99 protein-coding genes and 2 pseudogenes (1 of these 101 only partly in view) are annotated in these 114,047 nt (G+C 70.2%); 35 read left to right on the top strand and 66 right to left on the bottom strand.

What is annotated here, in order from left to right:
* Positions 1–2,372 carry the 5' portion of a UPF0182 family protein gene (locus ACIBK0_RS31755; protein WP_399087508.1) on the bottom strand. It extends 544 nt beyond the left edge of the window, so only the first 2,372 of its 2,916 coding nucleotides appear in the window; the start codon lies at positions 2,370–2,372; its stop codon lies off the left edge, out of view.
* Positions 2,373–2,535: 163 nt separating this feature from the next.
* Here ACIBK0_RS31755 and ACIBK0_RS31750 point away from each other — a divergent pair, with 163 nt between their 5' ends.
* Positions 2,536–3,078, top strand: a complete 543-nt coding sequence (locus ACIBK0_RS31750) for a PPA1309 family protein (protein WP_399087469.1) — start codon at positions 2,536–2,538, stop codon at positions 3,076–3,078.
* A gap of 72 nt (positions 3,079–3,150) precedes the next feature.
* Here the strand turns inward: ACIBK0_RS31750 and ACIBK0_RS31745 are convergent, their stop codons facing one another.
* From ACIBK0_RS31745 to ACIBK0_RS31730, 4 genes are all read right to left on the bottom strand, one after another.
* On the bottom strand, positions 3,151–4,248 hold the full coding sequence (locus tag ACIBK0_RS31745; RefSeq protein WP_399087467.1) for a PDZ domain-containing protein: 1,098 nt from the start codon (positions 4,246–4,248) through the stop codon (positions 3,151–3,153).
* Between the two features lie 120 nt (positions 4,249–4,368).
* Positions 4,369–4,572: a hypothetical protein gene (locus tag ACIBK0_RS31740; protein WP_399087465.1), complete on the bottom strand. Its 204-nt coding sequence runs from the start codon at positions 4,570–4,572 to the stop codon at positions 4,369–4,371.
* 223 nt (positions 4,573–4,795) lie between these two features.
* Positions 4,796–5,257, bottom strand: coding sequence for a molybdenum cofactor biosynthesis protein MoaE (locus tag ACIBK0_RS31735; RefSeq protein WP_399087463.1), 462 nt, complete (start codon positions 5,255–5,257; stop codon positions 4,796–4,798).
* A gap of 256 nt (positions 5,258–5,513) precedes the next feature.
* Positions 5,514–6,626, bottom strand: a complete 1,113-nt coding sequence (locus ACIBK0_RS31730) for an SDR family oxidoreductase (RefSeq protein ID WP_399087461.1) — start codon at positions 6,624–6,626, stop codon at positions 5,514–5,516.
* Positions 6,627–6,817: 191 nt separating this feature from the next.
* Here ACIBK0_RS31730 and ACIBK0_RS31725 point away from each other — a divergent pair, with 191 nt between their 5' ends.
* Both ACIBK0_RS31725 and ACIBK0_RS31720 read left to right on the top strand, forming a co-directional pair.
* Positions 6,818–8,251, top strand: a complete 1,434-nt coding sequence (locus ACIBK0_RS31725; RefSeq protein WP_399087459.1) for a zinc-dependent metalloprotease — start codon at positions 6,818–6,820, stop codon at positions 8,249–8,251.
* A complete protein-coding gene (locus ACIBK0_RS31720) occupies positions 8,248–8,763 on the top strand; it encodes an NUDIX hydrolase (RefSeq protein WP_399087457.1) in 516 nt (171 codons plus the stop codon). The genes ACIBK0_RS31725 and ACIBK0_RS31720 overlap by 4 nt, the downstream gene beginning before the upstream one ends.
* A 63-nt stretch (positions 8,764–8,826) precedes the next feature.
* Here ACIBK0_RS31720 and ACIBK0_RS31715 read toward each other — a convergent pair whose 3' ends face one another.
* The 4 genes from ACIBK0_RS31715 to ACIBK0_RS31700 all read right to left on the bottom strand — a co-directional run bounded on the left by ACIBK0_RS31715 (position 8,827) and on the right by ACIBK0_RS31700 (position 12,745).
* Positions 8,827–9,582: an AIM24 family protein gene (locus ACIBK0_RS31715; protein ID WP_399087455.1), complete on the bottom strand. Its 756-nt coding sequence runs from the start codon at positions 9,580–9,582 to the stop codon at positions 8,827–8,829.
* 16 nt (positions 9,583–9,598) lie between these two features.
* The gene (locus tag ACIBK0_RS31710; RefSeq protein ID WP_189189372.1) at positions 9,599–10,279 is read right to left on the bottom strand and encodes an AIM24 family protein; all 681 of its coding nucleotides are present in this window, start codon (positions 10,277–10,279) and stop codon (positions 9,599–9,601) included.
* Positions 10,280–10,290: 11 nt separating this feature from the next.
* Positions 10,291–12,027 carry a TerD family protein gene (locus tag ACIBK0_RS31705; protein WP_399087452.1) on the bottom strand — a complete coding sequence of 579 codons (1,737 nt, stop codon included), beginning with the start codon at positions 12,025–12,027 and terminating at the stop codon, positions 10,291–10,293.
* Between the two features lie 121 nt (positions 12,028–12,148).
* Entirely contained in the window at positions 12,149–12,745 is a 597-nt protein-coding gene (locus tag ACIBK0_RS31700; RefSeq protein WP_399087450.1) for a M48 family metallopeptidase, read from the bottom strand.
* 218 nt (positions 12,746–12,963) lie between these two features.
* Between ACIBK0_RS31700 and ACIBK0_RS31695 the strand changes: the two genes are divergently transcribed.
* Positions 12,964–14,169, top strand: a complete 1,206-nt coding sequence (locus ACIBK0_RS31695) for a TOMM precursor leader peptide-binding protein (protein ID WP_399087449.1) — start codon at positions 12,964–12,966, stop codon at positions 14,167–14,169.
* Positions 14,162–15,526: an ABC1 kinase family protein gene (locus ACIBK0_RS31690; RefSeq protein WP_399087447.1), complete on the top strand. Its 1,365-nt coding sequence runs from the start codon at positions 14,162–14,164 to the stop codon at positions 15,524–15,526. The genes ACIBK0_RS31695 and ACIBK0_RS31690 overlap by 8 nt, the downstream gene beginning before the upstream one ends.
* An 18-nt stretch (positions 15,527–15,544) precedes the next feature.
* On the opposite strand, the gene ACIBK0_RS31685 is transcribed toward ACIBK0_RS31690, so the two are convergent.
* The 5 genes from ACIBK0_RS31685 to ACIBK0_RS31665 all read right to left on the bottom strand — a co-directional run bounded on the left by ACIBK0_RS31685 (position 15,545) and on the right by ACIBK0_RS31665 (position 19,522).
* Positions 15,545–15,769: a hypothetical protein gene (locus ACIBK0_RS31685; RefSeq protein WP_399087445.1), complete on the bottom strand. Its 225-nt coding sequence runs from the start codon at positions 15,767–15,769 to the stop codon at positions 15,545–15,547.
* Positions 15,770–15,887: 118 nt separating this feature from the next.
* Positions 15,888–16,211 carry a hypothetical protein gene (locus ACIBK0_RS31680; protein ID WP_388882909.1) on the bottom strand — a complete coding sequence of 108 codons (324 nt, stop codon included), beginning with the start codon at positions 16,209–16,211 and terminating at the stop codon, positions 15,888–15,890.
* Positions 16,208–16,576: a WhiB family transcriptional regulator gene (locus tag ACIBK0_RS31675; protein ID WP_054228178.1), complete on the bottom strand. Its 369-nt coding sequence runs from the start codon at positions 16,574–16,576 to the stop codon at positions 16,208–16,210. The genes ACIBK0_RS31680 and ACIBK0_RS31675 overlap by 4 nt, the downstream gene beginning before the upstream one ends.
* Positions 16,577–16,750: 174 nt before the next feature.
* On the bottom strand, positions 16,751–17,077 hold the full coding sequence (locus ACIBK0_RS31670) for a hypothetical protein (RefSeq protein WP_399087442.1): 327 nt from the start codon (positions 17,075–17,077) through the stop codon (positions 16,751–16,753).
* Positions 17,078–17,239: 162 nt separating this feature from the next.
* The gene (locus ACIBK0_RS31665; protein ID WP_399087441.1) at positions 17,240–19,522 is read right to left on the bottom strand and encodes an ATP-dependent DNA helicase UvrD2; all 2,283 of its coding nucleotides are present in this window, start codon (positions 19,520–19,522) and stop codon (positions 17,240–17,242) included.
* Between the two features lie 127 nt (positions 19,523–19,649).
* Here ACIBK0_RS31665 and ACIBK0_RS31660 point away from each other — a divergent pair, with 127 nt between their 5' ends.
* A complete protein-coding gene (locus ACIBK0_RS31660; protein WP_081219297.1) occupies positions 19,650–19,892 on the top strand; it encodes a mycoredoxin in 243 nt (80 codons plus the stop codon).
* A 6-nt stretch (positions 19,893–19,898) separates the two neighbouring features.
* Here the strand turns inward: ACIBK0_RS31660 and nudC are convergent, their stop codons facing one another.
* The 5 genes from nudC to ACIBK0_RS31635 all read right to left on the bottom strand — a co-directional run bounded on the left by nudC (position 19,899) and on the right by ACIBK0_RS31635 (position 30,236).
* Entirely contained in the window at positions 19,899–20,846 is a 948-nt protein-coding gene (nudC, locus tag ACIBK0_RS31655; RefSeq protein WP_399087438.1) for an NAD(+) diphosphatase, read from the bottom strand.
* Positions 20,847–20,967: 121 nt separating this feature from the next.
* The gene (locus ACIBK0_RS31650; RefSeq protein ID WP_399087436.1) at positions 20,968–22,380 is read right to left on the bottom strand and encodes a dipeptidase; all 1,413 of its coding nucleotides are present in this window, start codon (positions 22,378–22,380) and stop codon (positions 20,968–20,970) included.
* A gap of 10 nt (positions 22,381–22,390) precedes the next feature.
* Positions 22,391–25,945 carry a UvrD-helicase domain-containing protein gene (locus ACIBK0_RS31645; protein WP_399087434.1) on the bottom strand — a complete coding sequence of 1,185 codons (3,555 nt, stop codon included), beginning with the start codon at positions 25,943–25,945 and terminating at the stop codon, positions 22,391–22,393.
* A 122-nt stretch (positions 25,946–26,067) separates the two neighbouring features.
* A complete protein-coding gene (locus ACIBK0_RS31640) occupies positions 26,068–29,568 on the bottom strand; it encodes an ATP-dependent helicase (protein ID WP_399087432.1) in 3,501 nt (1,166 codons plus the stop codon).
* A 302-nt stretch (positions 29,569–29,870) separates the two neighbouring features.
* Positions 29,871–30,236, bottom strand: coding sequence for an MGMT family protein (locus tag ACIBK0_RS31635; protein WP_399087430.1), 366 nt, complete (start codon positions 30,234–30,236; stop codon positions 29,871–29,873).
* A 186-nt stretch (positions 30,237–30,422) separates the two neighbouring features.
* Between ACIBK0_RS31635 and ACIBK0_RS31630 the strand changes: the two genes are divergently transcribed.
* The 3 genes from ACIBK0_RS31630 (at position 30,423) to ACIBK0_RS31620 (ending at position 36,627) form a co-directional block, all read left to right on the top strand.
* Positions 30,423–33,248, top strand: a complete 2,826-nt coding sequence (locus ACIBK0_RS31630; protein ID WP_399087428.1) for a lysylphosphatidylglycerol synthase domain-containing protein — start codon at positions 30,423–30,425, stop codon at positions 33,246–33,248.
* Positions 33,249–33,408: 160 nt separating this feature from the next.
* Entirely contained in the window at positions 33,409–34,956 is a 1,548-nt protein-coding gene (locus tag ACIBK0_RS31625; protein WP_399087426.1) for an alpha/beta hydrolase, read from the top strand.
* Between the two features lie 114 nt (positions 34,957–35,070).
* Positions 35,071–36,627, top strand: coding sequence for an alpha/beta hydrolase (locus ACIBK0_RS31620; RefSeq protein ID WP_399087424.1), 1,557 nt, complete (start codon positions 35,071–35,073; stop codon positions 36,625–36,627).
* 197 nt (positions 36,628–36,824) lie between these two features.
* Here the strand turns inward: ACIBK0_RS31620 and moeZ are convergent, their stop codons facing one another.
* The 12 genes from moeZ to ACIBK0_RS31560 all read right to left on the bottom strand — a co-directional run bounded on the left by moeZ (position 36,825) and on the right by ACIBK0_RS31560 (position 52,135).
* The gene (moeZ, locus tag ACIBK0_RS31615) at positions 36,825–38,003 is read right to left on the bottom strand and encodes an adenylyltransferase/sulfurtransferase MoeZ (RefSeq protein WP_399087422.1); all 1,179 of its coding nucleotides are present in this window, start codon (positions 38,001–38,003) and stop codon (positions 36,825–36,827) included.
* Positions 38,004–38,066: 63 nt separating this feature from the next.
* On the bottom strand, positions 38,067–38,816 hold the full coding sequence (locus ACIBK0_RS31610; RefSeq protein WP_399087420.1) for a spherulation-specific family 4 protein: 750 nt from the start codon (positions 38,814–38,816) through the stop codon (positions 38,067–38,069).
* The gene (locus ACIBK0_RS31605) at positions 38,804–39,763 is read right to left on the bottom strand and encodes an NAD-dependent epimerase/dehydratase family protein (RefSeq protein WP_399087418.1); all 960 of its coding nucleotides are present in this window, start codon (positions 39,761–39,763) and stop codon (positions 38,804–38,806) included. Before ACIBK0_RS31605 ends, ACIBK0_RS31610 begins: the two co-directional genes overlap by 13 nt.
* Before the next feature lie 442 nt (positions 39,764–40,205).
* On the bottom strand, positions 40,206–41,237 hold the full coding sequence (locus ACIBK0_RS31600; protein ID WP_399087416.1) for a hypothetical protein: 1,032 nt from the start codon (positions 41,235–41,237) through the stop codon (positions 40,206–40,208).
* 434 nt (positions 41,238–41,671) lie between these two features.
* Entirely contained in the window at positions 41,672–43,444 is a 1,773-nt protein-coding gene (locus ACIBK0_RS31595; RefSeq protein WP_399087414.1) for a DUF3492 domain-containing protein, read from the bottom strand.
* A 328-nt stretch (positions 43,445–43,772) separates the two neighbouring features.
* Positions 43,773–45,383 (bottom strand): dipeptide ABC transporter ATP-binding protein, encoded by a 1,611-nt coding sequence (locus ACIBK0_RS31590; RefSeq protein ID WP_399087412.1) that lies wholly within the window; start codon positions 45,381–45,383, stop codon positions 43,773–43,775.
* Positions 45,380–46,378, bottom strand: coding sequence for an ABC transporter permease (locus ACIBK0_RS31585; RefSeq protein ID WP_399087410.1), 999 nt, complete (start codon positions 46,376–46,378; stop codon positions 45,380–45,382). Before ACIBK0_RS31585 ends, ACIBK0_RS31590 begins: the two co-directional genes overlap by 4 nt.
* Positions 46,375–47,472 (bottom strand): ABC transporter permease, encoded by a 1,098-nt coding sequence (locus ACIBK0_RS31580; protein ID WP_399087408.1) that lies wholly within the window; start codon positions 47,470–47,472, stop codon positions 46,375–46,377. Before ACIBK0_RS31580 ends, ACIBK0_RS31585 begins: the two co-directional genes overlap by 4 nt.
* Positions 47,473–47,476: 4 nt before the next feature.
* The gene (locus ACIBK0_RS31575) at positions 47,477–49,195 is read right to left on the bottom strand and encodes an ABC transporter substrate-binding protein (protein WP_399087406.1); all 1,719 of its coding nucleotides are present in this window, start codon (positions 49,193–49,195) and stop codon (positions 47,477–47,479) included.
* 194 nt (positions 49,196–49,389) lie between these two features.
* Positions 49,390–49,482 (bottom strand): Ms4533A family Cys-rich leader peptide, encoded by a 93-nt coding sequence (locus tag ACIBK0_RS31570; protein WP_324608112.1) that lies wholly within the window; start codon positions 49,480–49,482, stop codon positions 49,390–49,392.
* A gap of 56 nt (positions 49,483–49,538) precedes the next feature.
* A complete protein-coding gene (locus ACIBK0_RS31565) occupies positions 49,539–51,137 on the bottom strand; it encodes a DUF3152 domain-containing protein (protein ID WP_399087403.1) in 1,599 nt (532 codons plus the stop codon).
* A gap of 8 nt (positions 51,138–51,145) precedes the next feature.
* Positions 51,146–52,135: an alpha/beta fold hydrolase gene (locus ACIBK0_RS31560; protein WP_399087401.1), complete on the bottom strand. Its 990-nt coding sequence runs from the start codon at positions 52,133–52,135 to the stop codon at positions 51,146–51,148.
* 158 nt (positions 52,136–52,293) lie between these two features.
* Here ACIBK0_RS31560 and ACIBK0_RS31555 point away from each other — a divergent pair, with 158 nt between their 5' ends.
* The 4 genes from ACIBK0_RS31555 (at position 52,294) to ACIBK0_RS31540 (ending at position 54,438) form a co-directional block, all read left to right on the top strand.
* Complete coding sequence (locus ACIBK0_RS31555) at positions 52,294–52,512, top strand: hypothetical protein (RefSeq protein ID WP_399087399.1); 219 nt, start codon at positions 52,294–52,296, stop codon at positions 52,510–52,512.
* 246 nt (positions 52,513–52,758) lie between these two features.
* Positions 52,759–53,400, top strand: coding sequence for a TetR/AcrR family transcriptional regulator (locus tag ACIBK0_RS31550; protein WP_399087397.1), 642 nt, complete (start codon positions 52,759–52,761; stop codon positions 53,398–53,400).
* A gap of 135 nt (positions 53,401–53,535) precedes the next feature.
* Positions 53,536–53,763, top strand: coding sequence for a DUF3107 domain-containing protein (locus ACIBK0_RS31545; protein WP_028801993.1), 228 nt, complete (start codon positions 53,536–53,538; stop codon positions 53,761–53,763).
* A gap of 405 nt (positions 53,764–54,168) precedes the next feature.
* Positions 54,169–54,438, top strand: a complete 270-nt coding sequence (locus ACIBK0_RS31540) for a hypothetical protein (RefSeq protein WP_399087395.1) — start codon at positions 54,169–54,171, stop codon at positions 54,436–54,438.
* A 66-nt stretch (positions 54,439–54,504) separates the two neighbouring features.
* On the opposite strand, the gene ACIBK0_RS31535 is transcribed toward ACIBK0_RS31540, so the two are convergent.
* Positions 54,505–55,266 (bottom strand): ferritin-like fold-containing protein, encoded by a 762-nt coding sequence (locus tag ACIBK0_RS31535; protein WP_399087393.1) that lies wholly within the window; start codon positions 55,264–55,266, stop codon positions 54,505–54,507.
* A gap of 476 nt (positions 55,267–55,742) precedes the next feature.
* Between ACIBK0_RS31535 and ACIBK0_RS31530 the strand changes: the two genes are divergently transcribed.
* Both ACIBK0_RS31530 and ACIBK0_RS31525 read left to right on the top strand, forming a co-directional pair.
* On the top strand, positions 55,743–58,082 hold the full coding sequence (locus ACIBK0_RS31530) for a DEAD/DEAH box helicase (RefSeq protein ID WP_399087391.1): 2,340 nt from the start codon (positions 55,743–55,745) through the stop codon (positions 58,080–58,082).
* Positions 58,083–58,327: 245 nt separating this feature from the next.
* Positions 58,328–59,194: an alpha/beta fold hydrolase gene (locus tag ACIBK0_RS31525; protein WP_399087389.1), complete on the top strand. Its 867-nt coding sequence runs from the start codon at positions 58,328–58,330 to the stop codon at positions 59,192–59,194.
* A gap of 22 nt (positions 59,195–59,216) precedes the next feature.
* Here the strand turns inward: ACIBK0_RS31525 and ACIBK0_RS31520 are convergent, their stop codons facing one another.
* Positions 59,217–60,113 (bottom strand): NYN domain-containing protein, encoded by an 897-nt coding sequence (locus ACIBK0_RS31520; protein ID WP_399087387.1) that lies wholly within the window; start codon positions 60,111–60,113, stop codon positions 59,217–59,219.
* A gap of 225 nt (positions 60,114–60,338) precedes the next feature.
* Here ACIBK0_RS31520 and ACIBK0_RS31515 point away from each other — a divergent pair, with 225 nt between their 5' ends.
* Positions 60,339–60,491, top strand: a complete 153-nt coding sequence (locus ACIBK0_RS31515) for a hypothetical protein (protein WP_105968294.1) — start codon at positions 60,339–60,341, stop codon at positions 60,489–60,491.
* Positions 60,492–60,593: 102 nt separating this feature from the next.
* On the opposite strand, the gene ACIBK0_RS31510 is transcribed toward ACIBK0_RS31515, so the two are convergent.
* The 3 genes from ACIBK0_RS31510 to ACIBK0_RS31500 all read right to left on the bottom strand — a co-directional run bounded on the left by ACIBK0_RS31510 (position 60,594) and on the right by ACIBK0_RS31500 (position 63,006).
* Positions 60,594–61,199: a MarC family protein gene (locus tag ACIBK0_RS31510; protein WP_399087385.1), complete on the bottom strand. Its 606-nt coding sequence runs from the start codon at positions 61,197–61,199 to the stop codon at positions 60,594–60,596.
* 138 nt (positions 61,200–61,337) lie between these two features.
* A complete protein-coding gene (locus tag ACIBK0_RS31505) occupies positions 61,338–62,204 on the bottom strand; it encodes a PHP domain-containing protein (RefSeq protein WP_399087383.1) in 867 nt (288 codons plus the stop codon).
* Between the two features lie 160 nt (positions 62,205–62,364).
* The gene (locus ACIBK0_RS31500) at positions 62,365–63,006 is read right to left on the bottom strand and encodes a DUF6758 family protein (protein WP_399087381.1); all 642 of its coding nucleotides are present in this window, start codon (positions 63,004–63,006) and stop codon (positions 62,365–62,367) included.
* Positions 63,007–63,190: 184 nt separating this feature from the next.
* Here ACIBK0_RS31500 and ACIBK0_RS31495 point away from each other — a divergent pair.
* A pseudogene (locus tag ACIBK0_RS31495) lies at positions 63,191–64,481 on the top strand (MFS transporter).
* Between the two features lie 66 nt (positions 64,482–64,547).
* Here ACIBK0_RS31495 and ACIBK0_RS31490 read toward each other — a convergent pair.
* Positions 64,548–65,132 (bottom strand): suppressor of fused domain protein, encoded by a 585-nt coding sequence (locus ACIBK0_RS31490; RefSeq protein ID WP_399087379.1) that lies wholly within the window; start codon positions 65,130–65,132, stop codon positions 64,548–64,550.
* A 562-nt stretch (positions 65,133–65,694) separates the two neighbouring features.
* On the opposite strand from ACIBK0_RS31490, the gene ACIBK0_RS31485 reads away from it, so the two are divergent.
* Positions 65,695–66,807: a magnesium and cobalt transport protein CorA gene (locus ACIBK0_RS31485; RefSeq protein WP_399087377.1), complete on the top strand. Its 1,113-nt coding sequence runs from the start codon at positions 65,695–65,697 to the stop codon at positions 66,805–66,807.
* Between the two features lie 25 nt (positions 66,808–66,832).
* Entirely contained in the window at positions 66,833–67,369 is a 537-nt protein-coding gene (locus tag ACIBK0_RS31480; RefSeq protein ID WP_399087375.1) for a hypothetical protein, read from the top strand.
* A gap of 9 nt (positions 67,370–67,378) precedes the next feature.
* Here the strand turns inward: ACIBK0_RS31480 and ACIBK0_RS31475 are convergent, their stop codons facing one another.
* On the bottom strand, positions 67,379–68,137 hold the full coding sequence (locus ACIBK0_RS31475; RefSeq protein WP_399087373.1) for a hypothetical protein: 759 nt from the start codon (positions 68,135–68,137) through the stop codon (positions 67,379–67,381).
* A 239-nt stretch (positions 68,138–68,376) separates the two neighbouring features.
* Between ACIBK0_RS31475 and ACIBK0_RS31470 the strand changes: the two genes are divergently transcribed.
* The 3 genes from ACIBK0_RS31470 to ACIBK0_RS31460 are packed head-to-tail and all read left to right on the top strand — an operon-like array spanning position 68,377 to position 71,405.
* Positions 68,377–69,654, top strand: a complete 1,278-nt coding sequence (locus ACIBK0_RS31470; RefSeq protein WP_399087371.1) for a magnesium transporter MgtE N-terminal domain-containing protein — start codon at positions 68,377–68,379, stop codon at positions 69,652–69,654.
* Positions 69,644–70,228, top strand: a complete 585-nt coding sequence (locus ACIBK0_RS31465) for a DUF1003 domain-containing protein (protein ID WP_399087369.1) — start codon at positions 69,644–69,646, stop codon at positions 70,226–70,228. Before ACIBK0_RS31470 ends, ACIBK0_RS31465 begins: the two co-directional genes overlap by 11 nt.
* 43 nt (positions 70,229–70,271) lie before the next feature.
* Entirely contained in the window at positions 70,272–71,405 is a 1,134-nt protein-coding gene (locus tag ACIBK0_RS31460; protein ID WP_399087367.1) for an Mrp/NBP35 family ATP-binding protein, read from the top strand.
* A 184-nt stretch (positions 71,406–71,589) separates the two neighbouring features.
* On the opposite strand, the gene ACIBK0_RS31455 is transcribed toward ACIBK0_RS31460, so the two are convergent.
* The 5 genes from ACIBK0_RS31455 to sigE all read right to left on the bottom strand — a co-directional run bounded on the left by ACIBK0_RS31455 (position 71,590) and on the right by sigE (position 77,115).
* Positions 71,590–72,246, bottom strand: coding sequence for a hypothetical protein (locus tag ACIBK0_RS31455; protein WP_399087365.1), 657 nt, complete (start codon positions 72,244–72,246; stop codon positions 71,590–71,592).
* Between the two features lie 268 nt (positions 72,247–72,514).
* A complete protein-coding gene (locus ACIBK0_RS31450; protein ID WP_399087363.1) occupies positions 72,515–72,958 on the bottom strand; it encodes a sec-independent translocase in 444 nt (147 codons plus the stop codon).
* Between the two features lie 191 nt (positions 72,959–73,149).
* Complete coding sequence (locus ACIBK0_RS31445) at positions 73,150–75,297, bottom strand: trypsin-like peptidase domain-containing protein (protein WP_399087361.1); 2,148 nt, start codon at positions 75,295–75,297, stop codon at positions 73,150–73,152.
* A 148-nt stretch (positions 75,298–75,445) separates the two neighbouring features.
* The gene (locus ACIBK0_RS31440) at positions 75,446–76,420 is read right to left on the bottom strand and encodes an anti-sigma factor family protein (RefSeq protein WP_399087359.1); all 975 of its coding nucleotides are present in this window, start codon (positions 76,418–76,420) and stop codon (positions 75,446–75,448) included.
* Positions 76,417–77,115, bottom strand: coding sequence for an RNA polymerase sigma factor SigE (gene sigE, locus ACIBK0_RS31435; RefSeq protein WP_399087506.1), 699 nt, complete (start codon positions 77,113–77,115; stop codon positions 76,417–76,419). Before sigE ends, ACIBK0_RS31440 begins: the two co-directional genes overlap by 4 nt.
* A gap of 227 nt (positions 77,116–77,342) precedes the next feature.
* On the opposite strand from sigE, the gene ACIBK0_RS31430 reads away from it, so the two are divergent.
* Entirely contained in the window at positions 77,343–78,041 is a 699-nt protein-coding gene (locus ACIBK0_RS31430) for an O-methyltransferase (RefSeq protein ID WP_399087504.1), read from the top strand.
* 142 nt (positions 78,042–78,183) lie between these two features.
* Here ACIBK0_RS31430 and ACIBK0_RS31425 read toward each other — a convergent pair whose 3' ends face one another.
* The gene (locus ACIBK0_RS31425; RefSeq protein WP_003966491.1) at positions 78,184–78,351 is read right to left on the bottom strand and encodes a DUF3117 domain-containing protein; all 168 of its coding nucleotides are present in this window, start codon (positions 78,349–78,351) and stop codon (positions 78,184–78,186) included.
* 363 nt (positions 78,352–78,714) lie between these two features.
* Here ACIBK0_RS31425 and ACIBK0_RS31420 point away from each other — a divergent pair, with 363 nt between their 5' ends.
* A complete protein-coding gene (locus ACIBK0_RS31420) occupies positions 78,715–79,518 on the top strand; it encodes an enoyl-CoA hydratase/isomerase family protein (RefSeq protein WP_399087357.1) in 804 nt (267 codons plus the stop codon).
* 83 nt (positions 79,519–79,601) lie between these two features.
* Here the strand turns inward: ACIBK0_RS31420 and ACIBK0_RS31415 are convergent, their stop codons facing one another.
* Positions 79,602–80,183, bottom strand: a complete 582-nt coding sequence (locus ACIBK0_RS31415; protein ID WP_399087355.1) for a DNA-3-methyladenine glycosylase I — start codon at positions 80,181–80,183, stop codon at positions 79,602–79,604.
* Positions 80,180–80,530 carry a DivIVA domain-containing protein gene (locus ACIBK0_RS31410; RefSeq protein ID WP_399087353.1) on the bottom strand — a complete coding sequence of 117 codons (351 nt, stop codon included), beginning with the start codon at positions 80,528–80,530 and terminating at the stop codon, positions 80,180–80,182. The genes ACIBK0_RS31415 and ACIBK0_RS31410 overlap by 4 nt, the downstream gene beginning before the upstream one ends.
* Before the next feature lie 152 nt (positions 80,531–80,682).
* On the opposite strand from ACIBK0_RS31410, the gene folP reads away from it, so the two are divergent.
* Complete coding sequence (gene folP / locus ACIBK0_RS31405) at positions 80,683–81,543, top strand: dihydropteroate synthase (protein WP_399087351.1); 861 nt, start codon at positions 80,683–80,685, stop codon at positions 81,541–81,543.
* 181 nt (positions 81,544–81,724) lie between these two features.
* Here the strand turns inward: folP and ACIBK0_RS31400 are convergent, their stop codons facing one another.
* Both ACIBK0_RS31400 and dapE read right to left on the bottom strand, forming a co-directional pair.
* Positions 81,725–82,483 (bottom strand): TIGR00730 family Rossman fold protein, encoded by a 759-nt coding sequence (locus ACIBK0_RS31400; protein ID WP_399087349.1) that lies wholly within the window; start codon positions 82,481–82,483, stop codon positions 81,725–81,727.
* A gap of 107 nt (positions 82,484–82,590) precedes the next feature.
* Positions 82,591–83,670, bottom strand: coding sequence for a succinyl-diaminopimelate desuccinylase (gene dapE, locus ACIBK0_RS31395; protein WP_399087347.1), 1,080 nt, complete (start codon positions 83,668–83,670; stop codon positions 82,591–82,593).
* Positions 83,671–83,878: 208 nt separating this feature from the next.
* On the opposite strand from dapE, the gene ACIBK0_RS31390 reads away from it, so the two are divergent.
* Both ACIBK0_RS31390 and ACIBK0_RS31385 read left to right on the top strand, forming a co-directional pair.
* Positions 83,879–84,862, top strand: a complete 984-nt coding sequence (locus ACIBK0_RS31390) for a heavy metal transporter (RefSeq protein ID WP_399087345.1) — start codon at positions 83,879–83,881, stop codon at positions 84,860–84,862.
* A gap of 367 nt (positions 84,863–85,229) precedes the next feature.
* Complete coding sequence (locus ACIBK0_RS31385; RefSeq protein WP_399087343.1) at positions 85,230–85,772, top strand: ATP-binding protein; 543 nt, start codon at positions 85,230–85,232, stop codon at positions 85,770–85,772.
* An 82-nt stretch (positions 85,773–85,854) separates the two neighbouring features.
* On the opposite strand, the gene ACIBK0_RS31380 is transcribed toward ACIBK0_RS31385, so the two are convergent.
* Positions 85,855–86,952, bottom strand: coding sequence for a bifunctional succinyldiaminopimelate transaminase/glutamate-prephenate aminotransferase (locus ACIBK0_RS31380; protein ID WP_399087341.1), 1,098 nt, complete (start codon positions 86,950–86,952; stop codon positions 85,855–85,857).
* Positions 86,953–87,058: 106 nt separating this feature from the next.
* Positions 87,059–87,379: a ferredoxin gene (gene fdxA / locus ACIBK0_RS31375; RefSeq protein ID WP_018089397.1), complete on the bottom strand. Its 321-nt coding sequence runs from the start codon at positions 87,377–87,379 to the stop codon at positions 87,059–87,061.
* Between the two features lie 140 nt (positions 87,380–87,519).
* Here fdxA and ACIBK0_RS31370 point away from each other — a divergent pair.
* Both ACIBK0_RS31370 and ACIBK0_RS31365 read left to right on the top strand, forming a co-directional pair.
* Positions 87,520–88,504 (top strand): annotated as a pseudogene (locus ACIBK0_RS31370) (GNAT family N-acetyltransferase); the annotation flags it as partial.
* Between the two features lie 241 nt (positions 88,505–88,745).
* Positions 88,746–89,597, top strand: coding sequence for a tetratricopeptide repeat protein (locus ACIBK0_RS31365; RefSeq protein ID WP_399087339.1), 852 nt, complete (start codon positions 88,746–88,748; stop codon positions 89,595–89,597).
* Between the two features lie 181 nt (positions 89,598–89,778).
* Here ACIBK0_RS31365 and ACIBK0_RS31360 read toward each other — a convergent pair whose 3' ends face one another.
* The 8 genes from ACIBK0_RS31360 to ACIBK0_RS31325 all read right to left on the bottom strand — a co-directional run bounded on the left by ACIBK0_RS31360 (position 89,779) and on the right by ACIBK0_RS31325 (position 97,488).
* The gene (locus tag ACIBK0_RS31360) at positions 89,779–90,393 is read right to left on the bottom strand and encodes a response regulator (RefSeq protein ID WP_399087337.1); all 615 of its coding nucleotides are present in this window, start codon (positions 90,391–90,393) and stop codon (positions 89,779–89,781) included.
* A complete protein-coding gene (locus tag ACIBK0_RS31355; RefSeq protein ID WP_399087502.1) occupies positions 90,390–91,601 on the bottom strand; it encodes a sensor histidine kinase in 1,212 nt (403 codons plus the stop codon). Before ACIBK0_RS31355 ends, ACIBK0_RS31360 begins: the two co-directional genes overlap by 4 nt.
* A gap of 5 nt (positions 91,602–91,606) precedes the next feature.
* Entirely contained in the window at positions 91,607–92,347 is a 741-nt protein-coding gene (locus ACIBK0_RS31350) for an ABC transporter permease (protein ID WP_399087335.1), read from the bottom strand.
* Complete coding sequence (locus ACIBK0_RS31345) at positions 92,344–93,291, bottom strand: ABC transporter ATP-binding protein (RefSeq protein WP_399087333.1); 948 nt, start codon at positions 93,289–93,291, stop codon at positions 92,344–92,346. The genes ACIBK0_RS31350 and ACIBK0_RS31345 overlap by 4 nt, the downstream gene beginning before the upstream one ends.
* A gap of 175 nt (positions 93,292–93,466) precedes the next feature.
* On the bottom strand, positions 93,467–95,725 hold the full coding sequence (locus ACIBK0_RS31340; RefSeq protein ID WP_399087331.1) for a hypothetical protein: 2,259 nt from the start codon (positions 95,723–95,725) through the stop codon (positions 93,467–93,469).
* 160 nt (positions 95,726–95,885) lie between these two features.
* The gene (locus ACIBK0_RS31335; protein ID WP_399087329.1) at positions 95,886–96,305 is read right to left on the bottom strand and encodes a DUF6113 family protein; all 420 of its coding nucleotides are present in this window, start codon (positions 96,303–96,305) and stop codon (positions 95,886–95,888) included.
* Positions 96,306–96,336: 31 nt separating this feature from the next.
* A complete protein-coding gene (gene mshB, locus ACIBK0_RS31330) occupies positions 96,337–97,245 on the bottom strand; it encodes an N-acetyl-1-D-myo-inositol-2-amino-2-deoxy-alpha-D-glucopyranoside deacetylase (protein WP_399087328.1) in 909 nt (302 codons plus the stop codon).
* Between the two features lie 48 nt (positions 97,246–97,293).
* Positions 97,294–97,488: a hypothetical protein gene (locus tag ACIBK0_RS31325; protein WP_399087326.1), complete on the bottom strand. Its 195-nt coding sequence runs from the start codon at positions 97,486–97,488 to the stop codon at positions 97,294–97,296.
* A gap of 188 nt (positions 97,489–97,676) precedes the next feature.
* Here ACIBK0_RS31325 and ACIBK0_RS31320 point away from each other — a divergent pair, with 188 nt between their 5' ends.
* A complete protein-coding gene (locus ACIBK0_RS31320) occupies positions 97,677–99,794 on the top strand; it encodes a prolyl oligopeptidase family serine peptidase (RefSeq protein ID WP_399087324.1) in 2,118 nt (705 codons plus the stop codon).
* A gap of 153 nt (positions 99,795–99,947) precedes the next feature.
* On the opposite strand, the gene ACIBK0_RS31315 is transcribed toward ACIBK0_RS31320, so the two are convergent.
* The 5 genes from ACIBK0_RS31315 to ACIBK0_RS31295 are packed head-to-tail and all read right to left on the bottom strand — an operon-like array spanning position 99,948 to position 105,651.
* On the bottom strand, positions 99,948–101,009 hold the full coding sequence (locus ACIBK0_RS31315; protein WP_399087322.1) for an ABC transporter ATP-binding protein: 1,062 nt from the start codon (positions 101,007–101,009) through the stop codon (positions 99,948–99,950).
* Complete coding sequence (locus tag ACIBK0_RS31310) at positions 101,002–102,018, bottom strand: ABC transporter ATP-binding protein (RefSeq protein WP_399087320.1); 1,017 nt, start codon at positions 102,016–102,018, stop codon at positions 101,002–101,004. Before ACIBK0_RS31310 ends, ACIBK0_RS31315 begins: the two co-directional genes overlap by 8 nt.
* Positions 102,019–102,023: 5 nt before the next feature.
* Entirely contained in the window at positions 102,024–103,049 is a 1,026-nt protein-coding gene (locus ACIBK0_RS31305; RefSeq protein ID WP_399087318.1) for an ABC transporter permease, read from the bottom strand.
* Positions 103,042–103,965, bottom strand: coding sequence for an ABC transporter permease (locus ACIBK0_RS31300; RefSeq protein ID WP_399087316.1), 924 nt, complete (start codon positions 103,963–103,965; stop codon positions 103,042–103,044). Before ACIBK0_RS31300 ends, ACIBK0_RS31305 begins: the two co-directional genes overlap by 8 nt.
* A gap of 57 nt (positions 103,966–104,022) precedes the next feature.
* Positions 104,023–105,651, bottom strand: coding sequence for an ABC transporter substrate-binding protein (locus ACIBK0_RS31295; protein ID WP_399087314.1), 1,629 nt, complete (start codon positions 105,649–105,651; stop codon positions 104,023–104,025).
* A gap of 529 nt (positions 105,652–106,180) precedes the next feature.
* Between ACIBK0_RS31295 and ACIBK0_RS31290 the strand changes: the two genes are divergently transcribed.
* From ACIBK0_RS31290 to ACIBK0_RS31270, 5 genes are all read left to right on the top strand, one after another.
* Complete coding sequence (locus ACIBK0_RS31290; RefSeq protein WP_399087312.1) at positions 106,181–107,170, top strand: ABC transporter permease; 990 nt, start codon at positions 106,181–106,183, stop codon at positions 107,168–107,170.
* A gap of 84 nt (positions 107,171–107,254) precedes the next feature.
* Complete coding sequence (locus ACIBK0_RS31285; protein WP_399087310.1) at positions 107,255–109,015, top strand: ABC transporter substrate-binding protein; 1,761 nt, start codon at positions 107,255–107,257, stop codon at positions 109,013–109,015.
* A 168-nt stretch (positions 109,016–109,183) separates the two neighbouring features.
* Positions 109,184–110,164: an ABC transporter permease gene (locus ACIBK0_RS31280; protein ID WP_399087308.1), complete on the top strand. Its 981-nt coding sequence runs from the start codon at positions 109,184–109,186 to the stop codon at positions 110,162–110,164.
* 59 nt (positions 110,165–110,223) lie between these two features.
* Complete coding sequence (locus ACIBK0_RS31275) at positions 110,224–111,261, top strand: ABC transporter ATP-binding protein (protein WP_399087306.1); 1,038 nt, start codon at positions 110,224–110,226, stop codon at positions 111,259–111,261.
* Between the two features lie 26 nt (positions 111,262–111,287).
* Positions 111,288–112,322 (top strand): ABC transporter ATP-binding protein, encoded by a 1,035-nt coding sequence (locus ACIBK0_RS31270; RefSeq protein ID WP_399087304.1) that lies wholly within the window; start codon positions 111,288–111,290, stop codon positions 112,320–112,322.
* Between the two features lie 237 nt (positions 112,323–112,559).
* On the opposite strand, the gene ACIBK0_RS31265 is transcribed toward ACIBK0_RS31270, so the two are convergent.
* The 3 genes from ACIBK0_RS31265 to ACIBK0_RS31255 are packed head-to-tail and all read right to left on the bottom strand — an operon-like array spanning position 112,560 to position 113,935.
* Positions 112,560–113,033: a GNAT family N-acetyltransferase gene (locus ACIBK0_RS31265; protein ID WP_399087302.1), complete on the bottom strand. Its 474-nt coding sequence runs from the start codon at positions 113,031–113,033 to the stop codon at positions 112,560–112,562.
* Positions 113,034–113,035: 2 nt separating this feature from the next.
* Positions 113,036–113,428, bottom strand: coding sequence for a VOC family protein (locus ACIBK0_RS31260; protein ID WP_399087300.1), 393 nt, complete (start codon positions 113,426–113,428; stop codon positions 113,036–113,038).
* A 3-nt stretch (positions 113,429–113,431) separates the two neighbouring features.
* Positions 113,432–113,935: a DinB family protein gene (locus tag ACIBK0_RS31255; protein WP_399087298.1), complete on the bottom strand. Its 504-nt coding sequence runs from the start codon at positions 113,933–113,935 to the stop codon at positions 113,432–113,434.
* Positions 113,936–114,047: the final 112 nt, after the last annotated feature.

Below are 114,047 nucleotides of genomic sequence, written 5' to 3'. Positions count from 1 at the left end.
TCGACGGTTCTGCCCGTCGGCAGTTTCAGGATGCTGATCTTGCCGTAACCGGGCATGCCCGCTTCGGCGTTGACGGACACGAAGGCGCTCAGGTTGTCACGGCCGTTCGGCGTCATCGTCGTCGTCAGCGAGAACGACTGTGCCGTCTCGCCGGGCAACTTCATGCTGAGGTAGTAAGGCGGCACGGGCCCCGACTTGTTGGTCGGGTCGTCCGGGACCTGCCACACCTCACTGCCGCTGAGGAACGTCTGCGCGTCCTTCACGTGGTAGCGGGTGAGCAGCTCGCGCTGGACCTTGAACAGGTCCTGCGGGTACCGCAGATGATCCATCAGCGACGGCGAGATCGAGTCCTTGGACTTCACCGTGTTCGGGAACGCCTTCATCCAGGTCTTCAGGACCGGGTCCTTGGTGTCCCACTGGTAGAGCTTGACCTCGCCGGTGTACGCGTCGACGGTCGCCTTAACCGAGTTGCGGATGTAGTTGACCTGGTTCTGCTGGGCCACCACCGCGCGCTGGTTGTTGGCCGCCGTCAGCGAGTCCGCCGTCGTGTCGCCGAGCGTGGTGCGGGAGGCATACGGATACCCGTTGGTGGTCGTGTACGCGTCGACTATCCATTGGATCTTCCCGTCGACGACCGCCGGGTAGGCGTCACCGTCGATGGTCAACCAGGGGGCGACCGCCTCGACACGCTCCTTGGGAGTGCGGTTGTAGAGGATCCGCGACCCCTCGCCGATCGCACCGGAGTACAGGATCTGCGGCTCGCCGAACGCCACCGCGTACGCGGCCCGGTTGATCGGGCTGGAGAGGCTGACACCGCTGTTGCCCTTGTAGCTGGTGGTCTTCTCGCCGCTGTCGTCGGAGTAGTCGATCTCCTTCTGGGGACCGCCGACGATCGAGTACTGGGTGGTCTTCTCGCCGTAGTAGATCTGCTGCTGATACGTGCCCAGGTCGCCCTTGGACGGCAGGTTGTACTCGGTGAAGACCGGGCGGCCCTCGCTGTCGGCCGTGGTGCCCTTGGCCGCGACGACGCCGTATCCGTGGGTGTACCGGAAGTGGTCGTTGATCCAGTTGTTCTTCGGGATGCCCTGGAGGTTCAGCTCGCGCAGACCGATGACCGTGTCCTGCGCCTTGCCGTCCTTGGTGTACCGGTCGACGTCCAGGTTCGACGGGAAGCCGTAGTAGTTCCGCACCTGCTGGAGCTGCTGGAAGGTCGGCGACACGATGTTCGGGTCCATCAGACGCAGGCTCGCGGCGGTGTTCGCGTCGTCGCGCAGCGCGGCCTTGTCCTTGGTGTTGCTCGTGCCCGGGTAGTCCGTCACCTTGGTGCCGTCGATCCCGTATGCCTCGCGGGTCGCCTTCAGGTTCTTCTCGACGTACGGCGCTTCCTTGGCCTGCTCGTTCGGCTGGACCTGGAACTTCTGGACGATCGCCGGGTACAGGCCGCCGATGAGGATCGCCGAGAGCACCATCAGGCCGAAGCCGATGACGGGCAGCTGCCAGGTGCGCCGCCACAGAGTGGCGAAGAAGAGCAGCGCGCAGATGACGGCGATGCAGAACAGGATCGTCTTGGCGGGCAGATACGCGTTCGCGTCGACGTACCTCAGGCCCGTCCAGTTGCCGGTCGCCTTGAAGTCACTCGACTTCACGGCGAGCCCGTACCGGTCGAGCCAGTAGGCGACCGCCTTCAGCGCGACGAAGATGCCGAGGAGCACCGAGAGGTGCCCGGTTGCCGCGCCCGTGGCGCGCGCCCCCGGGCTGGTGATCCGCAGCCCGCCGTACAGGTAGTGCGTGAGCGCGGCGGCGATCAGCGAGAGCACAGCTGCCGCGAAGCCGAAGCCGAGCAGGAAGCGGTACCAGGGCAGGTCGAAGGCGTAGAAGGCGACGTCGAGGTGGAACTGGGGGTCCTTCTGGTGGAAGGGCACCCCGTTCACCCACATCAGCCAGGTGCGCCACTGGCCCGAGGCGGACGCACCGGCGATCAGCCCGACCAGGGAGGTGATGCCGAGCAGAAGCCACGTCTTGTAGGGCGCGATGCCCATCCGGTATCGGTCGAGGCTCTGCTGCTCCATCGACATGGCACTGAGCGGCGGGCGCAGCCGATGCGCCAGCCAGATGTTCACGCCGACCGAGAGCGCCATCAGCAGACCGAAGACGAAGAAGAGCCCGATCTTGGTCCACAGGGTGGTCGTGAAGACGGACGAGTAATGAACCGACCGGTACCAGAGCCAGTCCGTCCAGAACCCCGCGAACATGACGAAGGCCATGGCCAGCACGGCCAGCACGCCCAGCGTCATGAGCAGGGTCCGGACACGCCGGGAGGGTCGGCCCACTCTGATCCGTGGCCCCGTCGGGCCTCCGCCGCGGTCCGGCATCTGGAAAGCCAAGGTGCGCACCTCGAAGTCGCTGTTGATCCGTCAGGTCCCCGTGATGGTGGACCGTCCGTAAGACTCCGTGATCGTGGAGCCTCATCTATGCAACTTACTCACGCTTTACTCGGTTCCCGGTTCCGGGTATTAACGAGGCAGGATTGTGACCATGTCCAACACTCCCATGGCAGCGAGCCCGCTCACCCGAGCCGTACTCGAAATCGACGAGTACGCCTCAGGCCTCGGCTGGGACCAGCCCGCTCGCCTCTTCGCCCTCGTAGACACCGCGCGACTGCGGGCCCAGGAACCCGGCCTCGCGGCCCAGCTCGGCCTGCAGGACGAACCGGAGACCACCGGTCTCACCCCCATCGAGCAGGACGAGATCCCTGCCGACAAGCCGCTCGACGAGTTCCTCGGCACCATCGCCTGGCCGGACGCCGTAGTCGGCTGCGCGCTCACGGTGGAGCGGCTGATGCTGCCGCCGTCCGCGGAGGCCTCCGTCCCGGAGGGCCTCAGCGAGAAGAAGCTCGCGAAGTGGGTCGCCGAGCACCCGGACCGTCAGGAGGTACGCATGACGGTCGGCGTCCTGCGCGACGGCACCCGTGACTCGGCGCTTCGCCTGCGCGAGAAGGACGCGCCCACGGAGGTGCTCACGGGGTCGGACCTGGTACCGGGCCTGGCGGAGGCGCTGTCGGCGACGTTCGCGGACTGATCTCTCGCTGTACGTGGCTGGGGGCGCCCCCTGAACCCGGGACGCCCCCAGCCGTGTACAACCCGCTGTCCGTCAGCCCTTGGTGGTGCACTTCGGCAGGTCGGCCGTGTTGCCGGAGCTGATGTCCTTGAGGGCGCTCATCGCATCGTCGATGGTGTTGACCTTGACGAGCGTGAGCCCCTTGGGGGTGTCCTTGGCGGCGGCCGCGCAGTTGTTCTTGGGCGTCAGGAAGTACTGAGCGCCCTTCTCGCGCGCGCCCACCGTCTTCAACTCGATGCCGCCGATCGGGCCGACCTTGCCGTCGTCGTCGATGGTGCCGGTGCCGGCCACGAACTTGCCGCCGGTCAGGTTCCCTGGGGTGAGCTTGTCCACTATGCCGAGCGCGAACATCAGGCCCGCGCTCGGTCCGCCGACGTCGGCGAGCTTGATGTCGATGGCGAACGGGAACGTGTGATCGGTCCCGGCCGAGATCCCGACGATCGCCCGGTCCGTACCGCTGTCTTCGGACTTGGTCGTGGTGATCGTCACGTTCTTGGTCGCGGTCGCCGTCTTGTTCTCCTTCTCGGCGGCGGCCTGCTCCTTGGCGGGCACGATCGTGAAGACGACCTTGTCGCCCGGCTTGTGCTTGGTGACCAGCTTCGCGACGTCGTCGGGCGCCTTCACCGTCGTACCGTCGACGGCCTTGATGACGTCTCCGGCGTGCAGCCTGCCTTCGGCCGGGGATCCCTTGAGGACCGTGGAGACGATCACCCAGGACTTCACCGGGACGTTCAGCTCCTTCAGGGCGGCCACCTTGGCGCTCTCCTGGGACTGGCTGAACTCCTCGGCGTTCTCCTGCGTCGACTGCTCCTCGGTCTTGCCGTCGGGGTAGAGCGTGTCGTGCGGCACGACCTTGTTGTCATGCGCGAGCCACCCGTACACGGCCTCGACGAGGTTCATGTTGTAGTCGGCGCTGGTGACCCGGACCGTGGTCATGTTCAGATGCCCGGTGCTCGGATAGGTCTTGTGACCGGAGATCTGCAGCACCGGCTCGCCGTCGTGCTCACCCAGTGTGTTCACCGTGGGACCCGGTGACATCTCCGAGTACGGCACTTTGATGAACACTCCCGCGCACAGGAGCGCGATCAGGATCAGAGTCGAGGCGAGCATCGTCGCGGTGCGGCGTGGCATGGAACGACAGTACGGGACGGTGCTGTCAGCGCACCGTCAGGGCCGTCCGTACGGGGGCGGACGGGGCCGTGCTCACAGGCAGGAGCGCCACCGTGGATACGGGGCCGGAACGCGTCGGGCTCACACGGCGTCGGAGGCGGACTTCTCCCCGCCCGCGGACCTCTCCATGACGTCGGACCTCTCCATGGCTTCACGGAAACGCGTATATCCCGCGAGCTCGACGCCGTCTCCCATCGCCCTGCGATTGCGGCCGGCCCAACTGCCCCACAGTCCGGCGCCGATCGCAGCCACAAGCGGAATCAGCAACCAGGCAAGCGCCGCCATGTCGACCTCCCAACCCCATGAGCGACCGCAACTGACTGATCAGCAGATTAACCATTCGCAGTGTTAACGCTCACGGCAGGGCCCCGGTTACGCAACCGGAGGGCAGGTGAGAGGTTGGATAACTCTCAAGGCCGAATGAGCGGCCGAATCCTGAGAACGAATGACCGGCCGGAACCTCGGGTCGAAAGACCCGCCGGATCCTCGGGTCGAATGACCAGCCGCCTCAGCCGGCTCCGACCCACTCCTCCGTACCGTCGGAGAACTTCTGGTGCTTCCAGATGGGCACTTCGTGCTTCAGGTCATCGATGAGCTTGCGACACGCCTCGAAGGCCTCGCCCCGGTGCGGGCACGAAACGGCGACGACGACCGCGAGGTCACCCACGGCCAGGTCCCCGATACGGTGCACGGCGGCCAACGCCCGCACCGGATAGTCGGCCACCACCTTCTCGGCGACCCGCCGCATCTCCGCCTCTGCGCTGGGGTGACACGAATACCCCAGCTCATCGACGTCGGCACCACCGTCATGATTCCGGACTGTTCCGACGAACAGCGCGGTCCCGCCGGAGGCGTCGTCCCCCACGGTCTTGAAGACCTCGTCCAGGGAGAGCGGCGTCTCGCGAATGGCGATCAACTTGATCGCGTCCTGCGCCGCCTGCTCACCGGGATGGTCGTTCATGGATGCCATGAGCCCATCGTGCCCCACACCACTGACAACACGAAATAGAGGTTTCACCCGGCACACGCACGTGCGCCTTTGGAGCCTCCTACAGGAGATCATTCAGCCCGTCCGGCGTTCGAGGACGATGCCGTCAAGACCGGAGCGGGGGGGCTGAGGGAGGCAGCCCCCAGGTACGGGACGGCTGGGGACGGAGGGGGCAACCGCCAGGCCGACGCCCACCCCGGTCCGGTGCCCTGAAGCGCTGGCCGGGCCCCAAGCGCCCTCAGACCCGCCGCCGAGCCTTCCGAGCCCGCCGCACCACGGCAGCCGCACCCAGCAGAGCCACCGTCGCCCCCGCGGCCCCCGCCGCAGTCGCGTCCTTGCGCCCGAGCCGCCGCCCGGCCACGGTGTGCCGCCCGGCGACCTCCTCCAGCAGTTCCGCGAGGACCTCCTCATTGGTCCACTGCGGTCGCCACCCCGCGTCATGCAGCCGGCTCCCGCTCACCACCCAGGGATACATCGTGTACGCCAGATCCCCGGCGGGCGAAGGAGTGAGCCCGATCCGGTGAAGCCGAGCGGCAGCGCCCAGGGCGACGGCGGACGGCAGTTCCATCCGCCGGATCCCGCTCAGCTCCTCGACCTCCTCCTGCTCCAGCCATCCGTCGCACCCGACGGCGAGCTCTCCCTCCACCTTCTCGACGACGGCGTACTCCAGAGCACTGCACAGGTCCTCGACGTGACAGAACTGCCAGGCGGGCCGCGATCCCGCCACCACAAGCAGCCGAGGTGATTCGAAGTACCTGGTCAGAGCGGTATCGGTGCCACCGACGAGCACGGCGGGCCGCACGACGGTGACATTGAGCCCCGGATGCGCCCGCGGCGCCCGCCGTGCGAGCCGCTCGATCTCCAGGAGGTCGCCGACACCCGTGGCCTCGGCCGTCGCCCGCAATTCGGCGTCTTCGGAGAGGGGCAGTTCGTTGTCGGGCAGCGCCCCGTAGACCATCGCGGACGTGCACAGCACCACCCGGTGGATCCCGGCCGCGGCAGCGGCCGTGAGCACGGTCTGCGTCCCCCGGACGTTGTACGCCGTCCGAGCCGCCGCGTCCGTCTCCAGATCGAGGTCCAGCGCGAGATGCACCACGACGTCCGCCCCGCGCAGCTTCTCGGCGATCGCCGGGTCACGGACGTCCAGGATGTGCCACTGGGCGGCCGCGCACTCGCCGCGCCGCTCGTCGATGGCGATGACCTGCTTGATCTCCTCGCTGGCGGCGAGCCGCTCGGTGAGCAGCGCACCCACGCCGGACGCGGCGCCGGTGACCGCGACGACGGGCCCGCGCGGGGCTGGGCTGGTTGAGTGGTTTCGCGCTGCGCGAACCTGCGGATCTGGGGAACTCACCGGGCGTCTCCAGCGGTTGTCTTCAGTAACGGACGCGCGTGACGCGTGCGTACCAGGTGGCATCCATCCTGCCGCAGGCCAAGAGTCGGCGAAGCACCGAGGCCCAATCGGGCTGTGGTGTCTACGCTGGGTGGTGTTGTCGGGCAGCCGCCGTCGGAAAGAACCGGCGGCCTTACCAGCCGAGGAATCCCGTGAGTGACACCCCATTCGGATTCGGCCTTCCGCCGGAGGAGCCGGAGAACGGCGACGAGGGCAAGAAGAAGGACCAGGAGAGCGGCGGTGGTCAGGGACCGTTCGGTTTCGGGCTGCCCGGAGCCGGTGGTCCCGGAGCCGACAATCCGCTCGCAGCCATGTTCGGTTCCATGAACCCCAATGACCTGGGCGCCGCGTTCCAGCAACTGGGCCAGATGCTCTCGTACGAGGGCGGACCGGTGAACTGGGACATGGCCAAGCAGATCGCCCGTCAGACGGTCTCCCAGGGCACCCCTGACGGCACCAAGGACGCGAGCATCGGTCCCTCCGAGCGCTCCGCGGTCGAGGAGGCCGTGCGCCTGGCCGACCTGTGGCTGGACGACGCCACGTCGCTGCCGTCCGGCGCCGGCTCCGCCGTGGCCTGGAGCCGCGCGGAGTGGGTCGAGGCGACCCTTCCGGTGTGGAAGGAGCTCGTCGACCCGGTCGCTGAGCGCGTCGGCGCGGCCATGGGCGACGTCCTGCCGGAGGAGATGCAGGCCATGGCGGGACCGCTCATCGGCATGATGCGCTCCATGGGCGGTGCCATGTTCGGCACGCAGATCGGGCAGGCCGTCGGCGTGCTCGCGGGCGAGGTCGTCGGCTCGACCGACATCGGCCTGCCGCTGAGCCCGGCGGGGAAGGCCGCGCTGCTGCCGCTGAACATCGAGTCGTTCGGCAAGGACCTGAGCGTCCCCCAGGACGAGGTGCGGCTCTACCTGGCTCTGCGCGAGGCCGCCCACCAGCGCCTCTTCGCACACGTGCCGTGGCTGCGCTCGCACCTGTTCGGCGCGGTCGAGGGCTACGCGCGCGGGATCAAGGTCGACACGGCCAAGCTGGAGGACGTGGTCGGCCAGTTCGACCCGCAGAACCCCGAGGAGCTGCAGCAGGCGCTCCAGCAGGGCATGTTCCAGCCGGAGGACACCCCGGAGCAGAAGGCCGCGCTGGCCCGCCTGGAGACGGCGCTCGCGCTGGTCGAGGGCTGGGTGGACGCGGTAGTGCACGCGGCCGCCAAGCCGCGCCTGTCGTCCGCGGACGCGCTGCGTGAGACCCTGCGCCGCCGCCGCGCCACGGGCGGTCCCGCCGAGCAGACGTTCGCCACGCTGATCGGACTGGAGCTGCGCCCGCGCCGGCTGCGGGACGCCTCGCGTCTGTGGGCCTCGCTCACCGACGCGCGCGGCGTCGACGGCCGCGACGGCCTGTGGGCCCACCCGGACATGCTGCCGACCGCGTCCGACCTGGACGACCCGGACGGCTTCGTGCACCGCGAGCAGCTGGACTTCTCCGAGATCGACAAGATGCTCGGCGAGGCGGCGAGCGGTTCCGGTTCCGCCGAGAAGCCCAACCTGAAGAAGGACGACGACTCCAAGGACGACAAGGGCGACGGCGCCGAGTGAGCCTCCACGACGACGCGGTCCTCGTACTGAAGAGCTACGAGGAGCAGGAAGAGCTGCGCCAGACCTACCTGGACCACCTCGCAACACACCCCGACGGACTGTGGAAGGCCTGTCAGGACGGGCACATCACGGCGAGCGCCCTGGTGGTCGACCCGGCGCACGGGCGCGTGCTGCTGACCCTCCACAAGAAGCTGCGCATGTGGCTGCAGATGGGCGGCCACTGCGAGCCCGTCGACGCGACACTGGCGGCGGCTGCCCTGCGCGAGGGCACCGAGGAGTCGGGCATCGAAGGGCTGACACTGCTGCCTGGCGGCCCGGTGCGCCTGGACCGGCATCACACGCCCTGCGCCTGGCACCTCGATGTGCAGTACGCAGCGCTCGCCCCGGCCGGGGCCGAGGAGGCGATAAGCGACGAGTCCCTGGACCTGCGCTGGTTCGCGTACGACGACGTGGCGGACGTGGCCGACGAGTCGGTCGTACGACTCGTGGAGGCGACCCGCGCACGGCTGTGAACGTGTAAGGGGCGTCCGCCAAAGCGGTCGCCCCTTACGTTCGCTTCCTGGACTGACGGGTGGTCAGCTCCAGACGTTGCCCTGGTTCTGCCCGTGCGCACCGTGCTGGCCCATGCCGTACTGCGCGGCGAGGCCCTGTCCGATCACGGCGTTCTGTGGAGGCAGCAACTCACTGGGCTGGACGAGCGCGTAGCCCTGGCCCAGGAAGCTGAGCTCCCAGCCCTCACCGGTGTTGCCACGGCGCCGGAACACGCCCGAGGAGTGCGTCTGGGCCTGCATCTGCACGCGCAGGCCGGTGGACCACGCGACGATGGCGTCGGCGTCGCAGTTGACGTACTTGTCCGGTGTGACCTGCATCATCAGCGGCATCCCGGAGGTCATCAGCGCGACGTTGCCGCGTCCCGTGATGTTGAGCTGGTACTTGCCGGAGCCGGAGATGCCGTACTGGCTGTCCACGGCGATGACGTCGTAGTGCAGCGAGGAGTCCATCGCGAGCACATAGCTGCTGTCGACAGTGAGGCCGTCCTGCTCCACCTCCATGACGTGCACGTGCTGGGCGAGGTTGGCGAGGTAGACCGTCCCCTGCCCGTGACAGCGCATCAGGTCGAGGCCTTCACCGGTGTACGCACGCGAGCGCTGCTGACTGGTGTTCTGGTACTCGGCGTCGAACTCGACGAGCCCCTGGTACGCGACCATCGTGCCCTTGCGAGCGAGGATGTCGTCGTGGCCCTCCAGGACGATGCGCAGCATCTGCGAGTTCTGCAGGCTGTAGCGCTCCTGCGTCTGCTGCTCGTTGTAGCCGAAAAGCGGGCTCTGCATGGTGTCGTGCTCCCCCTCAGCCCCGGACTCGGAGGCGGTCGGTGCTGTCCTCGCTGGGCTGGACGACGACGATGCCCTGCCCGGAGAACGCCATCTGGTACGCCTCGCCGCTGCCGCGTCCGATCAGCGACTGCGCCTTGAAGCTGCGCTTGCCCTTCACCTTGAGGTTCGGGGACCAGGCGACGAGCGCGTCCGGGTCGACGTACGTCTCGTCCTCACCGCCGCCGCAGTCGACGACGATCGGCTTGCCGCGGGAGGTCAGCGCGACCCATCCCTGGCCGGAGATCTTGGTGTTCCACAGGCCCTGGCCGGCGAACTTGGCGAGCCCCTTCACCCGCTCGACGCCCCACTGGAGGTGTGCGTCGAAGGCGAGCAGATTGGTGGCATTGACGGAGATCGCGTCCCCGTTGAGGTTGATGACGACGACGTTCGCCCCGTAGTCGGCGAGGTAGAGCAGGCCGTCACCGGAGCACTTCATCAGCGGCGCGCCCTCGCCGGTGACCCAGTCGCGCGCGATCTGGCGTACGGCGGGCGGGTTGGGCTCGTACTGGACGAACCCTTCGTAGGCGACCATCGACCCCACGCGCGCGAGGAGGTCGTTTCCGGTCTGCATGGCGACCTTCAGCATGTGGTTGCCGTGGTTCTCCATGCGGGCGGTGACGGGTGCCGGGGCGAAGCCCGCAAGTGGCTGGTTCATGACGGGCTCCCTCAGACCTCGTACGGCTGGACGACGATGAAATTGCCGGGCGCGGCGCGGAACTGAAGGTTCACGCTCTCTCCGGTGTCGCCGGGGTAGGCGTTCCGGCGCATCCGCACCTGGCTGGAGACGATCACCTGTGCGGCCGCGGACCAGGCGACGACGGCGTTGCAGTCGGCGAAGGTCGTGGGCGTCACCGGCAGCACGACGGGGGCACCGTGCGTCTTCACGACGATCGTGCCGGTCCCCTGGAACTGCATGGTGAACAGCGCGCCTCCGGGGATGCCGTGTCCCTCGATCCGGCGCACCTCGTACTGGAGCGACTCGTCGAAGGCGAGCACGTTCTCCGCGGAGACACAGATCGCGTCGCCCTGGAGTTCGATGGGGTGCACGTGGGTGGAGTTCTCGGCGAGGAACACCTGCCCCTGGCCCGTACAGCGCATCAGCTGCATCTCCTGGCCGGTCGCATTGCCCACGATCCGCCCGGCAAAGCCGGCGCCCTTGTAACTGAAGTCGACCTTGCCCTGGTAGAGCACCATGCTGCCCTGGCGGGCCAGTACGGGCTGACCGCCGATGCCGAGGTCCACCCGGATGAGCTTCTTGTTCTGCTGCGTCCACCGCTGGCCGGTGGGCGTCTCCTTGAAGGCCCCCAGCGCGGCGGCCACGCCCGCGCCGCCCTGCGGGGCGCCCTGGGGAGCGCCGTACGCAGAGGGCGCGCCGGGCTGGCCGGGGTACTGTCCGGGCCCCTGGCCCGGGACCTGCCCGTACTGCGGCTGCTGACCGTAGCCCGGAGGCGCGGTCGGCGTCTGCTGTCCATAACCGGGAGGGGCGGACGGAGCCTGCCGGCCGTAACCGGGCGGCATCGGAGCCGTCTGGCCGGGAGGCTGCTGGCCGTATCCGGGCGGCGGACCGGGCTGCCCGGGCGGCTGCGTGTACGGCGCGGGGCCCGGCGGCGGAACGGGGCCGCCCGGCGGGGTGTGCAGGGGCGCGACGATGGTCGGTGCGGCATGCACCGAGGGCGCGGCGGGCGCCGGAGCGGGCGGCGGCGTGGCTCCCGAGGGCGCCGCGAAGCCCTGCGCGGCGGGCTGCGGCGCGGGCGCCGGGGCGGGAGCGGGTGCCGGGGCGGAGGCGGCCGGGGTGCCGAACGCGGGCGGCGCGGTGGCCGGGGGTGCGAAGGACGGTGCGGCCGCGGCCTGCGGCTGCTGCGCGGCGGGCGGCTCCTCGGCGACCTCGCCACCGAAGTTCTTCAGCAGCGCGTCGAGGCCGCCGTCGAAGCCCTGTCCCACGGCGGCGAACCGCCAGACGTCCTTCAAGTAGAAGTCGCCCAGCATCACGGCACGTTCCGTGGAGAACTCCGCGCCGCTGAACGAGTACCGGGCCACCTCCTCACCACCGGCGACAACGCGGAGATATCCGGGGGCGATCTGCGACATCTGCCCGGAGCCGTCGATGGTCGCCGTGAAGGACAGCTTCTGGATCTGCGCCGGGATCCGGTCGAGGGTCACACGGAAGGACTCCGTGTCGCCCGACTGGGCGCCGAGGAGTTGGATGGACTCCTCAGGGGTCTTCGGCTGGTTGAAGAAGACGAAGTACCGGTCGTCCGAGAGCCGTTCGTCGGCGTCCAGACCGAAGCAACTGATGTCGAAGGTCAGTCCGGGGCCGGTGATCTGCACGCCTACGTACAGATCGGTGCCCGCGGTGAGGTCACTGATCTTGGCCTTGTGGCCGCGTTGGAATTCCCTGGCCATGCGTAACGACCGTCCCCCATCCCGAATGCGAGTGCGTCGCGTCAGGCTAACGGCAAACTCTGGGAGTGGACGAAGCCGGTACAGACCCGGTACACAATCGGCCCTTGAGGGCGGACCCGCTCTACTCGTCGCGTGCGGCGGGCAGATGGGGCAGCCGGTCGGCAGCGACCACCCCTTCGAGGTAGCCGCGCGCACGTTCGGTACGCGGATACGCCTCGAGAAGCCGCCAGAAGCGCGGCCCGTGTCCGGGCACGAGCAAGTGGGCGAGTTCGTGGACGAGAACGTAGTCGACCACGTACTCGGGCATGCCCTGCAACCGGTGCGACAGACGGATGCTGCCCTCGGACGGAGTGCACGAGCCCCAGCGCGTGTTCTGATTCGTGACCCAGCGCACCGACGTGGGCCGGGCCCGGCCGTTGAAGTACTGGCCGGACAGGCGCTCCGCACGCTCGGCCAGCTCGGCGTCGCCGAGCACCCTCTTGTTCTCCTGGGCGGCCAGTTTGTCGAGCATGACGGTCACCCAGCGTTGCTCCTCCGCCTCGGACATCCGAGCGGGGATGAGCACGACGGTGCGATCGCCCTCGCGGTACGCGGAGACCGTTCTGCGCCGTCGCGCGCTCCTGCGGACCTCGATCGCGCTCGCCCCCGAACCGCTTGGTGGCGGGCTCGTCGTGCTGCGCTGTGGTTTTCCGGCGCGGTGCAGTGGGTCGGCGGGCACGCCCCGACGTTACCCGCTGCACACGGGGGAAGTCCCGCCCCCGGGACGGTTCGATGCCGATCCGCACTCCGTGCGCTTGATTTGTATGACGAACGGTGCAGCCTGTGGACAACTTTCGGCATCGTTCGGCCCGGACGGGCATGCTGGCATTCGATCGGCGGGCGCAGGAGACACACCGCCGGCACACGGGGACGCTCTATGGGCTACGGGGGTAGGTCATGCATCCGATGGTGAAGCCCGCGCTGCGGCGCGGTTGGCGGGATCTCAACACCGTGCAGTTCGGGATGGCACCGCCACACGCGATGGTGCTGGGCCCGATGGACACGGCGACGGGCAGTTTCCTGGACCTGCTCAACGGAGCACGCGGGATGCCGCTCCTGCGTGAGGAGGGACGCAGGATGGGGCTGCCCGACGGCCATGTCGACGCCCTCGTGGAGCGGCTGGCCCGATCCGGCCTGCTGGACGACGCGACCGGAGGCGGCCCGGCCGCGGACGCCTTGCGCAAGAAGAAGGCGGTGCTGGAGCGGCTGCGCCCGGACCTCGCCTCCCTCTCCCTCGTCACGAGCGAGCCGGGCGACGCCATCGAGCGGCTGGCCGCCCGGCGCTCACTGCGCGTACAGGTGCGCGGCGCCGGCCGGGTGGGAGTGGTGCTGGCCTCTCTGCTCGCGGGCGCCGGCGTGGGCGAGATCGATGTGCGCGACGTCGGCCGCGTGGAGCCGTGGGACGTGGCACCGGGCGGGCTGCCCGCCGAGTCCATCGGTGAGCGCCGGGAGGAGGCCGCTCGCCGAGCGGTGCGCCGAGCGGCACCGGACCGTCCACCTCGGGCATCCTCGCAGGGGACATCCTCGAACGAGGACGACAAGGACAAGGAACGGGGACTGGCACTGGTGATCCTCACTCCCCGGGACGGCCTCGGCATCCACGCGCCCGATCCAGCGGCGGCCGAGACTCTGATCGCTTCAGGGACGCCCCATCTCTACGCGGGTGTTGTGGAAGGCACCGGGATCGTCGGCCCCATGGTCCTGCCCGGCGACACCGGCTGCGCGGGCTGCCTCGACCGGGGACGCGCCGACCGGGATCCGACCTGGCCTCGCCTGGTCGCGCAGTGGCGCTCCGGGCGGCAGCGCCAGGTGCCGGCGTGCGACCTCACACTGGCGGCAGGGGTCGCCGGTCTGGCCGCCGGACACGCGCTTGCCTTCCTGGACGGCACATTGCCCTCCAGCGCGGGGGCCCGCTGGGAGGTATCGGTACCGGGCCTCGACTGGCACGCGAGACCGGTCTGGCCTCATCCGGCATGCCCCTGCGGCGCGGCGGAGAAAGCTAAGGGGGAGCGCCCCTCGGAGGACGGCGAGCCGCACGAGACAATGGCGGGGCAACAGCCGTACGCGGCACGGCTGTCTGGGACCTGGAGGGCGCATGTCTGATCTTCCCCGGAAGGCGGTCACCCGTACCGCCAAACTCGCCGCGCTACCGCTCGGCTTCGCTGGGCGGGCGACCTGGGGGCTCGGCAAACGTATCGGCGGGAAGTCGGCGGAGCTCGTGGGCCGTGAGCTCCAGCAGCGCACGGCGGAGCAGCTGTTCAAGGTGCTCGGCGAGCTCAAGGGCGGCGCGATGAAGTTCGGGCAGGCACTGTCCGTCTTCGAGTCGGCACTGCCCGAGGAGGTCGCGGGGCCGTATCGCGCGGCGCTGACGAAGCTTCAGGAAGCAGCGCCTCCCCTCCCGACAAGCAGCGTTCACTCCGCGCTGGAGGAGCGGCTCGGCGAGAACTGGTCCGAGCTGTTCCTGGAGTTCCAGGACAAGCCGTCCGCGGCGGCCTCGATCGGCCAGGTGCACCGCGCGGTGTGGCACGACGGGCGCGAGGTCGCCGTCAAGGTGCAGTACCCCGGGGCGGGCGAGGCGCTGCTGTCCGATCTGACCCAGCTCAGCCGATTCGCCAGACTTCTGGGTCCCCTGATCCCCGGCATGGACATCAAGCCGCTCATCGCCGAACTGCGCGACCGGGTGTCCGAGGAACTCGACTACGGGCTGGAAGCCCAGGCCCAGACGGCACACGCGGAGGAATTCGCGGGCGACCCGGACGTCCTCGTCCCGGCGGTAGTTCACCAGTGCGACCAGATCCTCGTGACCGAATGGATCGACGGGACACCGCTGTCGGAGGTGATCTCCGACGGTACCCAGGAGCAGCGGGACCGCGCCGGCCAGTTGCTGGCCCGGTTCCTCTTCTCGGGACCGGCTCGCACCGGCCTGCTCCATGCCGATCCGCACCCGGGCAACTTCCGTCTGCTGCCGGACGAGAAGAACGGCTGGCGCCTGGGCGTTCTGGACTTCGGAACGGTCGACCGCCTCCCGGGGGGCCTGCCCCTGCCGATCGGCGACTCCCTCCGCATGACCCTCGAAGGCGACGCCGAGTCGGTCTACGAACTGCTCTGCGAAGAGGGCTTCGTCAAGGAGTCCATAGACCTCGAACCCGACGCGGTCCTGGACTACCTCCTGCCGATCATCGAACCGGCCGCGGCGGACGAGTTCACCTTCACCCGAACCTGGATACGCAGCCAGGCCGCCCGAGTGGCCGACCCCCGCTCCCCCGCCCACCAGCTGGGCAAGCGACTCAACCTGCCCCCGGCATACCTCCTGATACATCGCGTGACCCTGAGCACCATCGGCGTCTTGTGCCAACTGGGCGCCACGGTCCGCCTGCGCGATGAACTGGAGGAGTGGCTGCCCGGGTTCCTGCCGGACGAGGAGCTGCTGGACGAGGAGGAATCGGCGGTTGAGGCCTGAGTGGACGGGCCTACCGGCCTACCACCACGCCGAGTCCAGGCGGCCCTCGATCGCTCTGAGGTTGGTGCGGGCGCAACTGTCGCAGAAGTAGTTGCGGGTACCGTTCTCGACCGAACAGGTCCAGGTCGGCTGGGGGCACTCGGCCCGGGTGCCGCAACGGGCGCACACGATGTGCTGGGCCTCGCCCGCGTCACGCCGCGGTGCGGAGCCGGTGCTGTCACTGTCCCCGGGAAGACTCGTCACCCCGCGACGATAACGCCGTGGCCGACGGTTCGCCCGGCACAACGCACCGCGGGGGCCGGTCCGTTCGGACCGACCCCCGCGAGGATTCACTGCCTGGAACTGCCGCGACTGCAATGGGCTACTGCATGACCGCCATGGCCAGCGCGCGCCGGGCTCGCATCGAGGCGCGCTCGGCCCGGCGCTGCATGCGGCGAGCGGTCGCCAGGCGCACGGCCCGACGTTCCTGCTCGGCCTGGTGCAGTCGCTCGTGCATATGCGCACGAGCCAGGGCTTCTGGGATGAGTTGCATCTCTCGGGTCCTGTTCTGACGCGAGTCGTTCGCGCCGGTGGTGGTGAAGTCTGGGATCGCGGAGCCTGCGGGCTCGCTGGTGGACGGCTTCATCGGGGCCTGCTTCTTGGGGTCGTGCGTCAGGGGGCGATCGATCGTTCCTCGGGCGTTCATGCCGCAACCGGGTTCTTGCGCGGGCGGCCACGCGGCCGCTTGCGGGCCACGACAACGCCCTGGACGAAGAGCTCGCCACCCCAGACGCCCCAGGGCTCACGCCGCTCCTTGGCGCCGGCGAGGCAGGCCTCGATCAGCGGGCAGGTGCGGCAGAGGGACTTGGCGTACTCGACATCGGCCGGCGACTCGGCGAAGAAGACCTCCGGGTCGTAGGAGCGGCAGGGGACGGGTACGCCGAGGTTCTCGATGGCGTCGTCGAGCGCGGTGAGCGCAGTGAGCGGGATCAAGGTGGAGTCCTCCGTGAGGCCGGGCGGGGGGATCGTTTCGGAAGGCGGTACGGACGGGGCGTGCGCTTCGAGTTGCACGGTTCGTCTTCCTCGTCTGGTCGTGCCGGCCGGTTGGCCGGTTGGCGGCTGGTACCGGGTTCTTTTCTTGTCCCGAGGCCCCTTCGCACTGCCGCCCCCGGTCGGGGACAAACAGAAGGGCCGCGGATCCCGGGTGGGGTTCCGCGGCCCTGAAGGCGCCGGCCTGATCGAGAATCAGGCTGGATCACTCCAGGGTTCAGGCCCACGGAAGGCCCACATCGTGTGGTGGTGCTGCGTTGTCTGCTTCAGGGCTCCGGCACCGGCCGCCGCAAAGGCATAGGCCTGCGCCTCTGCCACTACTGCTGCTTCCAGTGCCTGCGTCGGTCGCTCATTGCGCTCACGGATGGGAAGACCCGCGAGAGACAGGGAGGACTCCGGCCGGGCGGCAGGGATGCCGGACAGACCGGTGCCCAGGTTCGAGACGCCGAGCATGCACGTGGAGACGACCGAGCGATCGGTCATTTTGATGGTGCTGATGGAGCTGGTGGTGATGCTGATCACTGGAATCGCCTCCTCTCGGCGTCTAAGGGGACCGGGTGAGCCAGTCCGACGGTTATTAAGTACAGCACGGATCCAGGGCCTTGGAGAAGGCCGCCGTTTCCGTGCTTAGAACCTATGGGGATTGCTGGGGCATGCGCAAACTATTTTTTCGACGAGTTTGAATCAGTCACCATCGTCGCCTGCTCCAGGCTCTTGACCTGCACAGATAGCCAGAACGTCGGCTCCGAAGCGGTTCAGCTTGCGTACTCCGACGCCGGGGATCCGCGCCAGCTCGCGCTCGTCGTCGGGCACGGCCTCGGCGATCGCCATCAGCGTCTTGTCGGTGAAGACGCAGAACGCAGGCTGCCCACTGCGCTGCGCCTGCACCGCGCGCCACTCGCGCAGCCGCTCGTAGAGACCTTCGTCCATGTCGGAGGGGCAATCCTCACAGCGCATCAGTTTCATCTCGCCCGCGTCGGTCAGGGTGCGGCCGCAGACCCGGCAGCGGGCCGGGGTCCGGCTCGTCCTCCGTACGACGGTGCCACCGCTGCTTCCGACGCCGCGCTCGATGCCTCCCGAGCCGCCGCTGCTGCTGCGACCCGGGGTGGCGACGGAGCCCGGACGCAGCCCGTCGAGGAATCGGCTGGGCCGGCGGTTGGGCCTGCCGCCGGGCGAGCGGGACAGCGCCCAGGAGACGCACAGGTGCTCTCTGGCGCGGGTGACACCGACATAGAGGAGGCGGCGTTCCTCCTCGATCTGCTCGTCGGTCTTTGCGTAGGTGATCGGCATCATGCCCTCGGCGACGCCGACCAGGAAGACGACGTCCCACTCCAGCCCCTTGGCGGAGTGCAGCGAGGCGAGGGTGACGCCCTGCACGGTCGGGGCATGCTGAGCGCTCGCGCGTTCGTCGAGCTCCGCCACCAGGTCACCGAGAGTGGCACCGGCCTTGGCGGTGGCGAAGTCCTGTGCGAGGTACACGAGGGCGGCCAGCGACTCCCAGCGCTCTCTGACCGCGCCGGAGCCTGCCGGGGGCCGGCTGGTCCATCCTTCGCCGGACAGCACGGCACGGACCTGTGAGGGGAGGTCGACGGCGTCGTCGAGCAAGGAGTCGTTGCCCCCGAAGCGAGCCGCGGCACGCAGGGCTGCTCCCGCCTTGCGCACTTCCGGGCGGTCGAAGAACCGCTCGGCGCCGCGCAGCTGGTAGGGCACCCCGGCGTCGGCGAGGGCCTGTTCGTAGATCTCGGACTGGGAATTCGTACGGAAGAGGATCGCGATCTCGCCCGCGGGGACGCCTGAGGCGATGAGGTCGCGGATACGGCGGGCGGCGCCCTCGGCCTCGGCGGGCTCGTCCGTGTACTCGGCGTAGACGGGCTCCGGTCCCGGGGCGCGCTGGGAGATCAGCTCCAAGCGGTGCTCGGCGGCCCTGCCGCGGGCCTGGGCGAGCAGTCCGTTGGCGAGGTGGACGACCTGGGGCGAGGAGCGGTAATCGCGGACGAGCTTGACGACGGTGGCTCCGGGGTGGCGGGTACGGAAGTCGAGAAGGTGGTCGGGAGTTGCACCGGTGAACGAATAGATCGTCTGGCTGGCGTCACCGACGACGCACAGGCTGTCGCGCTCACCGAGCCACAACTCCAGCAGGCGCTGCTGGAGCGGGCTGACGTCCTGGTACTCGTCGACCACGAAGTGCTGGTACTGGGAGCGGACCTGATCGGCGATGTCGTGCCGGTCCTGGAGGATGGCGACCGTCAGCAGCAGGACGTCCTCGAAGTCGATGACCGCGCGATCGCGCTTGAGGTCCTCGTACGTCGAGTAGAGCTGGGCGATCTCGGCCGGATCGCGGGGGGCGTCGCGGCCGGCCTTGGCGGCGGCGGCCGCGTAGTCGGCGGGGATGGTCTGGGTGACCTTGCACCACTCGATCTCGCCGGTGACATCTCGCAGTTCGCCCCGATCGAGGCGAATGCGGCAGGCGGCTGCCGCGTCCGCGACGAGCTGGATCTTGCGATCGACCAGCCGGGGCAGGCTGCCACCGACTGCTTTCGGCCAGAAGTACTGGAGTTGGCGGAGCGCGGCGGAGTGGAAGGTGCGGGCTTGGACTCCGCCCGCGCCGAGCTGACGGAGGCGGCCACGCATCTCGCCCGCGGCGCGGTTGGTGAAGGTGACGGCCAGCACGCTGGAGGGCTGCAGGATCCCGGCGCGCACCCCGTAGGCGATGCGGTGGGTGATGGCCCGCGTCTTGCCCGTGCCGGCGCCCGCCAGCACGCACACCGGACCGTGCAGGGCGGTGGCGACCTCGCGCTGCTCGGGGTCGAGCCCGTCGAGCACCGCGTCGGCCGTGTCCGGAACCTGCGGGAAGAGGGTGGAGTGCGTTGCTGCTGTCACCCCGCCATGCTGCCAGGTCGCAGGAGGCGGACGAGCCGGTTGTCCACAGGGAGGCGCCTGCAGTCGTACTAATGCGGCAGGCGTCACGCTAATGCGGCAGGCGTCACGTCCCGCCGTGGCACCCCGGGTACCCCCTACGGGAATGGCCGCCAGGTCACATACGTTGCACTGCCAGCGACCACGCACCCCGAAGCCGTGAAGGAGCGCAAACGACATGCAGGGCACTGTGACGATGTACAGCACCACGTGGTGTGGCTACTGCCGTCGGCTGAAGAGCCAGATGGACCGCGAGGGCATCACGTACAACGAGATCAACATCGAGCAGGACCCGCAGTCCGCGGCGTTCGTGGAAAAGGCGAACGGCGGAAACCAGACGGTTCCCACCGTTCTCTTCCCGGATGGTTCGACGCTCACGAACCCTTCGCTGGCACAGGTCAAGCAGAAGATCGGCGTCTGAGCGACGTCAGGCGGCTGCCCCTCGCGTCGGCAGGGGCTTGCCGTACCAGAGCTCGATGAGGCGGGCCGCGATCGAGATTCCGTAGGGAGGCAGCACCTCTCCGGACTCGAAGGCGGCCCGCAGGTCTTCCCGGGAGAACCAGCGGGCTTCGTGGATTTCCTCGCCGTCGACGTTGATCTCGGACGAGGTGGCGCGGGCCATGAAGCCCAGCATGAGGCTGGAGGGGAAGGGCCAGGGCTGGCTGGCGATGTATTCGACCTCGCCGACCGTGACGCCCGCCTCCTCGAAGACCTCGCGGCGCACGGACTGCTCGATGGACTCGCCGGGCTCGACGAAGCCGGCGAGCGTGGAGAAGCGGCCTTCGGGCCAGTGCACCTGGCGGCCGAGCAGGATGCGGTCCTCGTCGTCCGTGACAGCCATGATCACGGCAGGGTCGGTGCGCGGGTAGTGCTCGGCGCCGCAGGCGGGGCAGCGGCGGATGTGACCGGCGGCCGCGATGACCGTGCGTTCGCCGCAGCGCGAGCAGAAGCGGTGCAGTCGCTGCCAGTTCTCCAGGGCGACCGCGTGCACCATCAGACCCGCGTCACGCGGGGACAGCAGCAGCCCGGCCTCGCGCAGACCTGCAGGGCGCGCGGACTGGTCGATACGGCCGGGAAGCGCGTCCTTCTGAAGTGCGAAATAGCTCACACCGTCGTCGTCCGCACCAAGGAAGTATCGGTGCGCCTCGGTGAGCGGGGCCTCGAAGGAGGGGGTCATCACGAGTTCAGTGGTGCCGTCCGCCGTCTCGTCGATGAGCACCTGACCGCCGGAGACCACGAAGACACGGGTCGTGGGGTGGCTCCAGGCCGCCGCGAGCCAGGCCTCGTCGAGCCGGTGGTGGGCGGCCCGGTCGATGCCGCTCGGGGCGGTGAGCGAGATGGGACGGTCGGCGGTGCGGTCGGTCCAGGTGGTCACGGGTGCTTCCAACTCCCCCGGTGGAACGGTTATTTCGGCGGGCGGTTCAGCAGGACGTACGGCGGTGCGGTGGTGCGGGGCGCTCTTCAGGACGTGGATCGTCTTCTTCGTGGGTGCCTGTTCAGTGTGCCTCGCGCCAGTTTTCGGCCAGATCGCCCCACAGGTGGGCGGTGGTTTCGACGCCCTTCATGAGGAGATCGAGCTCGACTTTCTCGTTGGGAGCGTGCCAACCGTCCGAGGGGACGGAGATGCCCAGGAAGAGCACGGGGGCACCGAGGACTTCCTGGAGGTCGGCCGCGGGTCCCGAGCCGCCCTCACGGGTGAAACGGACCGGTTGCTCGAAGGCCCGTCCCATCGCCCGTACGACGGACTGGAGGGCCGGGTGGCCCAGTGGCGTCAGACACGGGCGCGTGGCCGCGCCGAACGTGATCTCGCACCGGATGCCCGCGGGCACCTGCTCGGCGGCCCAGGCGCGTACGGCCTTCTCGATGTGCTCGGGGTCCTGTCCCGCGACCAGCCGGAAGGAGAGCTTCACCATGGCCGAGGACGGGATGATCGTCTTGCTGCCCGGGCCCTGGTAGCCGCCGCCGATGCCGTTGACCTCGGCGGTCGGGCGGGCCCAGATGCGCTCCAGGGTGGTGTGTCCGGCCTCTCCGTGGGTGGCTGTCGACTTGGCCGTACGCAGCCACCGCTCCTCGTCGAAGGGCAGCTCGGCGAAGAGCTCGCGCTCCTGGTCGGTGAGTTCGGCGATGCCTTCGTAGAAGCCGGGTACGGCCACGCGCGCGTGCTCGTCGTGCAGGGCCGCGACGAGTCGGGCGGCGACGGTCGCCGGGTTGGGCACGGCACCGCCGAAGGATCCGGAGTGGATGTCCTGGTCGGGGCCGTACAGCTCGATCTCGCACTCCGCGAGGCCGCGCATCCCGGTGCACACCGTGGGGGTGTCCTCGGACCACATGCCGGTGTCGGAGACGATCACGGCGTCGGCGATCAGCCGCTGTGCCTTCGCTTCGACGAGGTCACGGAAGTGCGGGGAGCCGGATTCCTCCTCGCCCTCGATCAGGAGCTTGAGGTGGACGGCGGGGGCGGTGCGTCCAGTGGCGGCGAGGTGGGCGCGGACGCCGAGTGTGTGGAAGAACACCTGGCCCTTGTCGTCGGCAGCCCCGCGCGCGTAGAGGCGGTTTCCACGCATCACCGGCTCGAAGGGCTCCGTGTCCCAGCCGTCCTCACGGGCGGCGGGCTGCACGTCGTGGTGCCCGTAGACCAGGACCGTAGGCGCTCCCGGGTCCTCGGAGGGCCACTCGGCGAAGACGGCCGGGGCGCCCGCAGTCGGCCAGACCTCGGTAGTCGGGAAGCCGGTCTCCCGGAGCTTGGCGGCAAGCCAGTCGGCGCTGCGCGCCACGTCCGCGGCGTGGTCGGGCTGTGCCGACACCGAGGGGATGCGCAGCCACTCCGCGAGGTCGTCGAGGAAGGCGGTGCGGTGGTTCTGGATGTACGTGCGGACGGTGCTGACGGCGCTGTCAACGGGCTTGCTCATGCTCACGAGCCTATCCGCCCACAGGGGCGTGTTCGTCCGGCGGTTCCCCGGGAGCCCCTTCTTGTGGGCCTGCTGGGTCTTCGATGAGCAGCCGCTCCAGGGCGGCACGGTCCGGGAGGTGGCCCGGTCGGACGACCTCGCCGCTGCGGACGTACAAGAACGCGGCCTTGACGGACTCCAGGGGCACGCCGTGCTGTTCGGCCCAGGCGAGACGGTAGAGCGCGAGCTGAAGGGGATCGGCGGTACGGCCGCGGCCGGTCTTCCAGTCGACGATCTCGTATGTCGTCCCGTCGCCGTCGCCTTCCCTGTAGACGGCGTCGATACGGCCGCGTACGACACGTCCCGCGATCGCGAGCTGGAAGGGCGCCTCGACGCGATACGGAGTCCGGTGCGCGTACGGAGTGCGCTCGAAGGCGTCCTTGAGGGCCTCCAGGTCACGCTCGTCGGCGATCTCGGCCTCGCTGCCGGGCAGCTCCTCCGGCTCCAGCATGGGCAGCCGCAGCTCTTCGAAGCGGGACTCGACCCAGGCGTGGAAGCGGGTGCCCTGGCGCGCGGCGGGCTGCGGGGGGCGCGGCATGGGGCGTGCCAGCTCCTGCGCGAAGCCATCCGGGTCGGCGGCCAGGCGCAGCAGCTGCGACGCGGTGAGCGACGGTGGCAGGGGTACGTCCGTGACGCTCGCGCGGGCGCGCAGGAGCTCTCCGGTCAGCGCGTCCAGGTCACGGTCCCAGGAGGCGAGGGTGCGGGCCTCTTCGGGGGTGAGGTGTGAGGGCTCCTCGGGCTCCTCGGGGTGGGAACGAGCCTCCGGGGCGGGCGCCTGGTGCGGAACCGTCGGGCGGGCGGGCGCGCGGTCCGTCGGGCCGTCCGTCGCGCGGTCCGTCGTCCAGGCGTCCCAGTCGGAGTCGTCTTCGTCGGGGAAGCCGTCCTCCCCGTAGGGGGAATCGTCGTAGGGGAAGTCGTCGTCCTCCGGCGGAGGCGGCCAGTCCGGATCGTCGTACGAGGACGGGTCGTGGGCAGCCCTGGTTCGGTCCCCCGCGGCCCCGGGGTGGGCCTCCTCGTGCGACGCCACCCGCTCAAGGTGGGCGAGCACGGTCTCCGCGGCCGCACGGCGGCGCGCGAGTGCCATGTCGTCGAGCGGGAGCGGCCACGCGTGGTCTGCGGCCGCCTCGCGCAGCGCGGGGTTCTCCTCGCCCTCCGCGGGCTCGTCCGCCCAGACCTCGATCTCACCGTGTCCGGCCGCGCAGTGCTCGTGCAGTGCTTGCAGGAAGTCCGAGGGACCGCGGGGTTTCTTCTGGGAGGGGCCCCACCAGTGGCCGGAGCCGAGCAGGAGCGAGCGGGGGCGGGTGAAGGTGACGTAGCCGAGGCGGAGTTCCTCGGTGTGCTGATGGTCCTTCATGGCCTCGTGGAAGGCCTTGATGCCCTTGGCGTCCCAGACTTCGATGTCGGGCAGAGTGTCGGCGTCGCCGCGCAGCTCGTGCGGCAGGACCTTGCCCTGGGCGGTCCACTTCTCGCGGCCCTGGGTGCTGGGGAAGGTGCCGGTGACGAGGCCGGGGACCGCGACGACGTCCCATTCCAGGCCCTTGGACTTGTGCGCGGTCAGCACCTTGACGGTGTTCTCGCCACCGGGCAAGGCATTGTCGAGGCCCTTCTCGTACTGCGCGGCGGTGCGCAGGAAGCCGAGAAAGGCCAGCAGGGTCGCCTCTCCGTCGCCCGCGGCGAAGGACGCGGCGATGTCCAGGAAGTTCGACAGGGTCTCGCGGCGGCGGGCGGCCAGGGCGTGCGGCGACGCGGAGAGCTCAACCTCCAAGCCGGTGACGGCGAGCACCCGGTGCAGGACGTCCATCAGCGGGTCGGCGAGGGAGCGGCGCAGGTCGCGCAGCTCGGCGGCGAGCCGCGCGAACCGCACCCGGGCGTCCGGCGAGAAGGGCAGCCCGTCGTCGTCCCCTTCGGCCTCGATGGGCATCTCCAGGAACGTGTCGAGCGCGTCGGCGAGTGATATCACCTCCGACGGATCGACCCCCTCGACCGCTGCGGCGAGCCGGCGGTCCGGGTCCTCGTCGGACCCCACGCGCGCGTGGGACACGAGGAGGCGAGCACGCCGCCCCAGCAGGGCGAGGTCGCGCGGGCCGATCCGCCAGCGCGGACCGGTGAGGAGGCGTACCAGGGAGGCGTTGGCTCCCGGGTCCTGGAGGACCTCACAGACTGCGACGAGATCCGCGACCTCGGGAAGGTGCAGCAGCCCGGAGAGGCCCACCACCTCGACCGGGATGTCGCGGGCGACGAGCGCTCCCTGGATCTCGGCGAAGTCGGTGGCCGTACGGCACAGGACCGCGATCTCGCCGGGCGACTTGCCCGTGCGCACGAGATGGGCGAGGGAGTCGGCGAGCCAGTCGATCTCCTCGGCATGGGTGCGCAGCAGCGCGCAGCGGACCACGCCGTCGCGCTCGGCTCCGGGTGCGGGGCGCAGGGCCTCCACGCCCGCGTGCATGGCGCGCAGGGGCTCCGCGAGGCCGTTGGCGAGGTCGAGGAGGCGGCCGCCGCTGCGGCGGTTCTCGCTGAGCGCCTGGCGTGTCGCGGGGCGGCCGTCGGGGTGCGCGAAGTGCTCGGGGAAGTCGTCGAGGTTGGCGACGGAGGCGCCGCGCCAGCCGTAGATCGCCTGGCAGGGGTCGCCGACCGCGGTCACCGGGTGACCGGTGCCGGTGCCGAAGAGACCGGCGAGCAGGACGCGTTGGGCCACCGAGGTGTCCTGGTACTCGTCCAGCAGGACCACGCGGAACTCGTCGCGCAGGATCTCTCCGACTTCGGACCGGGTGCGGGCGAGCGTGGCCGAAAGGGCGATCTGGTCGCCGAAGTCGAGGAGGTCGCGCTCACGCTTGGCCGCGCGGTAGCGGCCCACCAGCTCGGCGAGTGCACGCCGGGCCGCGGCCGCCTCGGGGACCTTGCGCAGGTCGGCGTTGGTGAGTTCGGCGCCCTCCAGGGAACGCAGCAGCTCGGCGTCGTACGCGCGCAGGTCCTCGGGGCGTACGAGGTGTTCGGCGAGCTCGGAGTCGAGTGTGAGGAGGTCGCCGACCAGGTCGGGGAAGGAACGGGTCAGCGCCGGGTACGGTCCTGGCGCCTCGCGCAGCACGCGCGCGGCGAGCTGGTAGCGGGTGGCGTCGGCGAGCAGGCGGGACGTCGGTTCGAGGCCTATGCGCAGCCCGTGGTCGGTCAGCAGGCGGCCCGCGAAGGCGTGGTACGTGGAGATGACGGGCTCGCCCGGCGGGTTGTCGGGGTCGATCACGTCCGGGTCGGTGACACCAGCCTTGATGAGCGCCTTGCGGACGCGCTCGGCGAGTTCACCCGCGGCCTTGTTGGTGAACGTCAGGCCGAGCACCTGCTCGGGAGCGACCTGTCCGGTGCCGACCAGCCACACCACACGCGCCGCCATCACCGTGGTCTTGCCCGAACCGGCTCCGGCCACGATCACCTGAGGGGCGGGCGGTGCGGTGATGCAGGCCGTCTGCTCCGGGGTGAACGGGATGCCGAGGAGCTCCTTGAGCTGCTCGGGATCGGTGATACGGGCGGACACCTCAGAGAGGCTAGCGGCGCCCACTGACAGCGGGGGCCACATCGACCACCGAGGCGAAAGAACCGCTGGTCAGCACACGTGGTGCCGTACATCACTCGACCACGAGAGGCCCCGCGGGCACCTCAGTCGACCACGTGCCGCCCCTCCGGTCGAGCACTGCACGACGCCCGGAAAGCGCAGTGTGTGCAGTGTTGTCCCGCAGTCGGCGAGAACCGCTCGTCGAGGACCTTGCCGGCGGCCGTGGCCAGGAGATCGCCCACCCACTCGCCCTCCAGGGGCTCCTGGGCCTGCACCTTGGGGAGGGTCTCGCCGCCGCTCTTCTTGGCGGCGCCCTGGCGCAGCTGGACGAGTTCGGCGCCGCCCGGTTCAGGGCGTACGCCGTCGAAGGCGTCGTCGACCGCACCCTCGCCGACAGCAAGCTGGTAGACGGCGAGCTGCGGGTGGTGCGCCACCTCGGCGGCGCTCGGCGCCTGCTTGCCGGTCTTGAAGTCGACCACGTAGGCGCGGCCTTCGGTGTCCGCCTCGACACGGTCCATGGAGCCGCGGATGCGTACTTCGTAGGACCCCGCTTCGAGGGTCACGTCGAAGTCGTGCTCGCTGGCCACCGGCGTACGGCCCGTGCGATCCACGACGTGCCACTTCAGGAAGCGCTCGAGCGCCACACGCGCGTGCTCCTTCTCCTGCACCGACTTCCACGGGGCGTCGAAGGCGAGCGCGTTCCACACGGAGTCGAGGCGCTCCATGAGGACGGCGAGGTCGGCGGGGGTGCGTCCCGACGCGACCTCGTCGGCCAGGACGTGCACCACATTGCCGAATCCCTGGGCGGCCGTGGCCGGCGCGTCGGCCTTCACCTCGCGGCCCAGGAACCACTGCAGGGCACAGGTGTTGGCGAGCTGATCGAGGGCGCTTCCGGAGAGCACGACCGGCTGGTCGCGATTGCGCAGCGGGACCTTGCTCTCGGTCGGCTCGTACATGCCCCACCAGCGGTAGGGGTGCGCGGACGGGACCAGGGGCCGACCGTCCTCGTCGGCGAGCGCGGCGAGCCGGGCGAGGCGCTGTGCCGCCGCCTGTCTGAGGGTGTCCGAGACGCGCGGGTCGACGGTCGTGGCGCGCAGCTCGGCGACCAGCGCGGCGACGGACAGCGGGCGGCGCGGACGGCCGGTCACGTCCTTGGGTTCGACGCCGAGTTCGGTGAGGAAACGGGAGGGCTGGTCGCCATCGTCGGCAGGGGCCTTCACCGCGGTGACGACGAGGCGTTCTCTCGCGCGCGTGGCGGCCACGTAGAACAAGCGGCGCTCTTCGGAGAGGAGTGCTCCGGGCGTAAGAGGTTCGGCCAGCCCGTCGCGTCCGATGCGGTCCGCCTCCAGCAGGGAGCCGCGGCGACGAAGATCCGGCCACAGGCCCTCCTGGACGCCCGCGACAACGACGAGGCGCCACTCCAGGCCCTTGGAGCGGTGCGCGGTCATCAGGCGTACGGCGTCGGGGCGTACGGCTCTGCGGGTGAGCGTGTCGGCGGCAATGTCCTCGGCCTCGATCTCCTCCAGGAAGTTGAGGGCGCCCCGGCCCCCGGTGCGCTCCTCCGCGCGCGCCGCGGTCGCGAACAGCGCGCACACGGCGTCGAGATCCCGGTCGGCGTTGCGCCCGGCCGCGCCGCCACGGCGGGCGGCCCGCTCCAGGCGCTGCGGCCACGGTGTGCCCTCCCACAGATCCCAGAGCGCCTCCTCGGCCGTCCCGCCACCCGCGAGGCGCTCCCGTGCCTTGCGCAGCAGCGCGCCGAGGCGCTGGGCCCCTCGGGCGTACGCCGGGTCGTGCGCGACGAGTCGCTCCGGTTCGGCCAGCGCGCGGGCGAGCAAATCGTCGGACGGCGGCGGTACGAGGTTGCCTGCGGCGCGCTCCTCCTCGCGCAGTGCTCGGCCCAGGCGCCGCAGGTCGGCGGCGTCCATGCTAGCGAGGGGCGAGGCGAGCAGGGTCAGCGCGGTTTCGGTGTCGAGCCAGGGCGGCGCTGCGGACGCTTCGGAGTCGGCGCTCTCTTCGGGCTCGTCCACGGCACGGGCACCGGGGCCTTCCGCGGGTACCGCGGGCCCGGCCTCCACCGATGCATCGGGCTCGGCCTCCACCGATACGGCGGGCTCGGTGCCGGAGCCCTCACCCAGCTCTGCTTCCTCCCCGGCCCTGGGCTCTGCTTCCTCCGCGAGGACTGCTTCTTCCCTGGACTCCGTCTGCTCACCCTGCTCTGCTTGTGCCACCGCCCGCAACGCCGTCAGCAGCGGCGCGACCGCGGGCTCGTGTCGCAGCGGCAGATCGTCGCCGTCGATGTCGAGCGGCACCCCCGCCGCGGTGAGCGCCCGCCGGATTGTGGGAATGGTGCGGGAGCCCGCGCGCACCAGGACTGCCATATCTCCCCAGGGAACCTCGTCCTCCAGGTGGGCGCGGCGCAGGATGTCCGCGATGTTGTCGAGCTCGGTGCCGGACGTCGGATACGTGTAGGCCTCGACGCGGCCACCGTCCCGTACCGGAGACAGCTCTCGGTGGGCGCGTACCTTCTCCGCCGGAAGGCGGGTCAGCGGCATGCGCTGGGTGAGCAGGCGGGTGGCGGCCAGCAGGGCGGCTCCCGAGCGGCGGGACGTCCGGAGGACCTCGACCGGCGCCGGGCGGCCGTCCGCGCGCGGAAAGGCGTCGGGGAAGTCCAGGATGCCGTTCACATCGGCGCCCCGGAAGGCGTAGATCGACTGGTCGGGGTCACCGAAGGCGACGAGGGTGCGTCCGCCGCCCGCGAGGGCTCGCAGCAGCCGAACCTGCGCGGGGTCGGTGTCCTGGTACTCGTCCACGTAGACGGCGTCGTACTGGGCGGCGAGGCGCTCGGCGACCTCGGGACGCCGGGCGAGGAGCACCGCGCGGTGGACCAGTTCCGCGTAGTCGAGCACTCCTTGCATGTCCAGGACGTCGAGGTACTCGGCGAGGAAGGCGGCCGCCGCTCCCCAGTCGGGGCGGCCGATGCGCCTGGCGAAGGCGTCCAGGGCGTCGGGGCTCAGCCCCAGTTCGCGACTGCGGGCGAGCACCGCGCGGACCTCGTCGGCGAAGCCGCGGGTGGTCAGACAGGCGCGCAGCTCGTCCGGCCAGCGCACATGAGCGAGGCCGAGGCGCTCCAGGCCGGGCTGGCCCGCGAGCAGCTCGCGCACCGCCACGTCCTGCTCTGGACCGGACAGCAGTCTCAGGGGCTCCACGAACAGGTCGCTGTCCTGGTGGGCGCGGACCAAGGCGTAGCAGAAGGAGTGGAAGGTGGTGGCCTGGGGCGCGCGAGCGGCCCCCATGCGCAGCGCCATGCGGTCGCGCAGCTCGACGGCAGCCTTCCTGCTGAACGTGAGCACCAGGACCCGCTCCGGGTCGCCGCCCCGCGCGATCCGAGCGGCCACGGACTCGACGAGCGTGGTCGTCTTGCCAGTGCCCGGACCTGCGAGAACGAGCAGCGGACCGCTCCCGTGGTCAACCACCGCGCGCTGCCCTGCGTCAAGACGAGGGGGATCCACCCGGGCCGGCGGGGTACGCACCAGTCGGTACGCGCCGCGGGCCCCCTGGCGCACCTGGGGGTGCGTCAGGCGCCTGGTGGAAGAAGAGGAGCTCACGTGGTTCGCCGGTCCTGGTGGTTGTGCGGTTTGTCACTGCCGGCGCGGAGCGCCGTCGTTGAGGGGTGGTGGTCGGGCGACGGCCGGGAGGACTGCCGCGTGTGGAGGGCGCTGGCCGCAGGGTGAGGAGGATGCGCCTCGACGACGCTACGCCGGTGGGCTTCCTGGAAGGAGGGCTTCCCCTTCTTCCCTCAGGCCACGTGCGTCCCTCGCTCCACGAACGTACGGCATGTCACGGATGTGCCTCATTTCCCTCGTACGGGCCACAGGTTCCCCTTCCGCCCGTCCGATGCCGGAAGCTGTCAGGTGTGACCTTCCGCGCGCTCGCCGCCGTCCCATCGCGCCCGTCTCATGTCGACGCGCGGCAGATGCCCCTCGGAGGCCCTGCTCGCCTCCTTCAGAGGCGTGCCCTCGTCGCGGTAGTGGGCCAGCGCCTCCAGTTCGTGGCCCGGGAGCAGCACGCCGTCGGCGCGTATGACACGCCACCAGGGCACCGCTCCTCCGTAGAGGGCCATCACACGGCCCACCTGGCGCGGCCCACCCTCCTCCAGCCATTCGGCGACGTCGCCGTACGTCATGACGCGTCCGGGCGGGATCAGCTCGGCGACCTCAAGGACCCGCTCCGCGTACTCCGGCAGGGCGTCCACCGGAAGGCTCTCCTCGCTCATCCGCCCCATCCTGCCCCACCCCACCGACAACGTGACGCGGTCACGACTGTGTGCATCCCTCGCCCCGCGGCGACACTTGGGGCAGACTGTGCGCCCCCGCATTTGCACCCTGATGCCCCCGTGTGTCGGTCGGGCATGCCACCATCGTGCGGGCGGTGACTGGTGATACGAGATCAAGAAGAGACGATGAGGCAGCAGGGCGTGCACCCCGAAGACGCGGAGGGCACCTCCGAGGCCTCGTCGCGCCCGGACACCGACGGCGTCGGCGACAAGGACGCGAGCGGGGCGAAGGCCGAGCCCACGACCGCCAAGACGAGCGAGTCCGCCTCCACGGCGTCCACAAAGCGCGCCCCTAAGACGTACGAAAACGAGACGCAGCAGGTCAAGCAGGGTTCGGACTGTGCCGACGAGACCCCCGCCGACGAGGTCGAGGGCGACGAACCGCTGCTCCCCGCGCGCGTGCACCGTCCCTCCGACCTGATGCGGCTCCTGGTCGGCTTCCTTGCGATCGTCGTGCTGCTCGCGATCGCCGCGTTCGCGCACGGCACCACCTCGGGTCTCGAACAGGACATCAACAAGGGCACGGGCCAGGCACCCGATCTGCTGATCAAGATCGCGGGTCTGGCGTCCAGCATCGCGATCCTCCTGGTGCCCGTCGCCTTCGCCATCGAGCGGCTGATCAAACGGGACGGGCTGCGCATCGCCGACGGTGTCCTCGCCGCGGTGCTGGCGCACGGAGTGACACTCGCCACGGACCTGTGGGTCGCGAAGGCCGCCCCGGACTCCATCCAGGAGGCGCTCACCCAGCCCTCGCCGGGTGACATCCACGCCCTCACCGACCCCGTGCACGGCTATCTCGCGCCGGTCATCGCGTACATGACGGCCGTCGGCATGTCCCGCAGACCGCGCTGGCGCGCGGTGCTGTGGGTGGTGCTGCTCCTGGACGCCTTCTCCATGCTGGTCACCGGCTATACGACGCCGTTCTCGATCATCCTGACGGTGCTGATCGGCTGGACCGTCGCGTACGGGACGCTGTACGCGGTCGGCTCACCGAACGTGCGACCCACCGGACGGACGCTGATGGCGGGCCTTCGGCATGTTGGCTTCCACCCGGTGAGCGCGGCCCGCGAGGAGGCGCCGGAATCCACGGAGAACGGCGACCGCGGCCGACGCTACTTCGTCACCCTGGAGGACGGCCCGCCGCTGGACGTCACGGTGGTCGACCGTGAGCAGCAGGCGCAGGGCTTCTTCTACCGTGTGTGGCGCCGGCTGACGCTGCGCGGCATCACCACGCGCCGCAGCCTCCAGTCGCTGCGTCAGGCTCTGGAGCAGGAGGCCCTCCTCGCGTACGCGGCCATCGCGGCCGGGGCGAACGCGCCCAAGCTGATCGCGACCTCCGAACTCGGTCCGGACGCCGTGATGCTCGTCTACGAGCACACCGGTGGCCGCACCCTCGACTCGCTGCCCGACGAGTTCATCACCGACGATCTGCTGCGCGACACCTGGCATCAGGTGCAGGCACTGCAGTCCCGGCGCATCGCGCACCGCAGACTCGCGGGCGACGCGATTTTGGTGGATCGTTCCGGCACGGTGGTCCTCACCGATATGCGCGGCGGCGAGATCGCGGCCGGGGACCTGCTGCTGCGCATGGACATCGCCCAGCTGGTCACCACGCTCGGACTGCGCGTGGGTGCGGAGCGCGCGGTGGCGTCGGCGGTGGGCGTACTCGGCCCGGACGCGGTCGCCGACTGCCTGCCGATGCTGCAGCCGATCGCGCTCTCGCGCTCCACGCGCGCGACGCTGCGGAAACTGGCCCGGGAGCGCGCACAGCGCGAGCGGGACGCCGTGCTGGAGGCTTCCCGGCAGGACAAGCTCGCTCGAGCCGAGGAAGCCAAGGAAGACACCGCGGTCGCACTGGAAAAGCCCGGCAAGAAGGCCGTACGCGCCGAGCAGCGGGCCGAGAAGCGGGCGATCGACGAGGCTCTGGACGAGGCGCGCGAGGAGGATCTGCTCACCCAGATCCGCCACCAGGTACTGCTGATCAGGCCGCAGGCACCGGTCGAACCGGCCCGCCTGGAGCGTGTCCGGCCGCGCACCCTCATCAGTTTCATCGCCGGCGCGATCGGCGCGTACTTCCTGCTGACGCAGCTCACCCATATCGAGTTCGGGACACTGTTCGACAGCGCCGAGTGGGGCTGGGTCGCCGCGGCTGTGCTGTTCTCGGCGGTCAGCTACTTCGCGGCGGCGATGAGCCTGCTCGGCTTCGTGCCCGAGCGGGTGCCGTTCCTGCGGACCGTCGCGGCGCAGGTCGCCGGCTCGTTCGTGAAGATCGTGGCCCCCGCGGCGGTCGGCGGCGTCGCCCTGAACACGCGCTTCCTGCAGCGCGCCGGGGTGCGGCCGGGGCTCGCGGTGGCGAGCGTCGGCGCGTCGCAGCTGTTCGGGCTCGGCTGCCACATCCTGATGCTCCTGTCCTTCGGCTATCTGACCGGCACCGAGAAGACGCCGTCCTTGTCGCCGTCCCGCACGGTCATCGCGGGTCTGCTGACGGTCGCGGTGCTGGTTCTCGTGGTGACGTCGGTGCCCTTCCTGCGCAAATTCATCGTCACGCGCGTGAGGTCGCTGTTCGCGGGCGTCGTACCGCGCATGCTCGATGTGCTCCAGCGGCCGCAGAAGCTGGTCACCGGCATCGGTGGCATGTTGCTGCTCACCGCCTGCTTCGTGATGTGCCTGGACGCCTCGATCCGAGCGTTCGGCCACGAGGAGACCACCACACTCAGCCTCGCCAGCGTCGCCGTCGTCTTCCTCGCCGGCAATGCGCTGGGCTCGGCGGCGCCGACCCCCGGCGGCGTGGGTGCAGTCGAGGCCAGCCTCACGCTCGGTCTGATCGCCGTCGGCCTCCCCAAGGAGGTCGCGGCGCCCGCGGTGCTCCTTTACCGGCTGCTGACTCTGTGGCTTCCGGTGCTGCCGGGATGGCTGTTCTTCAACCACCTGACACGTAAGGGCGCGCTGTAGGCCGCGCACGGAGCCATTCGCACGAGTCCACGGGCCGTCGTCCGCGTCCGCTGGCCATCCCGACGGGCCCACTGGCCATCTTGCACGGCCCCAAGGCGGGCCCTCACCCACACGGCTCGTGCCCCGAGCGTCCCGCACCGCACGCCCGCAGGATGGGAACATGCCGAACCCTCCCCAGCTGCGCGCCGCCGCCCTGACCGTCACCGCCGTCGTGCTGTTCTCCTTGATGGCGGGTTGCAGCGACGGCAGCTCCAAGGAGGAGGACCTGACGGCTCAGAAGCTGAACTGGAAGGAGTGCCCGGCACCGTCCGAGTCCGAGGGCGGAGGCAACGCTCCCTCACCCCTGCCGGGCGGTACGGAGTGGCAGTGCGCCACCCTGAAAGCGCCTCTGGACTGGGCCAAGCCCAAGGGCAGCACGATCGGGCTCGCGCTGATCCGGGCGAAGACGAGCGGCGACCCCAGCAAGCGCATCGGCTCGCTGATCTTCAACTTCGGCGGGCCGGGCGGCTCGGGCGTCACCACACTGCCTGCCTTCGGCGAGGACTACGCCAAGCTGCGCACCCGCTACGACCTGGTGAGCTTCGACCCGCGCGGGGTCGGCCGCAGCGCGGGCGTGAAGTGCGAGGACGACAGCCAGCTCGACGAGTTCTTCCAGCAGGACGCCACCCCGGACGACACCGCCGAGCAGCAGAAGCTCCTGCAGAACACCAAGACGTTCAACGCGGCCTGCGAGAACAACTCCGGCAAGATGCTCCCCCACGTACGCACGACCGACGCGGCCCGCGACATGGACCTGATGCGGCAGGTGCTCGGCGACCCCAAGCTGTACTACTTCGGTATCTCGTACGGCACCGAACTGGGCGGCGTCTACGCCCACTTGTTCCCCAAGAAGGTGGGACGCGCCGTCTTCGACGCAGTCGTCGACCCGACGCAGAACCCCGAGCAGAGCTCGCTGGGACAGGCCCAGGGCTTCCAGCTCGCCCTGAACAACTTCGCCGAGGACTGCACATCGAAGACCGAGGACTGCCCGATCGGCGACACCCCGCAGGACGTCAAGGACCGCATCGCCAAACTGCTGAAGGACCTCGACAGCAAGCCGATCCCCGGTGTCTTCCCTCGCCAGCTCACCCAGACCGCCGCGACGAACGGCATCGCTCAGGCGCTGTACTCCAAGGACTTCTGGGAGTACCTGACGGAGGGCCTTGAGCAGGCGTACGACGGCGACGGCAAGGTGTTGATGCTGCTGTCCGACTCGATGAACGGCCGCAGCGAGAACGGCCAGTACAGCAACATCGTCCCGGCGAACATCTCCATCAACTGCGCCGACGACAAGCCGCGTTACACCTCGAGCTTCGTGGAGTCGAAGCTTCCGGAGTTCCGGGCCGCCTCGCCGCTGTTCGGCGACTATCTGGCCTGGGGCATGCTCAGCTGCACCGACTGGGCCGTGGCGGGCGCGGCCGACCACCCGAACGTCAGCGCCGCCGGTGCGGCGCCGATCCTCGTCGTCGGCAACACCGGCGACCCGGCCACACCGTACGAGGGTGCGAAGAAGATGGTGGACGCGCTGGGCAAGGGAGTCGGCGTCGAGCTGACGTACAAGGGCCAGGGGCACGGGGCGTACGACAGCAAGAACAAGTGCGTGCAAGGCGCAGTGAACGGCTACCTGCTGGAGGGGACCGTACCGCCGGCCGGGACCGTCTGCTCATAGAAGATGCAGGTCAAAGGGTTATCCACAGGGATCGGTGGCGGCTGACCGACGACGCCTAATATGGCTTGCATGTGATCCGCGACTTCGAGCGGATCACGGGCGAGGGGGAAGCTCATGACACGTTTGGCACGGTGGACAGCCGCGGCGGCCGCCGCATTGCTGGTGGTCGGCTGTGGCAGCGGCTCGTCGGGGGACGGCACGGACGAGGGGAAGAACAGCGATACGCCGTCGGCCGCCGCGCCTTCTTCGGGCACGACCTCGGGTCTGCCCTCCTCGCTCACCTCGCAGAAGCTCGACTGGGGCCGCTGCAAGGGAAGTTCGAACTCCCCCGCACCGGGCAGCGGCTGGCAGTGCGCCACGCTGAAGGTGCCCCTGGACTACGCGAAACCGGACGGCGGGACGATCGGCCTCGCGCTGATCCGTTCGAAGGCCACCGGCGGCCAGAGCAAGCACATCGGCTCCCTCCTGTTCAATTTCGGCGGCCCCGGCGGCTCGGGCGTCTCCACGATGCCCGCGTACGAAAGCGTCGTGGGTCCGCTCCACGAGCGATACGACCTGGTGAGCTGGGACCCGCGCGGCGTCGCCGCCAGCGAGGGGGTGCGCTGCCGCGGCGACAAGGCGATCCAGGCCGCCGAGTCGGTGGATGCCACGCCGGACGACGCGACCGAGGAAGCGGCGTACTTCAAGGACGCCGCCGACTTCGGCAAGGGCTGCGAGAAGGCCGCGGGAAAGCTGCTGTCACACGTCTCGACGACAGACACGGCCCGCGACATGGACCTGATGCGCCAAGTTCTCGGCGACCAGAAGATGCACTACTTCGGCATCTCCTACGGCACCGAACTCGGCGGGGTGTACGCCCACTTGTTCCCCAAGAACGTGGGCCGTCTCATCCTGGACGCCGTCGTCGACCCGAGTGCCGACACGGTGGGCCACGCCAAGAACCAGACCCTGGGCTTCCAGCGCGCACTGGACGACTACCTCAAGTCCACGGGTCAGGACCCGAAGCAGGGTTCCCAGAAGATCGTGGACCTGCTGAACCGGATCGATGCCAAGCCGCTGCCGACATCCAGTGGCCGCAAACTCACTCAGACTCTCGCGCTCACCGGCATCGTCCTGCCGCTGTACAGCAAGGAGGGCTGGCCACGCCTGACCAGCGCCCTCAAGGACGCAGAGGACGGGGACGGTTCGCAGCTGCTGGAGTTGGCCGACGGTTACAACGACCGTGACTCCACGGGGCACTACGGCACGACGACGCATGCGCAACGGGTCATATCGTGCTTGGACGACAAGCAGCGGCCGACACCCGAGGAGACGAAGAAGCTGCTGCCCGAGTTCGAGAAGATCTCGCCCGTCTTCGGGGACTTCATGGGCTGGGACACGGCGGGTTGGTGCCACGACTGGCCGGTGGCCGGTCAGTACGACAACCCGGAGGTCAGCGCGCCGGGAGCCGAGCCCATCCTGGTCGTCGGCAACACCGGGGATCCGGCGACGCCGTACGAGGGCGCCCGCAGGATGGCCGACGAGTTGGGCAAGGGCGTCGGAGTCGAGCTCACCTGGAAGGGCGAGGGTCATGGGGCGTACGGGAGCGGCAGCGACTGCGTCGACTCGACCGTGAACAGCTATCTGCTGAAGGGGACGGTGCCGAAGGACGGCAAGGTCTGCGCGTCGTAGCAGTCCCTGCCGGAGTCCCTGCCGGTCGGCGGCACCTGCCCGGGGCCACGTGGATCGCCCCGCGCACAACGGCGCGGGGCGTCGTGCGGGCAACGCCGCACGTCGCACGACGGAACATGGCGCTCATGACCCCGCGGGCAGCGGAAAGGGGCCCGGCACCTGCAGTGCCGAGCCCCTCCTCCGAAGAAGGTGTACGCCTAGTACACCGGCTTGTCCGGCTCGATCTGGTTGACCCAGCCGATCACGCCGCCGCCGACGTGGACCGCGTCCGAGAAGCCCGCGGACTTCAGGACGGCGAGGACCTCCGCACTGCGGACACCCGTCTTGCAGTGCAGGACGATCTTCTTGTCCTGCGGCAGGGTCTCCAGGGCGGTGCCCATGAGGAACTCGTTCTTCGGGATCAACCTGGCGCCGGGGATCGAGACGATCTCGTACTCGTTGATCTCGCGGACGTCGATGATCTCGATGTTCTCACCGTCGTCGATCCACTCCTTGAGCTGCTTGGGAGTGATCGTCGAGCCGGCGGCCGCCTCCTGAGCCTCCTCGGACACGACACCGCAGAAGGCCTCGTAGTCGATGAGCTCGGTGACGGTGGGGTTCTCGCCGCAGACCGCGCAGTTCGGGTCCTTGCGGACCTTGACCTGGCGGTACTGCATCTCCAGGGCGTCGTAGATCATCAGACGGCCGACGAGCGCCTCGCCCGTGCCGGTGAGGACCTTGATCGCCTCGGTGACCTGGATGGAGCCGATGGACGCGCACAGCACGCCCAGCACGCCGCCCTCGGCGCAGGAGGGAACCATGCCCGGCGGCGGGGGCTCCGGGTAGAGGCAGCGGTAGCAGGGACCGTACTCGGACCAGAAGACCGAGGCCTGACCGTCGAAGCGGTAGATCGAGCCCCACACGTACGGCTTGTTCAGGAGCACACACGCGTCGTTGACCAGGTAGCGGGTCGCGAAGTTGTCCGTGCCGTCGACGATCAGGTCGTACTGGCTGAAGATGTCCATCACGTTCTCGGCTTCGAGCCGCTCTTCGTGAAGGATCACGTTCACGTACGGGTTGATGCCCAGCACGGAGTCGCGGGCCGACTCGGCCTTGGAGCGGCCGATGTCCGCCTGGCTGTGGATGATCTGGCGCTGCAGGTTCGACTCGTCGACCTCGTCGAACTCCACGATGCCGAGCGTGCCCACGCCCGCGGCGGCCAGGTACATCAGCGCCGGCGATCCGAGGCCGCCGGCGCCCACACAGAGCACCTTGGCGTTCTTCAGCCGCTTCTGCCCGTCCATGCCCACGTCGGGGATGATCAGGTGGCGGGAGTACCTGCGGACCTCGTCTACGGTGAGCTCAGGAGCTGGCTCGACCAGGGGTGGCAGCGACACGGGGGCTCCGTTGGTCGGTCAATCACTACAGTTGTTCTCCCTGTAACACTGCCACGCCCTTCTTCATTCCGAGACACCCGTTCCGATCCGCGAGACGATTTCGTCCCAGTAGCCGGGCATCGTCTCCCAGGGGTCGACTCGACCGCCCTGGTCCGTACGGTCGGTGAAGTAAATCGTCGAGGCGCCCTGCCAGCGGGCGATGCGCAGCGCCTCGTCCAGGTGGCCGCGCGGCACACCGTGGACAAAGTGGCAGAAGCGCTCGGGTGGATAGTCGGCGGTCCACTCGGCGACCTGCGACCAGCGGTAGTCGCTCCAGGGGCCGGAGAACGTCACCAACTGGTCGGCGTTCTCCGCATACCCGGGGTAGGGGTGGCCGCCGTGGCCCAGCACGATGTGCGCGCCGTCACGGAGTGCGCGGAGCGTGGTGATCGTGCGGCGGACCTCGGGGAGCGCGGCCCGCTCGGTGGGGCATCGGCCCAGGAGGAAGCCGTCGGCCCGGTACCAGTCGAGATACCGGTGGGCGTCGGAGATCAGCTCGCCGAAGCTGCGTGCGCCGTAGGTGGTGTCCAGGTGCCCGAGGATCCGGACCCCCGCGTTGCGCAGCCGTCCGGCGGCCTCCAGGCAGTGCGGGTCGGGGCGCGTTCCGGGGCCGCCCGCCACGTTCAGGACGACCCAGTGCAAGGGGGTGCCGGGGCGGGCGAGTTCGCCCCACTCCACGGGAGCGACGAGGGGGTGCGCATAGCCGGGAATGCCGAAACCGAGGCCTAAGTCGGTGCTCGCGGTGCTTGCTGCGGTGCTGGTCAGATACGGCATGCCGCCTCCATCCAGATGTCGGCGAGGGATTCCTCGAGGTTGATCCGGGGCCGCCAGCCGAGCCGGTCGCGTGCAGTGCGCACGTCGGCCTGCTGCCAGCTGCCGCAGCCGTCCGGATAGGGGTACGCGACCGGGGCCGCGTGGTCTGGTTCGGTGCGGGGGTGGCCGATGGATGGCCTCATGGGTCCGGGAGGCCCGTCGAGTTCGTGCAGGGCCCCGCCGTAGCCGGCCACGCGCGCGAGGACGGCAGCGGCGTCGCGGAGACGTACGGCACGGCCCGAACCGATGTTGATCACGCCTTGTGCGGCGGAGAGGGAGGCGGCGTGCACGGCGCGGGCGACGTCGCGTACGTCGATGAAGTCGCGCTGGACGCCGAGGCCGCCGAGCTTGAGTTCGCCGTCGCCCGACTGCATGGCGCGGCGCAGGGCCTCGGCGAGGCGGCCGAGCGGGGATCCGGCGGGGGTGCCGGGACCCGCGGGCGAGAAGACGCGGAGCACGACGGCGTCCAGGCCGGAGCCGAGGACGAGTTCGGTGGCGGCGAGCTTGCTCACGCCATAGGGGCCGCCCGGGCGCGGTACGGCATCCTCGGCGGTGGAGGAGCCGGGCTGGCTGGGCCCGTACTCTGCGCCGCAGCCGATCTGGACGAGCCGTGCCCCGCAGCCGCTGCGGCGCAGGGCCTCGCAGACGGTGGCGACGGCGACGGTGTTGTGCCGGGTCAGGTCGCGGGCGCCGCCGCGGGTGGCGCCCGCGCAGTTGATGACGACCCCGGGGTGCACCGCGTCCAGGAAACGGGTGAGCGCGCCGGGGCTGCCCGAGGCGAGGTCGAACCGCACGTCGGCGTCGTCACCCCGGCCGAGCGCGGTGAGCTGTACGGCCGGGTCGGCGAGCAGTCTGTCGGCGACGAATCGGCCCAGATATCCGTTGGCTCCGATCAGCAGGACCCTCATCGGGCGGCTCCCGGGGCGGATTCTCCGGTTCGGGAGGTGATCATCTGGCGTTCTCCTTCGAGGTGATGCCGTAGGTCGGGGCGAGGGCCCGCGGTGTCGGCCCCGCGGGAGAGGGGTGCGGGCGCCTCCGTGGTGGGGCACCTGCGAGCTTGTGATTGCAGCCGCCGGGCGTTCTCGCGGCCGCAGGGGGGCGCCATGCGGTCGGCTGGGGCGTCGTGCGTCCTCGCCGGCCTCGCAGGGTGCGTGCGGTCGGGGGTGGGGCGGGGTCGTGCCGGTACATCCGCCCGTTGCGGGGCGGGCGCTTCTGCCCCGCTCAACTCGGCTGAGGTGAGGAACGGGCACTCGATGTGCCCGTACGGCCCCCTCCGCCGGTTCGATGACAGCGGGTGCGTGGGGCTTGCGTCCGCGGCAACAAGGCGCGTGCCTGCGCTCCGGTGGCCCGTCACGGCGGCTCGCCCGGCCGCGTCGCGTGGGCCGAGGCCCGGGTGAGGGTGCGCGTCGAGTGGATGAGGAGGACGACCGCTGCCGCGCCGCACACCAGGACCGGTACGGCGCCCGGTCCCCAGGCGCCGACGACGGTGTCGACGGGGGTGACCAGGAATGAGCAGCCGGGGAGGCGGCCCGCGAAGACCGTGGCCAGGGCCGTCGCCTCGGCCGCGCCCGCTACGGCGAGCACGACCGCCGGGGCGTGCGTGAAGCCTCGCGCTGTGAGCAGTCGGGCAAGCAGGAGCAGTGCGCCGAGGGCACCGGCTCCGGCGAACGCCGCGGGCTCGCCCAGCGCGGCGCCGCACAGCGCGAGCAGCCCGACGAGGGCGCACAGGAACAGGCCGAACACCCCGAGGAGCAGGGGCTGTACGGAGGCGGCGAACTCCTTGAGGCCGCGGCTCGCGGTCAGTCGTCGGCTCGCGCGTACGGCGAAGAGATGGGCGCACCAGGCTGCCGGGGCACAGGCCAGTGCGAGGGCCAGTACCGGTGCGGTGGCCAGGGGCCAGGGGCCGTCGGGGCCGCCGTCGAGGCCGGCGCCCAGCAGTCCGTCACCGAGGAGGGCGTATGCGATGAGCCAGCACGTCCACGCGCGCGTGGCTCCCGTTGTGCGGTGGCCGGAGCTCAGGGGGCCGCGACGGAGGGCGACCCGCAGGCCGAACGCCACGGCCAGGGCACCGACCGCTGCGACCGCGAGGCGCGGTCGGCCGTCGGTGATCCGCAGCCCCACCACGGCTGCCACGCAGAGGGCGCCCGGCACCAGAGCCAGCGCCGCCCAGTCGGCGCGCGCGCCGGGGCGCTCCGGGGTCTCCGGGCGGGGCGCGGCCTCCCCGTCGCGTGCCACGCGCGCGTACATCTCCTCGGCGAGCGAGAACACGTCCCGGTGCCGGAAGCGCGCGGCGGTCCTGTCGGTCACCCCGTGCGCCTCCAGACCCGCCGCGATCTCCAACGGGTCCACGGCCCGCTCGCAGAGCTCACGGTGTCGATGCATCAGGGCTTTCACGGGGTCCACGGCGCGACGACGCCCTGGGGATGCCGGAGAGGAGGCCGGAGGGGTAGTGGGGGCGGGGGAGGCAGTGGAGGCGGTGGGCTTGCGGGCGCCATCACCAGTGCGGCCCGCACCAACAGCTCCACCTGCGTCGCCCGAATCACCCGAATCACCCGTATCGCCCGAGCCACCCGCACCGGCGTGTCGACCACCCGCGCCACCCCTGCCGCCCCCGTCGGCGTGCACAGCTTCCACATCGTCGCTCGCCTCTCGGGACGGGGTCCCGGCCCGGCCCGCGATGCCGGCCCCCTCGAACATCCCTTCCGCCGTTGCGCCCATCTCCCCGACCCCCGTCACAATCCACTCCTGCGACCGCGCGTCCCAGGCGCCGGGGCTGTTCGGCCTCCCTGGGTGGTCCAGTGCTCCGAGTTCGCTCATCACGCGCCCTCCCCCGCGACCAGGGGAACCGTGGCCCGCACCGGCGTCCCGGCCGCCCAGCGTGGTCGGCCCGCGGCCATGAGGCGGGTCTCGGTCCAGCGGCCGGGGACGTGGGCCTCGGCCGGCACTCCGAAGGGCAGCGGCTCACCCCCGTCGTCCACGACCACCCGGCGTACCGGAGAGTGCGAGACGATCTCCAGGTAAATGCCGTGAAATGCCGCGATGTTCTGCTCGACGGTGAAGAGTTCGAGGGCGCGTGCGCGGGCAGCCGCACCCAGGCGCTCTCGGCGCTCCGAGTCGCGCAGCAGCGCCACGCATGCCTCGGCGAGCGCCCGCGGATTGCGTGGCGGCACGACAAGACCCGTACCGCCGATGACCTCGACGACGGCGCCCACGTCCGTGGAGACCGTGGCGCGGCCGCAGAACATGGCCTCGACGAGGCTGATCGGAAAACCCTCGACCACGCTGGACAGGACGATCACCACTCCGGAGGCGTACGCCTCCGCGAGGCTCGGGACCTCCGGGCCGCCGATCTCCTCGAAGGACACCGGGTTGTCACCGACCGCGTGCACGCCCTCCGCCTCGTCGGGGAAGAGTTGCGCGGCCAGCGCCTTGCAGTGGGCCAGATAGGTCGCGCCCTCCGGCCCCTCGGCGGGCGCGCCGACGATCCGCAGCCGGGTCTTCGGTTCCTCCTTGCGGATCTCCGCGAAGGAGTGCAGCAGCGAGATCAGGTCCTTGGCCGGTTCGATGCGGCCGACCCACACCAGCGTGTCCGGGTCCGCGCACCTGCTGCCCTCCGCGCTCTCCCCCACCTCCGCGAAGCGGGACGCCTCCATGCCGGGATAGACGGTGCGCAGCTTGGCGCGGTCGGCGCCGCAGCGCTCCTGCCAGCGACGGGCGTGCGTGTTGCCGGGCGTGATGAGCGCGGCCGCTCGGTAGACCTCGGCGGCGAGCCTGCCGTGGAACGCGGCGAGCAGCGCCCGCACGGCGGGGACCTCCCCGACAGTGGCGGCGGCCAGGTAATGCGCCCGCAACTGCACCCCGTACTCCGTGACCAGCAGTGGTACGCCGGAGAAGTGCCGGGCTAGAAGGCCGGGCAGCGCCGCCGCGCCGCCGGCCGCGGCGTGGCACAGGTCGACCGAGTCGAGCCCGTCGTCCTCGTACCAGTCCAGCGAGAGGGGGCGCAGCGCGCGCTCGACATGGGCGGCGACGGCGAGCAGATCGGGTACGCGCGCGGTGCGGGCGGCGCGTAATGCGCCGGGCGCACGACAGGCGCGCTCCAACGCGCGCACGGCCCCCTCGGAGCGCAGCGCTCCGACCAGGCCGCCCTCGTCCCGGGCTAGTTCGGCGAGCCCGTACAGGGCACTGCCGAAACGGTCCGCCTCAACACCGCCGGATGCCGCCGAGCCCCCAGGAGCTCCCGCACGACCGGAAACCCCCGGTCCGCCGGGTGCCCTCACGTCGGCGTCGGGAGTCCCCGGACCCTCGCAGATCGCCGCGGCCAGCTCCCCGTAGGCGTCGGCGAACCGCCTGCGCGCCCGCCGCCCGTACACCACCCCGTCGTCCTCGGCGGTCCACAGCGGTGCCGTCCGCACCCGGCTGACCTGGGGCGGCAGCTGGATCCAGCCCTCGTCCTCCTGCCGCTCGCTGCGGCTGAGCGCGTAGATGTCGAACTCGTGCTGCCCGAGCCCGCGCACGAGCCGGTCGCACCAGAGTCTGGCGTCACCGCTCACATACGGATAGCCACCCTCCGTCAACAGTCCGATGCGCACGATTACACCCCCGATCTCCCGTATGGGGAGCCGCCGTTGACCCGGCGGCTCGCAGCGGGACGAACGTATGCGGACATGACGGTGGCGCGACGGACGGTTGTCCATCGCGCCACCAAAAGGGGTGAACGGTCGTAACTTTCCCGTGCGGGCCGCGTTCCGTCGCGCTAAGGGATCAAGCAGTTACGTTTCGTTAGGCTCAAACCCAGGTCGTCCTCCTCTGACAGACCCGCGGTCCCGCTCACACCGTCGGTCCCGCTCAAACCGTCGGTCCCGCTCACACCGTCGGTCCCGCTCACGCCGTCGGTCCCGCTCACGCCGTGGGGGCGGCTCACGCCGCGGTCAGCTCCCTTCGGGCCGTGCGGCGCCGTGTCGCGACCTCCGGGTCGAGAGCCGGTACGGCGGCCAGCAGCTGCTTGGTGTAGGGGTCCCGCGGGGATTCGTACACCTCGTCGGCGGGCCCGTACTCGACGATTCGCCCGCGCCGCATCACCGCCACCCGGTCGCTGACCTGGCGTACGACCGCGAGGTCGTGCGCCACGAACACCAGAGCGAGTCCCAGTTCCCGCTGCAACTCGCCGAGTAGAGCCACCACTTGGGCCTGAGTGGTGACGTCGAGCGCGGAGACCGGCTCGTCGCACACGATGACGCGCGGTTCGGCGGCGAGCGCCCGCGCGATGCCGACGCGCTGGCGCTGTCCGCCGCTGAACTCGTGCGGGTAGCGGTCGTAGTGCGCCGCTTCGAGCCCCACGCGCTCAAGGAGTTCCCGTACCCGCCTCCGAATGCGCCCCTCGTCCCGTTCGCCGCGCGCCCGCAGCGGGTCGGCGATGGACTCGCCCACGCTGCGCCGGGGGTTGAGCGAGGAGACGGGGTCCTGGAAGACCATCTGCACGGAGGGGTTCACGCCGGACTGCGCGCGCCCCTCGTAGCGGACCGCGCCGGCCGTGGGCTCCAGGAGCCCCACGAGCATCCGGCCCAGCGTCGTCTTCCCGCTGCCGCTCTCACCGACGATGCCGAGGGTCTCGCCCCGGTGGATCGCGAGCGACACGTCGTCGACGGCCGCGAACTGCCGCTTCCCGTGGCCGAACTCGCGTCGCAGGTCCACCGCTTCGAGGACGACCTCGCCCGGCACGCCACCGTCCGACACGCCACCCTCCGACTCACGCCGCGCGTCCACGCGCGGCACCGCACCCAGAAGCTCCTGCGTGTACGTCTGCCGGGGCGCCCCGAGAACCGTTGCGACCGGCCCGTGTTCGACCGTGCGGCCGTGGCGCATGACGAGGATCTCGTCCACGCTCTCGGCGGCGACCCCGACGTCGTGCGTGACCAGCAGCAGGCCCATCCCGGTCTCCTCCCGCAGGGTGTACAGGAGGTCGAGGATCTGGGCCTGGACGGTCACGTCGAGAGCGGTGGTCGGCTCGTCGGCGATCAGCAGGTCGGGTTCGCAGGCCAGGGCCATGGCGATGAGGGCGCGTTGGCGCATGCCGCCGCTGAACTCGTGCGGGCGCGAGCGGGCGCGACGGGCCGCGTCCGGAATGCCGACGCGGTCGAGCACCTCGACGGCACGCGCGCGTGCCGCTCGCCGGGACGCCTTCGCGTGCACCCGGTACACCTCGGCGATCTGGTCGCCGACCGCGTAGTACGGGTCGAGGGACGACAGCGGGTCCTGGAAGACCATGGCGGCCTTCCCTCCGCGCAGCCGCCGCAGTTCCTCGTCGGAGCCCCCCTGTACGTCGATGCCGGCCACGCGCACCGCGCCCCCGACGACGGCACCCGTCCCCCGGTGCAGCCCCAACAGGGACGACGCGACAGTCGACTTGCCCGAGCCGGACTCGCCGACCAAGCCGAGTGCGGCGCCTTTCTCCAGCCGGAAGGAGAGCCCGTCGACGGCGCGCAGCGACCCGAATCCGACCGTCAGGTCGGTGACTTCCACCAGGCTCATGCGAGCACCACCCGTCGGTCGGCCACCGCGTACAACACGTCCGCGACGGCATTGGCGAGAACTACGAAGAAGCCGATGACCAGGACCATGCCGACCACAACCGGCAGGTCGACGACGTTCACCGCATGCACCAGCTCCTGTCCGATGCCGGGGAGCCCGAAGAGCGTCTCGGTGAGCACCGCTCCGCCGACCGCCGAGCCGACGTTGTTGGCGTTCAGCGCGATGACCGGCGCGAACGCACCGCGCAGCGCGTGCCGCCCGATGATCGACCGCTCACCGACGCCGTACGCGCGAAAGGTCCTGATGTGGTCCTCGGCGAGCGTCTCCAGCATCGACGCCCTGGTCAGCCGGGCGAACGCGGCGGCCTCGATGAGGGCGAGCGAGAACCAGGGCAGCAGCAGGTTCCACGCCCACTGCTCGGGGTCGTCGGTGAGGTCGACGTACTGCGGGAAGGGCAGCAGCTGCAGCTGGCCGCAGACGACGATCATCAGCACCAAGCCGATCACGAAGACGGGAGTGGCCACGCCCGCGAGCGTGATGCCGGTCAGCACACGCTCGCTCAGCCGGCCGCGCCGCCACGCGGAGAGCACGCCGGTGCCGACGCCGAGAACCAGCCACAGCACCATCGCGCCGAACACCAGCGAGAGGCTGACCGGCAGCTTCGTCAGGATCAGCTGCGTGACCTGCTGATCGGTCTGGTACGACAGGCCGAGGCAGGGCGCCGAGCAGTGCTGCAACGACGTACCGGTCGAGTAGTCCTGGCCGACGACGATGCCCTGAAGGAAGTGCCAGTAGCGCACGTACAGCGGGTCGTCGAGGTGCAGTTGCTGGGCGACCTGGTGGACCTGGACGGGCGAGCACCGCGGGCCGCAGGTGATCTGGGCGACGTTGCCGGGGGTGGCGTAGAAGACCAGGTAGATGATCAACGAGATGGCGAACAGGGTGACCACGGTGCCGATGGCGCGGCGCAGCACGAAGCCGCCGAAGCCGTTCACGCCTTGACCTCCTTCGTCGCGCTCGCGTCCGCCGTCCCATGGCGCGCGTCGGCCGTCCCGGCGCTCGCGTCCGCCGTCGTGGCGTCCGCGCTCGCCCCCGCGTCCGCCTTCGCCTCGCGCCTGCGCCCCGTACCGACGCGCAGGCGCGAGGCCGCACGCGGGTCGAGTGCGGTGCGCACGCCGTCGCCGAGGACGGTCAGGGCGAGAACGGTGACGAACAGCGCGCCGGCGGGCAGCAGCAGGTACTGCGGCGCCGCCTGATACCAGACGTCGGCGGAGGTGAGCATCTGCCCCCACGACGGCGTCGGCGGTTTCACGCCGACTCCGAGGAACGACAGGGCGGCCTCGACGCTGATGTTCTGCGGTACGAGGAGGGCGGAGTAGGTGATGACGGGCGCGGCAAGGCCGGGCAGCAGCTCACGGCGGGCGATCCGCCAGGCGCCCCAGCCGCTGAGCCGGGCGGCGGAGACGTAGTCGAGCTCCTTGAGGGTGAGCGTCTGAGCGCGCACGATCTTCGCGATGTTGCCCCAGGCGATCAGGCCGATGACAAGAGCGACCAGCACGGGCCGCGGGAAACTGCTGGGCACGATGGCCAGCAGCGCCAGTGACATGATCATCAGTGGCATCGCGACGATGATGTCGGTGGCGCGGCTCAACAGTTGATCAACCCATCGGTTCCCGAGCGCGGCCGCGACGCCCACCACGACACCGATGAAGACCTGCACCAGTGTCGCCGCCAGTGCGACGCCCAGGGAGACCCGGGCGCCGTACACGAGCCGTGCGAACAGATCGCGCCCGGTCTGCGGTTCGACGCCGAGCCAGTGGTCGCCGCCGATGCCGCCGAGCGATCCGACGGGCACGCCGCCACGCGCCGAGTCGATCAACGAAGGGTGATACGTGGTCGGGTCCTGGCCCTCGATCGCCGTGAGCAGCGGCGCGGCGAGCGCGACCAGGACGAGCAGCGCGACGATTCCCGCCGCGACCAGGGCGGCACGCTGCGCGCGCAGCCGCCGCCAGAACTGACGAGCCCCTGAGGCCCCCGGGACGGACGCGTCCGTCCCGGGGGCCCGAGAGGCGACAAGTGCCTCGCTCACGGTGCTACTTCACCGCGACCTGGGAGATGTCCAGAACACCGGTCCAGTCGCTGATGACGATGTTCTTGACGGCGCTGCCGTACAGCCGCTTGTAGACGGGGTGGAACAGCGGCACGGTCAGGGCCTGCTCGCCGATCTTCTTGTCCAGTGCACCCCAGCGCTTGGCGGCCTCGTCAAGATTCGTCAACTTGTTGATCGCGTCAATCTCGTCATTGACCGACTTGTCATTGAGGAAGCTGGTGTTGAAGTTGGCGCCGTCCTTGACGATCTGCCGGCCGTCGAAGATCGGGGCCAGGAACGGGCCGCCCGAGGGCCAGTCGGCGCCCCAGTGGGCGAGGAAGAAGCCCGGCTCGGTCTTGACACTGTGGATCTTGTCCTTGTAGTCGTTGATCTCCAGACCCTGGAGCTTGACCGTGATCCCGGCCTTCTTCAGGGCGTCCTGGATGGCGGTCGCGATCTCCGGGCTGGTCTCGAAGTCCTTGTCGTTGGAGTGCGTGAGCGTGATGGTGAGCCCGTTCTTGTAACCGGCCTCCTTCAGCAGTTCCTTGGCCTTGGCCGGGGTGCCGGACTTGCCCGCCGGGAAGAGGTCGTACGGCGTGTAGCCGAAGGACTTCTGGTTCGGCAGGTACGTCGTCGCGGGCTCGGCGAGCGACGAGCCGCCCGCCGCGTTGATCACTGACGTACGGTCGATGGCGTACGAGATCGCCTGGCGCACCTTGGGGTTGTTGAAGGGCTTCACCTTCGGGTTGAAGGCGATGTAGTTCGTGTAGCCGAAGTGTCCGGTTCCGACGCGCGAAGCGAGCTCCTTGTCACCCGTCACCTTGGCGAGCTCGGCGGGGCCGAGGTTGGTGTCCGTCGTGACAGCGGTGGCGTCCGCTCCCTGGGACGCGGACAGCCGCTGGTTGATCACGGACGAGTCCAGACCCGACCGTACGTCGATCTTGTCCGGGTAGGCCTTGCGCTCGGCGTCGGTCGACGCGGACCAGTACGTGTTGCGCTCCAGGGTCAGCCGCTCGCCGTCGTTCTCGTTCTTGACGACCTTGTAGGGACCCGACGAGATCGGATGCTCCTCGTACTTGGTGCCGTTGTCCTTGGCCTTCGGCACGGGCGTGAACTGCGTCTGCGTGGCCAGGTAAGGGAACTCGCCCTCGGGCTTGTTGAGGTGGAAGACGATGGTCAGGTCGTCCGGCGTCTCGATCGAGTCGAGGCCCTTCTTGTCCTTGTACGGGCCCTGATAGTCGGCGCCGCCGATCAGCCAGTCCCTCAAGTAGGGGGCGCCACCGGAGAGTTCGGCGGCGAAGGAGCGCTCGATGCCGTACTTGATGTCGGCGGAGGTGATCGGCGCGCCGTCCTCGTACTTGAGCCCCTTCTTCAGGGTGTACGTCCACACGGTCGCGTTCTCGCTCGGGCGGCCGGTGTCCGTGGCGAGGTCGGGAACGACCTCGGCGCCCGCGGCACCGCTCTCACGGTTGCGCGTGGTGAGCGTGCGGAAGACGAGGGAGGGGACGTTGCCGCCGCCGGAGGTGTAGAGCCGCGCCGGGTCGAAGTCCTCCTGCGGGTTCGCGTTCAGGACGGTGAGCGTGCCGCCCTTCTGCGGCTTGGCGTCGCCACCGGAGCTCTTGGCATCGTTGTCCTTCGGCCCGCAGGCGGCGGCGCCCGCTGCCACGACCAGGCTGACGGATGCCGCGGCCACGCGGCGCGCTATGACGGACGGATGACGCATCGAAAGACGACCTCTCGGATGGTGAGACGGATTGACGCAGAGTGAGACGGAAGAGCGCAGAGCTCGCCCAAGGCGTCAGGCGTCGGCATCCGACCGAGAGAGACCAGGATTGACCGGACCGAAAGAGACCCGCGCGCCGCTACGGGGCGCACGGACAGCACGGGAGAAAGCGACGCACTCGCCAGGGGCGGGCGTCAGCGACAGTGAATGTCTGCCACGCAGAGCGCGGTCACGCCGATCAGCGCCAGCTCAATGGCGGCGCGGGCGGAGACGTGACGAGGCGACATGCGGAGAAATATGAACGAACTTTCGCCGCATGTCAACGTGACCTGTGGGGTCTCTGTCAACTCCCGGGATAAGGCCAGGGGTTGGCCTTGCAGTGGATCCCGTCGTGGTCGAGGAACTTGGTCTGCTGCTGCATGACGGGGGCGAGTTCGCCGTCTTTGTCGCAGGTGACGTGGCCGTATCCGAGCCGGTGGCCGACCTCGTGGTTGATCAGCATCTGCCGGTACGCGTGAATTCGGTCACCGTAGGTCTTGGAGCCCTGGGCCCAGCGGTACGCGTTGATCATGACGCGGTCGGTCGACGCGGAGTCGCACGACACGTTGTCCTCCGTCGTGTCGAGCCCCGACTTGGCGCACCACTTGGCGGTTGTGCCCGGGCTCGCCAGCGTGATCACGAAGTCGGGCTTGCCGGAAGAGATCCGCTCGAAGGTGCGGCCGCCGTTGTGGGCCCAACTCCGGTCGTCGTTCAGGGTCTTCTGCACGGCCTGCGCGAAGAGGGCGCCGTCCAGGCCGAGGCCCTGCTCCACGTCGACGCGATAGGTGTACTTGCGGCCCTTGCCCGGCGCCTTGTCGAAGCCGAGGACCGCGTCGAACTTCCCGGACCCCATGAGCGTCGCGCCGAGCGCGTACTTCTTGGCCATCTTCTGGTCGTACGTCAGTGTCGTCGCGCCCGGTGTCCCCGACTGGGTCGGCCGGTCGTCCCCGCGCGAGGCGGAGTCGTGGGTCTCCCGGCCGTTGCCGCCGGCGGACCGCGCGCTCGCGTCGGCGTCCTGCCGCCCGGTGGCGACCTGCCCGGCCACGACGACGGCCAGCACCGTGGTGACGGCGGCCGCCGCGATCCCGGTGAACGCCCGCCCCTTGACCGCCTTGCCCTTCGGCGGCTCCTCGACCTCGGGCAGCGGCTTCTCGTCGGCCTCCGTGTCCCAGTCCGTGACGGAGCTGTACGGGTCGATGCGGTGACCCGCTGCGTCGCGGGGCGCGAAGACGTCGACGTCCTCGTCCGCGTCACCGTCGAAGGCGTCGACGTAGGACTGCCGGGGGCCCTGCCCGGGCTCCTGGCGCTGACGGGGGATCCGGGGCCCGGGACGGCCGGGCGGCACGCCGTGCGGAGCGCCTTGCGGTGCCCCCGGCGGCGCGGTCTGCGGCCCACCGCCGCTGAACTCGCCCCAGCCGCCGCCCGGTTCACGCTGCTCGGGGTGACCGCCACGCACTCGGGGGACACCGTGGGCGGGGGTTCCGTCAGGGAAACGGGGGACGCCGTGCGCGGGAGTCCCGTCGGGAAGACGTGGCACACCACCCTGTGCCGGTGTTCCGTCCGGGAAACGCGGCACCCCGCGTGCGGGGGTCCCGTCGGCCATGCGCGGGATGCCGTGCGCGGGAGTCCCGTCGGGAAGACGTGGCACACCGTGCAGGGGCGTCCCGTCCGGGAAGCGGGGCACACCCTGTGCCGGTGTTCCGTCCGGGAAACGCGGCACCCCGCGTGCGGGGGTCCCGCCCAGCGGAGGCCGCGGACCCGGCGCGCCCGGAGGCGGAGTCGCCGTACGAAGAGAGGGAGCGGGTCCCGGCGCCGGGGCCCTTGCCGCGTCCTGCGCCGGAACCGCGGGTATCTCGGAGGTATCGGTCTTGCCTGCCCGCCCCCGACGGCTGTGACGTCCCACGCCCCGCCTCAGCTCCCCGCGCCGGCAGCGGACGAAGAGGCCGACTCGCCTGTGTCCGCGAGGAGTTCACGGAAGGCCGTGGCCACGGTCTCCGGATACTCCATCATCGCGACATGCCCCGCCTCCGGCAGGGACAGCAGCCGGGCGTCGCGGAAGGCGCGGGCCGCGCGCTGGGCCATGCGGTAGCCGACGAGTTGGTCGCGGCCGCCGTAGATGAGCAGGGTCGGCGCGAGCACGCGCTCGGCCTGGCGCCACAGCCCGTGCTGGCCGCCCAGCGTGTACGCGTTCACCAGCCCGCGCGACGAGCGCGTCATGGCGTCCCAGAAGTACGGGAGGGCCAGCCGCCGCTCCAACTCCTCGACCGCCTCGCGGAACGCCTCGGGCGTCACGATGCTGGGATCCCCGTAACAGAGCGCCATGACCCCGCGTACGCGCTGCTCGGCGCTCCACTCCTTGGTGAGCCTGGTGAACAGCCGCGCCACACCGGGCACCGCGAGCAGCGCGGTCGGCCAGGCGGTGCGCTGTGCCCGGATCTCCGGGAGCGCGGGCGAGATCAGCGTGAGCGTACGGACGAGATCGGGGCGTACGGCCGCGACGCGCGTTGCGACGGCCCCGCCGAGCGAGTTCCCGAAGAGGTGCACGGGACCGCGCCCGGCCGCGTCGAGATAGCGGATGACCGCGCGCGCGTGACCCGTGACCGAGTAGTTCCCGTCGTCCGGCGGCGGCGAGTCCCCGAAGCCCGGCAGGTCCACGGCCTCGCTGTCCACGATCCCGTCGAGCAGCGGCATCAGCCCCGACCAGTTCTGCGAGGAACCGCCCAGGCCGTGCACGTACAGCGCGGGCGGCAGCCCCTCCCGCTCCGGCGGTCTGGACCGGATCGTCAGGGTGATCCCCGGCAGCCCCACCGATCGCAGCCGCTCCCCCGCCGCGACCCTGACGGCACCGACCCTCGGTGTGACAGCGGTGGCCAGCACGGGCGGCAGCTCGGTCGAAGACATGCGGCAATGTTACGAGACGATCACGCAGTGGTTCGTGTGTTCGCCGTCACAGATCGCGAGCGGATGGCATAGCGCCCCGATCGGGTGTCTCCTAGGCTTCAGACGAGGGCACTCGTACGCACACAGGAGCGCACTCGCCCCGCTCGGGAAGAGGAACCATGACAGTCGACCCGACAGACCCCGAGACCTTCAACGACCAGTTTCGGCAAATTCTCGACGCGGAGGCTCCGGAAGCCGCCGCCGCCGAGCAGGTCACCGAACTGGACCCCGTCGATGACGTCGACCCCCAGCCCGCCGGCGACCCCCTGAACGCCAACGAGGCGGATCTCGCCGAGCAGGCAAGGGTCGTACGACTCAACGAGGACGACTACCGGTGATCAACGGGACCGCATGCCGTTGATCCATATCGTTGATCAACAAGGGCGACCGCCCGCGACGGGACGCCGCTGATCAGGCCAGTGGGGGCGGCGTAGCGCCCTTCTCACCCCGTTCTGCAGGCATTGCGCCACTATCGCCCGCGTCCGGTCCGTGAAATTCTGCGCTCGCACCGCGCACACCAGGGTTACCGAAAAGTACGATGGCCGCGCGGCGCACACCGCATGTGGACAATTTTGGGAGGCGGCGTGACAGCCATCGAGCAGACAGAGGCGGCACGCCCGCGGGGCACTCGCCTGCCGCGCCGTGCCCGACGCAACCAGCTCCTCGGCGCCGCCCAGGAAGTTTTCGTTGCGCAGGGGTACCACTCGGCCGCCATGGACGACATCGCCGAGCGCGCGGGCGTCAGCAAGCCGGTCCTCTACCAGCACTTCCCGGGCAAGCTCGATCTGTACCTCGCCCTGCTGGACCAGCACTGCGAGTCGCTGCTCCACGCGGTGCGAACCGCGCTCGCGTCCACCACGGACAACAAGCTGCGTGTCCGCGCGACGATGGACGCCTACTTCGCGTACGTCGAGGACGACGGCGGCGCCTTCCGTCTGGTCTTCGAGTCGGACCTGACCAACGAGCCCGCGGTCCGCGAGCGCGTCGACAAGGTGACGCACGAGTGCGCGGAGGCGATCTGCGAGGTCATCGCGGAGGACACGGGCCTGTCGCGCGCCGAGTCGATGCTCCTCGCCTCCGGCCTCGGCGGCCTCGCCCAGGTGGTGGCCCGCTCCTGGCTGCACAGTGACCGCAGCGTCCCGCGCGACCAGGCGGTTCAGCTGCTGACCTCGCTGGCCTGGCGGGGCATCGCCGGTTTCCCGCTGCACGGCACGGATCATCACTGACCGCCACTTTGTTCCCGTCCGCTGTTCGCTCCTGGCGTTCTTGGGCGGAGCGTGTACGTCCCCTCACCGGGCTAATGTGTGCTGCGTACGGCGCGGACACACGCGCACATCACTGACCGTCGGAGGGACAAAGCCGTGGAGGTCAAGATCGGCGTGCAGCACGCGCCCCGCGAGATCGTTCTGGAGAGCGGTCAGACCCCGGAAGAGGTCGAGCGCGCGGTGTCCGAAGCGCTGGCCGGCAAGTCGCAGCTGCTGAGCCTCGTGGACGACCACGGCCGCAAGGTCCTGGTTCCGGCCGACCGCCTGGCGTATGTGGAGCTCGGTGAGCCCACGCAGCGCAAGGTGGGATTCAGCGCGCTGTAGGTGGAGCGAGCGACAGCAGAAGCATGAGGGCCCGGTGGCACAGCCACCGGGCCCTTCGCACGCACGGCGCGCTCGATACTTCGCATGCACGGCGCAGCCGGTCCTTCGCACGCACGGCGCAGCCGGTCCTTCGCACGCACGGCGCAGCCGGTCCTTCGCCTGCATGGCGCGGCCGCCCTTCGCTCGCACGGCGGGGCGATGCTTCGCCCGCAGTGGGCCTTCCCCTCGCCCGCTCAGCGGAGCAACCCTTCGCCTGCAGGTCGGGGCAGCCCTTCATCCGCAGCGAGCCCCTTGGCTCACACAGATGGAGTACAGATCGGTCACAGGGGAGGATTGCATTCCGCACGTCACGGGTAAGACCGGCTACGACCGATTTGCACCGGCCGTGCGGGAGGGACCCCCACCATGTTCTTGGAAGCGCTCGGCTCCGCGTTGCTCGGTCTCGCGCTGGCGTGGGCCGCTGCGTACCGGCTGCCGCATCGGCTGCCGGCCCGCAGCCTGGTCCTGTCGACCGGAGTCGCCGGAGCCCTGTTCGGTGCCTTCCTGACGCACACCGCACTGGGCACCGGCCACTTCCTGGTGATCCTGCTCGGCGCCGCGGCGGTTTCCGCGGCCCTGCTCTCCCTGCTGCTCCGTCCGGAGGAACGCTTTCGCCGCCGCTCGGCGACCGCGTAACCCGTTCCGTAAGAACCCCAAGAACCCCAACGGCCCCAACGACCCCAACGGCCCCAAGCCGCGCGCTTAGGCCGCCAGCCCCAGTGCGGCCATCCGCTTCGTGTGCGCCTCGGTGATCCGCGAGAACATCCGGCCGACCTCCGCGAGGTCGAAGCCGTCCGCGACACCGCCCACGAGCATGGTCGACAAGGCGTCACGGTCGGCGACCACGCGCTGCGACTGGGACAGGGCCTCGCCCATCAGACGGCGCGCCCACAGCGCCAGTCGGCCGCCCACACGCGGGTCCGCGTCGATCGCGGCGCGCACCTTCTCGATGGCGAAGCTGGCGTGCCCGGTGTCGTCGAGGACGGCGAGGACGAGCCGCCGCGTGTCGGAGTCGAGCCGCGCCGCGACCTCCCGGTAGAAGTCGCTGGCGATCGAGTCGCCGACGTAGGCCTTGACGAGGCCCTCCAGCCAGTCCGAGGGCGCCGTCTGCTTGTGGAAGCCGTCCAGCGCGGCGACGAACGGCTCCATCGCCTGTGTCGGCTCGGCGCCGATCGCCGCGAGGCGGTCCCTGAGCTGCTCGAAGTGGTGGAACTCGGCCGACGCCATCTTCGCCAGCTCCGCCTTGTCGCTCAGCGTCGGCGCCAGCTTGGCGTCCTCGGCGAGCCGCTCGAACGCCGCGAGCTCGCCGTACGCGAGCGCTCCGAGCAGGTCCACGAGCGCGGCGCGGTACTGAGGGTCGGCGGAGGCCGTGTCCCAGTCCTGGGCGGCGACTCCGGTGGCCGCGGGAGCGGTGTCGTCGGCGGCCTCGGCGGGTGTGTCAGCGGCGTTGTCAGGCGTCGTCATGAAGCGCACAATAGCCCGCTCACCGCGGCGGGGAAGTCCCTGGTCAATCAGTGTGACGACGAGTACGTGACCAAATCGGCCATCGCATGTGCGCGATTCCAGGGTATGGTGGTAATGCGCCCGGCGAGTATTCGACGGGCCGCACGAATGAGGATGCCCGGTCGGTGGCCCGATCGGCTCCGACCCGACAGCCCTCCTCGTCCGTACGGCACATTGCGTACTGACGATACGGAGGGACCCTCAGCGGTACGAGCGCTCGAGCGTCGGCAGTGGTCCCATGCCACCCCGGCCCGCTGGTCAAGAGCGGCCGACGTCCCCCCGGCACGGTCCCGACACGACCCCCCGCGCTCGCCTCGCACCGCGTACACAGAAGAGGCAGCACCCTGACTACGACTTTCCGAGAGCTCGGGATCCTTTCCGAGACGGCCGAAGCCCTTGAGGCCGTCGGCATCATCAATCCCTTCCCCATTCAAGAGATGACGCTCCCCGTTGCCCTGTCCGGCACCGACGTCATCGGCCAGGCCAAGACCGGCACCGGCAAGACGCTGGGCTTCGGCCTTCCGCTTCTGGAGCGCGTCACCGTCCCCGCGGACGTCGAGGCGGGCCGGGCCAAGCCCGAGCAGCTCACCGACGCCCCGCAGGCCCTCGTCGTCGTCCCGACGCGCGAGCTGTGCACCCAGGTCACCAACGACCTGCTGACCGCGGGCAAGGTCCGCAACGTACGCGTTCTCGCCATTTACGGCGGCCGGGCGTACGAGCCGCAGGTCGAGGCCCTCAAGAAGGGCGTCGACGTCATCGTCGGCACCCCCGGGCGGCTGCTGGACCTCGCGGGCCAGAAGAAGCTCAACCTCAAGCACATCAAGGCGCTCGTCCTCGACGAGGCCGACGAGATGCTCGACCTGGGCTTCCTGCCCGACGTCGAGAAGATCATGAACATGCTGCCGGCCCGCCGTCAGACGATGCTCTTCTCGGCGACCATGCCGGGTGCGGTCATCGGTCTCGCGCGCCGCTACATGTCGCAGCCCACGCACATCCGCGCAACGGCGCCGGACGACGAGGGTGCGACCGTCGCGAACACCGCGCAGTTCGTCTACCGCGCGCACAACATGGACAAGCCGGAGCTGGTCGCCCGCATACTGCAGGCCGACGGTCGCGGACTCGCCATGGTGTTCTGCCGCACCAAGCGGACGGCGGCGGACCTCGCCGACCAGCTGCAGCAGCGCGGCTTCGCCTCCGGCGCGGTCCACGGCGACCTCGGCCAGGGCGCCCGCGAGCAGGCGCTGCGCGCCTTCCGCAACGGCAAGGTCGACGTCCTCGTCTGCACCGACGTCGCCGCGCGCGGCATCGACGTCGAGGGCGTCACCCACGTCATCAACTACCAGTCCCCCGAGGACGAGAAGACGTACCTGCACCGCATCGGCCGTACGGGCCGCGCGGGCGCCAAGGGCATCGCGATCACCCTCGTCGACTGGGACGACATCCCGCGCTGGCAGCTGATCAACAAGGCGCTGGACCTCGGCTTCAACGACCCGCCGGAGACGTACTCCACGTCCCCGCACCTCTTCGAGGAGCTGGGCATCCCGGCCGGCACCAAGGGCGTCCTGCCGCGTTCCGAGCGCACCCGCGCCGGGCTCGCGGCCGAGGAGGTCGAGGACCTCGGCGAGACCGGTGGGCGCGGCCCGCGCGGTCGCGGTGGCCGCGGGGATCGCAGTGATCGCAGTGATCGTGGTGACCGCTCCTCGGCGCCGTCCGCCGAGCGCGCGCCGCGTCGTCGCCGTCGTACGCGCAACGGTGCGCCGCTGGAGGAGACGTCCGTGTCTCCGGCTGCCGAGGCAACGACGGAGTCCGCCTCCGCCGAGGCCAACGAGGCCGTCGAGTCCCGTACGCCGCGGCGTCGTCGCCGTACGCGCGCCGGGGCGGCGTCGGAGGCGGTCGCGTCGGTGCCCTCGGTGAACGAGGCCGCGGACGCCGCTGTGGCGACGGCCGAGGGTGTCGTCGACGAGCCGGCCAAGCCGCGCCGTCGTCGGACCCGCAAGACGGCGGAGCCGGTCGAGACGGTGCAGTCCGTGGACGCCGCGGAGACCGTGGAGACGACCGCCCCCGTCGCGGTCGAGACCGTCGCCGCGAATGTCGCCGAGGCGCCGGCCAAGCCGGTGCGTCGCCGGACCCGCAAGGCCGCGGAGGCCGTCGTCGACACGGTCGAGGCCGTGTCGGAGGCCGCGGAGACCGTGGCCAAGCCGGTGCGTCGTCGTACGCGCAAGGCCGCGGAGGCCGTTGTCGAGACGGTCGAGGCCGTGTCGGAGGCCGTGACCGAGGCGGAGGCCAAGCCGCGCCGGACGCGGGCCAAGGCCGCCGCTGCCGTGGACACCGCCGAAGCCGCCGAGGCCAAGCCCGTGCGTCGCCGCACCCGCAAGGCCGTCGACGCCGAGATTCCCGCTCAGGCGGCTGCCGAGGACGCCGAGGCCAAGCCGGTGCGTCGCCGCACCCGCAAGGCCGCGGAGGCTGCCGTGGAGACCGCGGAGGGCGTTGCCGAGGCTCCGGCCAAGGCCCGTCGTACGCGCAAGGCCGCGGTCGCCGTCGTGGACGGGGCCGAGGTCGCGACCGAGGCGGAGGCCAAGCCGCGCCGGACGCGGGCCAAGGCCGCCGCTGCCGTGGACACCGCCGAAGCCGCCGAGGCCAAGCCCGTGCGTCGCCGCACCCGCAAGGCCGTCGACGCCGAGATTCCCGCTCAGCCGGCTGCCGAGGACGCCGAGGCCAAGCCGGTGCGTCGCCGCACCCGCAAGGCCGCGGTTGCCGCGGAGTCCGCGGAGAGCTGATCCTCTGTCCGATGGCCCGGTCCCGCCTTTTGGTGGGGCCGGGCCATCGGTCTTTCGCCCCCGCCACCCCTACCTGTCCCGTATCTGGGGGGCTTCGTCCCCCAGCCCCCCGTGGTTGTTCTTTTGGTGCGGGCCTGTGGGGGCTTGTCGCGCAGTTCCCCGCGCCCCTTTCAGCGGAGGCGGAAAACCACCCCCCACGCCCACCCACAGAGCGCTCGCCAACGCCGCCCGATAACCTCGGGGGCATGAGCAGGCCGCCCAGCTTCATCCCGCCCGCCGGAGTCCGTGCCTACCGGCTCCCCACCGCCCGCGGTGAGTTCGCCGTGCTCGACGCCGCCCCGCAGGGGCACCCAAAGGGAACCGCCCTCCTGCTGCCGGGGTTCACCGGGAGCAAGGAGGACTTCATCGCGCTGCATGAGCCGTTGGCGCGTGAGGGGTATCGGACGGTCGCCGTGGACGGGCGCGGGCAGTTCGAGACCGAGGGGCCCAAGGACGACGAATCGGCGTACGCACAGGGCGAGTTGGCGCAGGACGTGCTCGCGCAGACCGCCGCCCTCGGCACTCACGTGCACCTCGTGGGGCACTCACTCGGCGGCCAGATCTCCCGCGCCGCCGTGCTCCTGGACTCCTCCCCCTTCCTCTCGCTGACCCTCATGTCCTCGGGCCCCGCCCAGATCTCCATATCCCAGCAGCAGCGCGTCAAGCTGCTGCGCGACGCGCTCGCCGTGATGAGCATGGCCGAGGTGTGGGAGGCGATGCGGTCGATGGAGCCGCCCGAGGAGACCGACGCCGGCGGGCTCGACCCGGGGCTCGACGACCTCGACGACCTACGGCGCCGCTGGCTGGCCAACAGCCCGGCCCAGCTCATCGCCACGGGCCGCCAACTGTGCACCGAACCCGATCGCGTCGCCGAACTGGCCGCCGTCCCCCTGCCGAAGCATGTGCTCTCCGGCGCGCTCGACGACACCTGGCCGATCACCCTGCTGGACGAGATGGCCGTACGACTCCAGGCCAAGCGCACGGTCGTCCCGGGAGCGGAGCACTCCCCCAACACGGACAACCCGCCGGAGACGGCGCGCGCCCTGATCGAGTTCTGGAACGCGAAGCAGTAGCGAGCGGCGTGGCCACCGGTTACTAGTACTGCGCCTGCAGGTGCTCCCAGAAGCCGTCCCGGAGCGCCCGACGCAGGTCCGCCTGTCCGCGCAGGGAGTACTGGAGGAGCCCCTCGGCCTCGACCAGCAGATCCTGGTCGACCGAGCCGGGGAGATAGGGATGCCCGGGCAGGAGTTCAGCCAGTGACTCCCGCCCCCGCGCGGCCAGCCACTTCGCGGCGACCTGCGCGCCCACGAAGCGCACGTCGTCGCGCGTGGGACGGCTCGCCGCCGCCGCGTCGTACGAGAGGGCGGTCCGCCGTGACACATAGGGCTTGAAGAAGTCGAGGTCGAAGGTCCGCTGGCTGTCGACCTCCCAGAGCAGCGGCTCGGCCTGGTTGCGGCCCTCGGGCGCCTCGATCCCCCAAAGGTGGACCCGGGCCCCGTACCCCTGCGCCGCCTCGACCGCCGAGACCAGGTCCTCGTCTCCGCCGAGCAGCGCGGCGTCGCTGATGGCGCGGTGCCGGGCGAGGGACTCCAGGTCGGACCTGATGAGTGAATCGACGCCCTTTTGTTGGTTGTTGGCGTTGAGGTTGCCCAACCGCACCTTCACGTCCGGGAGTTCGGCGATCGCCTGCTGTTCCGAGGTGTGGATACGGCGGCGGGCGCCGTCGTACCAGTAGACGCGCAACAGCCTGCTGTCCGCGAAGATCGTGCGGGCCCGGTCGATGAGCGCCTCGATGAGGCCTTCGGTGTCCAGGTCGAAGGAACGGCGGTCCTCCGTCCCGGCGACGAGCCGCCCCGCGGCCGCGTAGAGATATCCGGCATCGACGAAGATCGCGTGGGTCGAGGGCGTCTTCGCCACCTCGGCGAGCATTCGGTGCAGCAGCTCGTTCGTGCGGTCGATGCGGGCGCCGAGCGCCGCGAGGTCGTCGTTCATCGCCTCCATTGTCCCGGCGGTCACGCTGCGAACACAACTGGCCCCGTTCAGTCTCCGCCATACCGCTTACCAGTCGGTAATTAGGTTCTCGAAAAATTTCCTTAGCGTAGGGAATGTTTGTAACACGCACCCCGTTGAATACGTACGGAAGCGGGGGCACCGATGCCCTGCGCGCCACCACGAGTAGTTCTCCGCAGGAGGATGACCAGACGAAGGGAGAAGCCCATGCGCTTCGAAATCATGCGACTCGACGATGTCGACGGCACGCCCGTGGACAGCACCGTTGTAGACGCCGCCTCCGTCAACCGGATCGTTCAGCAGGCCGCCGCCATCGGGCAGCGACTGTGGATCCGCCCGGCCGACTCGTCCGCCTCGTAACAGCGCGGACGCATTTTTCGGACTGACGCGTCTTTCAGACTTCAGAGCCCCGCACGGCAACGGTTGCCGTGCGGGGCTCTGCGTGCGCCTGGGCCATACGGCTCACGCGGTCCGGATCACCTGCATGACGCCGTTGATGATCTGCTGCACCGCGATCGCGGAGAGCATCATGCCCGCGAGCCGGGTCACCAGCACGACACCGCCGTCCTTGATGACACGGATGATCAGCAGCGAGTAGCGCATGACCAGCCACAGCACCACATGGATGGCGAGGATCGCGCTCCACACCGACACCTGCGTGGCGACGGTGTCGGCCTTCTGCACCGCCAGGATCACGGAGACGATCGCGCCCGGGCCGGCGAGCAGCGGCATACCCAGGGGCACGAGGGCGACGTTCACATCCTTGGTCTGCTGCGGTTCGTCCGTCTTACCGGTCAGCAGGTCGAGGGCGATCAGCAGGAGCAGCAGCCCGCCCGCGATCATCAAGGCGGGCACGGAGACGTGCAGGTAGTCCAGGATCTGGTGCCCGAGCAGCCCGAACACTGCGATCACGCCACCCGCCACACAGACGGCCTGGAAGGCCATCCGCTTCTGCACTTTGGCGGGGCGCCCGGCGGTCAGCGCGAGAAAGATCGGGGTGATCCCGGGGGGATCCATGATGACAAAAAGGGTCAGGAAGAGGGAGCCGAAGACGGCGACGTCGAACACAGGTGTGGCCTTGCTGGGGTGATGAAAGCAGGACGGCAGCAGGGCAGTGGATGCCGCTACCGCTGTGGGCGGTCGTTCCGCGGGGCGGAACAGATGGGCACAGCCGGCAGCGCCGGGTGCCTGGACAGGAGCGGGGAACTACACGCGGGCGCTGCCTCCGGCGCCCGGCACCGGAAACGCGCCGGTAGCCCGCCGAGTGATCTCCCCGTACACCTCGGGATCGGTCGTGAACTCCCCGAGCACGCACGTCTTCCGGCTGCCGTGGTAGTCGGACGACCCCGTGGCGAGCAGTCCCAGCTCGGCCGCGAGCCCCCGCAACCGCGCCCGGGTCTCCGGGTCGTGGTCCATGTGGTCGACCTCGATACCGTCGAGCCCCGCGGTGGTGAGTTCCGCCATCACGGACTCCGGCACGGTCCGGCCCCGCTTGGCGGCGGCCGGGTGCGCGAAGACGGCGACGCCGCCCGCACCCTTGATCAGCCGGATCGCCTCGAACGGGTCGGTCTCGTGCTTGGGGACGTAGGCGCGGCCGCCGTCGGCCAGCCACTCCTCGGTGAAGGCGTCGGAGACGCTGTCCACGACACCCAGCTCGACCAGCGCGGAAGCGACGTGCGGCCGACCCACGGAGCCGTCGCCCGCGATGCGCGCCACCTGCTCCCAGGTGATCGGCACGCCGAGCTCCTGGAGCTTGGCGATCATGCCCTGGGCGCGCGGCACGCGGTCGTCCCGCACCAGCTCGCGCTCGGCGAGCAGCGCGGGCTCCTCGGGGTCGAACAGGTAGGCCAGCATGTGCATGCTGATGCCGTCGATGCGGCAGGAGAGCTCGGCGCCGGTGACGAGGGTGAGCCCCTCGGGCAGTGCGGCGATCGCCTCGGCGTGGCCGCGGGTGGTGTCATGGTCGGTCAGCGCGACGACGTCCAGCCCCGCGGCGGCCGCGTTCCGCACCAGCTCGGCCGGGGTGTCCGTGCCGTCGGACGCCGTGGAGTGGGTGTGCAGATCGATGCGCACGACGTGACTCCAGGCGGTGACGGGACGGGTGGGGACGCTCAAGGATAACGGGAATCCGAGGGTCCCCTGTCACACCCTCTCCCGCGGAGCGCCCCCTACGAGATTCCTGTGAGGGGCCTCCGCGTTCCGGCGCGGGCCTCCGCGCCCGACATCACGCGCCCTACGGTTCCAGGATCCGCGGCGACAACGCTCCGCACGGCAGCAGATCCACCTCCGCCCCCGCGTCCCGCAGATCCGTCAGCACCAGCTCGTCGTACATCAGCAGACCCGTCTGCTCGGGCCAGACCACCGCCCACAGCCACAGCCCGAGCGCCTCACCCGCGAAGACGGCGCGGTCGTCGGGGGCGCCGGAGACATGCCAGAGCGGGGTCGGGCGCCCGGCCGCGAGGACCTTCGCCTGGGGCGGTTTCTCCACGCTCATGTACGGGCCGGGGTCGGGCCCGTCGATGCCCGCATACCGCGCACCGAGGCCGACGCCGAGTTCCTCGGCGACCAGCAGCAGTTCACCTATGCCGCCGAGCGGTCCGGGACCCGAGCACGCGACGGCGGTCGCGCGACCGCCGCTGCGGTCGTCACCGGCGAACGTCGCGCCGGTGAACAGCCAACCGACCGGCAGCGGCCATGGCATCCACACCGGTACCCGCGCGTGGTGCACGACCACGCCGAGGGCCTCGACGCTGGGCGGGATCACGGGCTGCAGCGGATGCACAGTGCCGTGCACATCGCACTGCCAGGAGTCGGCAAAAAGGCCGGGAGCCCTGACCCGGCCACCACACTTCGGGCAACTGGGTTCGCCCCTCATAGGGCCCAACGGTCCTCCCCGTCCTGCGCCGCGTCAAGGACGATCACCCGTCCGGCGTGTGCCTGTCATGTCGTATCACCTCCCAAAAAGTAGATGCGGCTTGCATTAATTAGCCCTCCTAACTTATTATGTGTATACGACAACGATCTCGGTCGCGCACCGCAGTCGCAGTGAAGGAGCGAGCATGATCAGCAGCACCGGAGGCCCTGCAGGGGCCGACACATTCGAGGCGGGCGCGGGCAGCATCCTGCGTCAGCCGAAGGCCGTCTGGGCGACCGCGGGAGCCTCCGTCGTCGCCTTCATGGGCATCGGGCTCGTCGACCCGATCCTGCCGTCCATCGCCAAGGGCCTGGACGCCACACCCAGTCAGGTGTCGCTGCTCTTCACCTCGTACTTCCTGATCACCGCCGTCGCGATGCTGGCGACCGGCTACGTCTCCAGCCGCATCGGCGGCAAGAAGACCCTGCTGCTCGGCCTCGCGCTCGTCGTGGTCTTCGCGGGGCTCGCGGGCACATCCGGGTCGGTCGGCGAACTCGTCGGCTTCCGGGCGGGCTGGGGCCTCGGCAACGCGCTGTTCGTGTCCACAGCCCTCGCCGTCATCGTCGGCGCCGCGGCCGGCGGCAGCGCGGCGGCCATCCTGCTGTACGAGTCCGCCCTGGGCCTCGGCATGGCATGCGGGCCCCTGCTCGGCGCGCTGCTCGGTGACGCCAGCTGGCGCTACCCGTTCTTCGGCACGGCGTTCCTGATGGCGGTCGGCTTCCTGTGCATCACGGCGTTCCTGAAGGAGCAGCCGAAGCCCGCGAGGAAGACGGCCCTGCTCGATCCGGTCAAGGCGCTCGGCCACGGCGGCCTCGCCTCGGCGGCCGTCTCCGCGTTCTTCTACAACTACACGTTCTTCACCGTGCTCGCCTTCACGCCGTTCGTGCTGAACATGACCCCGTACAAGTCGGGCGCGGTGTTCTTCTGCTGGGGCGTCCTGCTCGCCGTCTTCTCGGTCGTCGTGGCGCCGCGCATGCAGCGGCGGTTCGGCTCGCTGAAGGTGCTGGGCGCCTCGCTGGTGCTGCTCGCCGCCGACGTGCTCGTGCTCGGCTACGGCGACCACACCACCGCCGTCGTCTGCACGATCCTGTCCGGCGCCTTCATCGGCGTGAACAACACGGTCTACACGGAGTTGGCGCTGGGCGTCTCGGACGCGCCGCGCCCGGTGGCGAGCGCGGGCTACAACTTCGTGCGCTGGTTCGCGGCGGCAGCCGCGCCGTACTTCGCGCCGAAGATCGAGGAGTGGAGCGACATCCACATCCCGTTCGTCGTCGCGGCCGTCACCGCGGTGGTCGGCGCCGTCGTCGTCTTCGTACGCCGGAACGCGCTCACCCTCCCCCACTCTCGGCTTCACTCGAGCGGCGGGACCCCCCATGGCCGAGGAGCCGGAACCGCGGCACGCAGCCGAGGACAGCGTCACCGTCTCAGCCAACTGACGGGCTTCGGTCGGTCTCTGACTGGGAGTCAGAAAGTGAGATGCCCCACTCGGTGCCCGGGGCCGATCAGTCCAGCGGAACGGACTTGCGCAGCGGATCGCGCAGGTCCGTTCCGCCGTTCAGCCAGCGCTCCTGGAGGGCACCCGCACCGTGCACGCGCTTCCACGCGGCCTCGTTCGGCGTCATCGGGAGCAGCGGCAGGAAACGTACGGGGTCGGCGGGCGCGTCCAGTTCCAGGTCCTCGACCAGGCCGCCGGACTCCGCGACCAGGACGGAGCTGAACGGCGAGCCGGGCCACAGGGGTTCGCCCACGTCGAGCGAGGCGCCCGGAGCCACCACCAACCCCTCGACCTGCGGGGACGCGGCGAGCACGGCGAGCGGGCGGAGCACCTTGTCGGTGTCGGCGCCGCCTGAGCGCACCGAGAGGATCAGCTCGGCTCGGGGGCCCTTCACCGGGTCGGCGAGGACGGCCGTGGGGTCCGCCATCGGCTGGGCGGACATGCCGAGCGTCGCGTAGCGGACGATGTCACCCTCCGTGAAGCGCAGCACTTCGATGCGGTCGGTGCCGAGGAAGGTGACCGCGGCCCGCGCGTCGGGTTCGCCCAGCGCAGAGCGCAAACGGGCCTCGACCAGAGGAAGAACATCAGCCATGCGCCGAGCATAGGCCGCGTCAATTCCGCTGGAGCGCACCGGACCCCGCGGTCAACAACGGGCAAAGCGGCGCGTTGACGCTTCAGTGCGCTGATAGTCTTGGCCGCTGGTCGGGGCAGCACGCAGAAGCGTCGCTCTCGAGCTCCGACGCACTGAGACTGATCTGACTCCCCAAGGCGGGAGACAGACTCCCCTTCGGGGGATGGATCGTCCCTCACGGGGGACCGACCGGAGGAGGTGGGGCTGCAATGGACCGAAGTCGACCGTGCAGTACCACCCGCTCTTCCGGTCGCTGAGTTCCGTAGCTGGTTCCGCTGGTTTCCCAGCTCTGCTGGCTGCTGCCTCCTGCAAACGTGTGCATACGTGTCAGCGTTGTCCGGTGCACCACGGAAGAGCGCTTCGTTTCCGCCTGATCTGTCTGATCTGAATCAGTAGCGAAGCTGCCACCGCGACGGTGCGGTGCTCCCCGCTTTGTGGACGTGCCAAACATCCGCAGTCAGGACGTCCCCATTCCGGGTAGTTCCAACCGTCGCCGGCCGCCTCCGTTGCAAAGGAGCCTGCCATGTCGATGATCCGTGACCTGCGTGCCGCGGTCCGCCCCCGCCCCTCGCTGCGCAAGGAGAGTGGCTCGTACGACACCACCCGCGACCCCGCCACCCCGTCCGCCGTGGTCGACTGCGCCGTCTACCGCGACGGCGCCCGCGTCGAGAGCCGCGAGCCGCTGACGCCGCACGAGGCGATGCGTCAGGTGCACCGCGACGGCGGCTTCGTGTGGATCGGTCTGCACGAGCCGACGGAGGCCGAATTCGCGGGTATCGCCCGAGAGTTCGGGCTGCACCCGCTGGCCGTCGAGGACGCCGTCCAGGCCCACCAGCGGCCCAAGCTGGAGCGCTACGACGACTCCCTGTTCACCGTCTTCAAGACCATCCACTACGTCGAGCACGACCGGCTGACCGCCACCAGCGAGATCGTGGAGACCGGCGAGGTCATGTGCTTCACCGGACGGGACTTCTTCATCACTGTCCGGCACGGCGGGCAGGGCTCGCTGCGGGCGCTGCGGCACCGGTTGCAGGACGACCCCGAGCTGCTCGCCAAGGGCCCCTCCGCCGTGCTGCACGCGATCGCCGACCACGTCGTCGACGGGTACATCGCGGTCGCGGACGCCGTGCAGGACGACATCGACGAGGTCGAGACCGAGGTGTTCTCGCCGGGCCGCAAGGGCACGCCGCGCGGTACGGACGCCGGGCAGATCTACCAACTCAAGCGTGAGGTCCTCGAGTTCAAGCGGGCGGTGTCGCCGCTGCTGCGCCCCATGCAGCTGCTGAGCGAGCGGCCGATGCGGCTGATCGACCCCGACATCCAGAAGTACTTCCGCGACGTCGCCGACCACCTCGCCCGGGTGCAGGAGCAGGTCCTCGGCTTCGACGAGCTGCTCAACTCGATCCTCCAGGCCAACCTCGCCCAGGCCTCCGTCGCGCAGAACGAGGACATGCGCAAGATCACGTCCTGGGCCGCGATCATCGCCGTACCGACGATGGTCTGTGGCGTGTACGGCATGAACTTCAAGTACATGCCGGAGCTGCACTGGCGGTACGGCTACCCGGTGGTCATGGGCATCACCGTCGGCCTCTGCCTCTCGATCCACCGCATCCTCAAGCGCAACGGCTGGCTGTGAAGAGGGGCTGGATAGTCTTGGCCCCATGACGGAACAGCTGCTCGACCAGGCCCTCATCGAGGAGGCCACCAAGAAGTCCGGGCTGATCTGGGTGCGGGGCAGCGGCGCACCCATGCCCGAGGGCCAGGAGGTGCCCACCCGCGCCCTGTGGCACGTGTGGCACGACGGCGCGGCCTGTCTGGTCGGCGACGGGCCGGGCGAGCAGCCGCTGCCGAGCCTGGTCGACGGCGGCGACGCGATCGTCACCGTACGCAGCAAGGACAAGGGCGGACGCCTCGTCTCCTGGTCCGCGAAGGTCGTGGAGCTGACCCCCGCCTCCCCCGAGTGGGAGGCCGCCGTCGCCGAGCTCAAGGGCAAGCGCCTGAACGCCCCCGACGGTGAGGCCATGCCTGAACGGTGGGCACGCGAGTGCCGGGTGCTGCGCCTGGAGCCCTCGGGCGGCACGGCCGAGCTGCCGGACGGCTCACTCGCCGAGCGGCCGCTGCCGACCCCGGCGACCACTCGCCGGCCCATCCCGGCGGGCCTCCCCCGCCTCCTCCTCAAGAAGCGCAAGCGCCGCTGAGACAGCGGACTACGACGCGGGCAGCTGCTGCCCGTAGTCCACCGTCTCCTTCTTCGAGGGCTCCTCCAGGGCGAAGTCCTTGCCCCAGTCGGTGAGGCGAAGGGTGCCCGCGTTGCCCGCGCGAACCAGCAGCAGGGGGTACGGGGTTCCCTTCAGGGAGACGTCGAGCGATCCGCCGGAGCCCTTGTCACCGGTGATGCGGATGGTACGGACGCCGGACTGCTCGTGGTGGCCGTCCGTAGCGAGCGCGCCGTGCAGGGTGAGCAGACCGTCGAGGAGGACGTCCTTGTCGGTGAAGCCGCTGAACCGCTTGTAGGCGGGGTCGGCGGTGGGCACCTTCACGTACATGCCCTCCAGCTTCTTGGCCGCGGCGGTGTCGGCGGAGGAGCTGTCGCTCTTGCCGTCCTGGTGGGTCCAGAACTCCGCGTCGGCCTTGAGGAAGAGGTGCTTGCCGACCCGCAGCAGCCGGAAGCTCGCCCCCTTCGAGGTGACGGAGCCGGTGCCGCCGTCGGCCTTGAGGCGCATGTCGAGGGTGTACGTCGTCCCGTTGCTGACAACGGTTCCGGCGAGCCGTACGGTGGCCGCCGCCTCGGCCGCCTTCTTCGTCTTCGCCTGGATCGTGGCGGCGGGCAGCTTGCCCACTCCGTTGGTGCCCGCGTCCGGGTCCTCACTACTGCACCCCGTCAGCCCCGTCCCCGTCACGACCAGGGCGCACATCGCGCTCACCAGTGCGGCCCGGCGGGTTCGGCCCTGGGGAATTGCAGTCACGGGTGGGGCTGCCTTTCGTGCGGGGGTCCTTGGCGGCGTACGGCAGCGTACCGGTGCCGCGGGCGCCCGGCGGAGGCAGTCCGTCCGGACCGCTCACCAGGGCGTATCCGACCGGGACGGGCTAGCCTGAAGCCCACCCGAGCGGACAGAGCAGGACAGAACGCGCGTACGTCGCGCACGCACGGAGAGTCGTACAGGAGCGCCCGTAAGAGCGCGTACGAGGAGAAGGAGGCGCGGGCATGGCCGCAGGCGCCCCCCGGGTCTTCGTCTCGCACCTCGCCGCTGTCGCCGTCTTCGACCCGAACGGCGACCAAGTGGGCCGGGTGCGGGACCTCGTCGCCATGCTCCGGGTCGGACGGCGGCCGCCCCGGCTGCTGGGCCTCGTCGTCGAACTGTCCACGCGGCGGCGGATCTTCCTGCCCATGACCCGGGTGATCGGCATCGAGTCCGGCCAGGTCATCACCACCGGCGTCCTCAACGTGCGGCGCTTCGAGCAGCGGCCCACCGAACGGCTCGTCTTCGGCGAGCTCCTCGACCGGGTGGTACGCCTCGTCGAGACCGGCGAGGAGGTGACCGTGCTCGACGTGTCGATCCAGCAGCTGCCGGCCCGCAGGGACTGGGAGATCGGCCGGGTCTTCGTCCGCAAGGGTCGCAGCGGGGCCTTCCGGCGCACCAAGGGCGAGACGCTGACCGTCGAGTGGTCCGCGGTCACCGGGTTCTCGCTGGAGGAGCACGGACAGGGCGCCGAGAGCCTGCTCGCCACCTTCGAGCAGCTGCGCCCGGCCGACCTCGCCAACGTCCTGCACCACCTGTCCCCCAAGCGGCGCGGGGAGGTGGCCGCCGCACTGGACGACGACCGGCTCGCCGACGTCCTCGAAGAGCTCCCCGAGGACGACCAGATCGAGATCCTCGGCAAGCTCAAGGAGGAGCGCGCGGCCGACGTCCTGGAGGCGATGGACCCGGACGACGCGGCCGACCTGCTCGCCGAACTGCCCACCGAGGACGTGGAGCGGCTGCTGAAGCTGATGCAGCCGGAGGAGGCGGCCGACGTGCGGCGGCTGATGGCGTACGAGGAGAAGACCGCCGGCGGGCTCATGACGACCGAGCCGATCGTGCTGCGGCCCGACGCGACGGTCGCCGACGCGCTCGCCCGGGTCCGCAACCCCGACCTCTCCCCCTCGCTCGCCGCCCAGGTGTACGTGTGCCGCCCACCGGACGAGACGCCGACCGGAAAGTACCTCGGCACGGTCCACTTCCAGCGGCTCCTGCGCGATCCGCCGTTCACGCTCGTCGGCGCGCTCCTCGACGACGATCTGCAGCCGCTCGCGCCGGACGCCGCGCTGCCCGTCGTCGCCGGCTTCTTCGCGACGTACGACATGGTCGCGGCGCCCGTCGTCGACGAGAGCGGCTCGCTGCTCGGCGCCGTGACCGTGGACGACGTACTGGACCACATGCTGCCCGAGGACTGGCGGGAGACGGAGTTCCACCTCGTGGAGGAGGAGCCCCATGCCACCTGAGCGCGAGCCCCGCGACCGCACCCCCGCGGGGGCGACCGCCACCACTCGGCCGCGCACCCGGCTCGACCAGCCGAAACCGCCGCGGCGCAGACTGCTGCCAGAGTGGGACCCGGAGGCCTTCGGACGGCTCTCGGAGCGCATCGCCCGCTTCCTCGGCACCGGGCGGTTCATCGTCTGGATGACCGTCGTCATCATCCTGTGGGTGGTGTGGAACGTCTCCGTACCGCGCGACCTGCGCTTCGACAACTACCCGTTCATCTTCCTGACGCTGATGCTGTCGCTGCAGGCCTCGTACGCCGCCCCCCTGATCCTGCTCGCGCAGAACCGCCAGGACGACCGCGACCGGGTCAACCTCGAACAGGACCGCAAGCAGAACGAGCGGTCCATCGCGGACACCGAATACCTCACCCGCGAGATCGCCGCACTGCGCGTGGGCCTCGGCGAGGTCGCCACCCGCGACTGGATCCGCTCCGAACTGCAGGACCTGGTCAAGGACGTGGAGGAGCACCGGGGCGACGGCCATGTCGTATTCCCGGCGGAACGGTCGCACGGACGTGACGTAGACGACCGGTGACGGGGCTTCGGGGCCCTGGGCCCGTCGCCGTACCATCGTCCTTATGGCTACGGAAGACGCGGTGCGCGAAGCACTGGCGACGGTGAACGACCCCGAGATCCAGCGACCCATCACCGAGCTGGGGATGGTCAAATCGGTGGAGATCGGCGCGGATGGTGCGGTCGCGGTCACCGTCTATCTGACCGTCTCCGGCTGCCCGATGCGCGAGACCATCACGAAGAACGTGACGGAGGCGGTCTCGGCGGTCGAGGGCGTCACGCGCGTCGACGTGACCCTGGACGTGATGAGCGACGAGCAGCGCCGCGAGCTGGCGTCCGCGCTGCGCGGCGGGCAGGCCGAGCGCGAGGTCCCCTTCGCCAAGCCCGGCTCGCTGACCCGTGTCTACGCGGTCGCCTCCGGCAAGGGCGGCGTCGGCAAGTCCTCGGTGACGGTGAACCTGGCTGCGGCGATGGCGGCCGACGGCCTCAAGGTCGGTGTCGTCGACGCCGACATCTACGGCCACTCGGTGCCCCGGATGCTCGGCGCGGACGGCCGTCCGACCCAGGTCGAGAACATGATCATGCCGCCGTCGGCGAACGGCGTGAAGGTCATCTCGATCGGCATGTTCACCCCGGGCAACGCGCCGGTCGTCTGGCGCGGCCCGATGCTGCACCGCGCCCTCCAGCAGTTCCTGGCGGACGTCTTCTGGGGCGACCTGGACGTCCTGCTCCTCGACCTCCCGCCCGGCACGGGCGACATCGCGATCTCGGTGGCCCAGCTGGTCCCGAACGCGGAGATCCTGGTGGTCACCACCCCGCAGCAGGCGGCCGCCGAGGTCGCCGAGCGGGCCGGCTCCATCGCCGTCCAGACCCACCAGAAGATCGTCGGCGTCGTCGAGAACATGTCGGGCCTGCCCTGCCCGCACTGCGGCGAGATGGTCGACGTCTTCGGCACGGGCGGTGGCCAGTCGGTCGCCGACGGCCTGACCCGCACCACTGGCGCGACCGTCCCGGTCCTCGGCTCCATCCCCATCGACGTCCGCCTCCGCGAGGGCGGCGACGAGGGCAAGCCGGTGGTCCTCACGGACCCCGACTCTCCGGCCGGCTCGGCGCTGCGCGCGATCGCGGGCAAGCTGGGCGGCCGCCAGCGCGGCCTGTCGGGCATGTCGCTGGGCATCACGCCGAGGAACAAGTTCTAGGACGTTCACGCCGGGGGAGCCGCGCCTCGTAAGGGCGCGGGGAACTGGGCCCCGCAAGGGCGCGGGCAGCCGCGCGACCAGCCACCACGTACCCGCAGTGGCGCACGGTCCGCAACAAGCCGTCTCGCACAGGAAGGGGGGCGCCGTCACACCGACGGCGCCCCCCTTCTCCGTGACGCGCCGGCTAGGCGTATGCGCCGATGTCCTTGATCATGGCGAACGCCAGCCCATACGCACTCATCCCCCGCCCGTACGCCCCCACATGCACGCCCTCCTGAGTGGACCCCGCAAGGATCCACCCGAACTCGGACTCGCGGTAGTGGAAGGGCGTCGGGACCCCGTCCACGGGGAGCGACAGCGAGGACCAGTCCGGTCCGTCGAGGTCGTCCGCGAGCACCCACGCGGTCTCGGTCTGCTGTTCCAGCCAGTCGTCCCGCAGGGTGTGGTCCATCTGACCGGGCCAGGTGAAGGACAGCAGCCCCACACCTGCCAGCCAGGCCGCGGAGGACACCGAGGTGGCCTCCAACAGGCCCGTACCGTCCGCGCTGCGGCGTACGGGGCTGGCCGCGACGGTGACCACCACCGCGAAGCGTTCCTTGTCCTCGGTCGACTCGGGGCGCACCGATGGCTCGTCGCCGTGCCCGATCGAACCGTGCTCGACGGCGCCGTCCGCCGAGGTACCCACCTGCATCAGCCAGCGCGGCCCTGTGAAGGCCTCGTCGAGGCCGTACCACGGGAAGGGCGCCAGCAGGTAGCCGTCGACCGTACGCCGGGCGGAGGAGACCTGTTGTCCGCCCTCCGCAGCCGGCGCCTGCGCGCCTACCCGACTTGTCGTCTCCATCTGCCCGGACGCCTCCTCGCTCTCGTCGGACCGGGCGGCCCGCCCCCCTCGGGCGTCCTTATCGGTCCGCACAACAACTGGGCAGCATAGCCACACCGCTCCGAGCGGCAGGGAAACCGCCCGGCGCGTGGGTCGCGAACGCGCCGGTTTCAGGCCGCGAGGCGTCGCTCTGATGTGCGAGTACACGGGCGGCCATGCGGATCCGGTGACGTCCGCCACGGCCAACGGGGTACGCCCCGGTCGGCCTCCGCCGAGTGGGACGTACGACTCAGGTGGCGTCCGCGTCGTACGGCGGGCGCTCGTCCGGGTCGAGCTTCTCGCGCTTCTTCGTCATGTCGACGGAGCCGCCCGTCGAACCGGACGAAGACGCAGACGAGGAGGTATCGGCGTCGCGGCTGTGGACCGCGTCCGTGACCTCCGCCATCTCCTTCTTCAGGTCGAAGCCGTTGCGGATCTCCTTGAGCCCCAGCTCGTCGTTGTCCAGCTGCTTGCGGATGAACGTCTTGGGGTTGAGGTCCTCGAACTCGAAGTCCTTGAACTCCGGGCCGAGTTCCTCACGGATGTCCGCCTTGGCGCTCTCCGAGAACTCGCGGATCTTGCGAATGGTGCGCGTGACGTCCTGGATCATCTTCGGGAGCTTCTCCGGGCCGAAGACGAGCACGGCGAGGACGACGAGCGTCACCAGCTCGAGCGGTCCTATGTCATTGAACACCTGAAGCTCCTTGCGATGTCCTCGGTCCTCGGCCCTCGGCGGGTCTTCCGTGGTCCGGGCCGTGTCCACGGTACCCGGCGATCCCGTCCGTCCGGAACTGTCCCGGGGCTTCCGGGTTCATGTACACGACGGGTTTTCCGCGTTGTTTGCCGTTCGGAGCTGCGGCGATGCGCCCACCTGTGAACTTCATGTCAGTCGCCGTCGGCGGAACCGAGGACCAGGGTGACCTTCTTCTGCGTGTCGCCCCGCCGGAGGGTCAGCTGGAGCCGGTCGCCCGGGCGGTGCGCGCGGGTCTTCACGATGAGTTCCTCACCGGAGTGGACGCGCTGGCCATCGACCTCGGTGATGACGTCGCCCGCCTCGATGCCCGCCTCGGCGCCGGGGCCGCCCGCGGTGACGGGCGGGCCGCCGCCGTTGCCCTTCGTTCCGACGCGGGCGCCGTCGCCCGTGTAGTTCATGTCGAGCGTGACACCGATCACAGGGTGGGTGGCCTTGCCCGTGTTGATGAGCTCCTCGGCCACGCGCTTGCCCTGGTTGATCGGGATGGCGAAGCCGAGCCCGATGGAACCCGCCTGACCGCTCTCCAGGTCGGAACCGCTGTCGGCGGAACGGATGGCGCTGTTGATGCCGATGACGCGGGCCTTGGAGTCGAGCAGCGGGCCACCGGAGTTGCCGGGGTTGATGGGCGCGTCGGTCTGCAACGCGTCGACGTACGAGACGTCGCTCCCGTCGCCCTTCTCCCCGCCCGCTGTGATGGGGCGTTCCTTGGCGCTGATGATGCCGGAGGTGACGGTGTTGGCGAGGTCGAAGGGCGCGCCGATGGCAACGACCGGGTCGCCCACCTGGACGTTGTCGGAGTTGCCCAGCGGCATGGGGTCGAGGCCGCTGACGCCGGAGACCTTGACGACGGCGAGGTCGTACCCGCTGTCGTGTCCGACGACCTTGGCCTTGGCGGTCTCTCCGCCGCTGAACGTGACGGATATCTCGCCGCCGCTGCCGGCCGGTTCGATCACGTGATTGTTGGTGAGGATGTGCCCTTGGCCGTCGAGCACGAACCCGGTGCCGGTGCCTTCCTCCTGGGAGCCGCGCACATGCAGGGTGACGACGCTGGGCAGCGCGTGGGCGGCGATCCCGGCGACGCTGTCCGGGGCGCGCCCCGGCGCCTCCTTGCCCGCCTGCGGCAGCTCGACGTCCCCCATCCCCCCGTTCCGTTCCAGGTACGCCCCTACGGCACCGCCGACGCCCCCGGAGACCAGCGCGAGCACCACTGCCCCGAGCACCAGTACCTTCTTCGCCCGCTTGCGCCGCTGCGTCACGGTCGCCACGGCCGCGCCGTTCTGCTGGAGGGGGCCCGGGGCGGCCCAGGGGTCGTAGTTCTGCCAGGGCGCGGGGGGCCGGGGGCTTTGCACAGGCGCTTCGTGGGCCGTTCCCGCGTACGCGGCCGGGGGTCCGCCCGCCGGGGCGTGGGCCACGGGCGTGGTGCCGTTCGGCGAGGCATCGAAGGGTGTGCCGAGGGCCGGTGCGCTCCCCGGGACGTGTGTGCCCTGGGCCGGTGTGCCCGCCGAGACGTGTGTGCCTTGGGCCGGTGTGCCCGCCGGGACGTGCGGGCCTTGGGCCGGTGTGCCCGCCGGAACGTGTGTGCCCTGGGCCGGTGTGCCCGCCGGAACGTGCGTGCCCTGGGCCGGCGTGGGCGCCGACAGGTGCGTCCCGTGTGCGGGGGTGGCCGCGGGGTGCTGGACCGGCGGGGCGGGCGCCCAGGGGCCGGGCTGACCGTAGGGCGGGGTGCCGTAGGGGTCGGGATCGTGCAGGGGCTTGGCGCGCTCCGAGGCGGCACCGGGACGCGAGCTCACCTCGTCCTGCGTGACCTGCGCAAGGTCACGCTCCGAGGCGGCACCGGGGTGCGTGCTCGCCTCGCTCTGCGTGACCTGCGCGAGGCTTTCCGTGACCTGTGTGGGGATCGACCGCACGGGCGTCTCTCCGCCGTCGCCCGGGGCCGGGACACGGTCCGCCTGAGCGGTGTCGCCGCCCTGCGCACTCGCGCGCCGAACCGGCGCGGGCCGCTCCAGCTCGAAGTCGCCGTCGGTGCCCGCTCCGGACCCGCCGGTGGTCGGAGCCGGCGCGGGGCGGTCCAGTTCGAAGTCGCCCCCGGTGTCGCTTGTCGCACTGCCAGGCGTCTCGACGTCACCCCCGGTGCCAACGGCACCGCCAGGCGTACGGACGTGGGCGACGCCCCCGGGCCCGTCGGCGATCTCGGACGAGCCCACCCCGGCATCCCCCGGAGAGACCGGCGGCCTGGGCCGGCTCCACCACTTCGCCTTCGTGGGCTTCCCCTCGTTCATGTTCTCCCCACACCTGGCCCGCGGCACAACTCGCCGACGGTCACCGCAGATTGTCGACTCCGCGTCCGGGATCCCTCCCGCGGACGCGGCCCACCCTGGATTCAACCAGGTTCACGGGCCGCCGCGCAGAGGACGGGGTCAGCGGACCCTACGGGAGGAGGGGGAGGTGGGGGGACGGGGAGGAAGCGGGGGACGGGGTGACCACGGGGGCGGCGAGCAGGCCCGGAGTCGTGACGTCCGGGGCCGCGGACCACGAGGTCAGCGTGAGCGGCTGGGCATCGGTGAGCGGACGTATCAGCGGGGACATCGCGGCGGCTCCGGCGACCACCGGTGTCGTCAGCGTGTGCATGGCGTCCGGGCCGCGGTCCGCCGGAGCGGGGACTCCGGGCAGCAGCGGCGCGGACACCTCGGTCGGCGCCACGGGACCGTCGCCCAGCGCCCGGCGGCCCTGCGCGAGCAGCGGTGCGTCGGACCGGCGACGCTGCGACTCGGGAGCTGTCGAGGACCCCGTGCCGGGCGAACGCATCGGCGTCACATTGCTTCCGGCCCCGGAACCGCCGCGTGCGTCCGCGGTGTCACCCGGCACCCCGGTCGACACCCCGCCGAGCGCGACCGCGGCCAGCGACACCGCACCGGCGGCGGCGAACGCGAACCGCAGCCCGCGCGAGGCCGATCGCTCGGCATCGTGACGGCTGACGTCATGGATGCGGAAGCCGCGGCCCGACGAGGGGGGCAGCACATCGGCGTGCGGTCCGGCGGGGACGTAACCGAAAGGCTCGCCCCTCACTCCGAAGATTCCGGTGAGGCCGGAGGTCCGGTCGGCTCCGGGCAGTGTGCCGCCGAATGCTCCCCCGCCCAGCGGCGAGCCGGGGCCGTCGGAGTCCCCTCCCCCGGGAAGCCCCTGGAGACGGGCCAGGAAGCTCTCGGAGGGAGGCGGAGGGGCCACTTCCGCGAATACGTTCTTCAGTCGGCGCTGGGCGTCCGCCTCGGCCTTGCACTTCGCGCAGGTGGCGAGGTGTGCCAGGACGCGGTCGCGCGACTCATGACCGAGCTCTCCGTCCACCAGGGCGGAGAGTCGGTCGCCGAGGTGCTGCTCAGCGGGCGTAGGACGGGATCCACTCACGCGGTCGCGCCCCCTCCCCCCAGCACGGGCACACGGGCCACGAACGAGCGGCGCTCGGCGCGGGCCTCGGGAGACCGGTGGGCAAGGGCCTTGCGCAGCTGGGAGCGGCCACGGTGGATCCGGGAGCGGACCGTGCCGAGCTTCACGCCCAAAGTCGCGGCGATCTCCTCGTACGAGAGCCCCTCGATGTCGCACAGGACGACGGCGGCGCGGAACTCGGGCGCGAGGGTGTCCAGCGCCTGCTGGACGTCCGCGTCGAAATGCGCGTCGTTGAAGACCTGCTGCGGGGACGGCTCACGGCTGGGCAGGCGCTCGGCCGCGTCGTCGCCGAGAGCGTCGAAGCGGATGCGCTGCTTGCGGCGCACCATGTCCAGGAAGAGGTTCGTGGTGATGCGGTGCAGCCAGCCCTCGAAGGTGCCGGGCGTGTAGGTCGACAGCGAGCGGAAGACGCGGACGAAGACTTCCTGGGTGAGGTCCTCGGCGTCGTGCTGGTTGCCCGTCAGGCGGTAGGCGAGGCGGTAGACCCGTCCGCTGTGCGTGCTGACGATCTCCTCCCAGGTGGGCGGAGTCCACGCCTGCGACTCCGCGTCGGTGGTGAACGTCGCGGTCTGCGCGGGGGCAGCAGCGTGGAACTGGTCAGCGATGTCGGTCACGGATTTCGGCTCACCCGCCGATCTGAGTAGGCGCCGCAGCACCCGTCCCCGATCCACAGGCGCAGCCGCACCTCCCCTGTCGGCTCTGGTGGTGTCCAGTGGAGCCCCTACCATAGCCACCTCGCCCGTTAGCTCCGGATAAGCGGTTTTACGAGAATTTGATACGTGCTCATATGGCTGCGTCAGTACTTGCTCGCCGCCCCGCTCCGCTTCCTGGTTCATCGGCTTCCCCCCGCTCTGTTTCCCCACCCCTCTAAACGCCTGGTCCCATCTGCGGGTTCCCGGCACCAACGGATACAGTCACGCCCAGGCAACCACGGGGACAGGAGAGGGTCATTACCGGCAACCGGCAGACGAGCTGGGCGTTCGCCGACGCCTTTGTCGCCGAGGACGAGGCGCTGCGCTGGGCCCGCGACCGGGCTCGCGAGGCAGGCCTGCGCTCGGTGTCGCCCGGCACGGGCGCCGCGCTGCGGTTGCTCGCCGCCACCGTGGACGCGAAAGCGGTGGCGGAGATCGGGACCGGGACCGGCGTCTCCGGCATTCATCTGCTGCACGGCATGCGGCCGGACGGGGTACTGACCACCGTCGATCCTGAGCCGGAGCGGCAGCAGTTCGCCCGCCAGGCCTTCCGCGCGGCCGGTTTCGCCAGCAATCGCGCCCGCTTCATCCCGGGCCGCGCGCTGGAGGTCCTGCCCCGGCTCGCGGACGCCGGCTACGACCTCGTCTTCTGCGACGGCGACCGTCTCGAGTGCCTGGACTATCTCGCTGAATCGTTGCGCCTGCTGCGACCGGGCGGGCTCGTCGTCTTCGAGGGCGTCTTCGCGGACGGCCGCACGGTGGACTCGGGACCGCAGCCTGCGGAGGTCGGCCGGCTGCGCGAACTGCTGCGCGCGGTCCGCGAGAGCCAGGATCTGGTGCCCTCGCTCCTGCCGGTGGGCGATGGTCTGCTGTGCGCGGTCAAGCGCTGACTGCGCCCCGGTTCGCACCCGTCTGACCTGTACGAATACCAAAGGGGTACGTCGCTGACGTACCCCTTTGCCCGCTGGAAGACCACTGCCCCGGCACCGATCACGATGCCGGGGCAGCTGAAAAGGTATGGTCGCTTCCGCGTCAGCCGACGACCTTCTTGAGGGCGTCGCCGAGCGCGTCGGCCTCATCAGGGGTCAGCTCGACGACGAGCCGACCGCCGCCTTCGAGCGGAACGCGCATGACGATGCCCCGCCCCTCCTTGGTCACCTCGAGCGGGCCATCGCCCGTCCGCGGCTTCATGGCCGCCATGCTCGTTCCCCTTCCTGAAACCAGCTCATCGTCGCCGACGGCCCCTTGAAGGGCACGCACGTCCCCTCATAGGACACACGTCACCGGCATCGAACACATTGCTTCCAGGCCATTATCCCGCATCTCAGGACCCGATGACCAACATCAGTCGGCATCGCTTGCGCAACGCGCTTGAGCAAAACCACTCAATTCGGCGATGTGACTGCGATACTGCGCCGCCGCATCGTCTTCCGGAGCGCGGAATTCTTTGACGCAGGTCACATGTGCGGGCCGCGCCACCACCGGTGATCTCCGCCATGCTGTCATCGGACACAGGACGTACCGACCGGTACGACGGAGCCGCGACCCCGGAGGGGACCCACCATGGCCGACACCGTGCTCTACGAGGTGAGCGACGGACTCGCGACGATCACGCTGAACCGCCCCGAGGCGATGAACGCGATGAACGTCGAGACCAAGGTCGCCTTCCGGGACGCGGCTCAGGCGGCCGCGGCGGACGGGGAGGTACGGGCGATCCTGCTGACCGCCGCCGGTGACCGGGCGTTCTGCGTCGGCCAGGACCTCAAGGAGCACATCGGGCTGCTGGCCGCCGACAAGCAGTCGGGGTCCGGCCAGACGATGAGCACCGTGCGCGAGCACTACAACCCGATCGTGCGGGCCCTGACCGGCGCCGCGAAGCCCGTGATCGCCGCCGTGAACGGCGTCGCGGCCGGGGCGGGATTCGGCTTCGCGCTCGCCGCGGACTATCGCATCGTCGCCGACACCGCCGGCTTCAACACGTCGTTCGCCGGGGTGGCGCTGACCGCCGACTCGGGGATCTCCTGGACGCTGCCCCGGGTCATCGGGCCCAGCCGGGCCGCCGACCTGCTGCTCTTCCCGCGCAGCATCACCGCGCAGGAGGCATACGAGCTGGGGATCGCGAACCGTCTCGTGCCTTCGGCGGAGTTGCGCGCCGAGGCGGAGAAGGTGGCCCGGGCGCTGGCTTCGGGGCCGACGCTCGCGTATGCCGCGCTGAAGGAGTCCCTCGCGTTCGGGCTCTCCCACTCTCTTGAGGAGACCCTGGAGAAGGAGGATGAACTCCAGGCGCGGGCGGGTGCCTCCGAGGACCACACCATCGCGGTGCAGGCGTTCGTGAACAAGGAGAAGCCGAAGTACCTGGGGCGGTGACGCTTCGCCGGATTCGGCGGTCGTAGGTCGGTACGGGAACTGCGCGCGGTCTGTGCCTGGTCGCGCGCAGTTCCCCGCGCCTCTTAAGGGGCGCTCCGGGCCGCGCAGTCCTCCAAGTGATCGTTCACCAGGCCGCACGCCTGCATCAGCGCGTAGGCCGTCGTCGGACCGACGAAGCGGATGCCGCGCTTCTTCAGTGTCTTGGACAGAGCCGTCGACTCGTCGGTGACCGCCGGGACGTCGGCCAGCCTCTTCGGGACCGGGCGAGTGGCAGGGTCGGGGGCGAAGGACCAGATCAGCTCGTCCAGCTCACCGGGAGCCCAGTCGGCCAGCACGCGCGCGTTGGCGACCGTCGCCTCGATCTTGGCGCGGTTTCGGATGATGCCCGGGTCGGCGAGCAGGCGCTCCTTGTCCGCGTCCGTGAAGGTCGCGACCTTGGCGATCTCGAAGCCGGCGAAGGCGGCGCGGAAGCCGGGGCGGCGGCGCAGGATGGTGATCCAGGACAGGCCCGACTGGAAGGCCTCCAGGCACAGCCGCTCGTACAGCTCGTCGTCGCCGTGGACCGGGCGGCCCCACTCCTCGTCGTGGTACGCCACGTAGTCCTCGGTCGACAGCGCCCAGGGGCAGCGCAGCGCGCCGTCCGGGCCGGCGACGGTGTCGCTCACTGGGAGTCCTCCTCGGTCCGCTTGCGCAACGAGTTGGCGGCGCTCGCGCGGGCGCCGGCCAGCGCGTCCTCCAGGTCGGCGATCCGGGCGTCCCGCTCGGCGATCTCGGCGCCGAGTCGGCCCAGGGCGTCGTCGACGTCCGCCATGCGGTAGCCCCGTACGGCGACGGGGAAGCGCAGCGCCTCCACGTCACCGCGGTTCACCGGCCGGTCGTACGGCAGCGGGTCCTGCAGCCGCTCCGGGCCGGCCTCGGGAAGGGGGGCGCTCTCGCCGCCGCCCACCACGGACAGTGTCACCGCGGCGACCACGACGGCGAGCGCGACGACCAGGAACAAGAACATGAACATCGCTGAGGTCCCCACGCTCTGGTGCCGACGCGTGCGCGTCGGCGCTGAAGTACTGAAGCTGAAACTGTCAGGGTCCGATCGTGCCATGCGAATCTGACAGTTAAGGTCGCAGGCGGCTTATCGGCGGGACTTACTAGGAGAGGTCACAGGGGATGCTCAGGCTGGGCAAGCGTGAATTCGACCCGCACGAGCCGGTGATCATGGCGATCGTGAACCGGACCCCGGACTCCTTCTACGACCAGGGGGCCACCTTCCACGACGAGCCGGCGCTCGCCCGCGTCCAGCAGGCGGTGTCGGAGGGCGCCGCCATCATCGACATCGGCGGGGTCAAGGCGGGGCCGGGGGAAGAGGTGACCGCCGAGGAGGAGGCGCGGCGTACGGTCGGTTTCGTCGCCGAGGTGCGCCGGCGCTTCCCCGACGTGATCATCAGCGTCGACACCTGGCGGCACGAGGTCGGGGAGGCGGTCTGCGAGGCGGGAGCGGATCTGCTCAACGACGCGTGGGGCGGGGTCGACCCGCGGCTGGCGGAGGTGGCCGCGCGCTACGGGGTGGGGCTGGTGTGCACCCACGCCGGCGAGTCCGAGCCCCGTACCCGTCCGCATCGCATCGCATACGACGATGTCATGGCCGACATCCTGCGGGTGACCGTGGGGCTGGCCGAGCGCGCGGTGTCGCTGGGTGTGCCTCGTGAGTCCGTGTTGATCGACCCCGGGCACGACTTCGGGAAGAACACCCGGCACAGCCTGGAGGCGACGCGGCGGCTGGGCGAGATGGTGGCCACGGGCTGGCCGGTGCTGGTCTCCCTCTCCAACAAGGACTTCGTCGGGGAGACGCTCGACAAGCCGGTGAAGGAGCGGGTGGTCGGCACGCTGGCGACGACGGCCGTCTCCGCCTGGCTGGGCGCCCAGGTCTACCGCGTCCACGAGGTCGCGGAGACCCGGCAGGTCCTGGACATGGTGGCGTCCATCGCGGGCCACCGCCCACCGGCCGTGGCCCGGCGGGGGCTGGCGTAGCGGGTTCCTCGCCTCCTCCGCCCCTGCCCGTCCCGTTACCGGGGCTCCGCCCCGAACCCCGGGTGCTCATTCCGCTCCGGGCGGGTGGGGGCTTGTCGCGCAGTTCCCCGCGCCCCGTCAGGAGCGCAGCTCGCAGGGACGGGACGGTAGGGGCGGCGGGGCGAAGAAGCCGACGCAGGGCCTAGCGGCCCGCCTCCTTCGACACCAATGCCACTGCCTCCTCCACGTCGTCGGTCAGGTGGAACAGGAGCAGGTCCTTCTCGGAGGCCTTGCCCTGGGCGATCAGGGTGTTCTTGAGCCAGTCGACGAGGCCGCCCCAGTACGCGGTGCCGAAGAGGACGATGGGGAAGCGGGTGACCTTCTGGGTCTGGACGAGGGTCAGCGCCTCGAAGAACTCGTCGAGGGTGCCGAGACCGCCGGGCAGGACCACGAAGCCCTGCGCGTACTTGACGAACATCATCTTCCGGACGAAGAAGTAGCGGAAGTTGAGGCCGATGTCGACGTAGGGGTTCAGGCCTTGTTCGAAGGGCAGCTCGATGCCGAGGCCTACGGAGATGCCCTTCGCCTCGCAGGCACCCTTGTTGGCGGCCTCCATGGCGCCGGGACCACCCCCGGTGATCACGGCGAAACCGGCTTCGACGAGACCACGGCCGAGGGCGACCCCCGCCTCGTACTCGGGCGAATCCACCGGCGTGCGCGCGGATCCGAAGACACTGATCGCGGGCGGGAGTTCGGCGAGGGTACCGAAGCCTTCGATGAACTCCGACTGGATGCGCAGCACCCGCCACGGATCGGTGTGCACCCAGTCGGAAGGACCGCCCGCGTCCAGAAGTCGCTGATCCGTGGTGCTCGCCTGCACCTGACTCCGCCTGCGCAGCACCGGTCCGAGCCGCTGCTCGTCGGGTGGCACCTTCTTGCCCTCGGGGTTGCCGGTAGCCATGTCCGCTCCCTTCCCACCGCTCGCGTCGTTCCACCCCAGCGTAGATCTACGCGGGTTACGGAGGGGGGACGTGAGTATGTCCGCCATGAACCGCCCCGAGATACGGCTCAGGCGGTCAGCCAGGCGCGCAGCCGCTCCTCGCCCGCAAGGACCTTCGCCGTCTCCACACGCTCGTCGCGCTTGTGCGCCAAGTGCGGGTTGCCGGGGCCGTAGTTGACCGCCGGGATGCCAAGCCGGCTGAAGCGGGAGACGTCCGTCCAGCCGTACTTGGGCTGCGGGGTCCCCCCGACCGCCTCGATGAAGGCGGCGGCCGCCGGGTGGGAGAGGCCGGGGAGGGCGCCGCCGCTGTGGTCGTCGACGACGAACTCCTCCACGCCGCAGTCCGCGAAGACCTCGCGGACATGGGCGATGGCCTCCTCCTCGCTGCGGTCGGGCGCGTAACGGAAGTTGACGGACACGACGCACTCGTCGGGAATGACGTTGCCGGCGACTCCGCCCGAGATGCCCACCGCGTTCAGGCCCTCGCGGTATTCGAGGCCGTCGATGACGGGGTAGCGCGGCTTGTACTCGGCCAGCCTGGCCAGGATCGGGGCCGCCGCGTGGATCGCGTTCGAGCCCATCCAGCTGCGCGCGGAGTGGGCACGCTCGCCCTTCGTCTTCAGTAACACCCGCAGCGTGCCCTGGCAGCCGCCCTCGACCTGGCCGTCGGAGGGCTCCAGGAGGACCGCGAAGTCACCCTCCAGCCACTCGGGGTGGGCGTCGGCCACATGCTTCAGACCGTTGAGGTGTGCCGCGACCTCTTCGTTGTCGTAGAAGACGAAGGTGAGGTCGCGGTTGGGGGCGGGGACCGTGGCCGCGATGCGGAGCTGGACCGCGACGCCCGCCTTCATGTCGCAGGTGCCGCAGCCCCACAGCACACCGTCCTCGTCGAGGCGGGAGGGGACGTTGTCGGCGATGGGGACGGTGTCGATGTGGCCGGCGAGGATGACGCGCTCGGCGCGACCCAGGTGCGTCCGGGCCACCACGTTGTTGCCGTACCGGTCGACCGTCAGGTGCGGCAGGGCGCGCAGGGCGGCTTCGACGGCGTCCGCGAGCGGCTTCTCGTTACCGCTCTCCGAGGGGAAGTCGACGAGCTGCGCGGTGAGCTCGGCAGCGTCCAGCGTGAGGTCAAGGGAGGTGTCGGCCATGCCCTCGACCCTAGCGCCCCTGGGTACCCGAACCCGCTGACGGCCGGATGGGCTGACGCCCGAACCCGCTGACGGCCGGTCCCGCCGGCGGCCGGATGCGCGCGGAGAGGGACGGATGGAAGGGGCGCTGTCCCGAAGTCCCGGCCGGCCCTCGTCTTGTCCACAGCCCCAGGCACCGCCGACAGTGGCCTCCAGTACCTTGTACGACGTGCCAGAGCCGTCCCCCACTCCTGTCCGGCGCGGCCGCCTCCTCCGTTTCGGAGGCGCCGTCGTGGTCCTGCTCGCGCTCGCGGGCTATCTCGCCGTGCAGTACCTCACGGGAGCCACCGGGGCACCGAGATGCAAGGTCGTCTCGGGCAAGGGCGACGGGGCGTCGTACGAGTTCACACCGGAGCAGGCGGTCAACGCGGCGACGATCTCGGCAGTCGGCACCTCCCGCGGCATGCCCGAGCGCGCCGTGACCATCGCCCTCGCGACCGCACTCCAGGAGTCGGGGCTGCGCAACATCCAGCACGGCGACCGAGACTCGCTGGGCCTGTTCCAGCAGCGGCCCTCGCAGGGCTGGGGGACGACGAAGCAGATCATGGACCCGACGTACGCGGCGGGGGTGTTCTACGAACACCTGGCCAAGGTGCCCGGCTATTCGCGCCTTCCCCTCACCGTCGCCGCGCAGCGTGTGCAGCGCAGCGGCTATCCGCAGGCGTACGCGAAGCACGAACCGGACGCCACGCTGCTCGCCGCGGCTCTGACCGGGCGCGCGGCGGCCACGCTGACCTGTGAGGGGCGCCCCGACGCCACCCCGGCCGGCGGCGCGGACTCGGTGCGGGCCGCGCTCGTACGGGACTTCGGGCGCGAGGTGCTGCAGGAGGCGGGGGCCGACGTGGGTGCCGAGGGCGCCTCCACGTCGCCGTCGGCGGCCGCCTCGCCCTCTCCGACCGGCGGCGGGGGCCGGACCGTGACCGTCCCCGTGCGCAAGGAGGCCACCTCCGGGACCGGTGTCCGGCAGCGCGGCTGGGAGCTGGCGCACTGGGCCGTGGCCAACTCCTCGGCACTGCACATCGAGCGGGTGTCGTACGCGGGGCGGCAGTGGACCGCCGGGAGCACCGAGAGCGAGTGGCGCGCGTCCGATGCGCAGGGGGGCTCGACCGCGCGGGAGTCCGCCGCCGAGGTCCGAATCGTGACTGGGCAGTAGAGGTCCGAATCGTCACTGGGCAGTAGTACGGGTCCTCACCCGTTGGGGGGACCCGTCCCTCGGCGCGTCGACGATGTGCGCAGGTATTCGCGTACTCACTCCTCCATCCGTCGAATCCCTTGAAAACAAAGAGCCGTAAGGATTCGGCAGACTTTCCGACCGGGTGCCCTTTGCCCGTTTTTATCCGCAGATGATAATGCGACGCATTGCCAACTCTTTACGTCGGGCCACCGCAACCTTCGTGGGCCTCGAGCGGTAGTCACTGCGTCCGAGCCCGGAACGATCACCTTCGGTCGGTCGACAGCCAGTCGGTCAACTGCCGGACACGGTCGGACACTTCAACGTTCTCTCCCGTCTAAGGAGCATCATGTCCCTCCCCCTGACCCGCCGGATCGCCCGTGCCGCGCTGCTCGTCGCAGCGGGAGCGGCAGCCGGGGTCGGTGCGGCCGGCTCCGCCAGCGCGGCGGCCGAATTGCCGGCCACCCCCAACCTCGGCGGACTGACCGCCCTGGACGGGGCGAGCGTCGGCAACACCGTTGACGGAGCGGCCCAGAACGCCACCGGGCTCGCGGGCACGGCCGGCGGCGACACGGTCAAGAAGGCGGTGCCGACCGCGGGCAAGACCAGTGACAAGATCGCCAAGACGGCGACGCCCGCCGCGCAGAAGATCGCCAAGACGGCGACGCCCGCCGCGCAGAAGATCGCCAAGACGGCGACGCCCGCCGCGCAGAAGGTCGCCGGGGAGGCGGCGGGTCAGGCCGGTGGTCTGCTCGGTGACGCCACGAAGACTGCCACCAAAGGTGGGCTGCCGACGAGCACCGTCACCAAGGGCGGGCTGCCGACGGACACCGTCACCAAGGGTGGCCTGCCGACGGACCAGCTGCCGCTGAAGACTCTGCCGCTCGGCTGACGCGGGTCTGTACGGCTACGGGGGTCCGGGGAAGGTGTTCCCTGGGCCCCCGCTTCGCTTGCCGTTCCCGGCCGGAGCGCGGTTACCGCGCCAGGCGCTCCACCGCTGCCGCTACGCGCTCGTCCGTTGCCGTCAGGGCCACGCGTACGAACGTGTCGCCCGCCCGGCCGTAGAAGTCGCCAGGGGCCACCAGGATGCCCCGCTGTGCCAGGTGCGCCACCGTGTCCCAGCAGGACTCGTCGCGGGTGGCCCAGAGGTAGAGGCTGGCCTCGCTGTGTTCGATGCGGAAGCCGTGCTTCAGGAGGGCGTCGCGCAGGGCGGTGCGGCGGGCGGCGTAGCGCTCGCGCTGGTCGCGGACGTGGGTGTCGTCCGACAGTGCGGCGACCACCGCGGCCTGGGTCGGTGCGGACGTCATCATTCCGCCGTGCTTGCGGATCTCGAGCAGGTCGCCGAGGACGGCGGGGTCGCCCGCCAGGAACGCGGCGCGGTAGCCGGCCAGGTTCGAGCGCTTCGAGAGGGAGTGGACCGAAACGATCCCCTCGTACGAGCCGCCGCACACGTCCGGGTGCAGGACCGAGACCGGGTCGGCCTCCCAGCCCAGCTCGATGTAGCACTCGTCGGAGAAGACCAGGACGTCGTGCTCGCGGGCCCAAGCGACGATCCGGGTCAGTTCGTCCTTCGACAGCACCTTGCCCGTGGGATTGGAGGGCGAGTTGAGCCAGAGGAGCTTCAGGTCCGTCGGGTCCAGCTGCGTCGGGTCGTCGTAGGCCTCGTACTCCGCGCGGGCCAGGCGCGCGCCCACCTCGTACGTCGGGTACGCCAGGCGCGGGTAGGCCACCTTGTCGCCCGGGCCCAGGCCCAGCTGCGTCGGGAGCCAGGCGACGAGCTCCTTGGAGCCCACGATCGGCAGGATGTGGCGGTGGGTCACGTCGCGGGCGCCGAGGCGGCGCTCGACCCAGCCGGTGATCGCGTCGCGCAGCTCGGGTGTGCCCCACACGGTCGGGTAGCCGGGAGAGTCGGCCGCCGCGATCAGCGCTTTCTGGATCAGCTCGGGCACCGGGTCGACCGGGGTACCGACGGACAGGTCGACGATGCCGTCCGGGTGGGCGGCGGCCGTCTTCTTGTACGGCTCCAGCTTGTCCCAGGGGAAGGTGGGCAGGCGGTCGGAGACTGCGGACACGGTTCTGGCTCACTTTCTCGTACGTACGAGCCGTCGTACGGCAAACGCCTCGGTCCCGTACGGCGATCGTGCCGTACGGGACCGAGGCGGCGCGTGTGCGGGCCGCTTACTGGTTCTGCGGCGGCAGCGCTGCGATGAAGGGGTGGTCGCGCTCGATCAGGCCGAGCTTGCTGGCGCCGCCGGGCGAGCCGAGCTCGTCGAAGAACTCGACGTTCGCCTTGTAGTAGTCCTTCCACTCTTCCGGAGTGTCGTCTTCGTAGAAGATCGCCTCGACCGGGCACACCGGCTCACAGGCTCCACAGTCGACGCATTCGTCCGGGTGGATGTACAAGGACCGGGAGCCCTCGTAGATGCAGTCGACCGGGCACTCCTCGATGCACGCCTTGTCCTTGACGTCGACACAAGGCTGCGCGATGACGTAGGTCACGCTGTCGTTCCTCCTCGATAGGGCGCTGGCGGGCCTCCGTAGGCTCCGCCGCCTGGCGCGCGGGAGCGCGGCGTCGTCGATGCCCGCCCCTAGTATCTCCGTTCTTGGGCATGATCCGAACAGGAGGGGTGAACTGACCTGTGGAAATCTCTGCGTCCGGCCGCCTTGAGGTCCGCATCACCCCTGCTGACGTGGGCAAACGTGTCTCTGTTCGGCGGATGATCAAAGATGCCGCCGAGGGTGAGAAGTTCACCGACACGGTTGGTGTTCTCACATCATGGAACGAAGGTGTGCTGCTGATCACACGCCGGACCGGCGAGCGTGTCCAAATTGCGGAATCCGCGCTGGTCGCGGGCAAGGTCGTGCCGTCCGCTCCGGCGCGTCGGCGGGGCCCGGCTGCCTCGTACGAGGAGCTGGCGCGGGTAGCCGCGCGCGCGTGGCGACCGGTGGAGAGCGCGCGGCTCGGCGAGTGGGAACTGCGGGCGGCCTCCGGTTTCACCCGGCGGGCCAACTCCGTCCTGCCGCTCGGCGACCCCGGCGTGCCGCTGGACGAGGCACTGACGTACGTACGGGACTGGTACGCCGCCCGTGACCTGCCCGCGTACATCCAGACCGCGACCGGGGCCGAGGGCGCGCAGGAGCTGCTGTGCGCGGAGCTGGAGGCGCGCGGCTGGACGCGTGAGGTGACGGCCGAGCTGTGGATCGGCTCGCTTGCGCCGATCGGGGACCGGGAGGCGCCCGAGGTCGTGCTCTCCCGCGAGGCGGACGAAGCGTGGCTGGGCCGGTATCAGCGGAAGGGGCTGAGCGAGGTGGCCCTGAAGGTGCTGGGCAGTGGACCTTCGGTGTGGTTCGCGACGGTGCCCGGTGCCGAGGGGGAGGCTCCGGCCGCGATCGGACGCTGCGTGGTCGACGGCCGCTGGGCCGGTTTCGCGGCGGTCGAGGTCGATCCCGCCCACCGTCGCCGGGGACTCGCCACCGCTGTCATGGCCGCGCTGGCCCGGCGGGCCCTGGACGAGGGCGCCTCGGCGGCCTGGCTCCAGGTGGAGGACGACAATGCGGGGGCGCGGGCGATGTACGCGGAGATGGGCTTCGGGCCGCATCACGCGTACCACCACTACCGGTGGACGCCGGGCGCCGACGCCGGGGAGGGCGCTGCCGAGCGGCCGGGCGCGCGGGGCGTCGGCCCGCACGCCGACAGCGCCGTGGGCCGGCCCGACAGCGCCGCGGGCCGGACCGACGAGCCGACCGGTGACCGGAGCGGTCCGAACGATCACCGAGACGGGTCGAGCGGCCACCGAAACGGCGCGAGCGGCGGTTTCGGTGTCGGCGACTCGTATCGATCGGTGTAAAGGGGCACGAGCCAGTTATGCGTTCCCCTCAGCCACCGGAGCCGGAGCGGGCCGCCGAGGTGCGGCGGCGGTTCGCCGATGAGGCGCGGGCCGAGCGGCCCGATCTGGCGCTGTTGTGCCTGCTGGTGGGGGCCGCGGCGGACGGGACGCTGGACGAGGCCGGGATGGACGCGGCTCAGATCGAACTGGACCGGCTGGCGGGGCAGCTGCCGTTCCGCCCGGGCGGGCCGCGATCCTGGGCGGCCGCGCTGGGTGAGCTGCTCGGCGGGCGCTGCGGGTTCCGGGGGGCGCCGGCCGACTACCAGCGGCTGGAGTCCTCGCTGCTGCACGAGGTGCTGCGCCGACGGCGCGGGCTGCCGATCCTGCTCTCCGTGGTGTGGATGGAGGTCGCACGGCGGGCCGGTGCGCCGGTGTACGGCGTCGCGCTGCCCGGGCACTTCGTGGTCGGCTTCGGGCCGACCGAGCAGCAGGTGCTCGCCGATCCCTTCGACGGGGGGCGCGTCCTCACCGGATCCGATGCGGAGCTGCTCGTCGCGGGGGCGACCGGTGCCCCGCTCGACCCGTCGATGCTCTCCCCCGCCGACCCGCTCGACGTGGTGCTGCGCATCCTGAACAACATCCGGGCCTGGGCCGCCGCCCGGCCGGAGCGCTCCGACGTGTCCCTGTGGGCCGTGGAGCTGTCCCTGCTGCTGCCTTCGCATCCGGCGCGGCTGCGCTACGAGCGAGCCCAACTCCTCGTCCAGCGCGGTGACTTTCTCGGGGGTGCCACCGAACTCGACGCGTACGCCGATGTGGTGGCCGCCGTCGACGAGCCGGCCGCGGCCCGTGTGCGCCAACAGGCCCATGCCGCACGGGCGATGCTCAACTGAAGCCGGGGAACGGATTTTTTCGCCCCCCTCCGGCCCCTGCCCGTCCCGTACCAGCCTTGCGGGTACGGGGGGGCTTGTCGCGCAGTTCCCCGCACCCCTGAAAGGAGCGGCAGCCCCCGGGTACGGGACAGGCAAGGCGGGGCGGGGCGGGGCGGGAGCGCAACGACGCTTGGCCGCTGCCCTACAGCCAGCCTTTCTCCCTCGCCGTGCGGACCGCTTCCGCGCGGTTGCGGACTGCCAGCTTCTGGATGGCTGTGGAGAGGTAGTTGCGCACGGTGCCCTGGGACAGGTGCAGGATCGTGGCGAGCTCCGCGTTGGTGGAGCCGTCGGCCGCCGCGCGCAGGACCTCGCGTTCGCGATCGGTCAGGGGGTTGGCACCCCCGGCGAGGGCGGCGGCCGCCAGGGTGGGGTCGATGACCCGCTCGCCGGCCAGTACCTTGCGTACGGCTTCGGCGAGTTGGGCGGCCGGGGCGTCCTTGACGAGGAAGGCGTCGGCGCCGGCCTCCATCGCGCTGCGCAGATAGCCGGGACGGCCGAAGGTCGTGAGGATGACCAGCTTGAGGCGCGGAAGCTCCTTGTGGAGTTCGGCCGCCGCCTCGATGCCCGTCCGGCCGGGCATCTCGATGTCGAGGAGCGCGACATCGACGTCCAGGGCACGGGCCGCGGCCAGCACTTCGTCGCCGCGCGCCACCTGGGCGACCACCTCGATGTCCGGTTCGAGGCCCAGCAGCGCGGCCAGCGCCTCGCGGACCATCGACTGGTCCTCGGCGAGCAGGACCTTGATCGTGCGGCTCATTCCCCGGATCCTACGGGGTGGCCGCCCACGGCAAGAGCGGCCTCCGTCGGTACACGCGCGACCAGCCGGAAGCCGCGCCGCGCCCTCCCCGCTTCCAGCGATCCGCCCGCCTGCTCCAGGCGTTCGGTCAGCCCGGTCAGACCGTTGCCATGGGTGCCCCCCGAGCCGCCCGAGCCGTCGTCCTCCACGGACAGTTCGAGCACCGGACCGTCCAGCGTCTGACGCCGCACGACCTCCACCGCGCAGCGCTGGGCCCCGCTGTGCCGAACGACATTGGTGACCGCCTCGCGCAGCGCCCAGGCCAGCGCGGACTCGCTCTCCTCGGGGACGCCACCCAGGTCCGGTTCGGCCGGAAGGTCGGCGGTGACACCCGCGGCGGTCAACGCGACCTGCGCGCCCGCGAGTTCGCCGGCCAGCCGGGGCCGCCGGTAACCGGTGACCGCCGCGCGTACGTCCACGAGGGCCTGGCGGCTGACCTGTTCGATGTCCGCGACCTGCTGAGCCGCCTTGTCCGGATCGCCGGGGAGCATCCGGCCCGCCAGCTCGCTCTTCAGGGTGATGAGGGAGAGAGAGTGGCCGAGCAGGTCGTGCAGATCGCGGGCGAGGCGCAGGCGCTCCTCGTTGGCGGCGAGCTGGGCGACCGTGGCGCGGGCCTTGCGCAACTCGATGGTCGTTCGGACCAGTTGGCCGACGCCGGTCATGGCGAATCCGATGAGCAGCACCAGCAGGGCCAGGCTCTCGGCCTCCTCCTGGTCGACCCGGCTGCCGACGAGCAGCATCACGCCGGTCGTCGCCGGGATCGCGCCGTAGGCCAGCCGCAGCGGCAGGGTGGACCCGCAGGCGACGGACACGTAGCAGTAGAGGCCCAGCCAGGCGCCGCCGAGCGTGAGGCACAGCAGGGTGGCGAGCGCGCCCAGGACCAGGATGAGGCCGACGACGAGCCGTCCGGTGAACGGCTTGCCCATGTTCCGGAAGACCAGCGACAGATACACCCCGACGAAGGCCGCGAGGCCGACCCAGCCCGCCACGGTGCCGCCGGTGGTGTGGTGCCCGGAGACGAGGTCCTTCACCGGTGAGCTGAGGAACACGAGCCAGACGCCGATCCACAGCACCTTGCGCCGCAGCTCGGCCCGGTTGCGAGGCGGCTGCCCCATGCGCATCAGCCGCTCCGACCGGACTTCGTCGTCGCACCGCGGGTCTTCCGTCATGGCACTCACGCCTTCAGCGTGTCCTTCCGGTACAGCCAGGCTGCGCCTCCCGCGAACAGCACGAAGAAGACGGCGAGGATGGCGATGTCCTGGGTGTGCGGGGCCTGGCTCTGTTCGATGGCCTGCCCCAGGGCAGCGTACGCGTGCGTGGGCAGCCACTTCGCTATGTTCTGCAGCCAGTCCGGGAAGGTCGTCGCCGGCATCCACAGGCCCCCGAGCATCGAGAGGCCGAAGTAGGTGATCATGGTGATCGGACGGACCGCGTCGCCGCTGGCGAGGTAGCCGATGGCGACGCCGAGCGCGGCGAAGACGAGGCTGCCGGCCCAGATCGCGCCGGTCAGCGCGAGCCACTGCCAGGCATCCAGGCGTACGTGCTTCACGGCCGCGGCGACGACGAAGACGATCACGATCGACGGCAGGCTGACGACGGCGGCGCTGGCGGTCTTCGCCAGGACATAGCCGCGGCCGGGCAGGGTGGTCAGCCGCAGCTGCCGTACCCAGCCGCTCTCGCGCTCCTTGGCGATGCGCTCGCTGTTGCCCATCAGGACGGCCGTCAGGGCGCCGAAGGAGGCCATCGAGACCATCATGTAGGTCGGGATGGTGAGGCCGGTGCCGTCGACCTTGGCCGTGCTGTCGGCGTTGCCCGCAATGAGCAGGAACAGGGCCGAGGGGTAGACCACCGAGAAGAACAGGAACTTGCGGTTGCGCAGCGCGCGGGCGAGCTCCAGCTTGATGAGGCTGTTCACTTCGACTTCGCCTCCTCGGCGGCCGTGATGGCGACGAAGGCCTGCTCGAGACCGAGCCCGGCCACTTCGAGATTGCGGGGGTAGACACCGAGCCCGTACAGCGCGTGCACGGTCGCGTCGGCGTCGGAGGACTGGATACGGACGGTCTGTCCCGACCCCTCGGCGGAGCCGCTGTTGGACACTGTCATCGACGTCAGGAAGGGCAGCGACCGCAACGATCCCTCGTCGATCGGGCCCTCCAGGTCGAAGGCGATGCGGCGGGCGCCGGCCTTGGCCTTGATCTCGGCGGCGGTGCCGTCGGCCAGCAGACGGCCCCGGTGCAGCACCAGCACGCGGTCCGCGATCGCGTCGGCCTCCTCCAGGTAATGCGTGGCGAACAGGACCGTACGCCCCTGGTCGGCCTGCTCGCGCATGGTTGCCCAGAAGGCCTGGCGGGCGGAGACGTCCATGCCGGTGGTGGGTTCGTCGAGGACGATCAGGTCGCTGTCACCGGCCGTGGCGAGGGCGAAGCGGACCCGCTGGGCCTGGCCGCCGGAGAGCTTGTTGACCTTGCGGTCGGCTATCCCCGAGATGCCCGCACGGGCCAGTACGTCGGTGGCCCGGAACGGCTTGGGATGCAGATCGCAGGCGAGCTTCACCAGTTCGCCGACGGTGACCTCGTCCATCAGCCCGCCGCTCTGCAGCATGGCGCCCACCCGGCCGGCGACGATCGCCTCGCGCGGGCTGGTGCCGAACACGCGGACCGCGCCGCTGTCGGCGTGCTTCAGGCCGAGGAGCAGGTCCAGCGTGGTCGACTTGCCCGCGCCGTTGGGCCCCAGCAGGGCGACGGTCTCGCCCGGGTGCAGGTCGAGCGTCAGCCCGTCGACCGCCCGGACGCTCCCGTAGGCCTTGGTCACCGATTCGAACCCGACCACCGAGGTGGCGGCCGTCGCAGTCGTTGTCATGTGATCCATCGTGTCGGCGCGGGAGGGGCCGTCGGCAGTGCTGGGTGTCCTCAGTCGCGGATGACAGATGTCATACCGCGCGTCTCCCCCGTCCTGTCCCGCGTACGACGGGAGGGCACCCGGCCAGGGAGACCATGGCCGGATGCCCTCCTGAGAGCGACAGCGCGAACGCCCGCTAGCTGGGGTTGGTGGAAATGGTGACGATGCGGTCGGCGGTCGTCTTCCCGAGCAGCGCCTGTCCCAGAGCCGAGGCCACGTCCTCGGGGCTCACGGCCTTCTTGCTGCCGTCGCCCTTGGTGATCATGACCCCGTCGAAGGCACCGCCGTACAGCTCCTTGAGGACCTTGAGGTCGTAGTGCTGGACGAGCTTGCCGTTGACCGCCTGCACGCTCAGGAACTTCCAGATGGAGTTCTGCGGGCTGAAGGAGATGGTGTGGACGGCGTCCGTGCGCACCGTGACGTTCGCGGACATCGCCGGCTTCGCGAACTTCGTCATCATCCGGTCGACCTCGGCGTTCGGCACCGTCGGCTGACGGGTCTTGGTGGCGACCTTGACCGGCGTGGCCGTGCCGGTCTCCACCTGGGTGCGGTACGCGTCCTCCACAGCCTGCATCGAGGACGCGACGTCGATGCCCTTGCCCGCCTTGCCGTACACGGGGACGGCCTTTCCGGCCTCGAACTTGATCGTGCCGTCGCTCGCCGAGCCGGAGCCGCCCGCGGCGCGCTCCAGGGCGGCCTGCAGCTTCTCCTCGTCGACGGGCATGACGGGCTCGACGACGCGCCCCTGGCCGAACAGCGAGCCGATCACCGAGACGGGGTTGTAGTCACTGCCCGCGGCGGCGCGGACGGTGGCCTGGCTGTCGAGCTGGAGCCCGGCCTGGTCCGGCTTGAGCGAGACGGTGTCGCCTTCGACCGACAGCTTGAGCGCCTTGTTCGTACTGGCACCCAAGGCGTCGTCGAGCTTCTTGGCGGCCTCGTCCCGGGTGCCGCCGCCGATGTCGACGCCGAGCACGGTGGTGCCCTTGGGCACGTCCGAGTGGTTCATGAGCAGCCCGGCGCCATAGGCGCCACCGGCGACGACGAACACGCCGACGCCCAGGAGCTTCAGCTTGCTGCGGCCCTTCTTCTTCGCCGGCTTGGACGAGGCGGGGGGCTGCTGGACCGGCTCGGGCAGCTTCGGCGGGGTGTGCGGCAGCGGGCCGTCGGTGTGCGCGCCCAGCCCGAACGGGGAGTTCTGGGCGGGCGGTACGACGGGGATGCCGCTGGTCAGGGTGTGCCCGGAGACGTTGTCCGCGGGGCCGCCGCCGTAGCCACCGGCGCCCGGCTCGGGGGCCGGCTTCTGTGGCGTGAGGATCGCGGTGTCGTCGCTGAGCCCACCGCTGAGACCGCCGCGCGGGGTGACGCCCGGCGCGCCGGGAGCGCCGCCGGGAACACCTCCCGGGTATCCCGGGCCCGAGCCCGCGGCCAGGCTGCCCGGTGCAGCGCCCGGACCGGCCGGCGGCGCCAGCGGGCCGTCTCCGGTGACCGGACCGCCGGTCGGGCCGGCGGGACCGCCCTGACCGCCCTCCGAGAAGTACGGAAGATCGTCGCGACGCGGTTCGCCGCCGTTGCCGGATCCGACGGACGGGAAGGATCCGGTGTTGTTCAGCGCCGCGGAGACGTCGAAGGAACCGGTGCCGCCGCCGTGGCCGGGCGCCACGGGTCCGGCGCCGGTGGCACCGGGCAGCCCGGCACCGTTCGTACCGCCGCCGCCCCCGCCGGGACGGGGGGCGTTCGCGCCGCCGGGCCGGGCGCCCCCGGTGACACCCAGCGGGCCGGCACCGTTCGACGAGCTCGGACGCGCACCGCCCGGCGCGCCAGGACGGCCGCCCTGCGCTCCCGTGGAGTCGGCCGCGCCCGCGGAACCCGAACCGCCCGGCAGGCCCGCCCCGTTGGTGGAGCCGCCGCCAGGGCCGCCCTTGGGCGCACCGGACTTGCGGGGTGCGAACCAGTCGCTCGTCTTCTCCTCGGCCGCGGCGGCCGCCCCGGCGGGACTTCCCGCAGGGGCGGACGCGCCCATGGAAGTGGACGTGGCCGTGGACGGGGTGGGGGACGCGGTGGCCGTCGTCGCGGACGCGCCCGTGGGCGAGCCGACGCCCCGCGGCGCCTCCGCGCCTGCGCCGTCGGCACCCTCGGTGGACGCGTCCGCGTCCCCGACCGGTGTGCGGACGACGACGGGCGGGATGGGCCGCGATCCGGGGATGTTGATCCGGATCCGTGTCGTCAGCGTGGTCTCGGTCTTGCGCTCCTCCGGCGGGTTGCCGGTGGCCGAACGGCCCGCGTCGGCACCGCTTTCGGAAGCCTTGGGGGTCCCGTACGGCGGCGTCCCCGACGGGTACGCGGCTCCACCGCGCCCGTTGGGCCCGGAGGACGAACTGTCAGTTTCACGACTCAAGGCAAGTTCTCCCGGTTGGCTCCGCCGCCCGTTTACTCGACCTCATCTCGGGCAGCTCGGCGGCGCGCACCACCATACTGGCCGCGTCCGGCACGCAAACCTCGCCCGGGAGGGAAACCCCCACGGGACCCGCACCTGTTGGATACGGCGAAGTGGTACGTCACTTGCCAAGTCGGACGTCGGAGCCGTCCGGTTGCCGCCCCCGCCCAAGGGTGGCGCACATCACAGCGATGGCCATGCCGCCGAGCAGGAAGAGGTAGGAGACGACTCCCGCGCCGAAGAGGAAGTCCCCCTCGGGGCGGCTGGCGGTGAGCAGGACGACGGCGACCATCCAGCCGGCCGCGGGCGCCACGGCCCCGGCCCGGGACCCGGCCGCCCGCGCGCCGCCCAGAAAGAGTCCGGCCGCGCCGGCCAGCGCGAGCAGCAACCCACCCGGGAACCAGCCGGATTGCACCAGCGCCCCGGCGGCCCCGACCACCACGCCGAGCACAAAGAGTCCCAGGTAGGCGGCCATCCGCAGGCCCGAGGGCCGCGTCAGCGGCTGGGCGAGCATGTTCCCGCGCTGTCCCGTCGTACTCATCGCACATCCGCCTCTCGCCGATCGGTCGTCGTCATCGCACGCCCGTCTCTCCCCGACCGGTCACGATGCCCGCGAACAGGTCCGTCTCCCGCGTCGCGGGCCGCTCCCCGCGCGCCAACTCGTAGTACTCGGTGGTGAAGAGGGGCTGCGCGAGCCGGTTCGAGAGGGCGAACCAGGGCTCGGTGACCTCGATCTGGGTGGCGTGCGCCCGCATCGCGGCGGCCTTGGCGGCGGCGTACGCGGTCCCGTCGATCTCGGTGGTGATCACCGGCTCGTCCACGACGCCCGGTACGTCGTCGACGGTGGCGGACTCGGTGAACGGCAGCCGCGGCAGCGTCTCGCGCAGCCGGGCGAAGCCGTCCTCGGCCACCGAGCGCGGCACCCGGTTCCAGTAGATCTTGGCGATCTCCCAGGGGTCTCCGAGATCCGGGCGGAGGGCGGGCCGGGCGGCCAGCTCGGCGGCGCGCATGGCCACACGGTGGGCCTGGATGTGGTCCGGGTGCCCATAGCCGCCGTGCGGGTCATAGGTGACGAGCACCTGGGGGCGTACCTCGCGGATCACCTCCACCAGGTACTCGGCGGCCTCGTCGACGTCGGCGGACCAGAAGGCGCCCGCTCGGTGGTTCTGCTCGACGCCCATCATCCCGGAGTCGTGAAAACGTCCGGAGCCGCCGAGGAACCGGTGATCGGTGACGCCCAGCTCCTTCATGGCGGCCGTCAGCTCACCGGCCCGGTGCGGGCCGAGCCCGCCGTCGCGGTCGGGCGCCAGATGCGCGAGTTCGGACGGGATGACCTCGCCCTCCTCGCCGAGGGTGCAGGTCACCAGCGTCACATGGGCGCCCTCGGCCGCGTACTTGGCCATGGTCGCGCCATTGTTGATCGACTCGTCGTCCGGATGCGCGTGCACCAGGAGCAGACGCCGGTCGGGCAGTTCCGTCATGGAACCCACCCTACGAGGCGAGCGCCCGGGCACTCGGCCGGGCGCGGGTCAGAACTTGATGCTGCCGATCATGCCCGCGATGTTCGTGGTCAGCTCGTTGATCGTGGGAGCGACTGTGGAGGAGGCGAGGTAGAACCCGAGCAGGACGCACACGATGGCGTGCCCGCCCTTCAGCCCTGACTTCCTGATCAGAAGGAAGACGATGATCGCCAGCAGCACCACCGCCGAAATCGAGAGTGCCACGGCGGGTCACCTCCAAAGGTCCCAGGGACTTGGGGTCCGGTATGGGGGTCGGACATGGGGGGTCGATAAATCCATACAACAGCCAGCAGGTTGATACCCACGCAGCGCTAGTGATCATAACTATCCGTACGCGCGCATCGATCGGCGCACGGCCGCACAAGGGGGCGCATGGCCAATATGGTCAGGGCATGACGACCGAGCCTCTTTCCTTCCCGCGCCGGTACGCCCGCACCCAGCGGTTCACCTCCGGCGCGCCCCGCGCGTTCACCGTGTCTCCCGACGGTTCCCGTGTCGTGTTCCTGCGGTCCCGCTCCGGTACGGACCGGGCGAATCAGCTGTGGGTTCTCGATGTGGCGGAGGGCGGGGAACGGGTCGCGGCCGATCCGACGGCGCTGCTCGGGGGCGCCACCGAGCATCTGCCGCCGGAGGAGCGGGCGCGCCGCGAACGCAGTCGCGAGGGCGGTGCCGGGGTCGTCGGCTACGCCACCGACACGGCGGTCGAGTTGGCCTCTTTCGCCTTGTCAGGGCGGCTTTTCACGGCGGAGCTGCGGGCCGGCACGGCACGTGAACTCCGGGTCCCGGGGCCGGTGATCGACCCGCGCCCCTCCCCCGACGGACGGCTCGTCGCGTACGTCGCGGGGGGCGCCCTGCGCGTGGTCGGCGCCGAGGGCGAAGACGACCGCGCGCTCGCGGAGCCCGAATCGGAGTCGGTTTCCTATGGATCGGCCGAGTTCATCGCGGCCGAGGAGATGGGGCGTTCGCGTGGCTTCTGGTGGTCGCCGGAGAGCGACCGGCTGCTCGTCGCGCGGGTCGACGACGCGCCCGTACAGCGCTGGTGGATCTCCGATCCGGCGCATCCGGAACACGATCCGCAGCGGGTCGCGTATCCGGTGGCGGGCAGCGCCAACGCGGACGTTCGGCTCTTCGTCATCGGCCTCGACGGGGTGCGCACGGAGGTCGTGTGGGACCGGGCACGCTACCCATATCTGGCGCATGTGCACTGGTCAGCGTCGGGTGCGCCGCTGATCCTGGTGCAGGCCCGGGACCAGCGCAGCGAGCTGTTCCTGGCCGTGGCGCCGGACACAGGGGCGACCCGGATGGTGCACGCTGACGAAGATCAACAATGGCTGGATCTTTTCGCCGGCGTGCCGTGCTGGAGCCCCGGCGGACAACTCGTGCGGATCGCCGACGAGGGGGGCGCGCGGGTGCTCGAGTTCGGTGAACGTCCGCTGACGGGACCGCAGTTGCATGTGCGCGCGGTGCTCGACGTGTCGGACGACGACGTGCTGATCTCGGCGTCGGCGGGCGAAGCCGCGGCCGTCCCGGAAACGGGCGAAGTGCATGTGTACCGCGTCAACGAGCTCGGCATGGAGCGCGTCTCCCAGGATCCCGGCGTGCACTCGGCGGTACGCGCCGGGGGCGTGACCGTGCTCGTCTCCTCGGTGATCGACCAGCCGGGGACCCAGGTGCAGGTGCTGCGCGAAGGAAAGCGTGTGGCGACCGTGCCTTCGTACGCTGAAAATCCCGGTTTGTCCCCGCGCGTGACTCTGACACAGGGGGGCGCACGGAAAATCCCATGCGCCGTGCTTATGCCCACTGACTACGACGGTGACAATCCCCTCCCGGTCCTCATGGACCCCTACGGCGGCCCGCACGGCCCCCGGGTGCTCGCCGCGCACAACGCGCACCTCACCTCGCAGTGGTTCGCCGACCAGGGCTTCGCGGTGATCGTCGCCGACGGCCGGGGCACCCCCGGCCGCTCCCCCGCCTGGGAGAAGGCGATCCGCGACGACTTCACGCTCTCCCTCGACGACCAGGTGGACGCGCTCCAGGGGCTTGCCGAGACCTTCCCCCTCGACCTGTCCCGGGTGGCCATCCGCGGCTGGTCGTACGGCGGCTGGCTCGCGGGGCTCGCCGTGCTGCGCCGCCCCGACGTGTTCCACGCGGGCATCGCGGGCGCCCCGGTCGCGGACTGGCGGCTGTACGACACCCACTACACGGAGCGGTACCTCGGTGACCCGGCGGCGAGCCCGGACACATACGCGAAGAGTTCGCTGCTCACCGACGAGGGGCTCTCCGCGCCCGCCGAGCCGCACCGCCCGCTGATGATCGTGCACGGCATCGCGGACGACAACGTGGTGGTGGCGCACGCCCTCCGGCTGTCCTCGGCGCTGCTGGCCGCGGGCCGCCCGCACGAGGTGCTGCCGCTGTCGGGCGTCACGCACATGACCCCGCAGGAGCAGGTCGCGGAGAACCTGCTGCTGCTCCAGGTCGACTTCCTGAAGCGGTCCCTGGGCCTGGCGTAGCCGGTACAGCAACGGACCGGGGCGACATGGCGCGCCCCGGTCCGTTTACGGCACCCGCACGGCCGTACGTTGTTCAGAGTGACGCGTCCGTATATCGGGATCGGGTCGGCCGAGTTGCCTGCGTGTTAACGCAGTTGGTGCGCATTTGTACGGCTATTTCACCCCGCCGCCATGATCGTCCGGTGGCTCCTCCGGCGGTACCACCTGCTTCTCCTCGGCGAAGTGGCAGGCCGAGTCGTGCGCGGCCGGGCCCTCGGTGAGCCGGAACTCCGCGGGCACCGCGAGCAGCGGCACCTCCAGCGTGCACCGCTCCTGCGCCTTCCAGCAGCGGGTGCGGAAGCGGCATCCGGACGGGATGTTCGCCGGCGAGGGCACGTCCCCGGTGAGGATGATCCGCTCCCGGTGCTCGCGGGCCTCCGGGTCGGGCACGGGCACGGCGGAGAGCAGGGCCTGGGTATAGGGGTGCGTCGGATGGTCGTAGATCTCGGCGTCCCTGCCGGTCTCCACGATCCGCCCGAGGTACATCACGCCGACCCGGTCGGAGATGTGCCGCACGATGGAGAGGTCGTGCGCGATGAAGACGTAACTCAGGTCGAACTCGCCCTGGAGCCGGTCCAGCAGGTTGATCACCTGGGCCTGCACGGAGACGTCGAGCGCGGAGACCGGCTCGTCGGCGACGATGATCTCGGGGCGCAGCGCCAACCCCCGTGCGATGCCGATGCGTTGGCGCTGGCCGCCGGAGAACTGGTGCGGATAACGGTTGATGTACTCCGGGTTGAGCCCGACCACGTCGAGCAGGTCCTGGACCCTGCGCCTGCGGTCGCCCTTCGGCGCGACCTCGGGATGGATCTCGTACGGCTCCCCGATGATGTCGCCGACGGTCATGCGCGGGTTGAGCGAGGTGTACGGGTCCTGGAAGACCATCTGGATGTTGCGGCGTACGGCCTTCAGCGCCTTGCCGGACAGCCGGGTGATGTCCTCGCCGTAGTACTTGATCGTCCCGGCCGTCGGCTTCTCCAGGTTGACCAGCATCTTGGCGACCGTCGACTTGCCGCAGCCGGATTCGCCGACGATGCCGAGGGTCTCGCCCCGGCCGAGGTGGAAGTCGACGCCGTCGACCGCCTTGACGGCGCCGACCTGCTTCTTGAAGAGAATGCCCTGGGTGAGGGGGTAGTGCTTGACCAGGCCGCTGACCTCGAGAATCGCCTCAGGCATCGGATTCTCCCGCCGCGCCCGCTCCCCCGCCGCTCCCGGAATCCAGCGTCTCTCTCCAGAAGAAGCAGGCGCTCCTGCGGTCCTCGTCGACCTCAGCGAGAGGCGGCACATCGGTCCGGCAGACGTCCTGGGCCATCGGACAGCGCGGGTTGAAGGCGCAGCCCGGCGGGATGCGCATCAGGTTGGGCGGCAGGCCCTTGATCGCGTAGAGCTCCCTGCCCTTCTGGTCGAGCCGTGGAATCGACTCCAGGAGCCCCTTCGTATAGGGGTGCGCCGGGGCTTTGTAGATGTCGTGGACCGGCGCCGACTCGACGATCCGGCCCGCGTACATCACCGCGATCCGGTCGGCGACGTCCGCGACCACCCCGAGGTCGTGGGTGATGAGGATGAGCCCCATGCCGAGCTCGCGCTGCAACTCGGCCAGTAGATCCATCACTTGGGCCTGGACGGTGACGTCGAGCGCGGTGGTCGGCTCGTCGGCGATGATCAGCGCCGGTTCCAGGGCCAGCGCCATGGCGATCATGATGCGCTGGCGCATACCGCCGGAGAACTGGTGCGGATAGTCGCGCACCCGGTCGGCGGCCCCCGGGATCCGCACCCGGTCCATCAGTTCGATCGCCTTGGCCCGGGCTTCCTTCCGCGACATCCCGCGGTGCACGGTGAACATCTCGCCGAGCTGGTCGCCGACGCTGAGCACGGGGTTGAGGGAGGACAGCGCGTCCTGGAAGATCATCGCCATCTCGGCGCCACGGACCTTGCGCCGCTCGTCCTCCTTGAACTTCAGCAAGTCCTTGCCCCGGAAGAGGACTTCACCGCCGGTGATCTCGCCGGGCGGCATGTCGAGGATGCCCATCACGGCCTGTGCGGTGACCGACTTGCCGGAGCCCGACTCGCCGAGCACGGCGAGCGTCTCGCCCTCGTCCACGCTGTAGGTGACTCCGTTGACGGCCTTGGCGACCCCGTCCCTGGTTCTGAACTCCACGTGCAGATCGCGCACTTCGAGCAGCACAGCGGTCACCTCAGCTTCGGGTCGAGGGCGTCGCGCACCGCGTCGCCGAGCATGATGAACGCGAGCACGGTGATCGCGAGCGCTCCGGCCGGCCACAGCAGCATGTGCGGGGCGTTGCGGATGTAGGCGGAGGCCGACGAGATGTCGATGCCCCAGCTGACCGTCGGTGGCTTCAGCCCCACTCCGAGGTACGAGAGCGTCGCCTCCAGGGAGATGTACGTGCCGAGCGCGATGGTCGACACCACGATCACCGGCGCGACGGCGTTGGGTGTGATGTGCCGCAGCAGCAGCCGTGAGTGGGAGGCGCCGAGAGCGCGGGCGGCTTGTACGTAGTCGTTCTGCTTCGTGGTGATGACGGAGCCGCGCGCGATGCGGGAGATCTGCGGCCAGCCGAACAGCACCATGAACCCGATGACCGGCCAGATCGTATTGCTGGTCACCACGGAGAGGAGGACAAGACCGCCGAGCACGACGGGGATGGCGAAGAAGATGTCGGTGATCCGGGACAGGAACGAGTCCCCCAGCCCGCCGAAGAACCCGGCGAGGCCGCCGAGCGCCGAGCCGAGGATCGCGACGCCGAGGGTGGCGCAGACGCCGACGCTGATCGAGACGCGGGTCCCGTACACCGTCCGGGTGTAGACGTCGCAGCCCTGGCCGTCGAAGCCGAAGGGGTGCCCCGGTTGCGAGCCTTCCTGGGCCTTGGAGAGGTCGCACTGGAGCGGGTTGCCGGAGGTGATCAGGGAGGGCCGGATCGAGATGATCACCAGGAAGAGGATGACGAGGCCGGAGATGATGAAGACCGGGTTGCGCCGCAGGTCCCGCCAGGCGTCGGACCAGAGGCTTCTGGGCTTTTCCTGCGGCCCCGTGCCTTCCGGTCCGCCGGGAGTCTTCTCCAGGGTCTCCGCCTCGCCGGTACCGAGGTCCATGGTGCCCCCCATGCCGGTCGGGGCAATGGCGAGGTCTTCCGGGGGAGGCCCCACCGCCCCCCCGGGCCCCCGCAGTGCCTCTGGCTCGTACGGCTGCTCAGGCATAGCGGATCCTCGGGTCGAGTACGGCGTACAGGAGGTCGACGAGCAGGTTGGCGACCAGGAAGACGAGGACGAGGATCGTCACAAAACCGACGACGGTCTGGGTGTTCTGGCGCAGGATCCCCTGGTAGAGCTGGAAGCCGACGCCGTGGATGTTGAAGATCCGCTCGGTGATGATCGCGCCACCCATCAGCGCACCGATGTCCGTGCCGATGAAGGTGACGACGGGGATCAGCGAATTGCGCAGCAGATGCCTGGTGATCACCCGGCGCCGGGGCAGGCCCTTGGCGGTGGCGGTGCGGACGTAGTCGGAACGCTTGTTCTCCGCGATGGAGGTCCGGGTCAGCCGGGTCACGTACGCGAGGGAGACGGAGGCCAGCACCAGGCCCGGCACGATCAGTTCACCGAAGGTGGCGTCCGGGGAGACGGACGGTTTGATCCAGCCCCACTCGACGCCGAGCAGCAGTTGCAGCACAAGACCGGTGACGAAGACCGGCACCGAGATGACGACGAGGGTGAGCAGCAGAACGCTCGTGTCGACGGGCCGTCCGCGGCGCAGCCCGGTGACGACGCCCAGCGCGATCCCGACGACGATCTCGAAGAGGATCGCGACGATCGTCAGCCGGATGGTGACCGGGAAGGCGCTGGCCATCAGCTCGGTGACCGGCTGACCGTTGAAGGCGGTGCCGAAGTCGCCGGTGAAGACGTTGCCCATGTACGTCAGATATTGCTGCCACACGGGCTTGTCGAGGCCGAACTCCTTGCGCAGTTGGGCGGCCGTGGCGGGGTCGCACTGCCTTTCGCCGCAGAGGCCCGCGATGGGGTCGCCCATCACGTTCACCATCAGGAAGATCAGCAGTGTGGCGCCGAAGAAGACCGGGATCATCTGCAGCAGACGCCGGATTACGTACCGTCCCATGAGAGCTCCGGAGGTAGTACGGGGCGAGCCCTGGCGTGGGCTCGCCCCGTGGACGGTTCAGCTGACCTTGATCTCGTTGTAGACGGGCACGCTGAACTGGTTGAGCGCCACGTTGGAGACCCGCTCCGAGTAGCCGGCGCTGCCGTTCTGGTACCAGAGCGGGATGGCGGCCATGTTGTCCCGTACGACCCCCTCGGCCTGCTGGAAGATCTTGACGGCCTTGGCCCGGTCGGTCTCGGCGTTCGCCTGGTCGACGAGCTTGTCGAAGTCCTTGTTGGACCACTTGCCGTCGTTGGAGGAGGCGTTGGTGTAGTACAGCGGCTGCAGGAAGTTCTGGATCAGCGGGTAGTCCATCTGCCAGCCGGCCCGGAAGGGACCCGGCATCTTGTGCCGGCCGATCTGGTTGCGGAAGTCGGCGAAGGTGCCGATCGGGTTCCCGACGCACGCCTTGTCGTTGCCGAGCGCGTTGTTGATGGAGTTGCAGACGGCGTCGATCCATTCCTTGTGGGAGCCCGTGTCCGCGTTGTACGAGAGCTTGACCTGGCCGCCGGGCAGGCCGCCGCCCTCCTGGATCAGCTTCTTGGCCTCGCTCGGGTTGTACTTGCAGGAGTCGCCGCACAGCCCGTCCTGGAAGCCGCCGTCCGTGCCGAGCACCGGGGAGGTCCAGTCGGAGGCCGGGGTGCGGGTCTTCTGGAAGATCGTGTCGGTGATCTGGTCGCGGTTGATGGCCATGGACAGGCCCTTGCGGACCTTCGCCGCCCCGCTGGTGTCCCAGTTCTTGTCATAGAACGGGAAAGCGATCGTCTGGATGATCCCGGCCGGTGTATTGATGTAGCGATCGCCGAGGTCGTTCTTCACGTTCTTGAGCTGAGAGGCGGGCACGTCGTCGACGAGGTCGAGGTTGCCGGCCAGCAGGTCGGTGTAGGCGGTGTTGTTGTCGGTGTAGACCTTGAGGGTCACGCCACCGTTCTGCGCCTTGTCGTCGCCGCGGTAGCCGTCCCACTTCTTGAGGGCCATCTGCGAGCCCTTGGTGTAGGAGTCGATGGTGTACGGCCCGTTGCCGATCGGCTTCTTCACCCAGGCCGCGTGGTCGTCGAAGAACGCCTTGGGCAGCGGCGCGTAGGCCACATAGCCGAGGGTGTCGGGGAACGTCGAGAACTTCTGGTTGAGCTTGACGGTGAAGGTGTTCGTGCCGGTCACCTTGAGACCGGAGAGGGTGTCGGCGCTCTGGCTGCCCGAGTCGGGGTGGACCTTGTCGTAGCCCTCGATGTACCCGAAGAAGTACGCGTTCTTCTGGTTGTTCTTGAGGCTGGCCCCGTAGTTCCACGCGTCGACGAAGGACTGCGCGGTGACGGCCTCGCCGTTGCTGAACTTCCAGCCGTCCTTCACGGTGATCGTGAAGTTCTGCGAGTCCGTGGTGTCGATCTTGTCGGCCAGCATGTTCTCGGCCGCGCCGGTCTTGGCGTCGTACCGCTTCAGGCCGCGGAAGATCATGTCGAGGACCTTGCCGCCCTGCACCTCGTTGGTGTTGGCCGGCTCCAGCGGGTTCTGCGGGTCTCCCCAGGAGGAGGAGACGACTCCGGAGCCGTTGCCGCCGCCGCTGCTTCCTCCGCCCCCGCAGGCGGTCGCCGCGAGGGCTACCGCCGCCGCGCATGCGGCCCATTTGGCGTGCGTGGCTCCACGCATGGAGTGCCTCCTCGAAAGTGCGCTGTGACGCCGGCGCCGGGACGTGGGAATTCGACTCCGGTGCACTGCGCCTTTAGCGCCCAATATCGGCCCATACGGGGCGTATCGCTATTTCACCCCACCCTTCCGGGTGGCGGCACCACCCGGATGCATCTGGACCGGGTCACCGAAGATGATCAACGCAATGGATCTTTGCCGTTCGATGCGGAACCGTTGGATTCCGTGCACCAGATGTACGCATTCCGAGACTCCGGCGTCCGCATATCGAACCCCTTGCCCGATTGGCGCAGTTGGTCCGATTCCGGACACGGAACGGCCACAGTGCGCTACACGCGTAGTTACGCTAAGGTCAAGTCAAGGTAAAGAAGGTAAAGAGAACCCCAAGGGGGTCGAGAATTTATTGACCTTGAATGAATTGCGTTGAAAAAGTCCGGCGTAGCCCGTAGGGAGCGCCCTGCGGAGTCCTTGACCGCATCGGGCCTGGAGCACCATGACCCCCCCAACTCCATCTGCGGCTGCCCCGCTAGAGGTGACCGACGAGAGCGTCGAGAAGTCGCCCTCTCCTTCCACCCCCAAGGGCTCCGAGAGTCGCTCCCCTGGACGACTCGCCTGGAAGCGGTTCAAACGTGACCGCACGGGCGTCATATCGGCCTACATCGTGATCTTCTTCTTCGTGATCGCGATCGCCGCCCCACTGATAGCCAAGCTGTACGGCAAGAACCCGTACACCACGTACGCCAGTCAGCGACCCGAGCTCCTGGACGCCTTCTCCTACCCCTCGGGGCCGAACGGCGGAATGAGCTCGGAGTTCTGGTTCGGCATCGAACCGCAACTGGGCCGGGACGTCTTCACATTCCTGCTGTACGGCATCCGCACCTCGCTGGGCATCGCCGTGGCCGCCACCCTGCTGACCACCGTCGTCGGCGTGGTCATCGGCGTCACCGCGGGCTACCTGGGCGGCAAGACGGACTACCTCGTCGGCCGGATCATCGACATCCTGCTGTCGTTCCCGTCGACGCTGTTCTTCATCGCCTTCATGCCGGTCGTGTACGGGCTGTTCGTCGCCCCCGACGAGAACATCCCCACCTCCCTGCGAGCCATCTCCCTGATCCTGGTGCTCTCCGCCTTCGGCTGGGCCTCCATCGCCCGTCTGCTGCGCGGCCAGGTACTCGGCCTGCGCGAGCGGGAGTACATCGAGGCGGCCAAGGTCACCGGTGCGTCGCCGCGGCGCATCGTGTTCAAGGAGCTGCTGCCCAACCTGTGGACGCCGATCATCATCCAGTCCACGCTGATGCTTCCGGCCTATGTGACCGCGGAGGCCGGTCTGGCCTTCCTCGGCGTCGGCATCATCGACCCCACCCCGGACTGGGGCGTCATGATCCAGCGCGGCGCCCAGTTCTACACCGAGGACCTCACCTTCATGCTCTTCCCGGGCCTGTCGATGGTGATCTTCGTCCTCGCCTTCAACCTGCTCGGCGACTCGGTGCGCGACGCGCTCGACCCGAAGTCCAAGCGGTAACCGCACCCCGTTCCACCCCGGCCGGTTCAGTGTCATGCGGCCGGCGTCATCCGTCCCGATCGTCCCTATAAGGCAGGCTCACCCATGTCTTTCTCCCGTAGAAACTTCCTGATCGCCACCGGCGTGGTCGCGGCCTCGTCGTCGGTGCTGACCGCCTGCGGCGGCAGCGGCAGCGACAGCAAGTCGAAGAGCAAGGTCCCCTCGGTCAGCGGCTCGAAGACCCAGGAGATCCCGGTCGGCACGAAGGCCGACTCCACCGGCCCCGCGCCGGAGGTCAAGGGAGCGGTCAAGGGCGGGACGATCTACTCGCTCGACCAGTTCGACATGGACCACATGGACCCGGCGCAGATCTACGTCTCGACCGAGGGCGCCATCACCGTCCCGATCCTGCGTGGCCTCACCGGCTACAAGATCGACGACAAGGGCGGCGCCACCCTGGTCGGCGACGCGGCCACGGACGCGGGCACCATGAAGGACGGCGGCAAGACCTGGACCTTCACCCTGAAGGACGGTCTGAAGTGGGAGGACGGCTCGGACATCTCCGAGGACGACCTCCGCCACACCTTCGAGCGCCTCTTCGCCTCCTTCATCACCGAGGGTCCCCGCTACGTCCAGCAGTGGCTGGTCGGCGGCGACAAGTACAAGGGCCCCTACGACGGCAAGAAGCTCGACTCCATCGAGGTCGACGGCAAGACCATCACGTTCCGCCTCACCGAGGCGCGCACCGACTTCAACTTCACGCTCGCCATGCGTGGCTACTCCCTGGTGAACAAGAAGCACGACACCAAGGAGAAGTACGACAAGCGTCCGTTCTCCTGCGGCCCGTACAAGATCGGCAGCCGCTCCGTCGGCAAGTCGCTGACCTACGTGCGCAACGAGCACTGGGACCCGAAGACCGACTCGATCCGTAACAACTACCCAGACCAGTACGTCTTCCAGTTCGGCTTCGAGCTGCTGGCCTCGACCGACCGCTACATCGCGGACTCGGGCAAGGACCAGTACGCGATGTCGATCTTCAACGAGGTCGCCCCCGAGCGCATCGCCCAGGTCCTCACCAACGCCAAGCTCAAGCAGCGCGTCCTCACCGAGGTCGACACGGTCACCTACTACTGGCCGATCAACATGACCCGCATCAAGGACGTCAAGGTCCGTCAGGCCATCAACTGGGCCTGGCCGCACCAGCAGCTGCAGACGATCCGCGGCGGCGCCTCCACCAGCGAGCTGGCCACCACGATCCTCTCGCCGGTGACCCCGGGCTACCAGAAGTTCGACCTGTACGGCGTGACCAAGAAGCCCGGCGGCGACGCGGCCAAGGCCAAGGCGCTGCTGAAGGAGGCCGGAAAGGTCGGCCAGAAGCTGGTCATCGCCTACCAGTCCTCGGACAACTCGGTGAAGTCCGCCGTCGCGATCAAGAACGCCCTGGAGGCGGCCGGCTTCAAGGTCGTCAACAAGCAGGTCGACAAGTCGACCTTCTACACCCAGATCGGCAAGGTCGACAACGACTTCGACCTGTTCGCCGCGGGCTGGAGCCCGGACTGGCCGAACGGCTACTCGGTCTTCTTCCCCTGCTGGAGCGGCAAGAACATCGGCGACGGCCGCAGCAACTACGCCCAGCTCAACGACCCGAGCGTCAACAAGGCCATCGACGCGGCTGCCAAGATCACGGACACCGCGGCGGCGAACAAGGCCTGGGGCAACGTCGACCGCCAGATCATGGAGCTGGCCGCGGTGGTCCCGGACTACCACTCCATCCGCAACTGGATGCACGGCTCCAAGGTCGGCAACGTCGTGTACGACAGCGGCAACACCTGCGTCGCGCTCTGCAAGCTGTACGCCATGAAGTAAGCCGTACGACCCGGGTCCTCACGCCGGACGCCGCCGATTCCGCCCCCGGGCGGAAGACGGGCGTCCGGCCCCGGGCCCCCGGGGGTGGCCGTTCGCCCGGCCGCCCCCTCCGGCACTCCCCTCATCACGCCCCCGGCGACGGCGCCCCGTCCGGAAAGTCACGCCCCCATGTCCCGCTTCCTCGTCCGCCGAGTCCTCGGCGCACTGGTCATCCTGCTGATCATCAGCGCCATCACATTCGGTCTCTTCTACGCCATCCCGCGTGACCCGGCGATGATGTCCTGCGGCAAGAACTGCACGCCCGACATGCTCGCGCAGATCCGGCGCAACCTGGGCATCGACCACCCGATCCCGGTGCAGTACTGGGAATGGCTCAAGGGTGTCTTCGTCGGGCGGGACTACGCCGGCTTCGGGAACTGCAACGCCCCCTGCCTCGGCTACTCCTTCGCCAACCGGGAGCCCGTCCTCGGCACGATCATGGACCGCCTGCCGACGACCCTCTCGCTCGCGTTCGGCGCGGCCATCGTCTTCCTGATCTTCGGTGTCGGCGCGGGCATGCTGGCCGCCCTCAAGCAGGGCAAGTTCCTGGACAAGTTCGCCAGCTCGGCCTCGCTGTTCGGCTCCTCGCTGCAGATCTACTTCGTCGGCTACGTGGCGATGTTCTTCCTGGTCTCGAAGCTGGGCCTGTTCGCGCAGCCGTCGTACACGCCGTTCACCGACGACCCGGCCGCCTGGTTCTCCGGGCTGCTGCTGCCCTGGCTGACCCTGGCGATCATCTTCACCGCCAACTACACCCGTATGACCCGCTCCCAGCTCGTCGAACAGCTCAGCGAGGACTACGTCCGCACCGCCCGTGCCAAGGGCCTGTCCCGTGCGAACGTCTTCTTCCGGTTCGCCTGGCGCGGCGCGATGGGTCCGATCGTCACGGTCTTCGGTATCGACCTGGGCACGCTGATCGGTGGCGCGATCATCACCGAGTCGACCTTCAGCATCCAGGGCATCGGCCGCCTCGCGGTGGACTCCGTGAACAAGAGCGACCTGCCCATGCTGCTCGGCGTCACCGTCCTGTCGGCCGGTGCGATCGTGTTCTTCAACATCATCGTCGACGCCGTCTACGCCTTCATCGACCCGCGGATCCGGCTCGCCTGACCCCGGGCACCCCGCCCCCGACAGCTACCCCCGGCATCACCCCCCTCAGGAGCGTCCCCGTGACGAGCACCGATCAGCAGCCCTTCCTGTCCGTCAGGGATCTGAAGGTTCACTTCTCCACCGAAGACGGCGTCGTCAAGGCCGTCGACGGTCTCACCTTCGACCTGGCCAAGGGCAAGACGCTCGGCATCGTGGGCGAGTCGGGCTCGGGCAAGTCCGTCACGAACCTGACGATCCTGGGCCTGCACGACCGCGACCGCACCGCCATCGACGGCGAGATCCTGCTCGACGGCAAGGAGTTGCTGACCGCCTCCGAGCGGGAGCTCGAGCAGCTGCGCGGCAACAAGATGTCGATGATCTTCCAGGACGCGCTGGCCTCGCTGTCGCCGTACCACACCATCGGCAAGCAGATCGGCGAGACGTACCGCAAGCACACCGGCGCCTCCAAGAAGGAGGCCCGGGAGCGGTCGATCGAGATGCTCAAGCGCGTCGGCATCCCGCAGCCGGACGTCCGCGTGGACGACTACCCGCACCAGTTCTCCGGCGGTATGCGCCAGCGCGCGATGATCGCGATGGCGCTGGTCTGCGACCCGGAGCTGTTGATCGCCGACGAGCCGACGACGGCGCTCGACGTGACGGTCCAGGCCCAGATCATGGACCTGCTCAAGGACCTCCAGCAGGAGTTCGGCACGGCGATCATCTTCATCACCCACGACCTCGGTGTCATCGCCGACATCGCGGACGACGTACTGGTGATGTACGGCGGCCGGTGCGTGGAGCGCGGCACCAAGAAGGAGGTGCTGCGCGAGCCGCAGCACCCCTACACCTGGGGCCTGTTGGGCTCGATGCCGAGCCTGGACGGACCGGTCGACGTACCGCTGAACCCGATCCCCGGTGCGCCGCCGTCGCTGCTGAACCCGCCGACGGGCTGCCGCTTCCACCCGCGGTGCACCTTCACGGAGAAGATCGAGGGCGGCCTCTGCTCCACCGAGCAGCCGCTGCTCAAGATCACGGACGGGCGCGGTGCCGCCTGTCACCTCACGGCGGACCAGCGCCGCGAGTTCTTCGCCGACTACGCCGCGACGCGGTCGCACTGACGTAACTGAGACGGGATTTCACGATCATGAGCAACACGAACCCCCTCCTGGACGTCACCGGACTGACCAAGCACTTCCCGGTGATGGGAGGCTTCCCCTTCAAGCGGAAGATCGGCGCGGTCCAGGCCGTGGACGGACTCGACTTCCAGGTCGCCGAGGGCGAGAGCCTGGGTCTGGTCGGTGAGTCCGGCTGCGGCAAGTCCACGACGGGCCGGCTGATCACTCGCCTCCTGGAGCCCACCGGCGGCAAGATCACCTACCGCGGCCAGGACATCACACACGCCAACCGCAAGCAGCTGGCGCCGGTCCGCTCCGAGATCCAGATGATCTTCCAGGACCCGTACGCGTCGCTGAACCCGCGCCAGACGGTCGGCAAGATCATCTCGGGCCCGATGGAGATCAACGGGATCAACCCGCCCGGCGGCCAGGAGAAGCGCGTACGCGAGCTCCTGGAGACGGTCGGTCTCAACCCCGAGCACTACAACCGCTTCCCGCACGAGTTCTCCGGTGGCCAGCGCCAGCGCATCGGCGTGGCCCGCGCGCTGGCCCTCGAACCCAAGCTGATCGTCGCGGACGAGCCGGTCTCCGCGCTCGACGTCTCCATCCAGGCGCAGGTGGTCAACCTGCTCCAAGACCTCCAGCGGGACCTGGGCATCGCATTCGTCTTCATCGCCCACGACCTCGCGATCGTGCGCCACTTCTCGGAGCGCGTCGCGGTCATGTACCTCGGCAAGATCGTGGAGATCGCCAACCGCGAGGACCTGTACGAGAACCCGCGCCACCCCTACACGCGCGCGCTGCTGTCCGCCGTTCCCGAGGCCACCGCGGACGAGGTGCCGGCCCGCGAGCGCATCCTCCTCAAGGGTGACGTGCCCTCTCCGCTCAACCCGCCGTCGGGCTGCCGCTTCCGCACCCGCTGCTGGAAGGCCACGGAGAAGTGCGCGACGGAGGCCCCTCCGCTGGTCCAGGTCGAGGGCAACCGTGAGAACCACCTGACGGCGTGCCACTACCCGGAGACTAAGGCGGACCTGGCGGTTCCGGCGGCCCGCAAGTCTCTGTAAGACCCCCGGCGGCACGCCCGGCACACCCCAATTCGTCGGATGGCCGCCACACGGGACCGGAGCGTCGGCCCATTGACCCGAGCCATATGGCGATCCCGGCTCCTGGGGACAGCGAAGGCCCGTGTCCCGCGCTCTCACTGTGCGCGGGACACGGGCCTTGGCGTGTGCAGCACATCGAATCGCGGCCTGCCACACCGTTCCCGTGGCGAGCGGCTGGACGACCGGCGCCCGGCGTTCTCAGACCCCGGTCAGGTCCAGCTCCCCCACGATCTGGTCCCCGCTCGTCTCCCCCGTACGACGGAACCCGAGCTTCAGATAGAACTCCTCGGGACCGCCCTCGCCCTCGGCCCAGGTGACCGTGGCACGGGAACATCCGCGCCGCCGGAGCTCGTCGCAGACGGACTCGACGGCGAAGCGGCCGTAGCCTCGGCCCTGGCGGCCGTCGGCGATGTTCAGGCGCCAGAGGCCGGAACGGGGGCGGTCCTCGGGGTCGTCGGGGTCGAAGCGGATGTCGAGGAAGGCCATCACGAAGCCGACCGGTTCCTCGCCGTCGTAGATCAGGCGGGGCCAGGCCTTGTCGGGGTGCACATAGGCCTCGGCCAGCGACTTCACCACCGGGGAGACGAAGCGCTCCTGGTCGGGCCGTACTTTCAGTGCGATGGCGGCGTCGACGTTGTCGGGAGTCACCCGCTCCAGGCGCAGATCGCCCATCGCTAGCCCAGCTCCCCGCGTTCCACACAGAATTCGTTGCCCTCGGGGTCCGCGAGGAGGACCCAGCCGCCGCCGTCGGGGCGGGTGTGGTCCGCGATCTGCCGGGCGCCGAGGGCCAGGGCCCGGTCGACCTCGGCGGCCCGTGTGCGGCCGTGCGGCTGGAGGTCGAGGTGGATGCGGTTCTTGGCCGACTTGCCCTCGGGCACGCGCACGAAGAGCAGCGTGGGGCCACCGGCGGGATCCCGGATCACCGCCTCCGGATCTCCCGGCTTGTCGTCGTCGGCCAGCGGGTGCCCCAGCAACTCGCTCCAGAACAGACCGAGATCGTAGGGATCGCCGGTGCAGTCGAAGGTGATCGTGCGGATGGAGGGGTTCAACGGCCCTTGCTCTCCCATGTGCTAGTCCCCGGTCCGGCCGTCGGCCAGTTCGCGCAGGATGTCGATGTGGCCGTTGTGGCGGGCCGTCTCCTCGATCAGGTGGAGGAGGATCCAGCGGAGGTCGACGTGCCGGCCGTCGCGGATGGGGCGCTGCGCCTTGGCGTCCAGATCGTGGTCGGTGACCAACTTGCGGTAACGGGCGGCCTGTTCCTCGTACTCGTCGAGGAGTTGGGCCAGCGGGACGTCGACGGCGATACGCATCTCGCGGTCGGGGTCCTCGTCCGTCCAGGGCCCCTCGTCCTCCTCGCCGAGGAAGACCACCTGGAACCAGGAGTACTCGACCCAGCGCAGGTGACTGATCAGTCCGCACAGAGTCATCAGCGGGGATCCTGGCAGCGGTGCCTTGATCGCGTCCTCCGCGGAGACCCCCTCGCACTTGGCGTGGGCGGTGGCGCGCGCGTAGTCGAGGAAGGTGGTCAGCTGTGTGCGCTCGTCCCAGGCGGACGGCGTGTCGGTTCGAGTCATCGGGGTGAAGCATCCCCGTCCGCCTGTGCGATGTCGAGCGATTAAGTGCCCTCCTCCGGTGCGGGGTTGCCGACGCCCCGGCACCGCGGCCGGACTGGCACGCCGTGGCCTT

The organism is Streptomyces sp. NPDC050564 (assembly GCF_044457265.1).
GTDB lineage: Bacteria > Actinomycetota > Actinomycetes > Streptomycetales > Streptomycetaceae > Streptomyces.
The sequence above is the reverse complement of the archived record's forward strand: the minus strand, read 5'-3'. Positions and strand labels throughout refer to the sequence as shown.

Excerpts from the sequence above, each read along its gene's own strand:
- ACIBK0_RS31750 (WP_399087469.1), top strand. The coding sequence starts at position 2,536 with ATGTCCAACACTCCCATGGCAGCGAGCCCGCTCACCCGAGCCGTACTC.
- ACIBK0_RS31745 (WP_399087467.1), bottom strand. The coding sequence starts at position 4,248 with ATGCCACGCCGCACCGCGACGATGCTCGCCTCGACTCTGATCCTGATC.
- ACIBK0_RS31740 (WP_399087465.1), bottom strand. The coding sequence starts at position 4,572 with ATGGCGGCGCTTGCCTGGTTGCTGATTCCGCTTGTGGCTGCGATCGGC.
- ACIBK0_RS31735 (WP_399087463.1), bottom strand. The coding sequence starts at position 5,257 with ATGGCATCCATGAACGACCATCCCGGTGAGCAGGCGGCGCAGGACGCG.
- ACIBK0_RS31715 (WP_399087455.1), bottom strand. The coding sequence starts at position 9,582 with ATGCAGAGCCCGCTTTTCGGCTACAACGAGCAGCAGACGCAGGAGCGC.
- ACIBK0_RS31710 (WP_189189372.1), bottom strand. The coding sequence starts at position 10,279 with ATGAACCAGCCACTTGCGGGCTTCGCCCCGGCACCCGTCACCGCCCGC.
- ACIBK0_RS31705 (WP_399087452.1), bottom strand. The coding sequence starts at position 12,027 with ATGGCCAGGGAATTCCAACGCGGCCACAAGGCCAAGATCAGTGACCTC.
- ACIBK0_RS31695 (WP_399087449.1), top strand. The coding sequence starts at position 12,964 with ATGCATCCGATGGTGAAGCCCGCGCTGCGGCGCGGTTGGCGGGATCTC.
- ACIBK0_RS31690 (WP_399087447.1), top strand. The coding sequence starts at position 14,162 with ATGTCTGATCTTCCCCGGAAGGCGGTCACCCGTACCGCCAAACTCGCC.
- ACIBK0_RS31680 (WP_388882909.1), bottom strand. The coding sequence starts at position 16,211 with ATGAACGCCCGAGGAACGATCGATCGCCCCCTGACGCACGACCCCAAG.
- ACIBK0_RS31660 (WP_081219297.1), top strand. The coding sequence starts at position 19,650 with ATGCAGGGCACTGTGACGATGTACAGCACCACGTGGTGTGGCTACTGC.
- ACIBK0_RS31650 (WP_399087436.1), bottom strand. The coding sequence starts at position 22,380 with ATGAGCAAGCCCGTTGACAGCGCCGTCAGCACCGTCCGCACGTACATC.
- ACIBK0_RS31635 (WP_399087430.1), bottom strand. The coding sequence starts at position 30,236 with ATGAGCGAGGAGAGCCTTCCGGTGGACGCCCTGCCGGAGTACGCGGAG.
- ACIBK0_RS31630 (WP_399087428.1), top strand. The coding sequence starts at position 30,423 with ATGAGGCAGCAGGGCGTGCACCCCGAAGACGCGGAGGGCACCTCCGAG.
- ACIBK0_RS31625 (WP_399087426.1), top strand. The coding sequence starts at position 33,409 with ATGCCGAACCCTCCCCAGCTGCGCGCCGCCGCCCTGACCGTCACCGCC.
- ACIBK0_RS31620 (WP_399087424.1), top strand. The coding sequence starts at position 35,071 with ATGACACGTTTGGCACGGTGGACAGCCGCGGCGGCCGCCGCATTGCTG.
- ACIBK0_RS31610 (WP_399087420.1), bottom strand. The coding sequence starts at position 38,816 with ATGCCGTATCTGACCAGCACCGCAGCAAGCACCGCGAGCACCGACTTA.
- ACIBK0_RS31605 (WP_399087418.1), bottom strand. The coding sequence starts at position 39,763 with ATGAGGGTCCTGCTGATCGGAGCCAACGGATATCTGGGCCGATTCGTC.
- ACIBK0_RS31600 (WP_399087416.1), bottom strand. The coding sequence starts at position 41,237 with ATGCATCGACACCGTGAGCTCTGCGAGCGGGCCGTGGACCCGTTGGAG.
- ACIBK0_RS31590 (WP_399087412.1), bottom strand. The coding sequence starts at position 45,383 with ATGAGCCTGGTGGAAGTCACCGACCTGACGGTCGGATTCGGGTCGCTG.
- ACIBK0_RS31575 (WP_399087406.1), bottom strand. The coding sequence starts at position 49,195 with ATGCGTCATCCGTCCGTCATAGCGCGCCGCGTGGCCGCGGCATCCGTC.
- ACIBK0_RS31570 (WP_324608112.1), bottom strand. The coding sequence starts at position 49,482 with ATGTCGCCTCGTCACGTCTCCGCCCGCGCCGCCATTGAGCTGGCGCTG.
- ACIBK0_RS31560 (WP_399087401.1), bottom strand. The coding sequence starts at position 52,135 with ATGTCTTCGACCGAGCTGCCGCCCGTGCTGGCCACCGCTGTCACACCG.
- ACIBK0_RS31555 (WP_399087399.1), top strand. The coding sequence starts at position 52,294 with ATGACAGTCGACCCGACAGACCCCGAGACCTTCAACGACCAGTTTCGG.
- ACIBK0_RS31540 (WP_399087395.1), top strand. The coding sequence starts at position 54,169 with ATGTTCTTGGAAGCGCTCGGCTCCGCGTTGCTCGGTCTCGCGCTGGCG.
- ACIBK0_RS31535 (WP_399087393.1), bottom strand. The coding sequence starts at position 55,266 with ATGACGACGCCTGACAACGCCGCTGACACACCCGCCGAGGCCGCCGAC.
- ACIBK0_RS31530 (WP_399087391.1), top strand. The coding sequence starts at position 55,743 with ATGACGCTCCCCGTTGCCCTGTCCGGCACCGACGTCATCGGCCAGGCC.
- ACIBK0_RS31525 (WP_399087389.1), top strand. The coding sequence starts at position 58,328 with ATGAGCAGGCCGCCCAGCTTCATCCCGCCCGCCGGAGTCCGTGCCTAC.
- ACIBK0_RS31520 (WP_399087387.1), bottom strand. The coding sequence starts at position 60,113 with ATGAACGACGACCTCGCGGCGCTCGGCGCCCGCATCGACCGCACGAAC.
- ACIBK0_RS31515 (WP_105968294.1), top strand. The coding sequence starts at position 60,339 with ATGCGCTTCGAAATCATGCGACTCGACGATGTCGACGGCACGCCCGTG.
- ACIBK0_RS31500 (WP_399087381.1), bottom strand. The coding sequence starts at position 63,006 with ATGAGGGGCGAACCCAGTTGCCCGAAGTGTGGTGGCCGGGTCAGGGCT.
- ACIBK0_RS31490 (WP_399087379.1), bottom strand. The coding sequence starts at position 65,132 with ATGGCTGATGTTCTTCCTCTGGTCGAGGCCCGTTTGCGCTCTGCGCTG.
- ACIBK0_RS31485 (WP_399087377.1), top strand. The coding sequence starts at position 65,695 with ATGTCGATGATCCGTGACCTGCGTGCCGCGGTCCGCCCCCGCCCCTCG.
- ACIBK0_RS31480 (WP_399087375.1), top strand. The coding sequence starts at position 66,833 with ATGACGGAACAGCTGCTCGACCAGGCCCTCATCGAGGAGGCCACCAAG.
- ACIBK0_RS31470 (WP_399087371.1), top strand. The coding sequence starts at position 68,377 with ATGGCCGCAGGCGCCCCCCGGGTCTTCGTCTCGCACCTCGCCGCTGTC.
- ACIBK0_RS31465 (WP_399087369.1), top strand. The coding sequence starts at position 69,644 with ATGCCACCTGAGCGCGAGCCCCGCGACCGCACCCCCGCGGGGGCGACC.
- ACIBK0_RS31460 (WP_399087367.1), top strand. The coding sequence starts at position 70,272 with ATGGCTACGGAAGACGCGGTGCGCGAAGCACTGGCGACGGTGAACGAC.
- ACIBK0_RS31455 (WP_399087365.1), bottom strand. The coding sequence starts at position 72,246 with ATGGAGACGACAAGTCGGGTAGGCGCGCAGGCGCCGGCTGCGGAGGGC.
- ACIBK0_RS31445 (WP_399087361.1), bottom strand. The coding sequence starts at position 75,297 with ATGAACGAGGGGAAGCCCACGAAGGCGAAGTGGTGGAGCCGGCCCAGG.
- ACIBK0_RS31425 (WP_003966491.1), bottom strand. The coding sequence starts at position 78,351 with ATGGCGGCCATGAAGCCGCGGACGGGCGATGGCCCGCTCGAGGTGACC.
- ACIBK0_RS31420 (WP_399087357.1), top strand. The coding sequence starts at position 78,715 with ATGGCCGACACCGTGCTCTACGAGGTGAGCGACGGACTCGCGACGATC.
- ACIBK0_RS31410 (WP_399087353.1), bottom strand. The coding sequence starts at position 80,530 with ATGTTCATGTTCTTGTTCCTGGTCGTCGCGCTCGCCGTCGTGGTCGCC.
- folP (WP_399087351.1), top strand. The coding sequence starts at position 80,683 with ATGCTCAGGCTGGGCAAGCGTGAATTCGACCCGCACGAGCCGGTGATC.
- ACIBK0_RS31400 (WP_399087349.1), bottom strand. The coding sequence starts at position 82,483 with ATGGCTACCGGCAACCCCGAGGGCAAGAAGGTGCCACCCGACGAGCAG.
- dapE (WP_399087347.1), bottom strand. The coding sequence starts at position 83,670 with ATGGCCGACACCTCCCTTGACCTCACGCTGGACGCTGCCGAGCTCACC.
- ACIBK0_RS31385 (WP_399087343.1), top strand. The coding sequence starts at position 85,230 with ATGTCCCTCCCCCTGACCCGCCGGATCGCCCGTGCCGCGCTGCTCGTC.
- ACIBK0_RS31365 (WP_399087339.1), top strand. The coding sequence starts at position 88,746 with ATGCGTTCCCCTCAGCCACCGGAGCCGGAGCGGGCCGCCGAGGTGCGG.
- ACIBK0_RS31360 (WP_399087337.1), bottom strand. The coding sequence starts at position 90,393 with ATGAGCCGCACGATCAAGGTCCTGCTCGCCGAGGACCAGTCGATGGTC.
- ACIBK0_RS31355 (WP_399087502.1), bottom strand. The coding sequence starts at position 91,601 with ATGACGGAAGACCCGCGGTGCGACGACGAAGTCCGGTCGGAGCGGCTG.
- ACIBK0_RS31345 (WP_399087333.1), bottom strand. The coding sequence starts at position 93,291 with ATGACAACGACTGCGACGGCCGCCACCTCGGTGGTCGGGTTCGAATCG.
- ACIBK0_RS31335 (WP_399087329.1), bottom strand. The coding sequence starts at position 96,305 with ATGAGTACGACGGGACAGCGCGGGAACATGCTCGCCCAGCCGCTGACG.
- mshB (WP_399087328.1), bottom strand. The coding sequence starts at position 97,245 with ATGACGGAACTGCCCGACCGGCGTCTGCTCCTGGTGCACGCGCATCCG.
- ACIBK0_RS31320 (WP_399087324.1), top strand. The coding sequence starts at position 97,677 with ATGACGACCGAGCCTCTTTCCTTCCCGCGCCGGTACGCCCGCACCCAG.
- ACIBK0_RS31315 (WP_399087322.1), bottom strand. The coding sequence starts at position 101,009 with ATGCCTGAGGCGATTCTCGAGGTCAGCGGCCTGGTCAAGCACTACCCC.
- ACIBK0_RS31305 (WP_399087318.1), bottom strand. The coding sequence starts at position 103,049 with ATGCCTGAGCAGCCGTACGAGCCAGAGGCACTGCGGGGGCCCGGGGGG.
- ACIBK0_RS31300 (WP_399087316.1), bottom strand. The coding sequence starts at position 103,965 with ATGGGACGGTACGTAATCCGGCGTCTGCTGCAGATGATCCCGGTCTTC.
- ACIBK0_RS31295 (WP_399087314.1), bottom strand. The coding sequence starts at position 105,651 with ATGCGTGGAGCCACGCACGCCAAATGGGCCGCATGCGCGGCGGCGGTA.
- ACIBK0_RS31285 (WP_399087310.1), top strand. The coding sequence starts at position 107,255 with ATGTCTTTCTCCCGTAGAAACTTCCTGATCGCCACCGGCGTGGTCGCG.
- ACIBK0_RS31280 (WP_399087308.1), top strand. The coding sequence starts at position 109,184 with ATGTCCCGCTTCCTCGTCCGCCGAGTCCTCGGCGCACTGGTCATCCTG.
- ACIBK0_RS31270 (WP_399087304.1), top strand. The coding sequence starts at position 111,288 with ATGAGCAACACGAACCCCCTCCTGGACGTCACCGGACTGACCAAGCAC.
- ACIBK0_RS31265 (WP_399087302.1), bottom strand. The coding sequence starts at position 113,033 with ATGGGCGATCTGCGCCTGGAGCGGGTGACTCCCGACAACGTCGACGCC.
- ACIBK0_RS31260 (WP_399087300.1), bottom strand. The coding sequence starts at position 113,428 with ATGGGAGAGCAAGGGCCGTTGAACCCCTCCATCCGCACGATCACCTTC.
- ACIBK0_RS31255 (WP_399087298.1), bottom strand. The coding sequence starts at position 113,935 with ATGACTCGAACCGACACGCCGTCCGCCTGGGACGAGCGCACACAGCTG.